General features: G+C 62.5%; 113 protein-coding genes, 1 tRNA gene and 4 pseudogenes (2 of these 118 running past the window's edge). 71 read left to right on the top strand and 47 right to left on the bottom strand.

All coding sequences use genetic code 11. The features are described from left to right. Together K3F49_RS25700 and K3F49_RS25695 are read left to right on the top strand one after the other, a co-directional pair. Window positions 1–388 carry the 3' portion of a hypothetical protein gene (locus K3F49_RS25700; protein ID WP_346657349.1) on the top strand. 41 nt of this gene lie to the left of the window's left edge, so 388 of the gene's 429 nt are visible here — the last part of the coding sequence; its start codon lies off the left edge, out of view; it ends in the stop codon at window positions 386–388. Between the two features lie 45 nt (window positions 389–433). Further along, the gene (locus K3F49_RS25695) at window positions 434–910 is read left to right on the top strand and encodes a DUF3833 family protein (RefSeq protein WP_234683716.1); all 477 of its coding nucleotides are present in this window, start codon (window positions 434–436) and stop codon (window positions 908–910) included. A 125-nt stretch (window positions 911–1,035) separates the two neighbouring features. Here K3F49_RS25695 and K3F49_RS25690 read toward each other — a convergent pair whose 3' ends face one another. Further along, window positions 1,036–1,182 carry a hypothetical protein gene (locus tag K3F49_RS25690; protein ID WP_234683715.1) on the bottom strand — a complete coding sequence of 49 codons (147 nt, stop codon included), beginning with the start codon at window positions 1,180–1,182 and terminating at the stop codon, window positions 1,036–1,038. A 420-nt stretch (window positions 1,183–1,602) separates the two neighbouring features. On the opposite strand from K3F49_RS25690, the gene K3F49_RS25685 reads away from it, so the two are divergent. The 6 genes from K3F49_RS25685 (at window position 1,603) to K3F49_RS25660 (ending at window position 6,886) form a co-directional block, all read left to right on the top strand. Then, complete coding sequence (locus tag K3F49_RS25685; protein ID WP_234683791.1) at window positions 1,603–2,532, top strand: NADP-dependent oxidoreductase; 930 nt, start codon at window positions 1,603–1,605, stop codon at window positions 2,530–2,532. Window positions 2,533–2,598: 66 nt separating this feature from the next. Then, complete coding sequence (locus tag K3F49_RS25680) at window positions 2,599–3,267, top strand: HD domain-containing protein (RefSeq protein ID WP_234683714.1); 669 nt, start codon at window positions 2,599–2,601, stop codon at window positions 3,265–3,267. A 302-nt stretch (window positions 3,268–3,569) separates the two neighbouring features. Next, window positions 3,570–3,992, top strand: a complete 423-nt coding sequence (locus tag K3F49_RS25675) for a cupin domain-containing protein (RefSeq protein WP_234683790.1) — start codon at window positions 3,570–3,572, stop codon at window positions 3,990–3,992. A gap of 190 nt (window positions 3,993–4,182) precedes the next feature. Further along, complete coding sequence (locus K3F49_RS25670; protein WP_234683713.1) at window positions 4,183–5,157, top strand: GlxA family transcriptional regulator; 975 nt, start codon at window positions 4,183–4,185, stop codon at window positions 5,155–5,157. 179 nt (window positions 5,158–5,336) lie between these two features. Further along, complete coding sequence (locus K3F49_RS25665; RefSeq protein ID WP_234683712.1) at window positions 5,337–5,978, top strand: HD domain-containing protein; 642 nt, start codon at window positions 5,337–5,339, stop codon at window positions 5,976–5,978. Window positions 5,979–6,583: 605 nt separating this feature from the next. Then, window positions 6,584–6,886 (top strand): hypothetical protein, encoded by a 303-nt coding sequence (locus K3F49_RS25660; protein ID WP_234683711.1) that lies wholly within the window; start codon window positions 6,584–6,586, stop codon window positions 6,884–6,886. 295 nt (window positions 6,887–7,181) lie between these two features. On the opposite strand, the gene K3F49_RS25655 is transcribed toward K3F49_RS25660, so the two are convergent. Both K3F49_RS25655 and K3F49_RS25650 read right to left on the bottom strand, forming a co-directional pair. Next, entirely contained in the window at window positions 7,182–8,330 is a 1,149-nt protein-coding gene (locus tag K3F49_RS25655; protein WP_234683710.1) for an MFS transporter, read from the bottom strand. Window positions 8,331–8,575: 245 nt separating this feature from the next. Continuing rightward, window positions 8,576–8,830: a hypothetical protein gene (locus K3F49_RS25650; protein WP_234683709.1), complete on the bottom strand. Its 255-nt coding sequence runs from the start codon at window positions 8,828–8,830 to the stop codon at window positions 8,576–8,578. A gap of 287 nt (window positions 8,831–9,117) precedes the next feature. Here K3F49_RS25650 and ku point away from each other — a divergent pair, with 287 nt between their 5' ends. The 11 genes and pseudogenes from ku (at window position 9,118) to K3F49_RS25595 (ending at window position 19,191) form a co-directional block, all read left to right on the top strand. After that, window positions 9,118–10,137, top strand: a complete 1,020-nt coding sequence (gene ku / locus K3F49_RS25645; protein WP_234683708.1) for a non-homologous end joining protein Ku — start codon at window positions 9,118–9,120, stop codon at window positions 10,135–10,137. Between the two features lie 120 nt (window positions 10,138–10,257). Further along, window positions 10,258–11,397, top strand: coding sequence for a DNA topoisomerase IB (locus K3F49_RS25640; protein ID WP_452101118.1), 1,140 nt, complete (start codon window positions 10,258–10,260; stop codon window positions 11,395–11,397). A gap of 346 nt (window positions 11,398–11,743) precedes the next feature. Further along, window positions 11,744–13,090, top strand: a complete 1,347-nt coding sequence (gene oxlT / locus K3F49_RS25635; RefSeq protein WP_234683707.1) for an oxalate/formate MFS antiporter — start codon at window positions 11,744–11,746, stop codon at window positions 13,088–13,090. 350 nt (window positions 13,091–13,440) lie between these two features. Beyond that, window positions 13,441–13,647 (top strand): DUF3072 domain-containing protein, encoded by a 207-nt coding sequence (locus K3F49_RS25630; RefSeq protein ID WP_234683706.1) that lies wholly within the window; start codon window positions 13,441–13,443, stop codon window positions 13,645–13,647. Between the two features lie 41 nt (window positions 13,648–13,688). Beyond that, on the top strand, window positions 13,689–13,991 hold the full coding sequence (locus tag K3F49_RS25625) for a plasmid stabilization protein (RefSeq protein WP_234683705.1): 303 nt from the start codon (window positions 13,689–13,691) through the stop codon (window positions 13,989–13,991). Between the two features lie 10 nt (window positions 13,992–14,001). Next, window positions 14,002–14,235 (top strand): hypothetical protein, encoded by a 234-nt coding sequence (locus K3F49_RS25620; protein ID WP_234683704.1) that lies wholly within the window; start codon window positions 14,002–14,004, stop codon window positions 14,233–14,235. Between the two features lie 87 nt (window positions 14,236–14,322). Continuing rightward, a pseudogene (locus K3F49_RS25615) lies at window positions 14,323–16,097 on the top strand (protein-L-isoaspartate(D-aspartate) O-methyltransferase); the annotation flags it as partial. A 524-nt stretch (window positions 16,098–16,621) separates the two neighbouring features. Then, window positions 16,622–16,981, top strand: coding sequence for a PRC-barrel domain-containing protein (locus tag K3F49_RS25610; RefSeq protein WP_234683703.1), 360 nt, complete (start codon window positions 16,622–16,624; stop codon window positions 16,979–16,981). A 215-nt stretch (window positions 16,982–17,196) separates the two neighbouring features. Then, window positions 17,197–18,285: a glycosyltransferase family 4 protein gene (locus K3F49_RS25605; protein ID WP_234683702.1), complete on the top strand. Its 1,089-nt coding sequence runs from the start codon at window positions 17,197–17,199 to the stop codon at window positions 18,283–18,285. A gap of 45 nt (window positions 18,286–18,330) precedes the next feature. Further along, window positions 18,331–18,773, top strand: a pseudogene (locus tag K3F49_RS25600) (low affinity iron permease family protein). A gap of 121 nt (window positions 18,774–18,894) precedes the next feature. Further along, window positions 18,895–19,191, top strand: coding sequence for a hypothetical protein (locus K3F49_RS25595; RefSeq protein WP_234683701.1), 297 nt, complete (start codon window positions 18,895–18,897; stop codon window positions 19,189–19,191). Between the two features lie 34 nt (window positions 19,192–19,225). Here K3F49_RS25595 and K3F49_RS25590 read toward each other — a convergent pair whose 3' ends face one another. Together K3F49_RS25590 and K3F49_RS25585 are read right to left on the bottom strand one after the other, a co-directional pair. Then, window positions 19,226–19,591: a response regulator gene (locus K3F49_RS25590; RefSeq protein WP_234683700.1), complete on the bottom strand. Its 366-nt coding sequence runs from the start codon at window positions 19,589–19,591 to the stop codon at window positions 19,226–19,228. A 169-nt stretch (window positions 19,592–19,760) separates the two neighbouring features. Further along, window positions 19,761–19,976: a hypothetical protein gene (locus tag K3F49_RS25585; protein WP_234683699.1), complete on the bottom strand. Its 216-nt coding sequence runs from the start codon at window positions 19,974–19,976 to the stop codon at window positions 19,761–19,763. Between the two features lie 189 nt (window positions 19,977–20,165). On the opposite strand from K3F49_RS25585, the gene K3F49_RS25580 reads away from it, so the two are divergent. The 3 genes from K3F49_RS25580 (at window position 20,166) to K3F49_RS25570 (ending at window position 21,806) form a co-directional block, all read left to right on the top strand. After that, on the top strand, window positions 20,166–20,321 hold the full coding sequence (locus K3F49_RS25580) for a hypothetical protein (RefSeq protein WP_234683698.1): 156 nt from the start codon (window positions 20,166–20,168) through the stop codon (window positions 20,319–20,321). A 160-nt stretch (window positions 20,322–20,481) separates the two neighbouring features. Next, window positions 20,482–20,679 carry a hypothetical protein gene (locus K3F49_RS25575; RefSeq protein ID WP_234683697.1) on the top strand — a complete coding sequence of 66 codons (198 nt, stop codon included), beginning with the start codon at window positions 20,482–20,484 and terminating at the stop codon, window positions 20,677–20,679. Between the two features lie 176 nt (window positions 20,680–20,855). Continuing rightward, the gene (locus K3F49_RS25570) at window positions 20,856–21,806 is read left to right on the top strand and encodes a sensor histidine kinase (RefSeq protein ID WP_234683696.1); all 951 of its coding nucleotides are present in this window, start codon (window positions 20,856–20,858) and stop codon (window positions 21,804–21,806) included. On the opposite strand, the gene K3F49_RS25565 is transcribed toward K3F49_RS25570, so the two are convergent. Further along, window positions 21,803–21,967 (bottom strand): hypothetical protein, encoded by a 165-nt coding sequence (locus tag K3F49_RS25565; protein ID WP_234683695.1) that lies wholly within the window; start codon window positions 21,965–21,967, stop codon window positions 21,803–21,805. The genes K3F49_RS25570 and K3F49_RS25565 overlap by 4 nt on opposite strands. Window positions 21,968–22,128: 161 nt before the next feature. On the opposite strand from K3F49_RS25565, the gene K3F49_RS25560 reads away from it, so the two are divergent. Both K3F49_RS25560 and K3F49_RS39465 read left to right on the top strand, forming a co-directional pair. After that, a complete protein-coding gene (locus K3F49_RS25560; protein ID WP_234683694.1) occupies window positions 22,129–22,317 on the top strand; it encodes a hypothetical protein in 189 nt (62 codons plus the stop codon). 9 nt (window positions 22,318–22,326) lie between these two features. Next, window positions 22,327–22,521, top strand: a complete 195-nt coding sequence (locus K3F49_RS39465) for a response regulator (RefSeq protein ID WP_346657348.1) — start codon at window positions 22,327–22,329, stop codon at window positions 22,519–22,521. 285 nt (window positions 22,522–22,806) lie between these two features. On the opposite strand, the gene K3F49_RS25550 is transcribed toward K3F49_RS39465, so the two are convergent. The 8 genes from K3F49_RS25550 to K3F49_RS25515 form a co-directional block, all read right to left on the bottom strand. Next, window positions 22,807–23,652 carry a carbohydrate ABC transporter permease gene (locus tag K3F49_RS25550; RefSeq protein ID WP_234683693.1) on the bottom strand — a complete coding sequence of 282 codons (846 nt, stop codon included), beginning with the start codon at window positions 23,650–23,652 and terminating at the stop codon, window positions 22,807–22,809. Between the two features lies 1 nt (window position 23,653). Continuing rightward, window positions 23,654–24,583: a carbohydrate ABC transporter permease gene (locus K3F49_RS25545; RefSeq protein WP_234683692.1), complete on the bottom strand. Its 930-nt coding sequence runs from the start codon at window positions 24,581–24,583 to the stop codon at window positions 23,654–23,656. Between the two features lie 17 nt (window positions 24,584–24,600). Beyond that, window positions 24,601–25,626: an ABC transporter ATP-binding protein gene (locus K3F49_RS25540; RefSeq protein WP_234683691.1), complete on the bottom strand. Its 1,026-nt coding sequence runs from the start codon at window positions 25,624–25,626 to the stop codon at window positions 24,601–24,603. Between the two features lie 33 nt (window positions 25,627–25,659). Beyond that, a complete protein-coding gene (locus K3F49_RS25535; protein ID WP_234683690.1) occupies window positions 25,660–27,003 on the bottom strand; it encodes an extracellular solute-binding protein in 1,344 nt (447 codons plus the stop codon). Between the two features lie 223 nt (window positions 27,004–27,226). Beyond that, the gene (locus K3F49_RS39460) at window positions 27,227–27,982 is read right to left on the bottom strand and encodes a Crp/Fnr family transcriptional regulator (RefSeq protein WP_234683689.1); all 756 of its coding nucleotides are present in this window, start codon (window positions 27,980–27,982) and stop codon (window positions 27,227–27,229) included. A gap of 452 nt (window positions 27,983–28,434) precedes the next feature. Next, window positions 28,435–28,731, bottom strand: a complete 297-nt coding sequence (locus K3F49_RS25525) for an ATP-dependent DNA ligase (protein ID WP_346657353.1) — start codon at window positions 28,729–28,731, stop codon at window positions 28,435–28,437. Between the two features lie 250 nt (window positions 28,732–28,981). Then, on the bottom strand, window positions 28,982–29,287 hold the full coding sequence (locus K3F49_RS25520; RefSeq protein WP_234683688.1) for a hypothetical protein: 306 nt from the start codon (window positions 29,285–29,287) through the stop codon (window positions 28,982–28,984). Between the two features lie 471 nt (window positions 29,288–29,758). Beyond that, window positions 29,759–30,979: a tyrosine-type recombinase/integrase gene (locus K3F49_RS25515; protein ID WP_234683687.1), complete on the bottom strand. Its 1,221-nt coding sequence runs from the start codon at window positions 30,977–30,979 to the stop codon at window positions 29,759–29,761. Window positions 30,980–32,352: 1,373 nt separating this feature from the next. On the opposite strand from K3F49_RS25515, the gene tenA reads away from it, so the two are divergent. Then, on the top strand, window positions 32,353–33,027 hold the full coding sequence (gene tenA, locus K3F49_RS25510; protein ID WP_234683686.1) for a thiaminase II: 675 nt from the start codon (window positions 32,353–32,355) through the stop codon (window positions 33,025–33,027). Between the two features lie 272 nt (window positions 33,028–33,299). Here tenA and K3F49_RS25505 read toward each other — a convergent pair whose 3' ends face one another. Further along, window positions 33,300–33,704: a nuclear transport factor 2 family protein gene (locus tag K3F49_RS25505; protein ID WP_234683685.1), complete on the bottom strand. Its 405-nt coding sequence runs from the start codon at window positions 33,702–33,704 to the stop codon at window positions 33,300–33,302. A 112-nt stretch (window positions 33,705–33,816) separates the two neighbouring features. Between K3F49_RS25505 and K3F49_RS25500 the strand changes: the two genes are divergently transcribed. Further along, entirely contained in the window at window positions 33,817–34,224 is a 408-nt protein-coding gene (locus K3F49_RS25500) for a glyoxalase superfamily protein (RefSeq protein ID WP_234683684.1), read from the top strand. 310 nt (window positions 34,225–34,534) lie between these two features. Here the strand turns inward: K3F49_RS25500 and K3F49_RS25495 are convergent, their stop codons facing one another. Further along, window positions 34,535–35,479: an AEC family transporter gene (locus K3F49_RS25495; RefSeq protein WP_234683683.1), complete on the bottom strand. Its 945-nt coding sequence runs from the start codon at window positions 35,477–35,479 to the stop codon at window positions 34,535–34,537. Window positions 35,480–35,798: 319 nt separating this feature from the next. Between K3F49_RS25495 and K3F49_RS25490 the strand changes: the two genes are divergently transcribed. Beyond that, complete coding sequence (locus tag K3F49_RS25490) at window positions 35,799–36,140, top strand: hypothetical protein (protein WP_234683682.1); 342 nt, start codon at window positions 35,799–35,801, stop codon at window positions 36,138–36,140. 368 nt (window positions 36,141–36,508) lie between these two features. Then, window positions 36,509–37,186 (top strand): ParA family protein, encoded by a 678-nt coding sequence (locus tag K3F49_RS25485; RefSeq protein WP_027547672.1) that lies wholly within the window; start codon window positions 36,509–36,511, stop codon window positions 37,184–37,186. 75 nt (window positions 37,187–37,261) lie between these two features. Here the strand turns inward: K3F49_RS25485 and K3F49_RS25480 are convergent, their stop codons facing one another. The 4 genes from K3F49_RS25480 to trxB all read right to left on the bottom strand — a co-directional run bounded on the left by K3F49_RS25480 (window position 37,262) and on the right by trxB (window position 40,870). After that, window positions 37,262–37,408 (bottom strand): hypothetical protein, encoded by a 147-nt coding sequence (locus K3F49_RS25480; RefSeq protein ID WP_198029538.1) that lies wholly within the window; start codon window positions 37,406–37,408, stop codon window positions 37,262–37,264. 213 nt (window positions 37,409–37,621) lie between these two features. Continuing rightward, window positions 37,622–38,530 carry a 4-hydroxy-tetrahydrodipicolinate synthase family protein gene (locus K3F49_RS25475; RefSeq protein ID WP_234683681.1) on the bottom strand — a complete coding sequence of 303 codons (909 nt, stop codon included), beginning with the start codon at window positions 38,528–38,530 and terminating at the stop codon, window positions 37,622–37,624. Window positions 38,531–38,975: 445 nt separating this feature from the next. Continuing rightward, window positions 38,976–39,899: a LysR family transcriptional regulator gene (locus tag K3F49_RS25470; RefSeq protein ID WP_234683680.1), complete on the bottom strand. Its 924-nt coding sequence runs from the start codon at window positions 39,897–39,899 to the stop codon at window positions 38,976–38,978. A 5-nt stretch (window positions 39,900–39,904) separates the two neighbouring features. After that, window positions 39,905–40,870 (bottom strand): thioredoxin-disulfide reductase, encoded by a 966-nt coding sequence (trxB, locus tag K3F49_RS25465; protein ID WP_234683679.1) that lies wholly within the window; start codon window positions 40,868–40,870, stop codon window positions 39,905–39,907. Window positions 40,871–41,136: 266 nt separating this feature from the next. Between trxB and K3F49_RS25460 the strand changes: the two genes are divergently transcribed. Beyond that, a complete protein-coding gene (locus K3F49_RS25460) occupies window positions 41,137–41,616 on the top strand; it encodes an Lrp/AsnC family transcriptional regulator (RefSeq protein WP_027534298.1) in 480 nt (159 codons plus the stop codon). Between the two features lie 11 nt (window positions 41,617–41,627). Here the strand turns inward: K3F49_RS25460 and K3F49_RS25455 are convergent, their stop codons facing one another. The 4 genes from K3F49_RS25455 to K3F49_RS25440 form a co-directional block, all read right to left on the bottom strand. Beyond that, window positions 41,628–42,023, bottom strand: coding sequence for a DoxX family protein (locus tag K3F49_RS25455; protein WP_234683678.1), 396 nt, complete (start codon window positions 42,021–42,023; stop codon window positions 41,628–41,630). Window positions 42,024–42,159: 136 nt separating this feature from the next. Then, on the bottom strand, window positions 42,160–42,633 hold the full coding sequence (greA, locus tag K3F49_RS25450; protein WP_212236205.1) for a transcription elongation factor GreA: 474 nt from the start codon (window positions 42,631–42,633) through the stop codon (window positions 42,160–42,162). A gap of 223 nt (window positions 42,634–42,856) precedes the next feature. Continuing rightward, on the bottom strand, window positions 42,857–46,321 hold the full coding sequence (carB, locus tag K3F49_RS25445; protein WP_234683677.1) for a carbamoyl-phosphate synthase large subunit: 3,465 nt from the start codon (window positions 46,319–46,321) through the stop codon (window positions 42,857–42,859). Window positions 46,322–46,463: 142 nt separating this feature from the next. Continuing rightward, window positions 46,464–47,633, bottom strand: a complete 1,170-nt coding sequence (locus K3F49_RS25440) for an MFS transporter (protein ID WP_234683676.1) — start codon at window positions 47,631–47,633, stop codon at window positions 46,464–46,466. A 113-nt stretch (window positions 47,634–47,746) separates the two neighbouring features. Here K3F49_RS25440 and K3F49_RS25435 point away from each other — a divergent pair, with 113 nt between their 5' ends. Beyond that, window positions 47,747–48,118 carry an ArsR/SmtB family transcription factor gene (locus K3F49_RS25435; RefSeq protein WP_234683675.1) on the top strand — a complete coding sequence of 124 codons (372 nt, stop codon included), beginning with the start codon at window positions 47,747–47,749 and terminating at the stop codon, window positions 48,116–48,118. 280 nt (window positions 48,119–48,398) lie between these two features. Here K3F49_RS25435 and K3F49_RS25430 read toward each other — a convergent pair whose 3' ends face one another. Further along, on the bottom strand, window positions 48,399–49,100 hold the full coding sequence (locus K3F49_RS25430) for a class I SAM-dependent methyltransferase (protein WP_234683674.1): 702 nt from the start codon (window positions 49,098–49,100) through the stop codon (window positions 48,399–48,401). 104 nt (window positions 49,101–49,204) lie between these two features. Between K3F49_RS25430 and K3F49_RS25425 the strand changes: the two genes are divergently transcribed. Next, window positions 49,205–49,729, top strand: a complete 525-nt coding sequence (locus K3F49_RS25425) for a Dps family protein (protein ID WP_234683673.1) — start codon at window positions 49,205–49,207, stop codon at window positions 49,727–49,729. Window positions 49,730–49,861: 132 nt separating this feature from the next. Here K3F49_RS25425 and K3F49_RS25420 read toward each other — a convergent pair whose 3' ends face one another. The 3 genes from K3F49_RS25420 to K3F49_RS25410 all read right to left on the bottom strand — a co-directional run bounded on the left by K3F49_RS25420 (window position 49,862) and on the right by K3F49_RS25410 (window position 52,317). Continuing rightward, window positions 49,862–50,383, bottom strand: coding sequence for a cupin domain-containing protein (locus tag K3F49_RS25420; RefSeq protein WP_234683672.1), 522 nt, complete (start codon window positions 50,381–50,383; stop codon window positions 49,862–49,864). Between the two features lie 124 nt (window positions 50,384–50,507). After that, window positions 50,508–51,698, bottom strand: coding sequence for a glutamine-hydrolyzing carbamoyl-phosphate synthase small subunit (gene carA, locus K3F49_RS25415; protein ID WP_234683671.1), 1,191 nt, complete (start codon window positions 51,696–51,698; stop codon window positions 50,508–50,510). Between the two features lie 250 nt (window positions 51,699–51,948). Next, on the bottom strand, window positions 51,949–52,317 hold the full coding sequence (locus tag K3F49_RS25410; protein ID WP_234683670.1) for a hypothetical protein: 369 nt from the start codon (window positions 52,315–52,317) through the stop codon (window positions 51,949–51,951). Between the two features lie 74 nt (window positions 52,318–52,391). Between K3F49_RS25410 and K3F49_RS25405 the strand changes: the two genes are divergently transcribed. The 3 genes from K3F49_RS25405 (at window position 52,392) to K3F49_RS25395 (ending at window position 55,732) form a co-directional block, all read left to right on the top strand. Continuing rightward, a complete protein-coding gene (locus tag K3F49_RS25405) occupies window positions 52,392–52,847 on the top strand; it encodes a GatB/YqeY domain-containing protein (RefSeq protein WP_234683669.1) in 456 nt (151 codons plus the stop codon). 131 nt (window positions 52,848–52,978) lie between these two features. Further along, window positions 52,979–54,118 carry an epoxide hydrolase family protein gene (locus K3F49_RS25400; protein WP_234683668.1) on the top strand — a complete coding sequence of 380 codons (1,140 nt, stop codon included), beginning with the start codon at window positions 52,979–52,981 and terminating at the stop codon, window positions 54,116–54,118. A gap of 3 nt (window positions 54,119–54,121) precedes the next feature. Beyond that, entirely contained in the window at window positions 54,122–55,732 is a 1,611-nt protein-coding gene (locus K3F49_RS25395) for an acyl-CoA synthetase (protein WP_234683667.1), read from the top strand. Between the two features lie 85 nt (window positions 55,733–55,817). Here K3F49_RS25395 and K3F49_RS25390 read toward each other — a convergent pair whose 3' ends face one another. The 4 genes from K3F49_RS25390 to K3F49_RS25375 all read right to left on the bottom strand — a co-directional run bounded on the left by K3F49_RS25390 (window position 55,818) and on the right by K3F49_RS25375 (window position 59,609). Then, the gene (locus K3F49_RS25390; RefSeq protein ID WP_234683666.1) at window positions 55,818–58,046 is read right to left on the bottom strand and encodes an ATP-binding protein; all 2,229 of its coding nucleotides are present in this window, start codon (window positions 58,044–58,046) and stop codon (window positions 55,818–55,820) included. A gap of 276 nt (window positions 58,047–58,322) precedes the next feature. Continuing rightward, window positions 58,323–58,835, bottom strand: coding sequence for an SRPBCC family protein (locus K3F49_RS25385; protein WP_234683665.1), 513 nt, complete (start codon window positions 58,833–58,835; stop codon window positions 58,323–58,325). Continuing rightward, window positions 58,832–59,302 (bottom strand): SRPBCC family protein, encoded by a 471-nt coding sequence (locus K3F49_RS25380; RefSeq protein ID WP_234683664.1) that lies wholly within the window; start codon window positions 59,300–59,302, stop codon window positions 58,832–58,834. The genes K3F49_RS25385 and K3F49_RS25380 overlap by 4 nt, the downstream gene beginning before the upstream one ends. Further along, window positions 59,295–59,609: an ArsR/SmtB family transcription factor gene (locus K3F49_RS25375; RefSeq protein ID WP_234683663.1), complete on the bottom strand. Its 315-nt coding sequence runs from the start codon at window positions 59,607–59,609 to the stop codon at window positions 59,295–59,297. Before K3F49_RS25375 ends, K3F49_RS25380 begins: the two co-directional genes overlap by 8 nt. Window positions 59,610–59,725: 116 nt before the next feature. Between K3F49_RS25375 and K3F49_RS25370 the strand changes: the two genes are divergently transcribed. From K3F49_RS25370 to K3F49_RS25360, 3 genes are read left to right on the top strand one after another with little or no spacing between them, the layout of a single operon-like run. Next, complete coding sequence (locus K3F49_RS25370; RefSeq protein WP_234683662.1) at window positions 59,726–61,171, top strand: LVIVD repeat-containing protein; 1,446 nt, start codon at window positions 59,726–59,728, stop codon at window positions 61,169–61,171. Between the two features lie 2 nt (window positions 61,172–61,173). After that, window positions 61,174–61,719, top strand: coding sequence for a hypothetical protein (locus K3F49_RS25365; protein WP_234683661.1), 546 nt, complete (start codon window positions 61,174–61,176; stop codon window positions 61,717–61,719). Window positions 61,720–61,768: 49 nt separating this feature from the next. After that, window positions 61,769–62,386: a LysE family translocator gene (locus K3F49_RS25360; protein WP_234683788.1), complete on the top strand. Its 618-nt coding sequence runs from the start codon at window positions 61,769–61,771 to the stop codon at window positions 62,384–62,386. Between the two features lie 73 nt (window positions 62,387–62,459). Here K3F49_RS25360 and K3F49_RS25355 read toward each other — a convergent pair whose 3' ends face one another. Further along, entirely contained in the window at window positions 62,460–63,266 is an 807-nt protein-coding gene (locus K3F49_RS25355) for an N-formylglutamate amidohydrolase (protein ID WP_234683660.1), read from the bottom strand. A 93-nt stretch (window positions 63,267–63,359) separates the two neighbouring features. On the opposite strand from K3F49_RS25355, the gene K3F49_RS25350 reads away from it, so the two are divergent. Both K3F49_RS25350 and K3F49_RS25345 read left to right on the top strand, forming a co-directional pair. Next, entirely contained in the window at window positions 63,360–64,271 is a 912-nt protein-coding gene (locus K3F49_RS25350; protein ID WP_234683659.1) for a transglutaminase family protein, read from the top strand. A 124-nt stretch (window positions 64,272–64,395) separates the two neighbouring features. Continuing rightward, window positions 64,396–64,794 (top strand): gamma-glutamylcyclotransferase family protein, encoded by a 399-nt coding sequence (locus K3F49_RS25345; protein WP_234683658.1) that lies wholly within the window; start codon window positions 64,396–64,398, stop codon window positions 64,792–64,794. On the opposite strand, the gene K3F49_RS25340 is transcribed toward K3F49_RS25345, so the two are convergent. After that, complete coding sequence (locus K3F49_RS25340) at window positions 64,791–65,354, bottom strand: chlorite dismutase family protein (RefSeq protein WP_234683657.1); 564 nt, start codon at window positions 65,352–65,354, stop codon at window positions 64,791–64,793. The genes K3F49_RS25345 and K3F49_RS25340 overlap by 4 nt on opposite strands. A 261-nt stretch (window positions 65,355–65,615) precedes the next feature. Here K3F49_RS25340 and dnaG point away from each other — a divergent pair, with 261 nt between their 5' ends. Further along, complete coding sequence (gene dnaG / locus K3F49_RS25335) at window positions 65,616–67,646, top strand: DNA primase (protein ID WP_234683787.1); 2,031 nt, start codon at window positions 65,616–65,618, stop codon at window positions 67,644–67,646. A gap of 379 nt (window positions 67,647–68,025) precedes the next feature. Continuing rightward, complete coding sequence (rpoD, locus tag K3F49_RS25330) at window positions 68,026–70,170, top strand: RNA polymerase sigma factor RpoD (RefSeq protein WP_234683656.1); 2,145 nt, start codon at window positions 68,026–68,028, stop codon at window positions 70,168–70,170. Window positions 70,171–70,257: 87 nt separating this feature from the next. Here rpoD and K3F49_RS25325 read toward each other — a convergent pair whose 3' ends face one another. Continuing rightward, complete coding sequence (locus K3F49_RS25325; protein ID WP_234683655.1) at window positions 70,258–70,494, bottom strand: hypothetical protein; 237 nt, start codon at window positions 70,492–70,494, stop codon at window positions 70,258–70,260. A gap of 649 nt (window positions 70,495–71,143) precedes the next feature. Between K3F49_RS25325 and K3F49_RS25320 the strand changes: the two genes are divergently transcribed. After that, on the top strand, window positions 71,144–71,950 hold the full coding sequence (locus K3F49_RS25320) for a lytic murein transglycosylase (protein WP_234683654.1): 807 nt from the start codon (window positions 71,144–71,146) through the stop codon (window positions 71,948–71,950). Between the two features lie 140 nt (window positions 71,951–72,090). Here the strand turns inward: K3F49_RS25320 and K3F49_RS25315 are convergent. Next, window positions 72,091–72,934: pseudogene (locus tag K3F49_RS25315) on the bottom strand (SDR family NAD(P)-dependent oxidoreductase). Window positions 72,935–73,059: 125 nt separating this feature from the next. On the opposite strand from K3F49_RS25315, the gene K3F49_RS25310 reads away from it, so the two are divergent. The 4 genes from K3F49_RS25310 (at window position 73,060) to K3F49_RS25295 (ending at window position 76,549) form a co-directional block, all read left to right on the top strand. After that, the gene (locus K3F49_RS25310) at window positions 73,060–73,434 is read left to right on the top strand and encodes a response regulator (protein ID WP_234683653.1); all 375 of its coding nucleotides are present in this window, start codon (window positions 73,060–73,062) and stop codon (window positions 73,432–73,434) included. A 58-nt stretch (window positions 73,435–73,492) separates the two neighbouring features. Then, a complete protein-coding gene (locus K3F49_RS25305; RefSeq protein ID WP_148770859.1) occupies window positions 73,493–74,104 on the top strand; it encodes a LysE family translocator in 612 nt (203 codons plus the stop codon). Between the two features lie 584 nt (window positions 74,105–74,688). After that, window positions 74,689–75,891: a GGDEF domain-containing protein gene (locus tag K3F49_RS25300; RefSeq protein WP_234683652.1), complete on the top strand. Its 1,203-nt coding sequence runs from the start codon at window positions 74,689–74,691 to the stop codon at window positions 75,889–75,891. 34 nt (window positions 75,892–75,925) lie between these two features. Beyond that, a complete protein-coding gene (locus tag K3F49_RS25295) occupies window positions 75,926–76,549 on the top strand; it encodes a peptidoglycan recognition protein family protein (protein WP_234683651.1) in 624 nt (207 codons plus the stop codon). Between the two features lie 3 nt (window positions 76,550–76,552). Here the strand turns inward: K3F49_RS25295 and K3F49_RS25290 are convergent, their stop codons facing one another. From K3F49_RS25290 to K3F49_RS25280, 3 genes are all read right to left on the bottom strand, one after another. Then, complete coding sequence (locus K3F49_RS25290) at window positions 76,553–76,894, bottom strand: hypothetical protein (protein ID WP_234683650.1); 342 nt, start codon at window positions 76,892–76,894, stop codon at window positions 76,553–76,555. Between the two features lie 188 nt (window positions 76,895–77,082). Further along, window positions 77,083–77,982, bottom strand: a complete 900-nt coding sequence (gene rpoH, locus K3F49_RS25285) for an RNA polymerase sigma factor RpoH (protein WP_234683649.1) — start codon at window positions 77,980–77,982, stop codon at window positions 77,083–77,085. Between the two features lie 220 nt (window positions 77,983–78,202). After that, a complete protein-coding gene (locus tag K3F49_RS25280) occupies window positions 78,203–79,210 on the bottom strand; it encodes an RluA family pseudouridine synthase (RefSeq protein ID WP_234683786.1) in 1,008 nt (335 codons plus the stop codon). Here K3F49_RS25280 and K3F49_RS25275 point away from each other — a divergent pair. The 4 genes from K3F49_RS25275 to K3F49_RS25265 all read left to right on the top strand — a co-directional run bounded on the left by K3F49_RS25275 (window position 79,209) and on the right by K3F49_RS25265 (window position 80,543). After that, a complete protein-coding gene (locus tag K3F49_RS25275; RefSeq protein WP_234683648.1) occupies window positions 79,209–79,553 on the top strand; it encodes a hypothetical protein in 345 nt (114 codons plus the stop codon). The two genes, K3F49_RS25280 and K3F49_RS25275, sit on opposite strands and share 2 nt — an antisense overlap. A gap of 56 nt (window positions 79,554–79,609) precedes the next feature. Continuing rightward, window positions 79,610–79,684 (top strand) — tRNA-Glu (locus K3F49_RS25270). Window positions 79,685–79,896: 212 nt separating this feature from the next. Further along, complete coding sequence (locus tag K3F49_RS39680) at window positions 79,897–80,253, top strand: helix-turn-helix domain-containing protein (RefSeq protein WP_452101117.1); 357 nt, start codon at window positions 79,897–79,899, stop codon at window positions 80,251–80,253. A gap of 89 nt (window positions 80,254–80,342) precedes the next feature. Beyond that, entirely contained in the window at window positions 80,343–80,543 is a 201-nt protein-coding gene (locus tag K3F49_RS25265) for a hypothetical protein (protein ID WP_234683647.1), read from the top strand. 579 nt (window positions 80,544–81,122) lie between these two features. Here K3F49_RS25265 and K3F49_RS25260 read toward each other — a convergent pair. From K3F49_RS25260 to K3F49_RS25250, 3 genes are all read right to left on the bottom strand, one after another. After that, complete coding sequence (locus tag K3F49_RS25260; protein ID WP_234683646.1) at window positions 81,123–81,530, bottom strand: response regulator transcription factor; 408 nt, start codon at window positions 81,528–81,530, stop codon at window positions 81,123–81,125. Between the two features lie 81 nt (window positions 81,531–81,611). After that, entirely contained in the window at window positions 81,612–82,238 is a 627-nt protein-coding gene (locus K3F49_RS25255) for a response regulator transcription factor (protein WP_234683645.1), read from the bottom strand. After that, entirely contained in the window at window positions 82,235–84,589 is a 2,355-nt protein-coding gene (locus tag K3F49_RS25250; RefSeq protein ID WP_234683644.1) for a sensor histidine kinase, read from the bottom strand. Before K3F49_RS25250 ends, K3F49_RS25255 begins: the two co-directional genes overlap by 4 nt. Before the next feature lie 467 nt (window positions 84,590–85,056). On the opposite strand from K3F49_RS25250, the gene K3F49_RS25245 reads away from it, so the two are divergent. From K3F49_RS25245 to K3F49_RS25180, 14 genes are all read left to right on the top strand, one after another. Beyond that, a complete protein-coding gene (locus tag K3F49_RS25245) occupies window positions 85,057–86,034 on the top strand; it encodes a formylglycine-generating enzyme family protein (protein WP_346657352.1) in 978 nt (325 codons plus the stop codon). Beyond that, window positions 86,031–87,737: an arylsulfatase gene (locus tag K3F49_RS25240; RefSeq protein ID WP_234683643.1), complete on the top strand. Its 1,707-nt coding sequence runs from the start codon at window positions 86,031–86,033 to the stop codon at window positions 87,735–87,737. Before K3F49_RS25245 ends, K3F49_RS25240 begins: the two co-directional genes overlap by 4 nt. 75 nt (window positions 87,738–87,812) lie before the next feature. Then, a complete protein-coding gene (locus tag K3F49_RS25235) occupies window positions 87,813–88,823 on the top strand; it encodes an HAD family hydrolase (protein ID WP_234683642.1) in 1,011 nt (336 codons plus the stop codon). A gap of 16 nt (window positions 88,824–88,839) precedes the next feature. Further along, window positions 88,840–89,460, top strand: a complete 621-nt coding sequence (locus K3F49_RS25230) for a DUF502 domain-containing protein (protein WP_234683641.1) — start codon at window positions 88,840–88,842, stop codon at window positions 89,458–89,460. 82 nt (window positions 89,461–89,542) lie between these two features. Further along, window positions 89,543–90,835, top strand: a complete 1,293-nt coding sequence (locus K3F49_RS25225; protein ID WP_234683640.1) for a DUF3300 domain-containing protein — start codon at window positions 89,543–89,545, stop codon at window positions 90,833–90,835. A 164-nt stretch (window positions 90,836–90,999) separates the two neighbouring features. Continuing rightward, the gene (locus tag K3F49_RS25220; protein ID WP_234683639.1) at window positions 91,000–91,335 is read left to right on the top strand and encodes an HdeA/HdeB family chaperone; all 336 of its coding nucleotides are present in this window, start codon (window positions 91,000–91,002) and stop codon (window positions 91,333–91,335) included. A gap of 113 nt (window positions 91,336–91,448) precedes the next feature. After that, window positions 91,449–92,234: a DUF2092 domain-containing protein gene (locus K3F49_RS25215; protein WP_234683638.1), complete on the top strand. Its 786-nt coding sequence runs from the start codon at window positions 91,449–91,451 to the stop codon at window positions 92,232–92,234. A gap of 11 nt (window positions 92,235–92,245) precedes the next feature. Then, entirely contained in the window at window positions 92,246–92,542 is a 297-nt protein-coding gene (locus K3F49_RS25210; RefSeq protein WP_234683637.1) for a hypothetical protein, read from the top strand. Between the two features lie 241 nt (window positions 92,543–92,783). Then, window positions 92,784–94,202 carry an MltF family protein gene (locus K3F49_RS25205; RefSeq protein WP_234683636.1) on the top strand — a complete coding sequence of 473 codons (1,419 nt, stop codon included), beginning with the start codon at window positions 92,784–92,786 and terminating at the stop codon, window positions 94,200–94,202. 232 nt (window positions 94,203–94,434) lie between these two features. Continuing rightward, window positions 94,435–96,300 carry an adenylate/guanylate cyclase domain-containing protein gene (locus tag K3F49_RS25200; protein WP_234683635.1) on the top strand — a complete coding sequence of 622 codons (1,866 nt, stop codon included), beginning with the start codon at window positions 94,435–94,437 and terminating at the stop codon, window positions 96,298–96,300. Between the two features lie 467 nt (window positions 96,301–96,767). Beyond that, window positions 96,768–97,301, top strand: coding sequence for a 2'-5' RNA ligase family protein (locus tag K3F49_RS25195; RefSeq protein ID WP_234683634.1), 534 nt, complete (start codon window positions 96,768–96,770; stop codon window positions 97,299–97,301). A gap of 253 nt (window positions 97,302–97,554) precedes the next feature. Then, window positions 97,555–99,045 (top strand): amidohydrolase family protein, encoded by a 1,491-nt coding sequence (locus tag K3F49_RS25190; RefSeq protein ID WP_234683633.1) that lies wholly within the window; start codon window positions 97,555–97,557, stop codon window positions 99,043–99,045. A 3-nt stretch (window positions 99,046–99,048) separates the two neighbouring features. Continuing rightward, entirely contained in the window at window positions 99,049–99,975 is a 927-nt protein-coding gene (locus K3F49_RS25185) for a CobW family GTP-binding protein (RefSeq protein WP_234683632.1), read from the top strand. 44 nt (window positions 99,976–100,019) lie between these two features. After that, the gene (locus K3F49_RS25180; protein WP_234683631.1) at window positions 100,020–100,889 is read left to right on the top strand and encodes an urea carboxylase-associated family protein; all 870 of its coding nucleotides are present in this window, start codon (window positions 100,020–100,022) and stop codon (window positions 100,887–100,889) included. Window positions 100,890–100,918: 29 nt separating this feature from the next. On the opposite strand, the gene K3F49_RS25175 is transcribed toward K3F49_RS25180, so the two are convergent. Further along, on the bottom strand, window positions 100,919–101,296 hold the full coding sequence (locus K3F49_RS25175) for a tautomerase family protein (protein ID WP_234683630.1): 378 nt from the start codon (window positions 101,294–101,296) through the stop codon (window positions 100,919–100,921). Between the two features lie 145 nt (window positions 101,297–101,441). Between K3F49_RS25175 and K3F49_RS25170 the strand changes: the two genes are divergently transcribed. Further along, a complete protein-coding gene (locus K3F49_RS25170; protein WP_234683629.1) occupies window positions 101,442–102,041 on the top strand; it encodes a TetR/AcrR family transcriptional regulator in 600 nt (199 codons plus the stop codon). A gap of 3 nt (window positions 102,042–102,044) precedes the next feature. Here the strand turns inward: K3F49_RS25170 and K3F49_RS25165 are convergent, their stop codons facing one another. Both K3F49_RS25165 and K3F49_RS25160 read right to left on the bottom strand, forming a co-directional pair. Beyond that, window positions 102,045–102,449 (bottom strand): hypothetical protein, encoded by a 405-nt coding sequence (locus K3F49_RS25165; RefSeq protein ID WP_234683628.1) that lies wholly within the window; start codon window positions 102,447–102,449, stop codon window positions 102,045–102,047. 11 nt (window positions 102,450–102,460) lie between these two features. Then, the gene (locus K3F49_RS25160; RefSeq protein ID WP_234683627.1) at window positions 102,461–102,961 is read right to left on the bottom strand and encodes a hypothetical protein; all 501 of its coding nucleotides are present in this window, start codon (window positions 102,959–102,961) and stop codon (window positions 102,461–102,463) included. Between the two features lie 205 nt (window positions 102,962–103,166). Here K3F49_RS25160 and K3F49_RS39675 point away from each other — a divergent pair. The 3 genes and pseudogenes from K3F49_RS39675 to K3F49_RS25145 all read left to right on the top strand — a co-directional run. After that, window positions 103,167–103,337 (top strand): annotated as a pseudogene (locus K3F49_RS39675) (methyl-accepting chemotaxis protein); the annotation flags it as partial. 215 nt (window positions 103,338–103,552) lie between these two features. Further along, window positions 103,553–106,858 (top strand): acetyl-CoA carboxylase family protein, encoded by a 3,306-nt coding sequence (locus tag K3F49_RS25150; protein ID WP_234683626.1) that lies wholly within the window; start codon window positions 103,553–103,555, stop codon window positions 106,856–106,858. A 96-nt stretch (window positions 106,859–106,954) separates the two neighbouring features. Beyond that, the gene (locus K3F49_RS25145) at window positions 106,955–108,805 is read left to right on the top strand and encodes a sigma-54-dependent Fis family transcriptional regulator (protein WP_234683625.1); all 1,851 of its coding nucleotides are present in this window, start codon (window positions 106,955–106,957) and stop codon (window positions 108,803–108,805) included. Window positions 108,806–108,810: 5 nt separating this feature from the next. Here K3F49_RS25145 and K3F49_RS25140 read toward each other — a convergent pair whose 3' ends face one another. Together K3F49_RS25140 and K3F49_RS25135 are read right to left on the bottom strand one after the other, a co-directional pair. Beyond that, window positions 108,811–109,380: a flavin reductase family protein gene (locus K3F49_RS25140; protein ID WP_234683624.1), complete on the bottom strand. Its 570-nt coding sequence runs from the start codon at window positions 109,378–109,380 to the stop codon at window positions 108,811–108,813. Between the two features lie 57 nt (window positions 109,381–109,437). Then, window positions 109,438–110,535 (bottom strand): LLM class flavin-dependent oxidoreductase, encoded by a 1,098-nt coding sequence (locus K3F49_RS25135; protein WP_234683784.1) that lies wholly within the window; start codon window positions 110,533–110,535, stop codon window positions 109,438–109,440. A gap of 222 nt (window positions 110,536–110,757) precedes the next feature. Here K3F49_RS25135 and K3F49_RS25130 point away from each other — a divergent pair, with 222 nt between their 5' ends. From K3F49_RS25130 to poxB, 3 genes are all read left to right on the top strand, one after another. Continuing rightward, entirely contained in the window at window positions 110,758–111,672 is a 915-nt protein-coding gene (locus K3F49_RS25130; RefSeq protein ID WP_234683623.1) for a 2-dehydro-3-deoxygalactonokinase, read from the top strand. Window positions 111,673–111,686: 14 nt separating this feature from the next. After that, complete coding sequence (locus tag K3F49_RS25125) at window positions 111,687–112,319, top strand: 2-dehydro-3-deoxy-6-phosphogalactonate aldolase (protein WP_234683622.1); 633 nt, start codon at window positions 111,687–111,689, stop codon at window positions 112,317–112,319. Between the two features lie 80 nt (window positions 112,320–112,399). Next, window positions 112,400–112,514, top strand: partial view of a ubiquinone-dependent pyruvate dehydrogenase gene (gene poxB, locus K3F49_RS25120; RefSeq protein ID WP_234683621.1) — the 5' portion only. Its footprint extends 1,622 nt past the window's final position; only the first 115 of its 1,737 coding nucleotides appear in the window; the start codon lies at window positions 112,400–112,402; its stop codon lies off the right edge, out of view.

The following is a 112,514-nucleotide window of genomic DNA, read 5'->3' as shown; positions in this document are numbered from 1 at the left end:
GACGAGCTTCGCTCGCTCGCTGCGGCTTCTGCGTTCATGGCTTTCGCCCCAGCAAAGAGTTCAATTCGACACGAAAGGATACTTCGATGTCGTCGGATGCGATACCGGCAGGCGCTACCGCATTCGTCGGGGAACGTCAGCTAACGTCCACGAGATCGATGAATATGGGCGTCTCAGGACGGGGCGATGCTTCGTCCCGCTCGGTGGCTTGCCACACGGCGACGTCATGCTTGCTCAGAAAATCGCTCTGGAGACGGACGAGGTGCGGGCCTTGAACGTCGCCAACAGCTTCCCTGGGCCTGTTACCTGGCGACTACCACGTCTTTCTTCAGAGAGGAGAAGTTCACGCCGCTCTCTTTCGACCGAGTTGGGTCAATCGCATCAGTGATTCGATCTGATTTAGTTGGTTGGATGCATTTCGAAGGGTTTACCGATGGCGATCGATGCTTTTAGAGGAACAACGCCGCTGTTTCTTCCTGAACGTTTTTTCGTCGGGCGGCTAGAAGGTTGGGCAGTACTGGAAAGTCTAGTTGGCGGACTACTGAAACGCGCAACGATTGTTGGTCACGGCGAACTAGATGCGGACACCGATACAGTGCTGTTCATCGAGACATATACATTTGACGGTGGTCATAGCGACACTCTGCATTGGACGATCAGAAAGGGCGAGGAGGGGAAGTACACCGGCTTGGAAAATCGTCTCGAAGGTGATGCCATCGGGGAGCAAGCCGGTTGCGCATTCCACTGGAAATACACGCGCGATACACCACAAGGGGGCGGTAAATCGTTCAAGCTGAATTTCGACGATTGGTTTTATGGGATCGATGAACGAGCTTGCATAGTCCGCGGCCGTGCTGGCCGTGCCGGCATCCCGTTTGCGACGGCACACGTTACTTACCGTAAGCTTTAGCTTCGCCGGTGTCCGTCACTGCGACAGGCGGGAGCAGGTGAGGGGCCAAGGAAGGTCGAGCCGGCACATAGAACGCCCAGGTGTTTAAGTTAACCTCCACCTGACGAAGGCGTCGGCGTTTTCCACTAGTTCGCGCCCGGCTCGGTCTTAGTTGGGAAGCCGATGGCGCCGGTGACGGCGCCGCCGTCGGCGATGCCGTTGCCCGGCGCCACCAGCTTGCTCGTGCCGGGGGCGAAGCATGCCGGCGGTCCCTGCGCGAAGCTCGAAAACACCCTCGCCGACTTCTCGGACCCCCAATACCTGATTCGCGGAAATTGCGAGCGAAGGAAGTTTGCGTGAGCGCCCGCGTCTGGATTTGTGTGCTGGCGCGAAGGCTCCGAAGTCTTCTTTGTCAGGAAACGACGTCCGGCTGTCCTGATCCGCAGGATCGGATTGGTTGCCCAAAGCAGGGTCCATTGCGACATATGCCCCTGGCCGAGGCGAGCACGATCGAGAAAGCCGTTTCACTGAACACCACTCGAACGATCGTGACGCGATTACGGGCGAGCGCTCCGCCGCCGACGCAAGCTATGGCACGCGCGCCGTTGGCCGGGATGGCGATTGGGACATGGCATGAATCGAGCAAAAAGGAGCATGAGATGACCAACGGCAGCATCATTCCTCAGGCTAACGAAGAGCGAACTCGTTCAACGATGATGGCCTGGCGCGTGCACGAATTTGGGCCACCCGAGATCATGAAGTTCGAGCGCATCTCGCGCCCCGAGCCCGGCCCGGGCGAGGTCCTGGTCAAGGTTGAAGCCGCTGGAGTTGGCCCGTGGGATGGCTGGATCAGGGCCGGAAAGAGTGCTTTGCCGCAACCGCTCCCCCTCACTCTTGGGTCCGATCTCTCAGGTGAAATCGTCGCCGCAGGACCCGGGGTCTCTGAATTCCGTGTGAGAGAACAAATTTATGGGGTCACGAACCCGCGGTTTATCGGTGCCTATGCCGAGTATGCTGTGGCTTCCGCAGGCATGGTTTCGACCAAGCCAACCTCGCTAACGCACGTTGAAGCCGCCTCGCTTCCTGTCGTTGCCGTCACCGCATGGCAGGCATTGTTTGACCACGCCCAACTCGAAGCAGGGCAAAGGGTCGTCATTCACGGAGCGGCGGGCAACGTCGGATCCTATGCGGTTCAACTGGCTCGTCAGGCGGGTATCCAAACGATCGCAACGGTATCGACGGGCGATGTTGCCGCCGTGCGCAACCTCGGCGCAAACACCTTGATTGATTACCGGACCCAGCGCTTTGAGGAAGAAGTAGGGGATGCGGATGCAGTCATCGATCTGGTCGGCGGCGAAACGCAAATTCGCTCGTTCCAGGTCCTTCGTCGCGGCGGCAAGCTGATTTCGGCGGTGTCAAATCCGGATCAGCAACTCGCCCAACGCTACGGTGTCGGAGCCACTTTCTTCCTGGTCAACGTTACGAGCCAACATCTGAAGGAGATTGCTCGCCTCGTCGATGGTGGAAGACTACGAAGACACGTCGGGGCAGTCTTGCCTCTCGCCGATGCGCGCGAGGCTCATTTGATGCTGGAGCGCGTGCGGCCTCAGCCGAAAGGAAAGATCGTGCTCGCCGTCGGTTGATCGATCAGTTCTCGTCGTTGCGGTCGGCTCCCAGTCCCACAGCCACTCGAAAAAAGGACACAACAAATGACCTCACGAAACTTGTCCAACGCCCTCGTCATTCCAGATTCGTTGCTCGCGAAAGAGGCTACAGACGTCCTGCGCGAGCATTCCACTGATCTGCTGTTCAATCATTCGATTCGCGTCTACCTGTTCGCCGCCGAGCAGGGGCGTCAGAGGAAACTGCGCTTCGACCCTGAGCTCCTTTACGTTGCCGCCGCGTTTCACGATCTCGGCCTGATCAAGAAGTTCTCGAGCCCTGACGAACGCTTCGAGGTCGATGGCGCGAACGCCGCCCGACAGTTTCTTGGCACCCACAACATCGCCGAAGATCAGGTGCAGGCCGTCTGGGAGGCAATCGCGCTGCACACCACGCCCGGCATTCCGAAACATATGCGCCCCGAAATAGCGCTCCTCAATTCCGGTGTTCTTCTTGACGTAATCGGTGTGGGGTTCGATCAGTTTCCCGCGGAGCTGCGCGAGGAAATCGTCGCCAGGTATCCCCGCATCAATTTCAAGGAAGGCTTTATCCAGGAGTATTTCGCCGGCTTTGCACACAAGCCTGAAACGACGTATGGCACCGTCAACGCCGCCCTCTGCGAACGTTTCATGCCAGGATTCGAGAGTCCCAATGCTTGTGACTTGATCGCTGCTTCTCCCTTTCCGGATTCCACGTCACAAGGCTCAGGATCATGACGGAGACGTATCCTGTGCTGGGCCCGATTGCGGCCGCATCGACTCACTGGCGTCTCTCATCTGGCTGCTCCTCGGTGCAACTCAGCGGCAAGCAGCAGACCAGCCAAACGTGATGGCCCGGCGGTGGCTTCATACCAGAAGCGTTATCATGACCATCAGCGCAGGCCCGCGTCTTGGTTTCAAGTGGTTTGCGTGAACTCGTGAGAAGAGGAGATGCGATAATGTCGATCAGCGGATTTGCCTATCGGATTGGTGTGCTCTCAAACCCTCGGGGTATGACGGCAAAAGCAGCAAGGAGGGCGATGCAAACAGCCTTCGTCCCGCTGATAACAGCAGCGATCGCTCTGGGAGCTTCGCCTGCCATCGCGCAGGAGCAGGAGCAGGTGAAAGTAGCCTTCGAGCACGCACTGCCAAATGTCGAAGGAAAGAGGATAGTCGCCGTGAAGGTGACCTATCCTCCCGGAGGCAAATCGCTGGCTCATCACCATGCAGCCTCGGCATTTATCTACGCCTATGTACTGTCCGGCGCCATCCGCAGCCAGGTCGGCAACGAGCCCGCGAAGGTTTATCATCAAGGTGAAGGCTTTTACGAAATGCCGGGCTCACATCACAGCATCAGCGAGAACGCGAGCGCGAAGGAGCCCGCCAGCTTACTGGCAATCTTCGTTGCCGATTCCAAGGACGAGCCGTTGACGTCCCCAGACAGGGCGTCGGGATCACGATGATGGCGCGACGGATCCGCCTGTCGCCGTGACGATCTGTTTCATGGGCCGCTTGGTTGGGGGGCAATCGGCCGAGAAAATCCCTCAACCGAGATGCACCGTGTACGTTCCGTTGCTTCCCAGATCGGGCTAGGCCTTTGCAGGCGCCAGACTATCTGCATAATGAGGCAGCCAGACTGAGAGGTAGTAAGACGTGCCGGTACAAGCTGTCGCGATTGTTGTTTATGAGGGGGTCCAAGCTCTGGACGTGGCTGGTCCGCTGGATGTGTTCAGCGAGGCCAACACGTTTCTCGGCAGCACTGACCGCTATGAAACAGTGTTGGTTGCCGCTCACCGCAATCCGCTGCGCGCGTCGAACGGAATACGGCTGATGGCGGACCTGACCTTCGAGGGGGCGGTGGGCGGCTTCGATATCATTCTGGTGGCCGGCGCTCCGACGCCGCCGGAAGCGGAGCCCGAACCGTGCCTGCTTGAGTGGGCCAAGGAGCTGCCGTGGCGCTCAAGCCTTTATGGATCGATCTGCACCGGGGCTTTTGTGCTCGGCTATGCCGGGCTCCTGGACGATCGGCGAGTCACAACCCACTGGCAGGATGCAGATGCGCTGGCGGCCAGGTTTCCAAAGGCGAAAGTCGAACCCGACTTGATCTATGTACGCGACGGACGGCTGATCACCGCCGCCGGTGTGACTGCGGGGATAGATCTGGGCCTGGCGCTCGTCGGGCAGCGGCATGGTGCGGAAACGGCGCTCAAGGTCGCCAAGCGACTGGTTGTGGTTGCCCAGCGCCAGGGCGGACAGTCGCAGTTTAGTCCCTATCTCACCGCGCCCGCCGATCCGGAATCGCCAATCGCACGGATTCAGGACCATGTCATGGCCAACATCGGGGAGCGCCACACGCTGGAGTCGCTTGCCGGCATCGTCGGCATGAGCCCCCGAAATCTGGCCCGTCATTTCGCGCAGGCGACCGGGACGACACCACACGAGTTCATCGAGCGCGCCCGCGTTGATGCGGCGCGCATGATGCTGGAAGGAAGCGACCGGCCGCTGAAGGCCGTCGCCTTCGATTGCGGCTTCGGGTCCGCGGACCGGATGCGCATGGTGTTCAGCACGCGCCTCGGCGTCACCCCTGTCCAATATCGCGCCAGCTTTCGGCGGGCGGAATCTGAGTAGATCGGTAGCTCCGACGGCAACCGGTGTCTTCGGCAAGGTTGAACGGTTCGAGGGGGCCTTTTGTCAGCAAACGACGTACGGCTGTCTTGATCCATAGCCTCCTGCGTGTTGTCCAGAGCAGGGCTCGATTGCCTAATAGCGACCAGCAGCCAACCCACTCTTCCGAAGGAGATCGCTCCATGTCTGAGATCATCGCCGGCATCCGCATGCCCGACAGTGCAATCGCGCGCGCCGCCACGCAACTCGTGCGCGATACCGAGGACGACCTGCTCTACAACCACAGCCGCCGGGTCTTCCTGTGGGGTGCGCTGACCGGCGAGCGCCGCGGGCTGAAGTACGACCCGGAGCTGCTTTACCTTGGCGCGATGTTCCACGATATGGGTCTCACCGAGACATATTCGAGCGCCGACCTGCGCTTCGAGGTCGACGGTGCCAATGCCGCACGCGAGTTCATGAAAAGCTACGGCGTGCCGGAACGCGATATCGAGGACGTCTGGACCGCAATCGCGCTCCACACCACGCCCGGTATCCCCGAGCATATGCGCCCCATCATCGCGCTGGTGACCGCCGGCGTGGAGATGGACGTGCTCGGCATCGCCTATCGCGACTTCACGCACGAGCAACGCGACCATGTCTGTGTCCATCATCCACGCGAGACGAACTTCAAGGAGAACATCATAGATCACTTCGCCAACGGCATTATCAGGAAGCCGCTGACGACCTTCGGAAATGTGAAGGCCGATGTTCTGGCGCTGAAGGATGTGAACTATGTCCGCCAGAACTTTTGCTCGATCATCCTCGGCTCAGCTTGGCCGAACTGAACCCTTTCGCGGCCGCGTCGGAGGTGAGGCCTGCCATCTTGTCGAACACCAGTCGTCGAAGCCGTTAGCCGGCGCGAGAGGCAGCCGCGAAGAAACACTGTCTTTCTCACGGCCCCTTAATTCCGATCCCGCTTCCGACCATTGTAGCCGCAACGTTGGGAAGAGGAATGGACGGGACGGAATTCGCGAGTTTGAAGACGCTGGCTCCGTGAAGAAGCGCCGGTCAGCGCGAGACGGCCCCACCGAGGCCGACGGCCTAGCGTAGATCTACGAAGCCCGACTCACTGGAGCGACCTGGACGCCGCCGGCCGAAACGACCGTCAGGGCCGACAGGGCGTCGCCTACGGCGATCGAGGTCGAGGAGATCCAGGGACGTAGGCGCCGATGACAGGCCCGGTCCCGTCATAGCCGATGACGTGCGGCAGCCTTCCTGGTCCAATAAACTCGCAAAAAAAGACACCAGGATTTCGCGCTTCGACGAACATTTCCAGATCGCGGCTGCAGCTGCATATGCCGCACTAGGGATCTGCGAAAACCGCATTTGTTGATCCTCTTCCGGGGCTGTATAAGTTGGTAGCTTCTTCCTCCTTTAAGAAGAGGCCACCATGAACGCATTGCACACATGGCTTTCGCAACAGCACCACGGGTTGCAGACTTTCCGCGAATTTCAGCAAAGGCTCTATGATGCCTGCAAGGACGAGCCCGACCAACAGGGCCTGTGCCGTCTGCTGAATACCGTCGTTGACAACTATGTGGAGGCCTTCGACGAAGAGCCCTTGCCGGTCGCCGTCGCTGACCATGCCTATCAGCGTCTGCTCGATCTGGTGGCTGACATAGATTTCGGTGCAAGCGCCGAGCAGCGCCTCGCCATTATCAACAGTGTGGCAGCCAGCGATTTGCTGCACTAAAGCGGGATGTAGCGAGCGCTCCAAGAGGTCCAGAGTCCTGTTGTGGCCCTTTCCGGGATCGGCGCTCAAGGCTCCCTCCGATCCTGCGGATCAGGACAGCCAGACGTCGTTTCCTGATGAAGACGCCTTACGCCGAACGAGACCACTGGAAGTCGGTCGCGATGCGCTTTCCCTGGCCATTGGCCGGTCGGCAGTCACGGGGTACTCAAAATTCCGCAGTTTCCCCCGCAGCGCTCTGCTCGGTGAAATGTCCCTGCCTTAAGAGGTCAAGGTGAGGATCGACCGGTTTCACCGGTTAAGCCAAACCAGGCAAACGGGAGCGCGACGCCACAGAGAGCTGCCATCGGGAAGAAGGCCGCTCCTGCGTATCGGGCATAAAGAACACCCGATAGCGATACCAGTGCAGCAGTAACGAGGCCTGACCAAACGCATAAAGGGCTTGGGCCGTTGCCGCCATCCGTGCAGGGACAAGTGTCCTCATCATGCGCATGCAGGCGAGATGAAGCAGTGCGAAGCTCAAGCCATGCAAGGGCTGTATCATGGAGAGAAGCAAGACGGAGGTCGTCACGCCCGCAATCGACCAGCGTACGATTCCGGCCAGAGCAGCCAAGGCGGCCGCGCCGTTCACGCCAAGTCGGTCAATCAACGCTGGACCAACGAGAAAGAATACGAAAACTTCCGCAGCCACCGCTTCCGACCACAGGAAGCTAATGGCCGTAGTGCCTATTCCAGCGTCACTCCACCGGATCACAGCGAATGCATCGTGCATCGCGTGACTGCCATAGACCAAGGCTGAAACGAAGATCAGGACCCGAAACCGCGGGATCGTCAGGAATCCGTGCACCTCACCCAAGGCAAGCGATGGCCCGATGTGCAGCGTAGCCTGGGGCGGCACAGGGGGCACCAACGCTGTGGCGCACGTCGCCGTGATGAGCAGGCCGGCGTTCATCCAGATGACAGGGGTGAGGTCAGCAGGGCCGATGAGTTGTCCAACGAGCAGCGTGCCCAAAACGAAGGCCGCCGAGCCCGAACCTCGTATCCAGCCGTACTCAAAGGGCTTTCCGCCCATCTGAGGCTTTGCTGCATTCACCGACAACGCATCAGCAATCGAGGTCGTCGGAGCAAGTGCCGCAGCCTGAGCCACAGCCAGTGGAAGCAACAACCAGTACCCGTCTGCCCAGTTCAATGCGACAGCCGCGGCAGCCGCCAACGCGGCACAGCTTGCGAGCACAAGGCGCAACGAACCGAAGATGTCAGCGAGCCTTCCAACACACGGGCCAGAAACAAGGCGCACAAGCATTGCGGCGGCCAGGATCGCGCCAATCTGCTGAGGCGTTAGAGCTCTCGTCTCGAAGAGTTTTGGCCAGAATGGCGATGCCGCGCCGAATGCAGCGTACAAGGCGCCGTATAGAGGAATATAGGCGATTGGTTCGGCGATGCGCACAGTCAAAAAGCCTTGGAAATGAGGGCCGACGCCTTCACCAAGGACTCCCGCCAGATTGCAAATCCACACGACCGTAGCAAACCTGATGTTCCGCCTTATTCCCGTTACAAATCGAACGTTTTCGAGTACGGTTTCGAGTGAGCGGCATCGCGGCAGGATCGGTCAGCCCGGCTCCAAGCCGCGCTTCCTCAGAGATAGCGTTGCGAGTGGCATAGTAACAAAAACCGCAAGCGCCTTTTGTTCGCCTACACCTTTTGTCTAGGTTTGACCTCGTTATCCGTCACCTCGACTTGGTGCGCCTCGGCCAACTGCTGCCTGATTTCGGCTTCGGCGCGGGTGAGGCGCGCTACGCGCCGCACGCCGTCCCAAATCTCTATTGAGGGGTGAGCTTCGAGGAATATTTCGGCTCGGCGCGTTGCGTCGTCATCGCAGCCAGACTCGATCTCATAAGCAGCGAGCGCCACACCGGATAAATCTGTTGCATGTACGACGTAGCGCATGGCGAATACCATCGGTGGGCCCACCGGATCCGGCGGGAGCCAGCTAACGTAATTCTGACTCCGCGCAGGGATAAATAGTTCCTGCGGATTAGGGACGGCTTCCGGACCGGCGGCGCGCAGTCTCTCCCAGAGAAATAGTCGCGCGGGGTCAGAGGGGCGCACGCCCAACTAATCCAATGTGCAACACAGCGCAAAATGCCCTGAAACTCTCTTCGCTTCCCTCCGTTGACTCCTTGGCCTTCGCCCTCAGGCTTTGGCTCTTGTATCCTGTTGCGTTGGAGTCTCCGGTGCCTGCGTCCCGGCCCTACTGGAAGGGCTATCTGAAGCTGTCCTTCGTCTCCTGTCCGATCGCACTCTATCCCGCGATCTCGGCGGCCGAGCGCGTCTCCTTCCGTCAGGTCAATCGGCGCACGGGTCATCGCTTCAAACATAAGGTCGTCGATTCCATCACCGGCGAAGCCGTGAACACCGCCAAGAAGGCGCGTGGCTATGAGCTCGGCGAGAACAAGTTCCTGCTAGTCGAGGATCGGGACCTTGCGCGCGCGCGGAGCGATCGCCCCGTTCCGGGAGCCCTGGAGGCTGCTCCGCCTCGCCGTGAAAGCCCGCCAATCGCTCCCGCCGGCGTTCAAGAGGATACGCTTGAGGGGAGCGCTGCGAACCATGATGATGAAGCCGGGGAGCTCGAGGAAGCGGCCCCCATCGCGCGGCCGCAGAACACGCGCACAATCGAAATCCAGCATTTCGTTCCCGTTGGGCAGATCGACGCGAGCTATTTCGAGAAGCCGTACTACATCGTGCCGCGCGAGCAGATCGGTCAAGAAGCCTTCGCGGTGATCCGCGATGCGATGAGTCGGGAAGCCGTTGTCGGCCTTGCCCGCGTGGTGCTGTCCTCGCGCGAGCGGGCGTTTTTGGTCGAGCCAAAGGGGCGCGGCCTTCGCGCTATAGCACTGCGCTTTGCACACGAGCTCCGGAACTCGTCCGAATATTTCACCGAGATTCCAGAGGTGAAGCTGCCTTCCGAGATGATGAAGCTCGCACAGCATATCATCCGGTCGAAGTCGACCGATTTCGATCCGGTCCTGCTGGAGGATCACTACCGCAGCGCGCTCCTGCGGATCCTGCGCAAGAAGCAGACGACGCGCGGCACGCAGCCGACTACCATCCAGCCGTCGCGCGAGAACATTGTCAACCTCATGGATGCGCTCCGGCAAAGCATCGACGCCGAACGTTCGGCAAAGTCCGAACGGCGCGGCGCTGGAAAGCCGGCCGCGGCGAGGCGCGGCGCACGTCATCGCAGAACCATTTAGCCTAGACGCACACCGGTTAGCGCTCACGGCCCCGTGCCATCCTTCGCCGCTCCTAGGGCTTTGGAGGAACTTCCTGACAATCAGAAAGGTTCATCCAGGGGCCGGATAGGAGACAATGAGTTGCTGGTCGAGTCACCGGATAACACCCAGACGATTGTGGACCCGAGAGATGCGGCCGAATCTGCTGGCCTGAGATACGTTTCCGACGAACGGCCCGGCATCCGCCGCAACAAGGCGGGGACGGGATTCACCTATACCCGGCCGGACGGATCGAGGCTAGTCGATCGTGGTGCGCTGAAGAGGATCAAGGCGCTTGCGATCCCGCCCGCGTGGACTGACGTCTGGATCTGCCCGTTTGCGGATGGTCATATCCAAGCAACAGGCCGTGACGCCAAGGGTCGCAAGCAATATCGCTATCACGCGCGTTTCCGCGAGGTTCGCGAAAGCACGAAATACGAGCATGTGGTCGCATTTGCTGATGCGCTACCTTCCATTAGGGAAACGGTGCGCGATCACATGGGACTACGTGGGCTCCCGAGGGAAAAAGTTTTGGCAACCGTCGTGCATCTCCTGGAGACCACATTGATCCGCGTGGGGAATGACGACTACGCCAGACAGAACAATAGCTATGGTCTGACCACACTGAAGAACCGGCACGTCACCGTCAACAGAAACGAAGTGCGCTTCCGCTTTACCGGTAAGAGCGGCAAACAATGGTCACTTCGCGTGCGGGATCGGCGAATCGCCAAAATTATTCGCGCCTGTCAGGAGCTCCCCGGGCAAGAGCTGCTTCAGTACGTCGATGAACAAGGCAACTGCCAGGATGTCACGTCGACCGACGTGAACGAGTACCTCAAGGAAATTACCGGAAAGGAGATCACCGCAAAGGACTTCCGAACCTGGGCAGGGACAGTGCTGGCGGCCATGGCGCTCACGGAGCTTGAAAGCTTCGACAGCGCCGCTCAGGCCAAGCGCAATCTTCGTAGCGCGATCGAAAAAGTCTCCGCGCGTCTTGGCAACACGCCGACGATCTGCAGGAAATGCTACATCCATCCAGAGGTGCTGAACTCCTACATGGATGGCAATCTAGTTCTGGAGCTCAAGTCACAAGCCGAGAGTGAGCTTCGAAGTGCTGTGGGCAATCTCAAGCCCGAGGAGGCGGCCGTGCTCGCGTTGCTGCGAGGCCGGCTCGCCGAGGAGGCGGAGCTGCCGGACCACGCCCGTGCCCAAGGATTTTCAGGCAAACTGCCCGCTCCTTGACTAATAGTTTGCCCGGCTCGCAGCACGGGCGCAATTCTTTCGATTGACCTTGTGATCTTACTAGCGCCTGGACTTTATTTTCGGCTCCTCCGACCGATGCGCCGGCTTCCTATCCGCGGACTAACGACAAGGTTATTGGGGATCGCGTACGGCCGCGGTCGTTTCGGGTGACGGGAACTCTTCGCGCTCCGAGTATTTCTGGTGCCCCCAGGGGCGAACTGCTGCGGTGCCATGCGGGGAAGAATCCATTTGCGAGATGCGGCCCTCGCTTCATCCTTCTGTCTAATGGCGTTCCTCCAGAACATGCGCAAGAATCGTAGTGCAAGGGGGGTGAGGAGTGCCCCTAATGGTTGCGACAGCACATACCGATGGGCCTGCGGAACGGGCTTCCGAAGCGACCCGATGGAGCCAACTGATAATCGGCATCATCTGCATGGTGATGATCGCCAATCTCCAATACGGCTGGACGCTCTTCACAATCCCCATTAGCCAAAAACACGGTTGGACCCTGGCGTCGATCCAGGTGGCGTTCACGCTTTTCGTGCTGTTTGAAACTTGGCTGGTGCCAGCCGAAGGCTATCTCGTCGATCGGTTCGGGCCGCGGATCATGGTGTTTGCAGGCGGGTGTCTAACCGGGCTGGCTTGGGTTCTCAATTCCATCGCAGATTCGCTCGCGATGTTGTACGTCGCCCAAATCATCGGCGGTCTGGGGGCGGGCGCTGTTTATGGCACCTGCATTGGCAACGCACTCAAATGGTTTCCCGACCGCCGCGGCCTCGCGGCCGGACTGACCGCCGCAGGCTTCGGCGTTGGTTCAGCCCTCACGATCATTCCCATTCAGAAGATGATCTCGACTCATGGCTACGAAAATACATTCTTCACCTTCGGTATCGGCCAAGGCATCGTCGTGATGCTGCTGTCGCTGTTGCTGTTCGCACCGCGGCGTGGACAAACCCCAGACGCCTCGACCAGCAGGTTCGTCCAGCTCGGTCGCATTCAATACGAACCGCTGCAGGTACTCAAAGAGCCGACGTTTTGGATCATGTATGTGATGTTTGTGCTGATGGCAGCGGGCGGGTTGATGGCAACCGCACAACTCAAGCCCATCGCCAAGGACTTTCATCTCGACACCGCGCCGGTCTCGTTAATCGGCATCACACTCCCGGCGTTGACGTTTGCGCTGACGATCGATCGCGTTCTCAACGGACTTACTCGACCATTCTTTGGCTGGGTTTCCGATTTCCTTGGCCGCGAGAACACCATGTTCATTGCCTTCCTCCTGGAGGGCATCGGCATATGGGCGCTGTACGTGTACGGGCAGAACCCACTCGGGTTTGTGCTTCTGAGCGGAGTCGTGTTCTTCGCCTGGGGTGAGATTTACAGTCTCTTTCCAACCACCTGCACCGATTGCTTTGGTGTCGAATACGCCACCACGAACGCGGGCTTGCTCTACACGGCGAAAGGAACGGCATCACTGCTGGTGCCGCTCGCCAACGTTTTGGTGGTGGAGACCGGAGGCTGGAAAGCCGCCTTTGTTATTGCCGCGCTCTTCAATATTGTTGCCGCCCTAATGGCCATCTTTATTCTCAAACCGATGCGCCAGAGGTTAGTTACGCGCCCAAGTGGAGAGCAAGCGTGGGCCTCCGAAGCCCAACCCGGGCATCATCCGCGCGCCGCCAGCCAATCTCGTTGACCGGCGAAACTGCATCATCCGCTCCGTGACCCGCAGCGTCGCACGACGGATCGCAGAAGCCGGCGCTTCGGCCCTACGAATGCGCTGCGCTGCGCTGCCTTGCCTCGCCTTGGACGCCATTGGAGAGGGCTTCCCACACTTCCAAGGTAGCGAGGCGGTTGTCGAAGGTGGCAGGCGCCCGGCGAACCTTCGTGTCCACAAAGTATCGCAACGGCCACTTCTCAAACATTCAAGATCGCATCCGGACTGCCGGATCGGTCTGGATTTGTCACCCGAAATAGGAACAATCAGTGAACTTCACCGTTCCTAGCGACAGTGAGCTTCACCGTTCCTAGCGCAAGGCAACACCCATGAGCACCAAGGAAACCGCTGCCAATATTAAGAAGGACCCCGACGATTGGGTGTCGGGGGACGAGCCGATGACTGAGGCCCAAGCATCCTACTTGCAGACCCTGTCAGAACAAGCAGACCAGCCCTTCACGGTCGGGAAGCACCTCACTAAGGCGGAGGCGTCCAAGCTCATTGAAGAAATGCGCAAGAGGGCTGGCGTTGAATAGCAGCAGTAGGAGAAGAGGCGATTTTGTCAAAGGAGGCCGTGATGCCACGCGGAGACAAACGAAGCTACACCGACAAGCAGAAGCGACAGGCCGAGCACATTGAGGAAGGCTACGAAGCTCGAGGCGTTCCCGACAAGGAAGCCGAACGGCGAGCCTGGGCGACCGTAAACAAAGAAACCCATGGTGGCAAAAAGAGCGGGTCCGGCAGAGGCACCGAAGAAGACACTTCACCATCCCGCAAAGGCGGCAGGCTTGGGGGAAAAGCGTCCGCCAGCCGCCCAGCCTCTGAACGTTCCAAGTCAGCCAAGAAAGCGGCTCAAACTCGCAAACGCCGTGCGGCGTGAAGGAGGCATAATGCCGACATGCGAAACCTGCGGCAATGACTATGACAAAGCTTTTCAGGTGACGATGAACGGCCAGGCGCACACGTTCGACAGCTTTGAGTGCGCAATTCATGCCCTGGCCCCGACGTGCAAGCATTGCGGAACGCGCATTGTTGGACACGGCCTTGAAAAGAACGGCACGTATTATTGCTGCGACCACTGCGCCCAGGAAGAAGGCGTGACCGAGCTCCGCGATCGTCTGTAAAACCGGCAAGAGGCTCGGCCGGCGGTACGGTTGACGGGGTTGCGCATGCGCTTCCAGGCACCTTCGTAATTCGTTGGATCGGTTGCCATGACCGAATTTGCACATCTTCGCCACGGCATGGTCGACGTTCAACTCGCACGCCGCGGAATCCGCGATCGACGCGTTCTGAACGTGATGAAGCAGATTCCTCGGGAGCAGTTTGTGGAGCCCGGCTTTGAGGAATTCGCCTATGAGGACGGCGCGCTGCCTATCGCGAATGGGCAGACCATCTCGCAGCCCTACATCGTCGCACTGATGACCGAAGCGGCCGAACTGAAGCCGCCGGACAAAGTGCTAGAAGTCGGAACCGGTTCGGGCTACGCCGCGGCGGTCGCCTCGCGGCTCGCCAAAACTGTCCACACCATCGAACGGCATGAAGATCTGGCCAGGGTCGCCGCTGGACGGCTTGCGGCGCTCGGGTACGACAATTGCATCGTCCATACGGGCGATGGCACCCGCGGCTTGCTCGAAGCGGCGCCATTCGACGCGATCCTGGTCGCCGCCGGCGGTCCCATCGTGCCGGATGCACTCAAGAGGCAATTGTCCATCGGCGGGCGCCTCGTCATTCCGGTCGGTGATTCCGAACAAGAACAGTCACTGCTGCGGATCACGCGCTGGAGCGACACCGAATACGACGAAGAAACTTTCGGAGCCGTCCGCTTCGTGCCCCTGATCGGGGAGCAGGGATGGGCCGAGGACGGCACGCGTTCCGCCAGCAATCACGTCCCCGGACGCACGCATTTCCGCTCGCTGACCGAGATGATCGGCGCCGCCGTCGAACCCTTGCCTTCCTTCTGCGATCCGGACTTCGGTGCCCTGTTCGATCGCTTCGCGCACTCCCGCGTCGTCCTGCTCGGCGAAGCCAGCCACGGCACGTCGGAATTCTATCAGGCCCGAGCCGCGATCACGCGACACCTGATCGAGAAGCACGGCTTCACGACCGTCGCAGTGGAAGCAGGATTGGCCTGATGCCGCCGCGATCGACCGCTACGTTCGCCATCGAGGGTCGCGCGGTCCGGACGAGAAGCCGTTCGAGCGCTTCCCGGCCTGGATGTGGCGTAACACCGATATCGCCGCTTTCGTCGAGTGGATGCGCGAACACAACGACGGCAAGCCGGCAGGCGAGCAGGCCGCATACTTCGGGCTCGACATCTATAACATGCGAAGTTCGATCGCGGCGGTCCTTCTCCTACCTCGACAGCGTAGATCCGGAAGCAGCCGCCGTGGCCCGCGAACGCTGCGGTTGCCTGACCCCTTGGCAGCGCGAACCTTCGACCTACGGCCGTGCCGTCCTGACCAAAGGCTACCGGAAATGCGAGGCGGAGGTCATCCGCCAGTGCCAGGACATCCTGGGAAAGCAACTCGACTACGCCGCGAGCGACCCAGACAGCTTCCTGGACGCGGCGCAGAACGCGCGGCTGGTCGCCTCGGCCGAGCGGTACTATCGGATCATGTACTATGGCGGAGCCGAATCATGGAATCTGCGCGACACCCACATGTTCGAGACGTTGGGCCATATCCTGGACGCGCAAGGGCCCCGATCGAAGGCGGTGGTCTGGGCGCACAATTCCCATATCGGAGAAGCCCGCTTCACCGAGATGGGAGCGGTCCGCGAGGAGCTCAACATTGGTCAGCTTTGTCGAGAGAAGTTCGCTGACGCAGCGTGCCTGATCGGATTCGGCACCCATACCGGAACCGTCGCCGCCGCGTCGGACTGGGACGGCGAGATGGAAGTGATGCAGGTTCGACCCTCTCGGCCGGACAGTTACGAACGGCAATTTCACGACGCCGGTGTGGCGCGCGGCCTGCTCGAATTCCGCCGACGGCCTCCCCGACACCTACCCATTCGGCCTTTGACGGCTGCCGGCGCAGCCGGGTTTCCCCGAGGGCACTTCGGTTCGCTTGATGGCGGCGTTGGCGCTGCTGATAGCTGTCGACTTTCTCGAAGCCGGGGCGAACGAACTGCGCGCGGCGGTGTGTCGAAAGGATACTTGCGCGGTCGGTATGACGCACAGCGCGGCCGTAAGAAGTGACTGCGATTGACGTCACCTACTATGCGCCCCTAATCCCGGTGGACGACGGTCTCGCCCCCGGCGAGAAGCCGGGCTGCCACGTGGCATTAGCGCGACGTGTAGTCGCCGAAACCGAGGATCGGGCGCCACTCATGACTCGGCGGCGGTAGGGTCCACGTGAAGCCAATCGGCGAAGGTTCGCCAGCCGGCACATCAAGCATCGCTTAAGCACTGGTTGAAGGCGGGACGCCGTGAGGCACTTCCGGTCCCTGCTTTAGGAACGGATGCGATGTCGCGTCCGTTGAACGCGAAACAGCAAACTCCAGGAGGTCGACATGGCCATGGAAGATCGGGAGACGGTCAGTCTCATTGGAAGCGACAAGGTCGAAGGCACGAACGTGTACGGGCCCGACGGGCAGAAAATCGGCTACATCGAGCGCGTTATGATCGACAAGGTCAGCGGCAAGGTGTCCTACGCGGTGCTCAGCTTCGGCGGCCTGTTCGGCATCGGGGACGATCATTATCCGCTGCCGTGGCAAACGCTGAAGTACGACACCAACCTCGGCGGATACGTCACCGGCGTCACCCAGGATCAGCTCCGCGGCGCCCCAAAATACGCCGACGAGAGCAGTTGGAGTTGGGACGCGCAAACCAGGCGCTCGCTCGATGACTACTATGGGGTGCCGGTCGCCTAACGAAGGCGATCGGACACCGCCGTGCGCAGGACGAAAGCCGTCGCGTCACCGCGATCGGTTTGCGAGGCACCATGACAGCGGTTTTCGCGCGGCGCCGGCGAGAGCACGGACCTGCCGAGTTATCGGTTGGAAGGGTCCTGATCGCGCTTGTCGCCGGCCTTCTGCTGGTCTGCGCCGCCTCGCGCAGCGCCGCGGAAAGCTGAGGGGCGAGGCCGATGCGGATCGCCCAGATCGCCCCGTTGGCCGAAAGCGTTCCCCCGAAACTTTACGGCGGCACGGAAAGGGTCGTGGCCTGGCTGGTTGACGAGCTGGTCGAACTTGGCCATGAGGTGACCTTGTTCGCGAGCGGTGATTCGAGGACGCGCGGAGAGCTGCATGCGGTGTGGCCGCGCGCCCTGCGCCTCGGGCGCCCGCGCGTCGACCCGAACACAGCCTGCACCCTTTTGATCGAAGCGGTCTCGCTTCGCGCCCGCGACTTCGACGTCATTCATGCGCACGTCGACTGGCTGCACCTGCCGGCGCTCAGCCGCTGCGGGATCCCGTTCCTCACCACCCTGCACGGGCGCCTCGATCTGCCTGGCATCGGCGAGGTGGTTCGGCAATTTCGGGAGGCGTGCTTCGTCTCGATTTCCGACAACCAGCGCGCTCCGCTCGAGGACGCGAACTGGTGCGGGACGGTGCAGCACGGCTTGCCGGCTGGCCTATTTCGGCCGTCCTACGCTCCGGGGTCGTACCTCGCCTTCCTCGGACGGCTCACGCCGGACAAGGGGCCCGAGGACGCCATCCGGATCGCCCGGGCGGCTGGCATGCCGCTGCGGATTGCCGCGAAGGTGCCGCGCGGCGAAACCGGCTACTTCAAGAAGCATATCCAGCCGGCGATCGACGGGACCCGGGTCGAGCTCGTCGGCGAGGTGGACGAACGCGGCAAGCAGCCGTTTCTGTCGGGCGCTGCGGCCCTGCTGTTTCCGATCAAGTGGCCGGAGCCGTTCGGCCTGGTGATGATCGAGGCGATGGCATGCGGGACGCCCGTGATCGCCTATCGCGCCGGATCGGTGCCGGAGGTCGTCGACGACGGCGTGACCGGGTTCATTGTCAAGAACGAAGCGGAGGCGGTACGCGCGGTGAAGGAGCTGGCACGGATCGACCGGCGCAAAGTCCGGGCGCGGTTCGAAGAGCGCTTCACTTCGGACCGGATGGCACGGACCTACGAGACCCACTATCGGAGGCTTCTCGCCGCGGCGAGGCCTGCCCGTCTCTCGGTCGCCTCCGAACCCCTCGGCACGCCCGCGTCTCCGCTCCCCTGAGCGGCGCTGTTCAGGGGGCTACGGTTCGATAGAAGGAGGGATTGCATGCGCCATCAGCAAAGCGAGCGGCACCCGCGGCGGTTGTTCGCGTCCATCGCAAACAAGGCCTCGCAGGCGGCCGGCCGGCATCGGCCTTTGTCCTGGCCTGCGCGGTAGTTGTGATCTGGGCAATCACTGGACCTCTCTTCCACTTCTCGGACACTTGGCAGCTCGTCATCAACACAGGCACGACCATCGTGACCTTTCTGATGGTCTTCCTGATCCAGAACTCACAGAACCGGGACAGCGCAGCGATCCAGGTCAAGCTGGATGAGCTCATCCGAACCGGGAGCGCCCAGAATTCGTTCGTCGGCATCGAGCATCTCTCCGCCGACGAATTGGAGGAGCTGCGCGCCCGCTGCGAGGAGCGCGCCAAGGCGGTCGCGGCAGCGAGAAGAGGCTCAGGCAGGCGCCGCCCAACCAGATCCCAGGACGATGTCGACGGCTAGTGATCCAGCGAAAAGAAGAACGGCCTCGCCGCCAATGGCAGGAACGCGCGAGGCAACGCGGCGTTCGAGTTCAAGGTAGCCGCAACCCGCGCTTCCGAATTCCTTCAGAGGAGGATTCACCATGAGGTCCATTGCGAGCGCGCTGGTCTTTGCTCTGGCGCTTTCCGCCCCCGTCGCACTTGCCCAGACCACGAAGCCGGACGTCTCCGGCGCTCCGAGCGCGCAGAACTCAGGGGCCGGCATCGCCGGCCAGCCTGGCAACAAGAATGGTCCAGCCGCCAAGCCGGGAGAGACCGTCGGCGCAGGCTCGAGCTCGAACCAGCAGAATCCGACGGTCCAGCAGCAGGACACCTCCAACATCAAAGGTCTGCCGGGAAACAAGAGCGGTCCGCCGGCCAAGGAGCCCGAGCGGAAGTGATGCGGATTTCGGCGGTTGATGCTGAGGCACCTCCCTAGTTCGGCGGCATCCCCTTTTCGCCGCCCAGATCCCCTACCATCCGGACGACCTCGTCGGGATGGTAGGGCTTGTTCAGGATGCGGCTGCCCGGCACGGGCCGAGGTGCAGCGGGCGAGTAGCCCGTGGCGTAGATCACCGGCAGTTCCGGATCGCTTTCGCGGCAGCGCTCCGCGATCTGCCAGCCGTCGATGTTTCCGGGCAGCGTGACGTCGGTGACCAACACGTCCGCGACGTGGCGCTTGCACCAGTCCAGCGCCTCTTCCCCGGTGCTCGCGTGGATGACGTGGTAGCCCGCATCGCGTAGCGCCTCGACAACGAATTCACGGATAAGAGGGTCGTCCTCGACGAGAAGTACGCTCACTGGCGGCTCACTTGGATCGCGTTCGCAACGCATATCGAACGGCCCAATTGCGTCGTCGTTCCTGGCGTGGAGCGGGCCTGGGGGTTCAAGCGGTCTCGGCGCAACGCGAGGGGATTTGGCAATGCCGTTCGTGTGCTGGCCGTAGAACATGATGCTCCGATCTGCAGCTTCATCGAGGGCGTCCCTTCGCCGCGCGAGCGGCCGCTACGGCCATCCAGTCCCGCAGCAGCCCTCTGTCCTCTTTCGAAAAGGACGCGCGTCGCTTGAGATCGTCCAGGGTCTCGCCCGGATGGCATCGCGCGTAATCCTCGCGGATCAGGGACTCGAGATAGGTCGGGTCCGCCTCGCTGCCGGGGTCGAGATGCTGGGGCCAGTCGGTCCTCATGGTTTCCCTCCGGCGCACGAGCTGGAGGACGCCTCGATGCAGCACACAACGGGAAGAGCAATCGTTGGTTCGGGCGCAGATCCTGCCCTGGGCCACCTCGACGGCGTCGAGGCCTATCGGAAGGACCCGAGACGGGAACCTCCGCCAGCTCAAGCCGTTCGCAGCCATGGGGCTCGCCGGGAAGGAGTCATGGCGATGATCGAAAGCGATACGCTTATTGGAGAAATGTCGCCGCTGCGGCGCCTGGCCCATGGCCGCGAATTTGCACCGGACGTCCTCTGCGCAGCCGGACATTCCGCAGCGGCAGCGAAAAAGCCGGCCAGGCCGCAGCGGAAGTCTGCGTAATCTTCGAGATACCAGGGCATTGGAACGAATAGGTTCGCGAAGCGTCGAATCCATGCCCCCGGCCCCTCAAAAGCCTCGCCGAGGGAAAACCTACCCCCTAGGTTGGCGGTCCGAATGCGCAACATAGCGCAAGGACCGTTTGCGCCCGAAGGAGGGAGCAATGAGCAATCGGACATCGGACCGGAGGACGCCGACCGCCGCCGAACGGGAAGCGCGAAAGGCGTTTCGCGACACGAGCGCGAAGGCGCCGGTATCCGAGCATGAACGCGACCAACAGGCATTCCATGCAAACCGGGAGCGCCTGAAGCCGGAGCGGATCGCTCGAGAGGCTGCGGCACAACAGAAGCCAAAGACCTGAGGTCGAATGCGCGCGCTGTGGTTTCCGGTCGCCGCTCCGGACCATCGCTCTCGGAGCCGGCGCGCAAGAGCTGACGCTGGCAGGCCAACAGGCTCGGATTGCGCTTGCCAGGGTGAGACGGAGGTAGGCACACTGTGCGCCGCAACCGAACGGTATCTGCACACGGCTTGGATCTCATGAATAGGCTGTACCCGCTGGTTCTGGAGCACAGGCTTCCGGGCCCGGTCCGGTACGGCATCTCCGCGGGCATCATGGTGGCGTGTGCCGTGCTGCAGATGGCGCTCCAGATGCAGACGGGGGTGCCTGGATATTTCCTGCTGCTGCCCGGCGTGTTTCTCTCGGGTCTGATCTTCGATCGCGGCGCCGGAATCTTCGCGGCGATCATTGCGGTCGGCGTCGGCGCCTACATCAGCTCCGCCGGCGGATTCGGCCTCAATTTCCTCGCGACGAATTCGCTCTTCGCGATCACGGCGGCCGGGACGGCGATCGTCGCCGAATTTCAGCGCGCCGAGCTCCGGCGGGTCATGCTGGCGGACAAGACCAAGGCGGTGCTGCTGCAGGAGATGGCGCACCGGACCAAGAACAACCTTGCGATCCTTAGCGGGATGATCCGGCTGGAGGCGAGACATGGCGGACCGCAGGTCGCGCCGGCGCTGGAGGCGACCGCCCGCCGGCTGCAGGTGATGGCCGAAGTGTACGATCATCTCTCGCTCAAGGAGGACTCGCGCTCGGTGAACATGCGCTACTTCCTCACCGAGGTGGTCGAGAAGGTCTTCCAGTCCTTGGCTCCGTCCGGTCCGGTCGCCTTCAAGGTGCTCTGCGACGACATCGACCTGCCGAACAGCCATGCGCTCGCGATCGGCATGATCGCGAACGAACTCGTCACGAACGCGCTGAAGTATGCCTTTCCCGGCGACAGGCCGGGAAACGTCGTCGTCTCTTTGTCGAAGGGTGATGGCATCGAACTATCGGCGTCCGACAACGGCATCGGTCTTCAAGCCAGCACCGACCCGGGTGGTTTGGGATCGCGCATCGTCCAGCTCCTCGCCCAACAGCTCGACGGGGAAATCGCGTACGAACGGTTGGACCCGGGCCTGCGCGTCCGGGTGAGGGCGCATCCGCGTTAGCGGGACGTGGCTCTGTCCTCGGATGCACGGAGCCGCTCGAGCAGAGAGGTCAGGGCCGGCGGAAGTTCGCTCTCGACGGCCATCCACGGGCGCAGCCGCTCGCCGATTTCGGCCACGATGGCGCGGCTCTGCTTGGCATCGATTTGGACTGTGTTCCGCATCGGATTGGCTGGGCTCCTCGATGTTGCCAACACTCCGAACACCGGATTGGTTGCGGCCTCCGGCCAAAGTTCACTTTTGAACATTTCCCCGGAACGAATCGCTAAGGTTATACTTTTCCTCGGGGCTGGAATCCGAAAAGCGCCTGTTGGGAAAGCAAGACGTGGCGGGACGAGAGTACCTGAACCGGCAGGCGGTCACCCTTCTCAAGTTCGCGCAGACGACCACCGATCCGGTGGTCGCCGCCGGGTTGGTCGAGAAGGCTGCCGATCTCAAGGAGCAAGCGGAGGAGCACCGGGAGGACGGCGGGGGCGCCGCGACGGCTAGTCCTGGCGCCGTGGCCCGCGAATAGAGCCATGAAGTGAAAGAGCCCGTCCGCATTCTGGTGGCCGAGGACGAATTTGCGATCCAGGGCTTGGTGGGGGACGCCCTGTCGGACGGAGGTTTCGAAACGGAAATCGCCGGATCCGGCGAGGGGCTTTCCCCCACTTCGGCGATGGTCGCGCCGGAATTCCGGGCTCTGCTCACCGACATCGGCACCGACCTGAACGGCTAGGCGCTCGCTCGAAGGATCAGGGAGATCGATCCCGACTTTCCGGTGGTCTACATGAGGGGGCCACGCCGAGGCCTGGAAATCGCAGGGCGTCCCGAACGGCATCCTGATCGAGAAGCCGTTCGCGCCGGCGCAGCTGGTCTCCCCGCCGTCTCGCAGCTTCTGACCGTAGGGACGGGGGCCCGTCTAAGGGTCGCTTCTAACCCTAAGCGGGCATTTTCGATAGGATGGAACTAGACTAGGGCGCGCAGGAGCCTAACCAATTAAATCCTTCACAAAGCACTGCGGCTATTTGACGGCCCCGCCGGTGATGCCGGCGATGAAGCGGTCGAGGAAGAGGTTATAGGCAATTGCCACCGGGATGGCGGCGATCAAGGCGCCGGCCATGATCTCACCCCAGAAAAACACATCGCCGCGGATCAGATCGGTCGACACGCCCAGCGTGATCGGCTTTTGGTCGGACGACGAGATGAAGGTCAGCGCGTAGACGAACTCCTGCAAGGTCAGGGTGAACGTAAAGATCATCACCGTCAGGATTGCGGGCACCGACAGCGGGATCGCCATCTTGATGAAGGCGCCGAATAGGCTGCAGCCGTCGACGATTGCGGCTTCCTCGATCTCGACCGGCAGCGCCTTGAAGAATCCCATCAGCAGCCAGGAGCAGAACGGGATCGTAAAGGTCGGGTAGACCAGCACAAGCGACCACATCGAGTTTTGCAGACCGAGCTCGGCGATGATCCGGGACAGCGGCAGGAACAGCAGGGTCGGCGGTACCAGGTAGGTCAGAAAGATCATGATGCCGAGCGCTTCACCCTTGCGGCTGGTCATGCGGGCCAGGCTGTAACCGGCCGGAATCGCGGTGATCAGCGTGATCGCGGTGACGCAGACGCCGATGACAAGCGAGTTCAACAACCAGCGCGCGAACAGGGTCTCCTCGAACAAGTATTTGACGTGCTCGAGCGTCGGTGGCTCATTGAACCAGAAGGGGATGTTGGTGACCTTGTAAAGGTCACTATTCTGTTTGAACGCCGTGATCACCATCCAATAGAATGGAAACGCGGCCAGGATAACGAAGAATGCGACGCCGAGGAAAAACCCGGCTACGCGGAGCGAGCGAGCAAAAGGCCGCAACATGTCAAATCTCCCGGCGACGAATAAAGCGCAGCATGAAAATCACCACGACAAGCAGCACCGGCAGCATGAACAGCGAGATGGCCGCGCCGTGGGCAACATCCCCAGAAACGATGCCGGTCTGAAAGCCCGCAAAGCCCAGGACCGAGGTCGCGCCACCGGGGCCGCCCATGGTCAGCAAGAAGACAATGGAAAGATCGGTGAACGTGAACACGATGCCGAAGATCAGGCCGATGGCCACGATCGGCAGGATCATCGGCAGGATGATCTGGTAGTTGCGGCGCCAGAAACCCGCGCCATCGACCGTCGCAGCGTCGATCACGTCCTGCGGAACCGCGGTGATACCGGCGAGAAAGATCACGATGGCAAATGGAAAGAAGCGCCAGGCGTTGATGATGACAATGCACAGCATCGCGAGGTACGGATTGCCGAGCCAGTTCGGCGCCTCATCGCGAGTGAGGATACCCGCTGCAATCATGGTCCAGTTGATCACGCTGTAGAGCGAGTCGAACATCCATTGCCAGGCGATCGTGGCGAGCGCGACCGGCACCGCAAAAGGCAGGATGATCAGCGCTCGCACAATCTTGCGGCCGGGGAAGGGCTGCAACAGCAGGAAGGCGCCGAACTTTCCAAGCACGAGGCCGAGCAGTTGCGACCCAAAGGTAAAGATGAAAGTGTTACGCAGCGTGTCGAGGAAAGTCGGATTTTGCAGGATTTGCTCGAAATTCGCCAGGCCGACAAACTTCCAGGTTGGATTGTAGATCGTATAGGCGCTGAGCGAGTAGTAGACCGCGAGCAGAAGCGGCAGGCCTACCAATAGCAGGACGTAAAGGATCGCCGGTGCGACCAAGATCGTTTCGAGCACCTCGCGCCGGTCCAGGATGAAGCGAAAGCGCGGGACCGGCTTGACAACAGGTTCGGCGATGACGGCCATCGGTGAAATTCCTGCCCTCAGTGGTGACTGCTACGATTGCCGTTGGTATCGTAGTGGCGCAACGCGCTGTTCTTCACCGCAAACGGATGCCATTCGCCGGGTCGAATGCTCCCTTCAGCCACGTGGGCCGGCGGCAGTTTCGCCGTGATTGGCTGCTTCGAATCGAAGCCATCCATCACACCGTAAACGATACGCTCCGACCCCAGATATTCGGAACGATCGACGCGAAACGAAAATTCGGTCGCGGCGTCCTCTGCGATCATGTCCCGGGGCAGGAAGTTCTCCGGCCGAAATCCGAGATAGCCGCCGCCGTTGGTAACGATATTCATCGGCGGTGCGCCAACAAAGGTCGCGACGAACAGGTCGGCAGGATCCTCGTAGATCTCGGTTGGTGTTCCCACCTGCCGAATCCGTCCATGGTCAATGACCGCGATACGGTCGCCCATACCCATCGCCTCGACCTGGTCATGGGTCACGTAGATGGTTGTGAGACGAACGCGTTGCTGAAAGTTCTTGATTTCCTGGCGAGCCGAGCTGCGCAACTTGGCGTCGAGATTGGACAGCGGTTCGTCGAGCAGAAGCGCGGTCGGCTCGCGGACGAGTGCGCGTGCCAGCGCCACACGCTGGCGCTCGCCGCCGGAGAGCTGGCGTGGCCGCCGGTCGAGAAGATGACCGATGCCAAGCAGCTGCGAGGCCCACTCGACCTTTTTTTGGATTTCCTCGCGGGGAACGCGTTGCGTGTGCAACGGAAAGGCAATGTTGTTGCGCACCGTGTAGTGCGGATAGAGCCCATAGCTCTGGAACATCATCGCAACGCCGCGGGCGCGAGGCGGGATATCGTTGACGACGTTGCCGCCGATCAGGAGATCGCCGCTGGTCTGCTGCTCGAGGCCGCAGATGATGCGCAGGAACGTCGTCTTGCCGCAGCCCGAGGGACCGAGCAGCACCATAAACTCGCCGTCCGGCACCCTCAGCGAAATGCCGTTGACGGCGTTGATCTCGCCGAACCTCTTGACGATGTCCCTGGTCAAAACTGCGGCCATCGATCCTCCCGGCGCTGATGCATAAGCACGGCCTCAGGTTTTTCCGTGCCACTTCGTGAAGATTGCCTCCGACTGTCCGTGCGCCCATTTGACCGAGTCCTCGGCGGACATCTGGCCGCTCGCCGCCTTCGCCATCATGTCGCAGATGATGAAGTCGTTGTAGGCCTCGTCGACGGCCGGCCAGGACGGGCCGGGATATCCCGGAGAGGCGGACCACTGCTCGGAATTCTGCAGCACCGCCAGTTTGTCCGCCGGCGTCGAAGTCGGATCATTCGAGAGGATCGGCATCGGCTTCGGCACGAGGTTAGCGAAGCAGGGGTTGTTGTAGCCTTCGCTCGCCTTGAACGCTTCCGGCCAATGATCGGCGTAGTATTTGAGGAATTCGATCGCGCCTTCGCGATTCTTGGCGAACTTCCAGATGCCGTAGAATTCGGAAGCGCCGCCCATGATCTGGCGCACTGGCCCCTTTGGCGGAGCCATCACGAATGTGTCGTCGGCGCCCTTCTTGTTTGCCTTCTGGAACGTCCGATAGGCCGAGATCGGGTTGACGATCATCGAGCCAATGCCCGAAACAAGATAGCGATTGTTGCTGGAGTCGTCCCACGACAGCACTTCCGATGTCATCGCCTCCTTGTACAGCGCTGCGACGTACTTGACGGCTTCGACGGTTTCCTTGCTGTTGAGCACGACGTTCTTGCCGTCCGCGTCCTGCAGCGCGCCGCCAAAGCTCCACAGCAGGCCGCGCCAGGTCGTGTTCGGGTCGTTGCTGTGCCCGAGTGAAATGCCGACCGGGTGGCCTTTGGCTTTCAGCTTGGCGCCGCCGATGCGTACATCGTCCCAAGTGTCCGGCTTCATCCCGATCTCATCCCACATGCTCTTGCGGTACATGGCGGGGAAGTTGATGTAGAAATCGGGAAATGCCGACCAGGTCTTATTGTCCTGATTGTAACCGATCTGGCGGCCGATCGTGCTGACCTTGCCGTACTTCTTCTCGGTTGCCTCGACGAGGGTTGTCACGTCGACCAGGAATTTGCGGTAGAGGTGCGCCCCGCCGGCGCCGTTCCAGCCGAACAGGTCATGACCTGATTGGGCCGAGGCTTCGGCGGCCGCCCGCGCGGCGACGTTGGCGACGGGGATGTGATCGACGCTGACGTCGATGTTGTTTTTCGTGCCCCAATCCTTTGCAAACTGATCGAACCATTTGTCGTATTCCGGAACGAAGTGGCTCCATTGCACGATCGAAAGCGATTTGGTGTCCGCAAGTGCTCTGGAAATGAATGGCGTAGCAAGGGACGGTGCAGAGGCCGCGGCAAGGGTAAGACCGGTTTGCGTCAGGAAGCGGCGTCGTGTGACGCGCAAGTACTTGCCCGTGCTCATCTCGAGTCCTCCTGTGGATGTCTCCAGTTGGAGAAGGCTCACCCAGACGAGGGATCAGTCTAGCTCGGTCCTGGATCTGACCATCTTCAACGACACTATAACTTTTCAAGCCTCGATCGGACTTTCGACTAAAGCCGGGCATTCGGTACGCTGCCGTACAAAGATTGACTGCTCGCCGAAATCGCACGGCGCTGTCTGGAAGCAGGCGATTTGGATGACTGCGTCAGAAGCAGCAAAGACAAGTGCGCATCAGGTCGGTGGCCGCGGGAATGCGATGCTCATGCAGGCCGCTTCGATGTAGGTGTCCGTATTCAGAGGCTATGATCTGATAGCATTCGCAGGTTCGATGCTCGAGAGCCGCATGATCGCGCACCTCGATGCTGCCTCGCTGCCTGACGAGACCGCCGGTCTGCTCCAGTTCGGCAAGCGTCGTCGTGATGCTGGCGCGTCGGACGCCCAGGATGACCGCCAGCATGTCGTGCGTCACGGGAATGACCCGGTCATCCAGCCGGTCGGCTGCAAGGAGCAGCCAGCGGCTCAGTCTTTCTTCGAGGCTGTGGCGGCCGCTGCAAAGCGTTGTCTGGGCGTTCTGAACCAGGAGCGCATGGATATAGCTGAATAGTTGCCGCTCAACATCAGGGTATCGGTGCGCAACTCGCCGCAGGTCGGGCACCGCAATGCGCAATGCATAGCCGGGGACCGCCATCAGGCATCGATTGGGGGAACGCTGTATGCCGAGCACGGCTGTTACACCGACGAAACCGAGCCGTCCGACCATCGCGACCTCGACCGGCCCATCGCGCTGGGTTCGCACCAGCAGCGATGCGACGCCGCGTTCGATGAAGTAGATGTGCTCGATGGGATGGTGGTAGTCCTGAAGAATCGCCCGGCGCTTGAGCGCCACGGGCTGAAGGAAGGGACGAAGCCGCTCGAACGACGCTGGGGCAAGACCAGCCAACAGGCGGTTCTGGACCCGCACCGTCTGCTCGCGGTTGGCATGGCTCAGCGCACTTTCCAGTGCTATCCCATGGAGCTCTCCTCAAGACGCCTCCCGATCGGGCTTGTTCAGCCAGCATCAGGGCTTCTCCCCGCCAAACTACCCCCTCTTCGATCCGGAGTCACCGGCACTCCGACAGTACGGCGACGCCGAGCCAAGGCGCTCCAACGCCCCTAGCGAATGAGCACTAAGCTGGCAACCCAATCGGATCACGCGCACCATGGCGCTCGATTTCGGCCCGAGACCGACACTGACGTCGGCTTCTGGCCCCAGGCGAAGTGGATCAATCGGCCGTTGAGGTCCTGCTATTAGTGGCAGATCGGACCTGCCGCTCTGCCGTAGCTCCCGCTCCATCGCTGGAAGACTACGGTTTTTCACTTTAATCCAGTTGCGACAACGCCCGCCCTGATACGGCCGGTCCCGACGCTTTGATACTAAACCCTCAAGTCCAAGATTGCAGGCCGCTCGAAATAGATCAGGTCCCAGCTCGCCGCGTTCAACCGGATTAAGGAAGACGCCTTCCGGATCCGCGCCAATAGGCGCTTCAAATTCGCCTTCCGCATCGATAGCGGGAGCATGCGCAAGTCGTCACCGCCTTCGGCAAGAATATCGAAAGCGCAGAACTGCACCTCGTGATCATGCTTGCGCGAGTGCAACGCGTTAAAATCTGAGATGCCATCAACGCCCAGCATGACCACTTCGCCGTCGAGCACGAATTGCTTCTGGCGGATATTACGTGCGGCCTCGACGATCCACGGATAGTGGCTGCGCCAGTTGTAGCCTCTCGCCGGAGTCCACGAAGTAAGGCGATTGTGGCGGTGCTATGAGAAGGTGAGCAAATCGCGCTTAGCCAGCAAGTCTGCAACGCTGTCCACGTCGTCGTGAACACCTCCAGTATCGCCTAGGTCACGCCTCTTACTGGAACGAAATCCATGCAATCGAACGATATGCTCGATTACTTGGTCGTACAGGAAGATAACGTCATCCATTTTCTTTCAATCTTTCGGCTTTTTCGTACAGATCAATATCGTTGATCGCGTCTTGAATTAGATCGCGGAGCGCGATCAGCGTGTCGCGAGCGCGAAGAGCCGAGCGGCCAGCCATGTACGGGCCTGCAGGTGGCAGGGTTTCTGCTTGTGATGCGGTGATGCTGCTGCCGGTTTGCCCTGTGCTGATCTCGGCAACGCGGCCGCCGTTGATACCGAAATAGGCGGCGATGTCGTGCTGCCGATCTCCTCGGATCAGCATTCCCTTAACAATTGCGATCTCACCATCGTTCAGTGGCATGGAGCGGTCTCCGAATGCGAATCGGGAATCACGACGATGGCACAATGCAGGGTAGTGCGAAGCCGGGGGACTACGGAGGCTCCTGTGAATAAGGCGGATTAGTCTGGCAGCTTCCAGACGAACCTGAGTGCCCAGCGGGCCCATAGTCCGGGGCATCGGCGATCTACACCCGGCGCTGCCCAGAACAGAAGGCCCAACACAAATCAGCCCGAGCATTTTTGTGGATTTTCAGATCGGGACACAACGGCGGATACAAGTCATTCACTTCATTGGTTTTACCAGGCTTTTTGCCACTAAAACTCCCCGCGCAGGGGAAAGTCTCTCCTGCGTGGACTAAACCACCGAGACAATAAACTCAGGGGAAAGGGGTTGGGGAAACGGAGGTAGCGGTCTCCTGACTCGAACTCGGCCGCTTGCGGGCTAGTTCCTAGTCCAAGACGACCCCGGTAGGAAAAAGGGCCGGAGCCGCTATCACGCAGCAACCTGTCGCAGCTTTTGGGCTGGCAGGGCCTCCAGATGCCGTGCCCAGCGTTGAAGTGCCTCGCGCATCTCAGGCGCATACCGAGCGCGGTTATACACCCCGGCAACGCCAGCCCGGTGACCGCTGACGTGATTTAGGATTGCCTCCACTATGTGTGGCAACACGCCTAGCTGGTCGGCCATCACCGTGGCCGCCGATCTCCGAAGATCGTGAACTGTCCAATGAGGCAGGGGTTCGCCCAGGTTTTCCGCGATCCGTGCATCAAGCGCTATTTTCGACTTGGACCAGCCTGAGAAACCACGATGCGGGTCACCGCTGCGTCGGGGTCCGTCACCAAATAGGAAGTCTCGGCCGTTTCGACGAGGCGGGAGTTGGGCAAGCGCGGCGGGCACCAATGGTAGCAAGTGCTCGCGATGGTTCTTGGTTCGGGCGCTTGGCAGCGTCCAGTGCCCCGAAACAGTATCAAGTTCGGCCCATCGCATACTGCCTACTTCATCCCGACGTTGGGCCGTGAGCAGCAACAGACGCACAATGCGTCCGTAATCGTCATCGCCGCAGGCACGCCAGATCGCTGACAGCTCCGTCTCCGTGAGGACCCGTTCGCGGCTTCCCGGCTGCGCGGGTCGATTAGTGCCGAGAACCGGGTTCGCGAGAATGTCGAGGCCCTCCCGTATTGCCCAGTTGAACATTGAGGACAGGGCTGTGCGGGCGCGGGCTGCCGAGACCGCTCCATGAGCCGATGCGATGTCAGCGATACGGGCCGAGACATGACGGCGGGTGATCTGGAAAACCGAGACCGGATGCAGAGGTTTCCAATTGACCAACAAGTAGCGTTCAATTTCCGAATAGGTGCGCGGCTTCAGCCTTTGTTTGGCGTTCCGGAGATATTGATCCGCGACTGCCCGGAGTGTGTCGGCCGCCTGCAGGCGCGCCTTGGCTTTCTCGTCCGCCGGGTCTTTGCCATCGGCAACCAGGCCCAAAAGCCGCTTGGCCTCCCTGCGTGCCAGCTCGGGTGTCCAAGGGGAGCCGTGAGGACCGATCGTGAGGAAGCGTTGTCGACCGAACACTCGGTACTTGAGAACGTAAGTCGCTTGGTCGCGCTGACGCCGAACGCCGAAGCCCCGCACAGCTTCGCGGTGGTCTGCATCCCAAACAGTTTCGCCGGGCTTGAGTGCTTGCACGGCGCGGATCGTGATACTCGAAACAGCCATCCATCCCCTCCGTAGCTACCACGTAGCTACCACCATAGCGCCAATTGCAGCGCAGGTAAGGCGGGCTACGGCGGTCTTATTAATTGATAATGCTACGATTTTCGCACGAACGGCAGGACTGGCGCGGCGCCGGCGGAGTTCTTTCTATGTCTGTGGAACAGGAGGTCGGTGGTTCGAGCCCACCCAACTGTACCAGCGATGCTGATAATTCGGATTTCCCGCGTCTTATCGACTACGGGCGAAGGAGGTAGCAGCGAAGATTTCAGCGCGGTTATCGGGCCCGCTAACCAGCGAGCATATTTTGCAGTTACTGGAGCGATCTGGAGAAAAGCCTGGGTCACTCGAGCCCGCTATCGTGGACGTGCACTGCGACCGGGCCAATACAATATTGACGAAGCCCTACCAAGTCTCCGAGAAAACTTTTAGCTTGCCTGAAGGCTTCGGTACCAAAAAGCGAGTTGAGTATTTGCAGCGCGCCTTTGCATTGTGGATGAAGGCTCCCAACATATCTCAACTAGCTTTCGTTCAACATCGAGGAACGCCTCATCAAATAGGTCTTTCGTTTGCCGAAGGATATATTGGCGATAAGGCAGAAACTCTTCTGCCGGAATATCGAGAAGATTGGACACCAGCGCAGTTTCATTCGGCGCAAAACTCGCGCCAGAAAGAAACTGTGCCAGATAGCTCGTCTGGGCGGTCTTCAGTCTACACTGCTAGTACGACTACAAGTCGCCAAGTTGTCTTTGGTCCAAAGTGCTTCAAAGATCGAAAACTTGATAGAGGCGACTGTCAGTCTCATTCGGATTTATTCCGGGTCAGATTAGCTTCTCCTCGTTGGCGGTCGACTGGGCCGCACGTTAATGGACGGATCTCAGTTTATCCGACGAAATGCGACTTGGAATACCCTTTTGGGCATGAATCAACCGAAAGTATAATGACGACGTGCTCGACTGGAATTGCGGTGACAGTGCACCAAACTCCCGACGCGGGGAGACCCCTATCCGCAACGTTGCTCAAAGCCAATTTTGTGCGCGGTCCCCGTAGCTCCTTGGTTCGCAATGCGTTATCTGTAGCTCGTAGGATGGGTTGAGTTCTTGCGAAACCCATCTCTTCTTGGTCGTTGCTCTGCGTAAGCGCGTCATGATGCGTCAGTAGCCGCAGATTCTGCTCCGCCAGATTAAGGGGTAAAGAAGCCTCCACTCGGAATGAAGTTACGCATCACGGTGACAGTGCACCAAACTTTCGACGCGACCCTATCCGCAACGCTGCTCAAAGCCAATTTTGTGCGCTGTCGCCGTAGCTCCCCGGTTCGCAATGCGATATCGGTAGCGAGCCCAGCACGTTCATGGAAAAGCAAGCCGGCGAGAAAGATCGTGAGTTTCTTCGAGCGTCTCAAGACAGCAGCATCCGTTGAGTGGCGGGCTTACACCGAGCATCCCTTCACGAACGGATTGGCGGACGGCTCGCTCCCCGAAGCGGCGTTTCGTCATTACCTCGTCCAGGATTACCTGTTCCTCATCGAGTTTGCTCGCGCCTACGCGCTCGCGGTCTACAAGTCGCCCAAACTTGCCGACATGCGGGAAGCCGCGTCCGGCCTGTCGGCCATCCTTGATGTCGAGATGAACCTGCATGTGAAGCTCTGTGCCGATTGGGGCCTATCCCCGGCCGACCTCGAACAGGCTCCTCCGGCGGCCGAGATGCTGGCTTATACGCGCTACGTGCTCGACGTCGGAATGCGCGGCGATCTGCTGGCACTCAAGGTGGCGCTTGCCCCCTGCGTGATCGGCTACGCGGAGATCGCAACGCGGCTCGCCTCGCGCCCCGATGCGGACGCTGCAACGAACGCCTACCGCGTTTGGATCGCCGAGTACGCCGGCGTGCCGTACCAGGAGGTTGCTGCCAAAGCGCGGGCGCACATGGAGCATCTCGCCGATCTCTACGCCACGCCGGCTCGCGAGGCAGAGCTGATTGCGATCTTCAAGGAAGCCACCCGACTCGAGGCAGACTTCTGGGAGATGGCCTGGCGCGCGGGCGAGCGTGTCGAATAGCGGTTTCGGGAATCGTCAGGCGCCCGCTACCTCGCCCCCGCCACCACCATCACCACCACGTCAGCGCCCCCAGCAGCGTCCCCAGCGCCACCGCGCCCGACACCGGGTTCGCCAGCCGCTGGTACTATGCCGCGACGAAGTGCGCGTTTGCGTTGGTCGGCATCGCGGCGAACAGCACGATCACGGAGGCCGTGACCGGCGGCGAGTTCAGTGCGAGCACGAGAGTTTCACGCCTTCCTCAACGCGCAATCCCAATCCAGTCTCACCACGCGTCAGGAGATGATGGCCTTGACCTGCGCAGTGTCCGCGAACTCAATCAGCTCGATGATTTTGCCATCCTGAAATCTGAAGAGGTCCAGCACTTCAGTGCTGAAAACTTTCCCGCTTGGACAGTATCGGATGACAAGGCGGGACCGTATTGCAGCATTATTTCCTTCAACCACCTCGGTCAGAATCTCGCGCTTTTCGAAAGCGAAATGCTCGATGAATTGACCGAAAGCCGCCAGCAGTGGCTGCTGCCCCTTTACACTTCCTGTCAGGTGCAGCGCGCTGTTGTCGCCGATCAGATTGAACGAGCCCTCCGGATGAAAAGCTGCCACCAGGCCCTTCACATCACCATCACCACGCGCGGCGTAAGCGCGCTTGATGACGTCGAGCATGTCCTCGCGATGTCCCATATCCGCCTCCTCCGATGCGTATCATCGCAGAATAGCTACCATTGCGTGCGAAGGCAAAATCATAACAGGGGCTCACCGCGCCACCAGCATCACCATCAAAAGGACAGGCATCATGGCGGATACCATCCAATTCCAGCAGGTCATCCCGATCCTGCGGATCTTCGACGTTTCGAAAGCAGACGAGTTCTATCTCGGCTTTCTGGGCTTTGGCGTCGATTGGGACCATCGGTTCGACGACAATGCGCCGCTGTACCGGCAGATTTCGCGAAGCGGTCTTGTGCTGCATCTGAGTGAACATCACGGCGATGGCTCGCCGGGCGTGCAGCTGAGGGTCATGATGCAGGGTGTTCGTGAGTTCAATCGCGAGATCAACGCGAAGGGCTACCGCTACATGCGCCCCGGCCTGGAGACGACCGAATGGGGGACGATCGAATCCGGCGTCATCGATCCCTTTGGAAACATGATCCGCTTCTGCGAGCGGATCGAACGGGAGGACAAGTCAGTCGTCTCCACGACGTAGGACGACGATAAAGCGCGATGACGATTCATCCAAATCTCATCGCGCTTTAGGCTCTCCCGGCGCTCTGATCCGCAATTGGATCGGCAGCCGGGAGCATCGGGGGCTGGACGACGAGCCGTGCCATGTTCGCTCTCCAGGTGCAATCCTCCGAACGCCGGAGTTCGGTAGTTATACGGAGTCCATTTTCGGAACGGGGTGTTCTACTGTGTGAACACCGGCGCGATTTGAGTACCGCCCAATTTTGAGTTGTCGGGATGGGCCGCAGTGGGGCTGGAACCGCACTGCGGCTTTTCCGTTCGCGCAGCGGTCTCTACCTGATCCCTGCGACCACCATCACCACCACCGGCAATGTCACCGCCGCCAGCAGCGTTCCCAGCGCCACTGCGCCCGACACCGGGTTCACCAGCCGCTGATACTGCACCGCAAAAATGTAGGCGTTGGCGCCGGTCGGCATCGCTGCGAACAGCACGATCACGCCGGAGGCGACTGGCGGCAGGCCGAGCAGCTTTGCCAGCACGAACGCGATCGCCGGCATCGCCAGCAGTTTGAGCGCGCTCATCACGACGACGCTCGGCATCTCGCCCTTCACCTCGAAGCGGAACAGGGTGATGCCGAGCGCGATCAGCGCGGCAGGTGACCCCGCTTGCGCGAGCAGCTCGATCGTCTTGTCGACGACGGGGTTGAGGCCGAGGCCCGTAAAACGCCAGACCACGCCAAAGCCGATCGCCAGCATCAGCGGGTTGCGCGCGAGATCGGCGAGCACGGGGCGAATCACCGCGAGCGGCGAGTCGGTGCGCTTCCGGCTGACGAGCTCCATCTGCAAGATGCCGCAGAGCCAGAGCAGCGGCGTGTTCACCGACAGGATCAGCGACATCGGGCCCGCGGCCTCGTTGCCGAGCGCCGAGAGCACCAGCGGAATGCCGAGCATCACGATGTTGCCGTAGACCGAGCCGATCGCGAACACGACGCCGTCCTCGCGGTCCTCGCGCCGCTCGCGCAGGAATGCCGAGATCACCAGCGCCGCGATCCAGGTCAGCGCGAGCGCGCCGTAATAGGCGCCCCACATCCGCCACGGGCTGACGTCGGGGAATTCCGAGACGACGATGGTGCGAAACAGCAGCGCGGGGATCGCGATGCTGAAGGCGAATTCGGAGATGCCCTTGTGCGCGCCCTCGGAGACGAAGCGAAACAGCACTGACGCATAGCCGGCCGCGATCAGCGCAAACACCGGCGCGACGATCAACACGGTGGCCATGCGGTCCTCCCCCTCACGGGGATTTCGGCCGACCACCCCACGCGCTTCTCGATCGTGCCATCATGCCGGTGTTTTGCCCGACGTGTCAAAGGAAATTCGTAAAATCCGCAAGTGCGCGAGAATTCGCGAGGCCGGCCGGAACCCTGGCTACTGTGCATGGGGTTGTTTTGGCGATTTGGCCGGGGAAGACGGCGGGCTGCCCTCCCTGTTGCCGGGAGCGCACAGGTGGCCGTTTTCGCCTTGAGCCACGTTTGCCCCTCGTTGCCAACCAACGCCCGTTCACCCACACTCCCTCCCGACTCGACATTTGGGGGGATCGATGCCGGCGTTTCGCTCGAAGACATCCTTGGCTCTCGCAGGCCTCTCGCTGGCGCTGGCCGTTCTGGTTCAGCCGGGCACCGGCTTCGCCTACACGCCGGAGCAGCAGCAGGCCTGCACGCCGGATGCGATGAGCCTGTGCGGCGAGTTCGTGCCGGACGTCGATGCCATCACCGCCTGCATGATCCGGAAGAAGTCCCAGCTGTCGCCGCAATGCCGGGCGTTCTTCCGCCAGGGGCCGGAGCCGGGCGAGGCCAGCGCCGGTCAGCCTACCAACATCAAGCCGGTTGTGGCGAAGAAGACCAAGCCGAAGGTCAGGAAGAAAAAGACCGACGACGACTAGGCGCTCGCGCGTCAAAGTGACTCAGCGGCATCAGCCTCGCGACAGCCACTGGACTCGTTTTGTTCGCGCAGGCCGCGCGCGCGGCTGCAGCGATTGCGACCATGCGCAACGGCAAAAGCCGCGTGAGGGTTTGCGCGGCGAGGTTGTAGTTCGCTCTTCCCCTTGAAACTGCCCGGAAAAACACGCGGTTGGCCGCGTGAACAGCGATTCATGACGGTTTGTGTCTGTCGTCGCACGCAGCAGTGTGACTCAAAGCCAACACGTCTGGTTATTTCGTGGCGCCAACGCAACTCACGATAAATTTTTCTTTCACGAATCAGCGCGGTGATTCATTTTCGCGGCCTGGGGTCAATCTGGAGGCCAGAGGTATGAACGTTATTGTTTTTGCATCGCGTAAAGGCGGCTCGGGCAAGAGTACCCTGGCCGCACATCTCGCTGCGCAGATCAAGGCGAGCAAGCAGGTGATGCTTGTCGACGCGGATCCGCAAGGCTCGCTCACGCTGTGGCACAAGCTGCGTGGCACCAACGAGCCGCCGATCAAGTCGGCGGTGAACTCGGTCAGCGGCATCGTCTCCGCTGCCAAGCGCGACGGTTATGAATGGGTGTTGATCGACACGCCGCCGAACCTCTCGGCCGTCGTCGACGACGCGATCAAGAACGCCACGATGGTGGTCATCCCGGCACGGCCCGGCGTGTTCGATGTCAACGCGGTGCAGGAAACCATCCAGATGTGCCGCGCGGCGCGCAAGCCCTACGCGGTCGTCCTCAATGGTGCGCCGGCCAAGCGTGACGAAGCCGAAAGCCCGATCGTCACCATCGCCCGCGAGGCGCTGGCCAAGTTCCGCGCGCCGGTGTGGGGCGGTCAGATCACCAACCGTTCGGATTTGTTGATGGCACTCAGCCACGGCGAAGGCGCGCGTGAGTATCAGGCCGAGAGCCGTGCAGCTCAGGAAATTGCAAGGCTGTGGGCGGCGATCGAGCGTTCAGTGAAAGCTATTCGCGGCACGGCGTCGGCGTCCGGCGCAATGCACAAGCAGGCGGCATAATTTCATCAATCATTTCCCCGGACGAAAAGCGCGCGGTGTCCCGCGCGTTTTGCGTTTCCGGGACTGACGGTGAAGTTACGCGATCATCAGCATGTAAAACACGATGACCGGTGACAGCGTCAGGATCACCGACCAGATGCCGACGGCCCAGATGATGTCTTCGGTGGAAAAGCCCTGCTGTCCGGCGTCGTAATGCGACGCCGCATCATTCTGATTGTTCAAGATCGCCCCCGCGATTTCTTCGCTTGTGGGGGCAACGGTACGCAGGATGTTTTAAAATTCCGGGCCGTTCGCGCGCTCGCATTTTGAGCGCATTTGCCACCACGGATTAACCATTCGCGCAGCGTTAACCACCGGGCGCGCGCTGCATCACTCCCTCTCCGCGTTCTTACGGGGAGAGGGAGTGAGGGTTGCTTCCGCAAATGTGGTGAGCGACTACGCCGCGACTTTCACCCGCCGCTCGATCTCGCGATCGAGTGTGGCCGCGAGCTCGCTGCTCACCTCCACCATCGGCAGGCGCACCTCGGGGCTGTCGATCAGGCCGCTTCGCCACAGCCAATACTTCGCCGGTGCCGGGCTCGGCTCAGTGAACATGAGCCGCGTCAGCTCCGAGACCTCCTGCCAGCGCGCCTGCGCTGCATCGGCATTGCCGCGCTTCAGCTCGGCATGCACGGCGGCGAAGGTTGCGGTCTCGAGATGGGCCGACAGCAAAATGCCGCCGTCGGCGCCGTCGCTGAGCGACTCGAAATAATTGGCGTCCTCGCCGGTCAGCACGCGAAAGCCCTTCGGCCTGTCGCGCAGCAGCGCAAGCGATTGCTCACGGCTCGCGCCGCAATCCTTCAGCCCGATGATGTTGGGATGCTCGGCAAGCCGCAGCAGGGTCTGGTTGGTGATGCCGACGGCGCAGCGATAGGGAATGTTGTAGAGCGCGAGCGGCCAGGCGGCGTGATCGGCCAGCGCCTCGAAATGCGCGAGGATGCCGCGCTGCGACGGCCGCACGTAATAGGGGCTCGCGATCAGATAAAAGTCGATCGGCCAGTCCGCGGTCTCATCCAGCCGCTCCGTCATCCGCGAGGTGTCCGCGCCCGACAGCCCGAGCCCGATCGGCAACGTCCGGCGCCCGGCCGCCATCTCGTCGCGGACGATGGCGACGAGGCGTTCGAGCTCGGCGTCGCGCAGTGTCATGCCTTCGCCCGAGGTCGCGCCCAGGATGAAGCCGTCGATCGCTTGGGTGCAGTAGTGCCGCGTCAGCCGCCGCAGCGATGTCTCGTCGAGGCGGCCATCGCGAAACGGCGTCACCAGCGGCAGCCAGAGCCCATGCATATGGGGTCGCAAGTCGGTCATGTTCATTCTCCTTCTCGGGAAAACCTGAGACGGAGGGCACATGAAAAAACCCCGTCCAGGCGGCGGGGTTTTCGGGATTTGCTTGCGATGACGAAGCGGTGTTTAGCGCGCGCAAAAATCCGAGGTCCCCGGGTGGGGGCCTTTTTTCGAGACGATTGCGCACGACTTCGTGATCATTTGGAAACGATGCGGGGTATGCCTAAAACTGTCAATACACGCGGAAGGCGAAAGCCGAATTGGACAGAAAAAAAGCCGGACCCGAAGGCCCGGCTTAGGTATTGGCCACGTGAGGCCGACACAATCACCTTCCAAGAGGGATTACTGAACTCCCGCGCCACTGGAGGAGGGGGACAAATGCGCAACGCGAAGGCTCAGCGTGCAAGCAGTATGGGCTTGACGAGCGGCATGCAGCAACAGCCGAGGCCGCATGTCAGACATGCGGAAATCAGGACGGCCAGCGCTGCGCCTTGCTCACCACGAAGTCGCGGAACACCTGCACGCGCGCGACCGTCTTCAGCTCTTCCGGATAGACGAAATACGTATCGAGCTGGATCGAATCCGATTCGCCGAACAGTTGTACGAGGCGGCTCTGTTCTTCGATCAGATAATCCGGAAGTGCTGCGATACCGAGGCCCTGCTGACAGGCGCGCACCAAGCCAAGGATGTTGTTGACCTTGAAATAGGCTTCGCGCGGACCCGAGCCGTTGCGGCCGGCTTCGATCAGCCAGTTGCGGTTCTGCAGATGCGGCGCGAAGTTGCCGTCGGAGAGCGTGATGATGCGGTGGGAGTCGAGCTCCTCCAGCGTCCGCGGCGTGCCGAAGCGCTTGATGTAATCCGGCGAGCAATAGGCGTGGAAGCCCATCGCGAACAGCTTGCGCTGGATGAGATCCGGCTGCGTCGGCTTGCGGGTGCGGATCGCAACGTCCGCCTCGCGCATCGACAGATCCAGCTCCTCGTCGGTGACGATCAGCGAGATCCGGATCTCCGGGTAGAGCGCGGTGAATTCGCCGAGCCGCGGGATCAGCCAATTGATGCCGACGCCGGGCGTGGTGGTGATCTTGAGATCGCCGCTCGGCCGCTCGCGGCTGTCGGTCAGTTTCGCGCGCGCCGCCTGCAGTTGCATGAACACGTCATGCGCGGTGCGGAACAGCAGGTCGCCCTGCTCGGTGAGGATCAGGCCACGGGCATGGCGGTGGAACAGCGAGACCGAGAGCTCCTGCTCCAGTGCCGAGACCTGGCGTGACACCGCCGATTGCGACAAGCCGAGTTGCTCTCCCGCATGCGTGAAGCTGCCCGCTTCCGCCGCAGCGTGAAACACCTTCAGCTTGTCCCAATCCATATCCGTAAATCCGTCGCGTGTTCTAGCCATGATCGTTATTCCGCTGCCGCGCGCTCGCTGGCGCGCAGGGCCAAGAAACGTTCGGCCTCGAGGGCTGCCATGCAGCCGAGGCCGGCGGCCGTCACGGCCTGGCGATAGGTTTCGTCAGCGACGTCACCGGCGGCGAACAGGCCGGGCACGGAGGTCGCGGTCGAGTTCGGGGCGACCTCGACATAGCCCGACGGTTTCAGCTTGATCTGGCCTTTTACGAGCTCGGTCGCGGGTGCGTGGCCGATAGCAACGAAGACGCCGTCGGTCTTCACATTCGAAAGCGCACCGGTCTTGACGTTCTTCAGGCGCACATGGGTGACCTTGTTCGGGTTCTCGGTGCCGCAGATCTCGTCGACGGCCGAGTCCCAGATCACCTTGATCTTCGGATGCTTGAACAGGCGCTCCTGCAGAATGCGCTCGGCGCGGAAGTGATCGCGGCGATGCACGATGGTGACCTGCGAGGCGTGGTTGGTCAGGTACAGGGCCTCCTCGACCGCGGTATTGCCGCCGCCGACCACCACGACGTCCTTGTTGCGGTAGAAGAAGCCGTCGCAGGTGGCGCAGGCCGACACGCCGCCGCCCTGGAATTTTGCCTCGGACGGCAGCCCGAGCCAGCGCGCTTGCGCGCCGGTGGCGAGAATCACGGTTTCGGCGAGATAGACGTCGCCCGAGTCGCAGGTCAAGCGGAACGGCCGCTGCGTCGTCTCCAGCTTGGTCACCAGGTCGGTGACGATCCTGGTGCCGACATGGACCGCTTGCTTCTCCATCTGTTCCATCAGCCAGGGGCCCTGGATCACGTCGGCGAAGCCCGGATAGTTCTCGACGTCGGTGGTGATGGTGAGCTGGCCGCCTGCCTGCATGCCCTGGATCAGGATCGGCTCGAGCATCGCGCGCGCGGCGTAGATCGCCGCGGTGTAGCCCGCGGGGCCGGAACCAATAATGACGACCTTTGCATGAACAGGAGCGGACATATTTGCGGACGCCTTTCACGGGGGATTTGCAGCGCGGGCGCGGAAGGAGCCAGGAGGCCTCGCGGAGGCGCTGAAATATCAGAGCTAATCTAAGCCTTCTGGTGAGCTATGCAAGAATTGCATTCCCAATCGGCGGATTTTTCCAACAAGGAACAAAAGTCCCGTGGGGTGAACGCGCAATAAAATTGCGCAAATGTACGTGACTGGCTATGAGGATTGCATCAGATCCACCCGATACCGCCATAAAGGACAGGAGTTCCAATCACGTGTCGCGGAACCTAGACGAGATCGACCTCAAAATTCTCGCCGAGATCCAGGCCGACGGCCGAATCACCAATGTCGAGCTCGCCAAACGGGTCGGTATTTCGCCCCCGCCCTGCCTGCGCCGGGTCCGGGCGCTGGAGGAGGAGGGCTACATCCACGGCTACCGCGGGCTCTTGGATGCGCGAAAGCTCGGCTTTGACGTCACGGTGTTCGCCGCCGTGCACCTGTCCAGCCAGGCCGAAGCCGATTTGCGCGCCTTCGAGGAGTTCGTCCGCGCCGAGCCCTTGGTGCGGGAATGCTGGATGCTGTCCGGCGAGGTCGATTTCATCCTGAAATGCGTCGCCCCCGACATGGCGACCTTCCAGGATTTTGTCACCCATCTGACCGCCGCGCCGCACGTGCGCAACGTGCGGACGTCGCTGGTGCTACATAATTCGAAATATGAAGCGGCCGTGCCGCTGGATGTGAAGGGACGGCGGTAGACAACGACGAGTCACTGCCGCATCGCATCCACGCTGATCGGACCGCTGCCGGCGGCAGCGAGGAAAAGGCAGGCGAAGCACAGCACGATCGCCAGCGCGCCGTCGTTGACGACGGGAAAGAAGCTGTGCGGCAGGTGCTCAATGAAATAGGCGAAGGCCATCTCACCCGAAAGGATGAAGGCGACCAGTCGCGTGAAGAGGCCGATCATCAGGAGACCGCCGAGCACGAATTCGAACATGCCTGCGACGCCCCAGAGCGACAGCGGCGTGACGTCGGAAAACATTTCCACCGGTGGAAACTTGAACAGCTTGGCCACGCCGTAATGAAAGAATAGTAGCCCGGTGATGAAGCGGAAGAGGCTGAGCAGATACGGCTGGCTTTGCGCGGCAATGCGATCGATGTCCATCGTGTCCTCCCTTGCTCGGACGGCAGCGCCGAGCATGACGGAGGACGGTGCAGTTCACAATCGCGCACTGGACGCATCGAGAAACAGAAAAGCCGCGCAGAGCGCGCGGCTTTTCAGGCAGACTCTGCGGAGTGGATTACCGCCACTCCACCTTGGTGATCTCATACGCCTTGGCTCCGCCGGGGGCGTTGACCTCGACGGTTGAACCCTTCTTCTTGCCGATGAGCGCGCGCGCCAGCGGCGAGGTGATGGAGATGCGGCCTTTCTTGGCGTCGGCCTCGACCTCGCCGACGATCTGCCACACCGCCTTCTTCTCGGTGTCCTCGTCCACCAGCGTCACGGTGGCGCCGAACTTGATGGTGTCGCCGGAGAGCTTGGAAATATCGATGATGTCGGCGCGCGCGAGCTTGTCTTCGAGTTCGGCGATGCGACCCTCATTGTGGGACTGCTCTTCCTTCGCGGCATGGTATTCGGCGTTCTCGGACAGGTCGCCGTGCGAACGCGCCTCGGCGATATGCTCGATGATGCGCGGACGGTCCTCGGACTGGCGCTTCTTCAATTCTTCCCCGAGTGCGGCAAAGCCGCTCGCAGTCATCGGAACCTTTTCCATCTCTTCTCTCGTTCTTAGGTCGCGCGCCCGCCAACAAGAGGGCGCGGCAACCTTGATTCGTCAGTATGTCCGGGGGCTGAGCACGCCGCCGCCGGAGCGTTATGTGGGCCTGGCGCCGGAACAGAACAACCGCGTGGCCGGACAGTTCCTCCGGCCATTGTGGCTTCATTGCCAATCACTTAGCGGACGGCTTAACCTTCAAGGCCTGGCCTTCCGCTCGCGATCAGGTTTCCGAAAAGTAGCTCTGCAGGGTACGAACCTCAAGGTCTCCGCCAAGGTAGGCGCGGATGCCCTGCGCGGCCGCCACGGCCCCGGAAAGAGTGGTGTAATACGGCACTTTATGCAAGAGGGCCGCGCGCCGCAGCGATCGGCTGTCGGCAAGCGCCTGCGGGCCTTCCGTGGTGTTGAAGACCAGCTGGACGTCGCCGTTGGTGATGGCGTCGACGATGTGCGGCCGTCCTTCCAGCACCTTGTTCACCTTCTCGGTCGGGATGCCTTCGTCGGTCAGAAAGCGCGCCGTGCCGGAGGTCGCCAGCACCTTGAAGCCGAGTGAATGCAATTCGCGCACGGCCTCCGCGATACGCGTCTTGTCGCTCTCGCGCACCGACACGAACACCGTGCCCTTGCGCGGCACCCGCGTGCCGCCGCCGAGCTGGCTCTTGGCGAAGGCCACCGCGAAGGAGCGGTCGATGCCCATGACCTCGCCGGTCGAGCGCATCTCGGGCCCGAGCACCGTGTCGACGCCGGGGAAGCGTGCGAACGGAAACACCGATTCCTTCACGCCGACATGCTTGAAGTCGGCCTTCTTCAGCTTGAAGTCGGCGAGCTTCTCGCCGGCCATGATGCGCGCGGCGATCTTCGCGACCGGCGTGCCGACCACCTTGGCGACGAAGGGCACCGTGCGCGAGGCACGCGGATTGACTTCCAGCACGTAGATCTCGCTGTCCTTGATCGCGTATTGCACGTTCATCAGGCCGACGACGTCGAGGCCGAGTGCGAGCTCGCGCGTTTGCCGCTCCAGCTCCTCGATCATCTTGGCGTCGAGCGAGTGTGGCGGCAGCGAGCAGGCACTGTCACCGGAATGGATACCGGCTTCCTCGATATGCTCCATGATGCCGACGATGAAGGTGTCCTTGCCGTCGCAGAGGCAGTCGACGTCGATCTCGGTCGCGTCGGACAGATAGCGGTCGAACAGCAGCGGGTTCTTGCCGAGCACGGTGTTGATCTGCCCGGTCTTGTCGTTCGGGTAGCGCGCCTTGACGTCGGCCGGCACCAGCTCCGGCAACGTGCCGAGCAGGTAGTCGCTGAGCTGGTTCTCTTCGCGGATGATCTGCATCGCGCGGCCGCCGAGCACATAGGACGGGCGTACCACCAGCGGCAGGCCGAGATCGGTCGCGACCAGGCGGGCCTGCTCGACCGAATAGGCGATGCCGTTTTTCGGCTGCTTCAGCCGCAGCTTGTCGAGCACGCGCTTGAAGCGGTCGCGGTCTTCGGCAAGGTCGATGGCGTCGGGCGAGGTGCCGAGGATCGGGACTTCGGCGGCTTCCAGCGCATGTGCGAGCTTGAGCGGGGTCTGGCCGCCGAACTGCACGATCACGCCATGCAGCGTGCCGTTGGTGCGCTCCTTCGCGATGATCTCCAGCACGTCCTCGGCGGTGAGCGGCTCGAAATAGAGACGGTCTGCAGTGTCATAGTCGGTCGACACCGTTTCCGGGTTGCAGTTGACCATGATGGATTCGTAGCCGGCGTCATGCAGCGCGAAGCAGGCGTGACAGCAGCAATAGTCGAACTCGATGCCCTGGCCGATGCGGTTCGGGCCGCCACCGAGGATGATGACCTTCTTCTTGTCCGACGGCGTGCTCTCGTCGACGACGCTGCCTGCAAACGGCGACTCGTAGGTCGAGTACATGTAGGCGGTGGGCGAAGCGAATTCGGCCGCGCAGGTGTCGATGCGCTTGTAGACCGGACGGACGCCGAGCGCGTGGCGCTTGGTCGTGACCTCGGCCTCCGTCGTCTCGGCGAGCACCGCAAGGCGCGCGTCCGAAAAACCCATGGCCTTGAGCGTGCGCATGCCGAAGGCATTGCCGGGCAGGCCGTGCTTCCTGACCTTCTGTTCCATGTCGACGATGCCACGCATTTCACCGAGGAACCACGGATCGATCTTGCAGGAGTTGAAGATCTCCTCGTTCGACCAGCCGAGCCGCATGGCCTGCGCAACCTGAAGAATGCGGTTCGGCGTCGGCGTGCCGAGCGCGGCGCGGATCGCATTCTTGTCGTCATCGCGGCCCAGGCCTTCGATCTCGATTTCGTCGAGGCCGGTCAGCCCGGTCTCGAGCCCGCGCAGCGCCTTCTGCAGACTCTCCTGGAAGGTCCGGCCGATCGCCATGACCTCGCCGACCGACTTCATCGAGGTCGTCAGCGTGGAGGAGGCGCCTGGGAATTTCTCGAAGGCGAAACGCGGGATCTTGGTCACCACGTAATCGATCGTGGGCTCGAACGAGGCCGGCGTCGCGCCGCCGGTGATGTCGTTGGCGATTTCATCGAGCGTGTAGCCGATCGCGAGCTTGGCCGCGACTTTGGCGATCGGGAAGCCGGTGGCCTTGGAGGCCAGCGCGGAGGAACGCGACACGCGCGGATTCATCTCGATCACGACCATGCGGCCGTCTTCGGGGTTGACGCCGAACTGCACGTTGGAGCCGCCGGTCTCGACGCCGATCTCGCGCAGCACCGCCAGCGAGGCGTCGCGCATGATCTGGTATTCCTTGTCCGTCAGCGTCAGCGCCGGCGCGACCGTGATGGAATCGCCGGTGTGCACGCCCATCGGATCGAAATTCTCGATCGAGCAGACGATGATGCAATTGTCCTTCTTGTCGCGCACCACCTCCATCTCGAACTCTTTCCAGCCGAGGACGGATTCCTCGATCAGGACTTCGTTGGTGGGGGACGCGTCAAGACCGCGCTCGATGATGTCGAGGAACTCTTCCTTGTTGTAGGCGATGCCGCCGCCGGTGCCGCCCATGGTGAAGGAGGGACGGATGATCGCGGGCAGACCGATCTCGGACAGCGCCATCATGGCCTGGCCGAAAGCATATTCCTGGTAGCGCTTGCGGCGGTCGCTCTCGCCGAGGGTCCACTGCCGATCGAGCTCCTCGAGCGCTGCGCCCGACAGCTTCTCGCGTTCGGCGTGGTATTTGTCGCGAAACGACTTCTTCAGCTCTGACGCATTGGCGAGCCGCGACTTCGGCGTCTCGAGCCCGATCTTGGTCATGGCTTCGCGGAACAGCTGGCGATCCTCGGCCTTGTCGATGGCGTCAGCCGTCGCGCCGATCATCTCGACGTCGAACTTGTCCAGCGTGCCCTGCCGGCGCAGCGACAGTGCGCAGTTCAGCGCGGTCTGTCCGCCCATGGTCGGCAGCAGTGCGAAGCCGCCGGGAATGACGTGACGTTCCTTCTCGATGATTTTTGCGACGATCTCGGGCGTGATCGGCTCGATATAGGTCGCATCCGCCAATTCCGGATCGGTCATGATCGTGGCCGGGTTGGAATTGACGAGGACGATGCGATAGCCCTCTTCCTTCAGCGTCTTCACCGCCTGCGTGCCCGAATAGTCGAACTCACAGGCCTGGCCGATCACGATGGGACCGGCGCCGATGATCAGGATGGTCGAGATGTCGGTTCGTTTAGGCATCACCGCTCGCGGGCTGGAATCGGGCACAAAAAAAGGGCGCGCTTGCCGCGCGTCCCCTTGTGCGAGAGCGCGGGGTCGTCCCTCGCGCGCGGGTGGGTCTTAGACCAGTTTTCGGGGCGGCGAAACCCCGAAAAACGCCCCATCAACCGGCAATTTTGACGGGTTTCGGCCGCGCCTGCCAGCCACGGGCGAGGTGCACCAGAAGCGAGGCCGCAACGCTCGCTCCGCCGATCCAGCCGAGGTCGTTTGGCGAGAGGGTGGCCAGCACCGCGCCGCCCAGGGCCCCGCCGATGGCGAAGCCGAGATACATGGCGGAGGCGTTGAGCGAGAGCGCGATCATCGAGGCCTGCGGCTCGATCCGGATGATGCTGGCGATCTGGGCCGGGTAGAAGGCCCAGCCCGAGAGGCCCCAGAGGAAGATCGCGCCCAGCACCGCGTAATGCGCCTGTTCGGGCAACAGCTTCAGGACCAGCGAATGCAGGATCAGGGCGCTGGCCATGCCGGCGAGCCCGAGCGCCGCGGTGACCATCGTGCCGAGCCGGTCGGCCAGGACGCCGCCAAGCATGTTCCCGATCGCGGCTGCGCCGCCGAACACCAGCAGGGCCAGGCTGATCTGCGAAGCGTCGAAGCCGAGGCCGCGCAGCGGGACCGCGAAATAGGTGAAGACGGTGAAGCCGCCCAGCGCCCATAAAATCGTGATCAGAAGCGCGATCACGACATTGCTGTGGCGCGCCACCGCCAGCCTTTCGCTGAGGGAGGCCGTGTTGCGCGGCAGGCCGCGAGGCAGGCCAAGCAGCAGGCCAGCAAGAGCCACAGCGCCGATCATTGCGACCATGGCGAAGGTTGCGCGCCAGCCCAGCCAGCTGCCGACGAGATTGCCGAGGGGCACACCGATAACGGTCGCGACCGTGAGGCCCGAGGTGACGAGCGCCACCGCGCGGCCGCGCCGATCCGGCGAGGCGACGGCGACCGAGACTGCCAGCGCCGTCGGCATGCATAGTCCGGAGCCCAGCGCCATCAGCATGCGCGAGGCCAGCAGCAGTGGGTAGCTGGATGCGACCATCGCGGCGAGGTTTCCGGCGATGAAGGTCAGGAGCGCGAGCGCCAGCACGGTGCGACGGTCGATATTGTTCAGCGTCACGGCCAGGATCGGCGAGCCCACGGCGTAGGTGAGGGCGTAGGCGGTGACCAATTGGCCGGCGGCAGAGACCGAAATCGAGAGGTCGCTTGCGATCGACGGCAAAAGACCAGCAATGACAAAGCCTTCGGTGCCGATCGCAAAGGCCCCCAGGGCCAGCCAGACAACGCTCATGACAAGCAATCCTTATGTTCAATGCTTATTGAACTATCAAAGATGGCGATCCGAGAGTCAATTGGTTCAAGAACTATTGAACATTCCGCCAGCATCGCTATGATTTCCGCACCATGAGCCGCACGCCTCCCCACCCCACCCGCGAGCAGATCGAGCTGCCGCTGGTTCTGGATTGCCTGAGCGATCCGATCCGGTTGGCGATCGTGTATCAGCTCGCCCAGCAGGAACGTGTCAGCAGCGAGCTTTGCTGCGGCGACTTCAACGGCCTCTCCGGCAAGTCGAACCTCACCTATCACTTCGCAAAGCTGCGCGATTGCGGGCTGATGCAGACGCGCGTGGCGGGCACGAACCGCTTCATGCGGCTGCGTCGCGAGGATCTCGAGGCACGCTTTCCCGGCCTGCTCGACGCCGTGCTCAAGTCAGCGGCCAAGGACGCGGACAGGCTTCAGCTTGTTGCTGAGGGTGATGTGGTCGAGCCGGATTGATTGCGCGTTTTCGAGATTCTGCGTTGGGGCGCGTCTCAATGAAGCGTGCCCGGCTTTGCCCTTCGGGCTTCGCCGAGGCAGCCTTCGCTACGACACGGCTTGCCTAGCCGAAGCTGGCGGAGCCAGCGAAGGCTGGAGACCCGGCCTGGATTTGAACCAGGATGAAGAGCGATGCACTGCTCTCGCGTAGACGCTTCCGCCACCGGGCCGCGGCGATCATTGCCCATCGGGCTGCGACAAGCCACCTCAGCCAATCGTTATGCTTAACGCACCAAGGAGCTTAACGGACCAGAGGCGGCCGCGCGATGAAGGTCATGCGCCAGCGGTTGTGGCCGATATTGGTGCTGGCACGCTGGCTTGCGAAGCCGGCCGCCTTCAGCTTGACCGCGATCTCGTCCTCGCTGTAGCGCTTCAGCCCGATGCGCGCGCGCAGTTGACGGTAATCTGACAGCGCGGTGCTGACCAATCCGATCAGCGCGTCCTTCAGGAAGCCGTGACGCAGGCCGAAGGAGAGCAGCGCCACCACGTCCCGGCCCATGCCGACATGCGGCTGCAGAATATCGCCGAGCACGAGCTTGCCGGACGGCTTCAGGATGCGCCTGACGTTGATGAGCGCGGCATCGAGCTCTTCCGTCGTCATGTATTGCGCGACCGAGTTCATCACGACGAGGTCGATCGACTGGTCGTGCATCTTGCGGACGTCGTCGAGCGAGCGGACGCGGACCTTGGTGTTCGGCGCAAATCGCGCGATCAGCCGGCCGCGCACGCCAGGCGCTGGCTCGGCCAGGATCAACTGGCCGCAAGCAGCCGCCACCTCGCTCGCCGACAGCGCCTCGCCGCAGGCATAGTCCAGCACGGTCGCCTCGGGCGAGGCGATGTAGCCGATGATGTCCCGCGCGATGATCTGGAAGTGCAAATCGCGATGCAGCTTGCTGACATAGATCGTATGCGTCGAGTCGTAATAATCGATCCAATCGTCCATGGTATCCCGCCCGGCGGTTCCTCTGTTGGAACCGCGCTGCCCGCTTTGCGTTAGGGGTGCGACGGCGCGCCGTCAATGTCCGCGTCCTAACAGGAAGGTTTCCCGTGAGCAAAGCCCCCAGCAAGGTCTCGCCCGACCTCGATACGCCCACCGATCTGTCGCCCCAGGCGACCAAAAAGGTCTCGGAGGCGCTCAACGTGCTTCTGGCCGACGCATTCGCGCTGTATCTGAAGACCAAGAATTTCCACTGGCACATCAGCGGCCGGCATTTCCGCGACTACCATCTGCTGCTCGACGAGCAGTCCGACCAGATCTTCGCCACCACCGACCAGCTCGCCGAGCGCGTCCGCAAGATCGGCGGCGCCACGCTGAAGTCGATCAGCCAGGTCGCAAAGCTCCAGACCATCAAGGACAACAACGAGGACTACGTCCCGCCGCGCGAAATGCTGCGCGAGCTGATGCAGGACAACAAGCATGTCGCCGCGGCGATGCGCAAAGCGCATGAGGTCTGCGACGAGGCCGGGGACGTCGCCAGCGCCAGCATCCTCGAGAACTTCATCGACGAGACCGAGCGCCGCACCTGGTTCCTGTTCGAAGCCACCCGCCAGGAAGGCGGCAACGAGGCCTGAGTGCCAATTCAGTAGCTCCCGTAGGGTGGGCAAAGGCGCGCTCTTGCGCGCCGTGCCCACCATCTGTCCGTACGGCTAAATGGTGGGCACGCTTCGCTCTATTTGCCCACCCTACGGCACCGTCGCTTCTAGCTATCGCCACAGCCGCATCAATGCGCCGTGCTTGCCCGTCACCGGATCGGCCGGCGGCCGCGCGACGTTTGGAATCGTCTTCAACGCCTTGGCGTGATTCTCCGGCGTGGCCCGCGTGATCTCCATCTTTGATCCCGGCGGATAGGCACCGATCACGCAGAAATCATCGCTCGCGTTGATGAGCTGATGTCCGGTGCCTGCGGGGAGGATCGCGACATCGCCGGCCTTGATGTCGAGCTCCTGGCCGTGATCGCCGCCGAAGCGAACGCGGGCATGACCGCGCGCGACGCCGAGCACCTCATGCACCGTCGCGTGGTAGTGCAGGTAATCGTAGACGCCGTTACGCCACGTCCCGCCCCAATTGTTGGTTTCGAACAGGTTTTCGATGGTCTCCTCGGGCCGCTTCGGATCGAGCTTCACCGCGCCCTGGTAGACGAGGAAGGGGAGGATGTTGTTCGGCACCAGCCCGTCGTCTTCGAAGACGATGGCGAGCGGTTCGGCATAGTCACGGACGACGGACATGGCGGGGCTCCTGCGAAAGCCTAATGGTCGTTAACGAAAGGCGTGAGACGCTGTTCCTCCAACAAAAATGCCCGGGACGAGGCCCGGGCATGATGTTGTCGTAACGATTGCGAAGCAGCTGAGCTTACGCGCTCTTCTTCTGTCGCATCAGATCGGCAAAGCGCTGGAACAGGTAGTGCGAGTCGCGCGGACCCGGTGAGGCTTCGGGATGGTACTGCACCGAGAACACCGGCTTGCCGTCGAGCTGGATGCCGCAATTGGAGCCGTCGAACAGCGAGATGTGGGTCTGCGTTGCGCCCTTCGGCAGCGTATTCTCGTCTACGGCAAAACCGTGGTTCATCGAGGTGATCTCGACCTTGCCGGTGGTCTCGTCCTTCACGGGATGATTGGCGCCGTGATGGCCCTGGTGCATCTTCCTGGTCTTCGCGCCGACGGCGAGGCCGAGCATCTGGTGACCCAGACAAATTCCGAAGGTCGGGGTGCCCGACTTGATGACGTCCTGGATCACAGGCACCGCGTATTTCCCGGTCGCGGCCGGATCGCCCGGGCCGTTCGACAGGAACACGCCGTCCGGCTTCATCGCCAGAATGTCTTCAGATGACGTTGTCGCCGGCACCACCGTCACCTTGCAGCCGACGCCGGCGAGCAGGCGCAAAATGTTGCGCTTGATGCCGTAGTCGATGGCGACGACGTTGAATTCAGGCTTGTCCTGCCGGCCGAAACCTTTGTCCCACAGCCAGGGCGTCTCGTCCCAGGTGAAGCGTTGGCCGGAGGTAACCATCGGCACGAGGTCCATGCCCTCGAGGCCGGGCCATTCGCGCGCTTCTTCCTTCAGCCCGTGCAGATCGAACTCGCCATCCTTGGCGTGTGCGATCACGGCGTTGGGCATGCCCTTCGAGCGGATCAGCGCAGTCAACGCGCGCGTGTCGATGCCGGACAGGCCGATGATGCCGCGCGCCTTCAGCCACTGGTCGAGATGCTTGGTGGCGCGGTAATTCGAGGGATCGGTGATCGCGGTGCGCAGGATCACGCCGCGCGCACCCGGCGTCGCGGCCATGTTCACCGTCTCGATGTCTTCCTCGTTGGTACCGACATTGCCGATATGCGGGAAGGTGAAGGTGATGAGCTGGCCGGCATAGGAGGGATCGGTGAGGATCTCTTCGTAGCCGGTCATCGCGGTGTTGAAGCAGACTTCACCGACGGCCTGGCCTTCGGCGCCGAGACCAAAGCCTTCGAGCACCGTGCCATCGGCGAGCACGAGGAGCGCGGTCGGTTTATGGTCCGGCCAAGCGGTATCGTTGTCATGTTGTGTCATGAGCCCGCTTCATAGTCCCCGCGGGCGCGCCCGTCAAAGCGGGAAAGGCCGGATTCACATGCGTTTTTGCATATTTGACGGGCCGCCACGGGCCCCCAAGCTCAGCCGACTAATTTCCGGCAAAATCAGGGGCTTGCGAGGCAATAATGGATCGGGCGATCCCGATCGTGCCGGTTCCCGGGCTGGACGAGGATGTCGAGGGCGAGGGCAATCTGCGGCAGACAATCATCACCAGGTGGATCCGCGCAAGCTATCCGCAATAGGCAACCCTGGTCCAAAGCGGCAGGAGGGCGAAGACCACGATGGCGATGTCGAGCACGTAAAACAGGTGTCTCGCCTTCCGCGAGATCGGTTGCATCGACTGCTCACCTTCATAGACCACGAGCGGATCGAAATCCGTCTCCCAGCCGAACTTGTACGTCAGCAGGGAAATGAAGTCGTAGACTGGCAGATACAGCAAAAGGATCAGAAAGAGGCCGTACAATACGATGGCGAGCCAGGACGAGTTGATCTCGCTCGCAAAGCCGGGGAGGGCGCCGCAGGTATAGGGGCCGAAACGGCTTCCCCATAGCACCACGAGGCAGACCGCCAACATGGCGAGATGCTTTCCGGTCTTCATGCAAGCACCTATATAGAATCTAGGTCTTGTTGTAGACCACGAGTCTTTCCGGACTGTTTCCAAGTGAGGCGACCATGCTGCGCGACGACATCAACAATGCGGTCAAGGAGGCCATGAAGGCCAAGAACGAGCGCAAGCTCTCGACGCTGCGCATGGTCAACTCGACCATCAAGAACGCCGACATCGATGCGCGCGGCAACGGCAAGCCGCCGCTGTCGGACGCAGACCTGCTCGGCGTCTTCCAGAAGATGATCAAGCAGCGCCAGGAGTCGGTTGAACTCTACGACAAGGGCGGCCGCGCCGAACTCGCCGCGCAGGAGCGCGAGGAGATCGCGGTGATCTCGGCATACTTGCCGAAGCAGATGTCGGACGACGAGGTGAAGAAGGCGATCGCGGACGCCATCACCGAGACCGGCGCTGCCGGCATGAAGGACATGGGCAAGGTGATCGCGGCGTTGCGGGCGAAGTACGCGGGGCAAATGGATTTCGGCAAGGCCAGCGGCCTGGTGAAGGCGGCGCTGACGGGCTGATTTGTCATTCCGGAGCGACGCGTCAGCGTCGGATCCGGAATCTATCGCGCTGCTGAGTCCGTTGTTCAATGGATTCCGGGCTCGCGCTCCGCGCGCCCCGGAATGACAAGAAGAAACTGGGGAGGCAACCGATGACCGACGCCATCGAACCGTTCCGCATCGCCATCAGCGACGACATCCTCGCCGACCTCAAGTCGCGCCTGGCCCGCACGCGCTGGCCGGAGGCGGAGCTGGTCGATGACTGGAGCCAGGGCGCGCCGCTGAAGTGGATCCGGGACATCTGCGCCTATTGGGCCGATGGCTACGACTGGCGCGCGCGCGAAGCAAAACTCAACCGTTTTGCGCAGTTCACCACCGAGATCGACGGGCTCGACATCCACTTTCTGCATGTGCGCTCGAAAGAAGCGAGCGCGCTGCCGCTGATCATCACCCATGGCTGGCCCGGCTCGATCGTCGAATTTCAGAAGGTGATCGCACCGCTGGTCGATCCGGTCGCGCATGGCGGCCATCCCGCGGATGCCTTCGATGTGATCTGCCCCTCGCTGCCGGGCTTCGGCTTCTCTGCAAAACCCAAGACGACCGGCTGGGGCGTCGATCGCATCGCGGCGACCTGGGCGAAGTTGATGGACCGGTTGGGTTACGCGCGTTACGGCGCGCAGGGCGGAGACTGGGGCTCGGCGGTCACGTCCTCGCTCGGCATGCAGGACGCCGAGCATTGCGCCGGCATTCACATCACGCTCGCCTTCAACGCGGCGCCGAAGGTCGAGGGCGAGCCGACGGCGGAAGAGAAGCGTGCGCTTGCGGGGCTCAAGCATTACGTCGATCTGGACTCCGGTTACTCCAAGCAGCAATCGACCCGACCTCAGACGCTCGGCTATGGCCTGACGGATTCGCCGAGCGGGCAGGCCGCCTGGATCCTGGAAAAATTCTGGGCCTGGACCGATTGCAACGGACATCCTGAAAACATCTTTGACAAGGACGAGCTGCTCGACAACGTCATGCTCTATTGGACGACCGAGACGGCGGCGTCGTCCGCACGGCTTTATTGGGAGAGCTTCGGCAAGCGCCGCACGACGCCCAAGGTGACCGCGCCGACCGGTGTGGCCGTGTTTCCCAAGGAGATCATCACGCCGGTGCGGCGCTGGATGGAGCCGAACTTCCACAACATCACGCATTGGAGCGAGATGGAGAAGGGCGGGCATTTCGCTGCGTTCGAGCAGCCGGAGCTGTTCGTGCGCGATGTCAGAAAATTCTTTGCGACGGTGCGCTGAGCCATGCTGACCGAAGCCGCAACCTACGACGAGCTCACCCGCAACTTCCGCTGGGACATCCCGGCGCGCTTCAACATGGCGGAGGCGTGCTGCGATCGTCATGCCGACGGCACCGGCCGGCTCGCGCTGATCTATGTCGACGAGAACGGCGCCACCACCCGCACCTCCTTCGACGAGGTCGCCGAGATGTCGCGCCGCTTCGCCAATGTGCTGAAGGCGGACGGGCTCGTGCGCGGTGATCGCGTCGCGGTATTCCTGTCCCAGTCGCTGGAGCTGCCGATCGCGCATATGGCTGCGTTCCGCTCCGGACTGATCTCGATCCCGCTGTTTGCTCTGTTCGGCGAGGACGCGCTGGAATTCCGCCTGTCGAATTCGCAAGCAAGAGCAATCATCACCGACGAGGCGGGCTGGGAGAAGCTGACGAAGATCCGCGATCGTTTGCCCTATTTGCAGGACATCTACATCACGAGCGGCGCCGTTCACGCTGGTGCAAAACCGTTCTGGTCATCGATCGAAACCGCATCCGAGGACTTTGCGACCGTCGACACCTCCGCCGACGATCCCGCGCTGATCATCTATACGTCAGGCACCACAGGCAATCCGAAGGGCGCGCTGCATGCGCACCGCGTCGTGCTCGGGCATCTGCCGAATGTCGAGATGTGCCACAACTTCCTGCCCAGGCCCGGCGACCTCATGTGGACGCCGGCGGACTGGGCCTGGATCGGGGGGCTCGTCAATGGCCTGCTCGCGTTCTGGTATCACGGCATTCCCCTGGTCGGCCATCGTGCGCGAAAATTCGAGCCGCAGGCGGCGATGCAGATGATGGCCGACCTCGGCGTGCGCAACGTCTTCCTGCCGCCGACCGCGCTGAAGCTGATGCGACAGGCCGGCGTGAAGCATGTGGGCGTCAAGCTGCGCAGCATTTTCACCGGCGGTGAATCACTCGGCGGCGAGTTGCTCGGCTGGGTGCGAGAGACCTTTGGCATCGACGCCCATGAGGTGTTCGGCCAGACCGAGTGCAATCTCGTGATCGGCAGCAACTCCAACCTGTTTCCGATCCGCCCGGGCTCGATGGGCAAGGCGACGCCGGGTTTTGATGTCCGCATCGTCGACGACAAGGGCGAGGAGCAGCCACACGGGCAGCGCGGCATCATCGGCGTACGCCAGCCCTGCCCCGTGACCATGCTCGAATACTGGCGCAATCCGGAGGCTACGGCGAAGAAATATGCCGGCGAGTTTCTATTGACCGGTGATCTCGGCGTGCAGGATGAAGACGGCTATTTCTGGTACGTCAGCCGCGAGGATGACGTCATCACCACAGCCGGCTACCGCGTCGGCCCGTCCGAGATCGAGCACACGCTGATGAAGCATCCGTCGGTGGCAATGGCGGCCGTGGTCGGCATTCCCGATCCGATCCGCACGGAATCGATCAAGGCCTGGATCGTGCTGCGCCCGGGCTTTGCTGCCGGCGATACGCTCGCGCGCGAGATCCAGGAATTCGTGAAAGTGCAGCTTGCCGCGCACGAATATCCGCGCTTCGTCGAGTTCGCCGAGACCTTGCCGATGACGGCGACAGGCAAGGTGCTCCGGCGCGAGCTGCGGGCGAGGGGGTAGCTTCCAGGCATGCCGGCCGCTCAATCAGTTGCTTGAGCGCAAGCTCCTCGGCCAATCTCGGCGTGGCGCTGCTGCTCGTGTCTCGCTAGCGCGACGGCGCCGATAATGCGGACCGCAGCATCGCGGCCAGGTCCTGCCGCTTGAACGGCTTGGTCAGGATCCGGGCGTCGACCCCGTCGGGCGTCTTGACGGGATTTTGGCTGTAGCCGGAGGTGAAGAGCACTTTGAGATCGGGCCGCAAGGCAGTCGCTTGCCGCGCAAGTTCCGGCCCGAACATGCCACCGGGCATTACGACGTCGGTGAACAGCAAATGGATATCACCGGGCTGGCGCAGCACCTCGAGAGCCGCCGGCCCGTTCGAGGTGGCGATGACGCGGTAGCCCAGCGTCCTCAGTTCGCTCTCGACATAGGCCCGCACCATGTCGTCGTCCTCGACGACGAGAACGGTCTCGCTTCCGTCGGGGGCGATGATCTGTTCCGCCGGAGCCGTCTCCTCATTCAGCGTCGCCGCGATGCGCGGGAAAAACAGCCTGACGACGCTGCCTTGCCCTGGTTCGGACTGCAGCTGCACGAGACCGCCGGACTGTTGCGCAAAGCCGTAGACCATGCTCAGGCCGAGCCCGGTGCCCTTGCCGACTTCCTTGGTGGTGAAGAACGGTTCGAACGCACGGCTCGCGACGTCCTCGGGCATACCACAGCCTGTATCGGTCACGGCCACCATGACGTAGTCGCCGGGCCGCGGCTCGCCGTTGACGTCGAGATCGGACCGACCGAGCGAGTTGTTGCGCACCTCGACCGTCAGTCTGCCGCCGTCAGGCATCGCGTCGCGCGCGTTGAGCACGAGGTTGAGCAGGGCGGTTGCCAGTTGGCCGGGATCGACACTGGTCAGCCACAAATCGCCTCCAAACGCGAAGCTGCACTCGATGTGCTCGCCGAGCGACCGGCGCAACAGCTGCTCCATGCCGACGACCTTCTCGGCAATGTCGATCTCTCTGGGCCGGAGCGGCTGCTTGCGCGCGAAGGCGAGCAGGCTCCGCGTCAGGTCGGAGCCGCGCTCGGCGGCGGTCGCGATCTCGCCGGCGATCCGTTGCAATTCCTTATTGTCCGCCAGCCGGTCGGCGAGATGCTCGGAGTTGCCGAGAATGACGGTCAGGAGATTGTTGAAATCATGCGCCACGCCGCCGGTGAGCTGGCCCATAGCTTCCATCTTCTGGGACTGGCTGAGCTTGTGGCTGAGGTCGGCGATGGCGGCGCGTTGCTGCTCGAGCGACTCGGCGGTGCCGTTGAGCAGGGCCATCAATCCGCCGAGCTCGCCGCTCGGATGCGGCGGTGGAATGCGCGCGCTGAGATCGCCAAGCCCGAGCCGCTTTGCCATTGCGGCAAGCCGTCCGACCTGGCGCCCGACGCTGACGGTCGCAAGGATCCAGATGCCGGCCAGCAGCAGCAGCGAGGCCACCGCGAGGATCGCCATGTCCTCGTAGAGCCGGCGGTTCGCCTCTGCGACCAGTCCGTCCTTGGAGCGTCCGACCAGGATGGTGAGGCCGGCCTTGCGGATCGCCGGCGAGCGGGCGACGGCCCAGACCTGCGTGCGGCCCTGGCGATCGATGACCTCTCGCGACGCTTCGCCATTGGGCGTTGTCGCGAAGCGGAATAGGTCGGACCCCGCGATCGACGCGCCGACGGGCTCACTCCAGCCGCCGGCCTTGGGGGCGACGAGGACGGTCCCTTTGCTGTCGACGAACAGGATCTCCTTCTCGGCAAGCAAGCGCTTGTCGTGAAATTCCGCGAATTTGTTCAGGTTGAACGAAGCGAGCAGCACGAATTTCAGCGCGCCCGCATCCGATCGGACGGGGTAGGCGATCTGGAGCACCGATAATCCGGTCAGGCGGCCGAACACCGGCTCCACCGCGACGGCACCCTGCGAGACCTTCGCCTGCCTGAAATAGGCCCGATCATTCAGATCGAGCGCGCGGTTGGTCCGGAGCGAGTCGCAGAACAGGTGGCCGTCGGGATCGATGGTCAAGATGCCCGTGAACTGCGGATATTCTTCGCGCACGTCCGACAGGAACGCCGAGCATGCTGCCTTGTCGCGCGTGTCGAGGTCGCGGGCGCGGGCGAGGCCGTAGTGAAGCTGCGCGGTGCCCTGAATCTTCTCGTTCAGATCGCTCGCGATGTCGTCGGCGGATGCGGCCAGATTGGCCAGCGCCGCGTTGATCTCGCTGGTGCGGTTTTGCACGAAGCGCAAGCCAACGAGGCTCGCCGGCACCAGCATGGCCGCGATGACGAGGATCAGTAAGCGGGTACGCAGGCTCATCGGTGGGGGCGGGTCCGCTCTTCGCGCGCGCTTGTTCGGCGGTGCAATTTGCGGCACGATCGTCTGCGCAGTCCATAGCCATCGGCTGGAAAATCGTACCGATGGCCAAGATTTCGCTGCGCGTGCATTGCGGTGTCGCCACACTCGTCCTGTCGTCGCGCGTCAAGTTGCACCCATACGCAGCAGCTCTGTCGCAGTTGGATCGGTGGTGGGCACGGCGCGAGCGCGCCTTTGCCCACCCTGCGATACCGAGCCTGCGGAGGCAGGCCTCTCACCCTAAGGCGTCTTGATCCCCATCGTCTTCAACGCCTCCAGCATCTTCAGAGGCGGCGACATCTTGATCTGCGGCGCCTTCCCCGTTTCCAGCAAACTCTTCAACCCCGAGAGGATCGCGGGCCAGCCGGTGCGGCCGCCGGAGAGAATGTCGTCGCTGAGATCGCGGTCGTGGCGTTCGCTCATGGTGAGGCGGACGGCTTCGCCGGCTTGCTCGATCTCGTAGGTGACCAGCGTGGTGCCGAGCTTTGCGACGAGGTCGGGCCAGTTGACGTTCCACGTCACCGTCAGCTTCCTCGGCGGATCGTACTCGAACACTTCGCCGGAGATGTGCTCCGAACCATCGGGCGCACGCACGATGAATGTACCGCCGAGCTTCGGCTGCATCTCCACCGCAAAGCCGGAGAAATACCTTCGGCTGAACTCAGCCGAGGTCAGCGCCTCCCACACTTTCTCCGGCGTGGAGGCGATGTAGATGGTGTAGACTGTCAGCGGCTTGAATTGGTCCAGATTCATTTTGCGTCGAACCCCTTGTTGAGCGCTGCGCGTGGAATGCCGAGCAGCTTGCCGGTCTCGAGCAGGCTCTTGAGCTGGGACAGGATCGCCGGCCAGCCATTGGAGACGGCGCCGAGATATTTGCCGCCCTCCACGAAGCCGTCATGCAACACGGTCAAACGCACGAGCGGGCCAAAGGGTTCGATGGTGAACACGACGCGCGAGATCGGCTCGCCGCGCAGCTCCTCGAATTTCTCGTGCTTGAAGCTGTAGGATAGGCGCCGCGGCGGATCAGCCTCCAGGATTTTGCCGGAATCGGTGACCTCGCCGTCGAGCGTGAGCGCGAAGGGGGAGCCGACCGTCCAGTCGGAGCGGACCTCGGCGCCGAACCAGTATTGCCGTGTGAACGCGCTCGACGTCAGCGCCTCCCACAGCTTTTCCGGCGTGGTCTCGATGTAGGTGACATAGACGAATTGGGGCTTACTCATCACGCTTCTCCAACTGGCGTTTCAACTCGCTGAGCGCGGCAAGCTTGCCGCGCTCGAATTTCCTGATCCAGCGTTCGCCGATCTGATGGATCGGCATCGGATTGAGATAGTGCAGCTTCTCGCGGCCATGCCTGATGGTCGTGACGAGATTGGCCTCTTCCAGGATGACCAGGTGTTTCGTCACCGCCTGGCGCGTCATCTCCAGGCCTTCGCAAAGCTCGTTCAGGGTCTGGCCGTTCCTGGCGTGAAGCCTGTCCAGCAGCGACCGTCTCGACGCATCGGCGAGCGCTTTGAAGACCTCATCCATGGCAACGATAATAGGCAACCAATTAGTTGCATGTCAAGATGGTGTCTTTGGCGCGCGCAAATGGCTGTGCTAGCCTTGAAGCTCAGCCAACGCAGATTGGTTCCGGGAGGACTTTGATGTTCCGTTGCGTCTTGACTGCTGCCGCCCTCGTCCTTTTCGCTGGCAGCGCTTTTGTTCACGCCCAGAAGCAGACCATCGGTGCGCCGCCGGAGGCGTCCAACATGAAGCTGGTGGGAACCAACGATCTGCAGGCGCGCAGCGCCTATCAGCCGACCATCCATCACCAGGGCGACCGCTGGATCGCCTATATCGGTCACCATGGCGGCACCGACGACGTGCCGGCTCCCGTCAATCCGATGACCGGGCAAGCGGAGCCGAACGGAACGTCGATCGTCGATGTCACCGATCCCGCGCATCCCAAATATCTCAGGCATCTGCCGGGGCAGGAAGGCAAGTATGAATCCGGTGGCGCGCAGATGGTGCGCGTGTGCGACGGCAAGGCATTGCCGAAGGGCGATCCCAATGCGGTCTACATGCTGCGCACTTTCGGCAGCGAGGCGCATGAGATCTGGAACGTTGCCGATCCCGCCAATCCCACGCTGATCACGCGCATCGGCGGCTTGAAGGATACGCACAAGAGCTGGTGGGAATGCGACACCGGCATTGCCTATCTCGTCTCGGGTGCGCCGGACTGGCGCACCCGGCGCATGACGCAGATCTATGATCTCTCCGATCCCGCCCATCCGCAAAAAATCCGCGACTTCGGCCTGCCCGGCCAGGAGCCGGGATCGACCGGCGCGGTGCCGACCGAATTACACGGGCCGATCTCGACCGGCCCCAATGGCAACCGCGTCTATTTCGGTTACGGCACCAACAAGGGCGGCATCTTGCAGATCGTCGATCGCGAGAAGCTTCTGAACGGACCGAAGGAGCCGACGCCGGACAATCTGCGCCTTCCCGAGATCTCGCGGATGCCGATGTCGGCGTTCAACGGCGCGCACACCACATTTCCGATGCTCGACATGCCGGTCGCGGAATTCGCCGAGGACAAGGACGGCAAGACCCGCGACATCGTCATGATCGTCGACGAGGCGATCTTGAACGAATGCGGCGAGGCGCGCCAGATGGTGTGGCTCGCCGACGTCACCACCGAAACGCGGCCGATGATGATATCGAGCTACACCGTGCCGGAGGCGAGTGGGCAGTTCTGCCAGCGCGGCGGCCGCTTCGGCTCGCACTCCTCGAACGAGAGCATGGCGCCGATCTACTACAAGAAGTTGGCCTTCATCGCCTTCTTCAATGCCGGCGTCCGCGCGCTCGACATCCGCGATCCCTATCATCCCAAGGAGGTCGGCTATTTCATTCCTGCGATCACGCAGGCGACTGACAAGCGCTGCATTCCGGTCGAAGGCGGCGAGCGCTGCAAGGTCGCGATCCAGACCAACAATGTCGAGACCGACGAGCGCGGTTACATCTACATCGTCGACCGCGCCAACACCGGCCTGCACATTCTCGAACTGACCGGGCCGGCACGCGCCGTCGCCGGCCTGCCGAAGAACTGACGATGCGGCGCGTTATGACGATCGCGCTCGTCCTTGCCGCCCTCGGCGCATCCGGCGTCGGGGCCTATCAGCTGGCGCCGCAGCCCGCGCCGACATCAGCGCACTGGCGCGAGCTCGCCTGGCCGTTCCCGCGCGACGGCTGGCCCGCGGGCCGTGCGTTTCGCTGCGAGGGCGGAGCCTGCGACGGCGCCGAGCTCCATGTCCGCGCCAAGCGCGGATTCTGCAATTGCGACAGCGGTGTCGCCGATGACGACGAGGTTGATCGCGTCGCCGATATCGATCTGATCACCCCGCGCTTTGCGGCGACCGCACCGGGCGAGGTGGTGCATGTCGGCGAGATGCACGGTCGTGCGCGGCGCTATGATCTCGCCCTCTATGACGGTGCGAGCCACGCCGCGGTTGGCGTTGCCGTCTCACGGCGCTGCGATCTCCTCGTCGCCGCGGCGCAGGGGCGGGGCGATGCCAACGCGATGCAGCTTGCGGCGCTCGCATTCCTGGAGACGCAGGAGATGAAAGCGTGGCTGACAGCGGCGCTGGACGGGAAGTAAGTGCCATGCATTAATACAGGCAAACGCCCCAAGCCGAGTCCTCCCCATGATGTCCATGCAAGCCTATCTCGCCTTCATCGCTGCCTGCATTGCGCTCGCGCTGCTGCCGGGCCCGATCGTCACCCTCGTCATCGCCAACGGCCTGCGCCATGGCACGCGTGCGGCGCTGACCAACATTCTCGGCGTGCAGCTGGGGCTGCTGATCGTGATCGGTGTACTTGCGGTTGGCCTCACCTCGCTGATGGCGACGATGGGGTATTGGTTCAACTGGGTGCGCTTTGCGGGCGCGGCCTATCTGGTCTGGCTCGGCTTCAAGCTGATCCGCGCTCCGGTCGAGGGCGTCGACGCCGACGCGCCTCCGCCGCCCCCTCGCGGCGGCTTCCTTTTGCAGGGCTTTGTCGTGGCGTTGTCGAACCCGAAGCTGCTGGTGTTCTTCGGCGCGTTCATTCCGCAATTCATGGACATGAGCAAGGATCACCTGTCGCAGGTCCTGGTGCTCGGAATCACTTTCATGGTGCTTGCCGGCTTGACGGACGGAATCTACGCGCTGCTTGCCGGACAGGCCCGCGGCTTTTTCTCGGCGCGCCGCACCCGCATGGTGTCGCGCGTGTCCGGCGGCTTCATGATCGGCGGCGGCATCTGGCTGGCGTTGATCCGGGCCAAATGAGCACGACCAAGTAAGCGAATTGGCCGGTTGAACCTTCGTCCGCCGCGGTGCGTCCAAGGAAGACGCGCGGCGGTTAGTCGGCCAGCAACTCCGGCTTCAACTCCAGTTCGATCTCCGCAAAGATCCGCGCCAGCCGTTCCGCCCATTGCTGCTGGCCGGATTGATCCGCGATCAGGTCCTGGCGGATCTCGATGCCGGTGTTGACGAGGCCGCGGGCCTCGCCGTGCACGGGGATGGTGTAGTCGCTGAGATCGCTCACCGCATAGGGCTCGTTGTCGCCGACGACGAGATCGCCCTCGGCGCGCAAATGTTTCAGCAGCAGTTTTGGCAGCAAAGTGTCGCGGTTATAGAGCGCGCCGATGTGCCAGCGCCGCGCGACGCCGGCATAAACAGGGGTAAAACTGTGCAGCGACACCAGCACGGTTGCCCGCTTGGCGTGTATCCGGCTGTCGATCGCCGCATCGATGCGATGATGATAGGGGTCAAAAATCTCGCGTCGCCTCGCCGCGCGCTCGTCCTCCGAGATTCCCTCATTGCGCGGGATCGTGGTTGCCTCTGATATCACGGGGATCGAGCTTGCGATGCCCGGCGAGCGGTTGCAGTCGATCACGAGTCGCGAATATCGCTGTGCGATCAGATGGGCATCCAGCATCTCCGCCATCCGCTCGGAGACGCCGGCGATGCCGATGTCCCAGGCGATGTGCCTGACAAGCTCGCTTTCCGAGACGCCGAGATCGCCGAGCGCGCGCGGCAGAATGCGGCCGTAATGGTCCGATGTGAGCAGGAAGGGCGATGTGCCTGCCGCATTCACCTCATGCACTGGCGGAATATCGCCTTGTCCAAGGAGTTGATCCGTCGCCTCGGCTGTGTTGAAAGCCATCCTGATTGCCTATGGAAAAAGCAGTCGCCCCCGGAAATTGGGCAAAGAATCGTTCACAATGGGTCTGCCCAAAATCACCATGATCTCCTGACGATGCCGCTGCTGACGATTCATCACAAGACCGAATATCGCTACAATCGTCCCGTGGCCTTCGGCGAACACAGATTTATGCTGCGCCCAAGTGACGGTCATGATCTGCGCGTGCTCGACTCCAGGCTCGAGATCTCGCCGGAGCCGATGTCGCTGCGCTGGATTCACGACGTGTTCGGCAATTCGGTCGCGATCGCCGATTTCGACGCGCGCGCGGACCGTCTGATCTTCGACTGGCACGTCACCGTCGAGCACAATCCGGTCGAAGATTTCGCGCTGACGCCGGACGATCCCGCCTACTTCTATCCCTTCGTCTATGACGACGCGGAATTGCCCGATCTCGTCCAGTACAGCACGCCGCGATATCCCGATCCCGACGGCAAGATCGCGGAATGGGCGCGCAGCTTTCTCGACGAGGACACGCCGTCGCCAACCTTCGCGATGTTGAGCCGTATCACGCACGCCATCCGCAAGCAGTTTAGATACCGCAGGCGTCACCAGCCGGGCACGCAAGCCCCGTTCGACACGTTGCAGTGGGGCACCGGCACCTGCCGCGACTATGCGCTGTTCATGATCGAGGCGCTGCGCCGGCTCGGCATCGCCGCGCGCTTCGTCTCCGGCTACATCTTCGTGCCCGAAGACATCGCGCAGCACCATGTCGGCGGCGGCTCGACCCATGCATGGGTGCAGGTCTATCTGCCGAGCGCAGGCTGGATCGAGTTCGATCCGACCAATGGCATCGTCGGCACCCGCGACCTCATCCGCGTCGCGGTCGCCCGCGACCCGCGTCAGGCCATCCCGCTGCACGGCATCTATATCGGCACCCAGGATGCCTTCGACGTCATGGATGTCAGCATCAAGGTGGTCTCGGACGAGGAACGCAGCGGCAGGGAGCTGGAAGCGGAAGCTTTGTAGATGAAGCTGCTTTCGTGCGTCATTGCGAGCGAAGCGAAGCAATCCAGAAGCCACAGCGACAGTCTGGATTGCTTCGTCGCAAGAGCTCCTCGCAATGACGGTGTGGAGAGTTTATAGAGCCCCCATGACCTCCGATCGCCTCTTCGTCTACGGCACACTGATGCGCGGCTTCGACCATCCGATGGCGCGGCTGCTGGCGCAGCATGCGGATTTTCTGGGCGAGGCGAGCTGCCGCGGCCGGCTCGTGCTTGTAAAACATTATCCGGGATTGCTGCTGTCCGGCGCGCCGTCCGACCTCGTGCACGGCGAGATTTTCAAACTGCGCGCGGGCGACGAACTCTTGCGCGAGCTCGACATGTATGAGGCCTGCGGCGAGGGCTTTCCGGAGCCGACGGAATATCTGCGCCAGCTGATCGACGTGACCTGCACGGATGGCACGACGGCGCCGGCCTGGACCTACGTCTACAACTGGCCCGTCACCGATCTGCCGCACATCGAGTCCGGCCGCTTCCTGGATCACTAGGCCGACAGCACTTCCTTCACCACGCGGACGTCGACCTCGCGCTCGACATAGGTCCATTCCTCGGTTTGCCTGAGCATGTCGACCAGCTCCTCGAACAGCGAGGCGTGCGCGGGTGCGAACTCGAACCAGGTCAGGAAATCGAAGGGCTCGCCGAGGTCGCGGCAATGATAGAGCTGGCGCGCGATGGCGGGCAGAAAACGAAGGCTGCTCGCGATGTGGTGCGACTTGTCTTCAAAGATTTTGCGGCGTTCTTCCTGCGTGAGATCCCACCATGCCTGCGACTTGCGGATCGGGATCAGCGCCGCGCTGGTGGCCTCCAGCCTGCCGAGGCCGGCCTGCACGTTCTCGAGCTGCTGCTTCTCCGCGCGTTCGGTGTAGCGCAAGCTGCTCGGTGCGCCGACCAGGCGCCACGCATTGCGCGAGGGCACCAGCGGCAACGAGACAGCGTCGCCGTCGGTTACCGACAGCGCCGGCATGAAGGGCAGGGGCTCGCCCGTCACTGGTGACAGCGAGGTCACGCGCCAGCCCCCGCTGTGGCCACCGCGAAAGGTCCTGAACATGGCCTATGGAAGCGTGGAACCGGGCGAGGTTCAAGCTTTTCCCGTCATTCCGGGGCGCACCTCTTGGCGTAGTCCGGAATCTCGCGCCGCCAGAATGCTGCGAGAAATGGATCCCGGGCTCGATGTTGCGCATGACCCCGGAATGACGGAAAGGGCTGTGAACAGCGCGTATAATCCTGACAAACCTGACTTTTAGCCACCCCGCACCTATATCCCTGATCCCTTCGCCCGACTCACCCTGGTTCGCGCTACACAATGGCCATGCGCTTTACGCCCCAATTCCTCGACGAGCTCCGCGCCCGGCTTTCGGTCTCCGAAGTCGTGGGCAAGCGCGTCAAGTTGAAGAAGGCGGGGCGGGAGTGGAAGGGGCTGTCGCCGTTCCAGCAGGAGAAGACGCCGTCCTTCTACGTCAACGACCAGAAGGGTTTTTACCACGACTTCTCCTCCGGCAAGCACGGCGACATCATCAACTTCGTGATGGAGACCGACGGCTTGCCGTTTGCCGAAGCGGTCGAGCGGCTCGCCAGCATGGCCGGCCTGCCGCTGCCGGCGGTGACGCCGGATGCGGCGCGGCACGAGCAGCGGCGGCGCACGCTGCATGACGTGATGGAACTCGCGGCCAAGTTTTTCTCTGAGACATTGGCTTCGCGCGTCGGTGCGAAAGCACGCGGTTATCTCGCCGACCGCGCCATCTCGCCGGCAACGCAATTGCAGTTTCGGCTGGGCTATGCGCCGCCGCCGCCGGAGCGCTTTGCGCTGAAGGAGCATCTCGGCAAGCTCGGCGTGTCCGTCGAGGACATGATCGAGACCGGGCTGCTGGTTGCCGGCAACGACATCCCCGTGCCCTACGATCGCTTCCGGGATCGCGTGATGTTTCCGATCACGGATTTGCGCGGCCGCGTCATCGCCTTCGGTGGACGCGCGCTGGAGAAGGACGTTCCGGCCAAATACCTGAACTCGCCGGAGACGCCGCTCTTCCACAAGGGCGACAATCTCTACAATCACCAGACCGCGCGCAAAGCCACCCATGACGGCAGCGCGCTGATCGTGGTCGAGGGCTATGTCGACGTCATCGCCATGGTCACTGCGGGTTTCGCTGGTGCCGTCGCGCCACTCGGCACGGCGCTCACCGAAAATCAGCTCGCACTGCTCTGGAAGATGGCGGACGAGCCGATCCTCTGCTTCGACGGCGACCGCGCCGGACAGAAAGCCGCCTATCGCGCTGCCGACCTCGCGCTGCCATTTCTCGCGCCGGGCAAGAGCCTGCGCTTTGCGCTGCTGCCGGAAGGGCAGGACCCCGACGATCTCGCGCGCTCCGGCGGGCGCGGCGCGATCGAGGAAGTGATCGCAGCGGCACGTCCGCTCGCCGACATGATCTGGTCGCGCGAGCTCGAAGGCGGCAATTTTGCCACGCCCGAGCGCCGCGCGGCGCTGGAAGCGCGCATCAAGGAATTGTCGAACGGCATCCGCGACGAGGTGGTGCGGCGTTACTACCGCGACGAATTCGTCGAGCGGCTGCAGCGCACCTTCTCGCCCGATGGCGGACGCGGCGGCTTTGCCGGCCGGGGCAATTTCCGCCAAGGGGGAGGCGGCCGCCCATTCCAGCCCCGCGGCGGCGGACAAGCGAATCGATTCGGCGGCCAGGGGTTTGGCCAAGGATTTGGGGGAGGCCGCCGCGGCCCGCCCGGCCCGGCCCCGCTCCCCTCCGGCCCCTACCAGGCGGCGAGCCCCCAGCTTGCGGCGAGCCCGATCATGCGGGGCCAGCGCAGCGCCATCTCGCGCCGCGAGGCCCTGATCCTGCAAAGCCTGATCAACCACCCCTGGCTGCTGCATGAGCACCTCGAGGAAGTGGCCGCCCTGGAGTTCGCTCACCCCGAGGCCCACAAGCTCAGGGCCGGCATCATCGCCGCTTTCGCCAACGATCATCACCACTCACCGGACCCCGGCGAGCAGGCCGAGAAGATGCGGGCCGATATCGAGAAGGGTGGATTTTCGCAGCTGCTTCAACGAGTTGAGGGCGGCATCACCACCGCGGCGGTGTGGGGCGCCCGTGAGGGCGCGGCACGGGACGACGTTCTTGCCACCTGGCATCAGCTTGTTGCCTTGCATCGGCAGTACCATTCACTACTTAGAGAGCTGAAAGACGCCGAGCTGGCCTTGGGGGACGATCCCAGCGAGGCCAATTTGGCGTGGCTGCGTGATGTGAAGGCTCGGTTGGCCGAGGTCGACGGCACCGAGGCCCTGATCGAGGGTTTTGGCGAGCTGTCGGGCCGGTTCCAGAAGAGCGTGTGATGAAAGAATCATGCGGACGGCCGGGACCGGAGCCGCTAAAAGACTCGCCAAATCCAAGGTTTGGCGGCAAAAACAGGGTTAATCGAGGCTTAACGGTCTTGTAGCACTTTGGCCCCCAGGCGGCCGCAGGCAGAACAGACGCGTCAGGAATGAATCCGCGCAATAGCTGTTGGCACTTCACCTGCATCCGCTGCGACAAAGAGGCTCACGAAGCGTTAGGCAAATCCGGCGAGAGAAAGGTCGGGGTGGCGATCAGATGTTCGCGCCGCCCTTTCCGTGTCGAGATCTGACGAAGCGAGAGCGTCGAGCAACAGGTTCAAGTGAATTCACGCGGGCGGGCCGATCGGCCTTCCGTATGAAGCGCGTTTAGGAGCAATGGATGGCCACCAAGGCAAAGACGCTGCAGGCGAAGGATAAGGAAAAAGACGACAAGGCAGCGGACGCGCCGGAGAAGGACTCCCAGGACGCGCCGTCTCCCTTGCTCGATCTGTCCGACGCGGCAGTGAAGAAGATGATCAAGCAGGCCAAGAAGCGCGGCTTCGTGACCTTCGATCAGCTCAATGAAGTTTTGCCGTCCGACCAGACCTCGCCCGAGCAGATCGAGGACATCATGTCCATGCTCTCGGACATGGGCATCAACGTCACCGAAGCCGACGATAGCGAAGGCGAAGAGGACAAGGACGAGGGCGGCGAGGACGAGACCGACAACGAGCTCGTCGAGGTCACGCAGAAGGCCGTCACCGAGGTCAAGAAGAGCGAGCCGGGCGAACGCACCGACGACCCCGTGCGCATGTATCTGCGCGAGATGGGCACGGTCGAGCTGCTCTCCCGCGAAGGCGAAATCGCGATTGCGAAGCGCATCGAGGCCGGCCGCGAGGCGATGATCGCGGGCCTCTGCGAAAGCCCGCTGACCTTCCAGGCCATCATCATCTGGCGCGACGAATTGAACGAAGGAAAGATCTTCCTTCGCGACATCATCGATCTCGAAGCGACCTATGCCGGTCCCGACGCCAAGGCCGGCATGAACACCGCGATGATCGCCGGTCCCAATGCTGAGAACGGCGAAGCACCGGCCGAAGGTGGCCAGGCTGCAGCGGCCGTGGGTGCGCCCGCGCTTGTCGCGCCGCCCGCCGCTCCCCCGGCGCCGACCCCGTTCCGCGCCGCGCCTGCCGGTGGCAATGCCGGCGAGGCCGAGAAGGATCCCGCGGAGTCCGCCGCCGAAGCCGACATGGACGAGGACGACGAGTTCGAGAACCAGATGTCGCTTGCGGCGATCGAGGCCGAGCTCAAGCCGAAGGTGGTCGAGATCTTCGACAAGATCGCCGACAGCTACAAGAAGCTGCGCAAGCTTCAGGAGCAGGACATCCAGAACCAGCTCCAGAACGAGTCGCTCTCGCCGCACCAGGAGCGCAAGTACAAGAAGCTGAAGGACGAGATCATCGTCGAGGTGAAGTCGCTGCGCCTGAACCAGGCCCGTATCGATTCACTCGTCGAGCAGCTCTACGACATCAACAAGCGCCTCGTCTCGCATGAGGGCCGCCTGATGCGCCTCGCCGACAGCCACGGCGTCGCGCGCGAAGACTTCTTGCGCAACTACACCGGCTCGGAACTGGATCCGCGCTGGCTCAACCGCGTTTCGAAGCTCTCGGCCAAGGGCTGGAAGAATTTCGTTCATCACGAGAAGGACCGCATTAAGGACCTCCGCCACGAGGTGCATCAGCTTGCTGCGCTGACCGGCCTCGAGATCGTCGAGTTCCGCAAGATCGTGCACTCCGTGCAGAAGGGCGAGCGCGAAGCCCGCCAGGCCAAGAAGGAGATGGTGGAAGCCAACCTCCGTCTCGTGATCTCGATCGCCAAGAAGTACACCAACCGCGGCCTGCAATTCCTCGACCTGATCCAGGAAGGCAACATCGGCCTGATGAAGGCCGTCGATAAGTTCGAGTATCGCCGCGGCTACAAGTTCTCGACCTACGCGACGTGGTGGATCCGGCAGGCGATCACCCGCTCGATCGCCGACCAGGCGCGCACCATCCGTATTCCGGTGCATATGATCGAGACGATCAACAAGATCGTGCGCACGAGCCGCCAGATGCTCAACGAGATCGGCCGCGAGCCGACCCCGGAGGAGCTCGCCGAAAAGCTCGGCATGCCCTTGGAGAAGGTCCGCAAGGTCCTCAAGATTGCGAAAGAGCCGCTCTCGCTCGAAACGCCGGTCGGTGACGAAGAGGATTCACACCTCGGCGATTTCATCGAGGACAAGAACGCGATCCTGCCGATCGACGCCGCGATCCAGTCGAACCTGCGCGAAACCACCACGCGCGTGCTCGCCTCGCTCACCCCGCGCGAAGAGCGCGTGCTGCGCATGCGCTTCGGCATCGGCATGAACACCGACCACACGCTGGAAGAAGTCGGCCAGCAGTTCTCGGTGACCCGCGAACGAATTCGTCAGATCGAAGCGAAGGCGCTGCGGAAGCTGAAGCATCCGTCGCGGTCGCGGAAGCTGCGGAGCTTCTTGGATAACTAATCGAGGTATCCATCCAAACGAAAACGGCGGGCCGAAAGCCCGCCGTTTTTCGTTGCGCTGTCGCTTCGCGTGTGCCGCGGGTCGAGCCTACTTCTTCTTCGCCCCGACGCGGTCGAGGCTCTTGATCTCCATCGGCGGGCGGCCGCTCTTTTCCGCGATCTCGCGGTCCTGCTCCATGATGTAGGCGCGGGCGGGCTCGTCGCCATCGAGGCCGCCGAGCAGCTCCGAAGGTACGCGCCGGTTGGAGCGTTGGGAGCCGTCTTCGTAGAAGACGTTGAAAAAGGCGAATTCGCCCTTGGGATTGGTACCGGGTTTTTTGGCCATGGCGGGCTTGTCGTCGATAAGGGCGCCGCAGTCAAATGACTTCAACAGCCGCCAGCGTCAATCCAGCAGCTTTCTGGCAATCGTTTGGCGATTTTGTTTGTCCGACCGGGGGGCTGAGCGCTTCGCATGGTCCGGTGCGACCCCACCCACAAATAAACGGCGGGCCGATAAGCCCGCCGTTTATTTTTGGTCTTCAGCGTCGCCCGGGGCTGGCAGGGCAACAACCTGAGATAGAAGACTATAGCTTGCGCTCTGCGATGGCAAGATAAATCGTCGTGGTGTTGATGTCGCAGCGAGCGCATCAGACATGCAGCCAATGGCATCACGGGTTCCTCAGTTTCGAAAAGCGGATGCTTCGATCGCCAAAATAGCTTGTTCATCTCACCGCGCTTTCGCAACGCAGCGAGCACACGCGTGGTGGCAGGGATTGGGCTGCAGCAGGCCTGCGATCATGCGCAGCGAGATGTCCGCGCCGTCGGGCGTGATGGTGAATCGCATGACTCTCTCCGGATGCGGCGCCGGAAGGCGCCAATGTCTGGAGTCTACGATGCTGGCACCATACCCCTGTTTTGCCCGTGCCGCTTTGACGCGAATCCAGTTCCCGGGCATGATCGCGCGCCGCCTTCCGCGTTCCCAAGGATTTTCCCGCATGTTGAGATACGCTCTCGCCGTCGCTTCGATCGTTTGTCTGGCCGGCGGGTCGGCCGAGGCCGCGCGATGCGGCGGCGACTTCAACAGCTTCGTCGCCGGCATGACGGCGGAGGCGCAGGCCGCCGGCGTTTCGGCGGGGGTGACCAGCGCGGCGTTCGGCGGCATCACCCAGGATGGCGCCGTGCTCGCCTTCGACCGGCGCCAGCGCTACACGTTCAACAAAAGCTTCGAGCAGTATGTCTCGACCCGCGTCGGGCCCGGCCGCATCAACGGCGGCCGTGCGCTGCTGCAGCGTCATGCCGCGCTGCTCTCGCGCATCGAGCAGCAGTTTGGCGTGCCCCGGCAGATCCTGGTCGCGATCTGGGGCCTGGAGAGCGATTTCGGCAAGGGCGACATGGGCAAGCTGCCGGTGATCCGCACGCTTGCGACGCTGGCGCATGATTGCCGCCGCACCGAGCTGTTTCAGGGCGAGCTGCTCGCCGCGCTCAAGATCGTGCAACGCGGCGACCTGCCGCTGCGCGACCTCATCGGCGCCTATGCCGGCGAGATCGGCCAGACCCAGTTCCTGCCGTCGTCCTATATCAAATACGGCGTCGATTTCGACGGCGACGGCCATGTCGACCTCCGCCACAGCGTCCCCGACGTGCTCGCCTCGACGGCGAACCTGCTGCATTCGAACGGCTTCAAGATGGGCCAGCCCTATGACGAAGGCTCCGCCAATTTCGACGCGATGCGCGAGTGGAACAGGGCGGTGATCTATCGCAAGACGATCGGGTATTTTGCGGACAGGCTGGTGGGGCAGTAGCCACATACTCAGTCTCGTAGGGTGGGCAAAGGCGCGAAGCGCCGTGCCCACCGTTGCCATCCGATGTCCGAAGTCGTGGGCACGCTACGCTTTGCCCACCCTACGACAGCGGAGGGTGAGGCGACGCCATCGCGTCTCACTCACTTCCCCTTTGCCATCTTCTCCAGCTTCCGCTGCAACGGCGCCCAGTACGTTCCCGGGCGGAAGCGCTGCAGGATGTCCATGAACCTTGCATCGTTGCCGATCAGGATGCGCGGCTCGTTTCTCTCGATGCCCTTGATGATGCGGAGCGCCGCGTCCTTGGGCGTCGTCCGCGCCGCTGCCTCGAACCGGTCGATCATCTGCGCGCGGCGGGCGTTGTCGGTGACGCCAATGCCGGTGCGCGAGGAACGCGCGATGCTCGTGGCGACACCGCCGGGATGCACCACCGACAGTCTGACCGGGCTGCCCGCGACCGCGAGCTCGTGCCGCACGCTCTCGGAGAAGCCGCGCACCGCGAATTTGGCGGCCGCATAGGCCGACTGTCCGGGCGGCGCGATGATGCCGAAGATCGAGGAGACGTTGACGATGTGCGCTTCGGGGCGCGTCTTCAGATGCGGCAGGAAGGCGCGGGTGCCGTGCACCACGCCCCAGAAATTGATGTCGAACAGCCAGTCCATCTGCGCCTGGTCGATCTCCTCGAACTGCCCAAGCAGCGCCACCCCGGCGTTGTTGACGAGGATGTCGAGCGCGGGATGCGCCGCGATCGCCTCGCTTGCGAATTGCGCGATCTCGCCGGGCTCGCTGACATCGACGCGATGCAGGCTGATCTTGCGCGCTTTGTCGTTTCCTTGGCCGATCTCGGCAGCGAGCGTTTTTCATTCCGGCCTCGTCGCGATCGGCGAGCGCAAGGTCGCAGCCGCGATTTGCCAGTTCGATCGCCAGCGCACGGCCGATGCCGCTCGCCGCTCCCGTGATGGCGGCGGCGCCGCGAATCGCAGTCATGGATGGCTCCCTCAATCCCAAACGGAACTTCAATGTACATATTTTCAGTTTGGAACCGAACCATATCGGCTCCCCCCTCCTTAACTCACGTTACTTAAGGCGGATTCGAGCATTGGAGCAGCCAGATGGGACAGCCCCAGCCGTATCGAGCGACCGCGTTGATCGTTGAAGACGACCTCATGCAGCGGGAGATGCTCTGTCTCCTGCTGGAGGAGAGCGGGTATCATGTCATCCAGTGTGAGAGTGCGGAAGCGGCCGAGCGTGTGCTGGACCAGAGTGCCGGCGCGCTGTGCCTGATGCTGACCGACGTGCAGCTCGCCGGCCCCATGAACGGCGTCGAGCTCGCGCATGTCGCCAAGGATCGCAATCCGAAGCTCGACGTCGTCGTCACCTCGGGCCGCCCCCTGATGCAGCCCTTGCCTGACGGCGCAAAGTTCTGGGCCAAGCCGTGGGCGCCGCTCGATGTCCTGCGCGAGGCCGAAATCGCAGCGCTGAATTGAGGAGCGGCTGACCGCGTCGTGACTTCCCGGCAAGCGTCAGGGGTGGTAGGGACGAGGCATGTCCTGGTCCTTCCTGCTTACCTCGCTCATCGTCGTGGCGTCGCCCGGCACCGGCGTGCTTTACACCTTGGCCGCCGCACTTACCCGCGGCTCGCGCGCAAGCGTCGCGGCGGCGTTCGGCTGCACGCTCGGGATCGTGCCGCACATGATCGCGGCGATGCTTGGCCTCGCCGCCGTGCTGCACACCAGCGCGCTCGCCTTTGCCGCGCTGAAATGGTGCGGCGTGGCCTATCTGCTCTACATGTCCTGGCAGGCGCTGCGTGAAACCGGCGCGCTCGCGGTCGACGGTGAGATCAAGGAGCGCTCGAGCGGCCGGGTCATCGTCACCGGCTTCCTCATCAACATCCTCAACCCAAAGCTCTCGATCTTCTTCCTGGCCTTCCTGCCGCAGTTCATCGCGGCGGACGAGGCTTCGGTGCTGGCGCGGATGCTGGAATTGAGCGGCGCCTTCATGGCCATGACCTTCGTGGTGTTCGTGGTCTACGGCCTCTGCGCGGCTTCCGTGCGCGAGCGCGTCATCTCCCGCCCCGGCGTGATGGCCTGGCTGCGCCGCTCCTTTGCGGCTGGCTTTGCCCTGCTAGGTGCCAAGCTCGCCTTTGCCGAGCGCTAGGCAATAAAAAAACGGGCACCGCGCCCGCCGTTTTCGATCTCTGACCTCACTGAGGCCCGAGCGGAGCATGCTCCGCCCGGGCAAAGAACTTGCTGCGCTACTTCTTCTTCGCAGCCTTCTTGGCCTTTTTCTTCGTCGCCTTCTTCGCCTTCTTCGCTTTCTTAGCCATAGGATCCTCTTAAGGGTTAATGGTGAAACGCGACACGAGGAACGCGCGGCGGAGGGCCAGCCTCGCAACATCCTCGAAAACAAACTCAGCAGATTCGCGAGCGTCTGCCCCGCGCTGTCACATCTGTGTCATCCCGTTATCCACAGCTCAGATGCGTTTTGGGTGATTTCTGGTCGCGAATCCGCGTCGCGAGGCAGGCCGACGCGACCTCGCATCGACGCCGGCGACGTGCCTAACGATCTGATAATCCGGACGCGCCGTTCACGAATCCAAAACCACGGGCGCGCTTTCGACGATCGCAGTGAGGTTCCGTTAAGTGCGACCGCGCATGATCCTCCGCAAGAACATGGGGGCGGGTCATGGACGAACTTCTGCCAGAGACAGGGGGCGGCACGCTGCGCGTATCGCGGGCGCCATGCTGAACGTACCGACGCTTTGGATGGTCTTCGTCGTCAACTTCTCGGCGCTCGGCCTGACCTGGGCCTACGTCACGTATTCCTATCCGAGGTTCGAGGCTGCCCGGTTCTGGATGGCATCCGCCTTCGTCGGTGCGGCCGGTGCCATGACGGCCCTGGTCCGCCTGTTCGTCGATTCTCCTTTGCCGCTTCTGCTCGGCGCCGCCGGCATCATTACGGCGAGCTGCCTTACTGCAGTCGGCATTCACCGCTTCTATGACCGGCCGGTGCCCTGGCGTGCCATGGCCGCCGCGGGCATCGTGAGCCTCGCCGGTGTCGTGTTCTTCAAGGTCGCGTACGACCACATGCAATTGCGCATGATCGCCTACACGCTCGGACAGGCCGTTCCTCTGCTGCTGGCCTTGCGTCTTCTGCTGTCGCCGCAGGAAGGCCGCGTGAGCCCCGGTGCTTGGTTGTCCAGCATCGTCATCATCACCATCATCGCCATCTTCGTCGCCCGCGCCGTTGGCAATCTGCTAGGCGGCGATTTCTCATCGGTCGCGGGCGGTCAGGCCCATGCCGTCATGGTTCTCGGGCTCCTCTTTCTCTCGATGACGCTCAATTTCGGCTTCCTGCTGATGGCGATGGATCGCTTGCGCAACGAGGTCGCCGACCTCGCGCTGCTCGACGATCTCACCGGCGTCGCCAACCGCCGCCATCTGCTGCAGCGGCTGTCGGAGGAATGCGCCCGTTCGGAGCGCAGCGGCGAGCCGTTCTCGCTGCTGGTGATCGACCTCGACGGCTTCAAGACCATCAACGACACCCATGGCCACGCCGCGGGCGATGCCTGCCTGCAGCACTTCACCCTGATGGCGCAGACGCGGCTCAGGCCCGGTGACATGCTGGCCCGCACCGGCGGTGACGAGTTCTGCGTCGTGCTGCCGTCCTCCTCCATGCGCGAGGGCGCGCTGATCGCCCGCCGCGTGCTCGAGGTCTGCCGCCGGGATGCCGCCGGCTGCTCCGGCAACGACATCCCGATTGCGATCTCGATCGGCGTCGCGGAATGGGATCGCGGCGTTGGCCAATTCCCGGACCGCCTGATCGCCCACGCCGACCACGCCCTTTATGCCGCCAAGAAGAACGGCAAGAACGACTTTGCGGTTTATGATCCGGCGCCGCCGCTCGCGCCCGAGCCGGTCGAAGCCGCGCGCAAATTCGCCTGAACCCTGCTACGCTCGGATCCGTTGTTGGATCCCAATGATGCTGTCCCGCCTGGTCGCGGCTATTCTCGCCGCTCTGCTGATTGCTCCCGCCGCCGCAATGGACGCCGAGCTCACAAAGCTCGCGCGCGGCAGCGGTACGCCCGACATTCCCGGCCTGAAGATCGTCTGGCTCGCGCCGTGGGGCGATGTCGCCAACGCCCATGCCTGGCGCAACATCATCGTGCACCAGACCGAAGGGCCGACCGGCTCGGCGCGCGGCGGCGCGCAAGAGCAGTTCAAGAATCCGACCCGGCGCGGCGTGATGGTGTGGGTCGAGACCGACGGCACGGTCTACTGGTCGGTCCCGGACGATCTGGTGCCGACCCATACCGACGGCGCCAACCGCAACGACAACAAATACATCGACAACACGTCCACCTATCACCAGGTCGTGCGCGACAATTCGATCGGCGTCGAGTTCGCCGGCAACTATCCCGATGTCACGATCGGCCCGACCGCGGCGCAGGTCGCGGCGTGGAAGATCCTGGTCCAGGTGCTGCGCGCGCGCTACGGCATCCCGCTCGACCACGTCTATGCCCACAACTGGATCGACTTCAAGGACGCCCGCTATTGCGAAGGCTGCTGGCTCGCGACGCTGGCCAGGACGTGGGGTGAGTGACGGTCACACCGGCTGCGTCATCCAGCCGAAGAGGCGCCGGATCAATCCCGGCTGCTCCGGCAATTCGGGCGGGCCGTCCGCGGCCAGCACGCGTTTGAAGAAGTAGTCCAGGAACACCATGTCGTTCGGCTCGGTGACGGTGAATGTCTCCTCGCCGAAATAGACGCTGTAGTTGAAGAAGAACGGCCCGATGATCGGGATCGTCGCGGTCGAGGCATAGTCCTTGGAGATCACGAACTCGCTGGGATCGAGGCCGTGGTCGCGCATCGCCTGCTCGACCAGCGGCAGCTTGCGCATGAACTGGGCGGAGAAGCCGCCGACGGTGGATTGCAGGATGATCGACACGGCGTGTGTCCGTTCTCTGGAGGCGGCCCGATGATATTTGGTCGGCTGAGCAGTCGCGTACGTTCAAGTTGCTCCGTCGGCGCCTCCTGCGAACATGCTGCAGCTCAGACAACAAAAAAAGCCGGCGTTGCCGCCGGCTTTTTCGTCTTGTCTCGATCCGCCAATTCGTGGACGCGAGAGCCGCGCGCTTAGTGCGCGGCTTCCAGCGCGGCCTGTTCGGCCCTTGCAATCGTGCCCTTGACCGCGGACTGCACCTTCTCGAAGGCGCGGACCTCGATCTGGCGGACGCGCTCGCGCGACACACCGAACTCGGCAGCAAGGTCTTCCAGCGTCATCGGCTCATCGGCGAGGCGACGGGCCTCGAAGATGCGGCGTTCGCGCGGGTTGAGCACGCCCATGGCGCCGTTCAGTGCGTCACGGCGTTCGTCATATTCCTCGTGCTCGGCCAGCAGGGCTTCCTGGTTGGGCGAATTGTCGACCAGCCAGTCCTGCCATTCGCCGGCTTCGCCGTCGTCGCGGATCGGAGCGTTGAGCGACGCGTCGCCACCGAGGCGGCGGTTCATGTCGATCACGTCCTGATCGGTGACGCCGAGGCGCTTGGCAATGATCTTCACCTGGTCGGGGCGGAGATCGCCCTCGTCCAGCGCGTTGATCTTGCTCTTCGCCTTGCGCAGGTTGAAGAACAGCTTCTTCTGGTTCGCGGTGGTGCCCATCTTCACGAGCGACCAGGAACGCAGGATGTACTCTTGAATCGACGCCTTGATCCACCACATCGCGTAGGTGGCGAGACGGAAGCCCTTCTCGGGCTCGAAACGCTTCACCGCCTGCATCAGGCCGACATTGCCTTCCGAGACGACCTCGGAAATCGGCAAGCCGTAGCCGCGATAGCCCATGGCGATCTTGGCCACGAGCCGGAGATGGCTGGTGACGAGTTGGTGTGCAGCGTCGCGATCATCGTGTTCACGCCAGCGCTTGGCGAGCATGTATTCCTGCTGGGGTTCCAGCATCGGGAACTTGCGGATTTCGCCGAGGTAGCGGGAAAGGCCGGATTCTCCATTAAGGACCGGCAGAGCAGCGGTACGGGCCATTGTTAAGCCCCTCCAAAGGTTCAGGCCCCCGATAGCGGCGGGCCAGGCAGACGACCGCTTGGTTAAAGCCGGCCGTAGCTGCGATGTTCCACGTTGGTCATTTCCAACGCAGGCGCAATATACCCTATCGGGGGTCAAAAAGGGAAGGATTGCTGACGTCACGTCCCCGTGTGGCAGCTATAACTTTTTGTAAGGTAAGGGTTTTCTCAAAGCCCCTGCGTCATAGCGCCGCTTTCAAAGCGCTCTCCAGGAGAAGTAAATCCTCCGGCAGACCCGCCTCCCAGTGAAGAAGTTCTCCGGTCCGGGGGTGCTCAAGTACCAGCAAATAAGCATGCAAGGCCTGACGGCCAAGCGCAGTTAGAGCCGCCTGCGATTCCCGCCCGAGCTGGTTCGCCTTGGTCTTGAAATGCGGGCCATAAACCGCGTCGCCCATCAGGGGGTGGCCGATATGGGCGAGGTGGACTCGGATCTGGTGGGTGCGCCCGGTCTCGAGCTCGCAAGCCAGCAGTCCCGCGATCGGCTTGCCGTCGCGGCCCGCAAAACTCTCGAGCAGCTCCCAATGCGTCACGGCCTCGCGGCCGCCCTGGCGCACCGCCATCTTCTCCCGCGCATGCGGATGGCGGTCGATCGGTGCGTCGACCGTGCCGCGATGCCGGCCCGGCAGCCCCCACGCGAAGGCCATATAGCCGCGCCGCATCGGCCCCGTGCGGCCGTGGTCGGCGAACTGGGCGGTCAGCGAGGCATGCGCCAGGTCGTTCTTGGCCACCACCATCAGCCCGGTCGTGTCCTTGTCCAGCCGGTGCACGATGCCGGGCCGGCGCACCCCGCCGATGCCCGACAGCGAGGTGCCGCAATGGGCAATCAGCGCATTCACCAGGGTGCCGGTCTCGTGCCCGGCCGCGGGGTGCACCACCAGCCCCTTCGGCTTGTTGATGACGATGATGTCGTCGTCCTCGAACACGATATCGAGGGCGATATCTTCACCTTTCGGCTCCGGCGGGGCCGCCTCCGGCACGTCGATTATGATCGTATCGCCGGATGCGACGTGATAAGCGGGGTCGCGGACCGCGGCGGCCTTCAGGCTTACCGCGCCCGCCAGAATCAGGGCTTTGAGCCTTGATCGCGACAGGTCGGGAAGGCGCACCGCCAGCACGCGGTCGAGCCGGGCCGAGCCCTCGTCGCCTTCGACCACGACCTCCAACCGTTGCGCTGAGCCTGAGCTATCCATGACGACGTCTGACACCGCTGTTCCCGAACCGACCCCCGAGCAGGCCGCGTTGTTTGCGCGGGTGCGGCGGATGATGCTGATCGCGGGGTTGACCTCGGCGCTGGCCATCTGCGCCGTCCTGATCGCGGTGGGCTACCGCCTTTTCAAGTCGGAGGGAAGGGCGCCTGAGCCCGCGAGCGACGTCATCGCCACCCTGCCGAAGGGCGCCAGAATCGCATCGACCGGTGTCGCCGGCGACCGCCTCGTGGTCACGCTCGATATCGGCGGGGTCACCGAGATCCGCACCTTCGATGCCCACACGCTCAAGCCGGCCGGAAAGCTGAAATTTGCCAATGAGCCATAAAAGGCCGGTTCAGTCCTTGCAGCGGACAAATTTCGAGGTTATTGGCTAGCCCTCACGCTCCCTTCGTCTAGCGGTTAGGACGCGGCCCTCTCAAGGCTGAAACAGGGGTTCGATTCCCCTAGGGAGCGCCAGCAAACTCAGGCACTTAGGTAGCCATCCGCCGCGTTCGTTGAATAAGACGCTGGTGAACAGCGGCGAACGCTTGCGGAATTTTCTCCCGATATTGGCCGGTCAGCCTCGGCGCGATGCCTGACTGTGGCTGGCGCATTCGCAAATAATTTCCTCGTCGCCCTTGGTGTCCGGAAATATTCCAACGGCCGCTGTCGTACGCGAGCGCCCTCGGATGTTCGCATTGACGTTGCTCGTCGCACAATCAACTCTTGTCCCGTCGAGCTTTGTGCGAATAGGAGGGCAGCACGTGAGATACAATCGACGAGAGAAAACTGGCGGACAACCTTCACAAGTCAGTCTATCCGATCCGAAAGCCGCAGAGCCGAGCATGATGCCATTCGCCGAACGGCTCACCTGCACGATTGACGATGCATGCGAAGTGACTGGCTTGGGGCGCACGAAGCTTTACGAGTTGATAGCAGCTCGGCGCATCTCCACGACAACGATCGGACGTCGGCGACTAGTAGTGGTGCACTCGCTTTTGGCGCTCCTCGACACCAATATGTCGAATAATGGACGTGCGACCTAGGGGAGCAACCCCACCTTATATAGAGCCAACTGATTGCGCCTCAATGCTGCTGTGCTAGTACGGCCCACTCTCGAATCGAGGAGCTAAAAGTGGCGAAGAAGGCAAAGAAGACGGCTACGAAGAAGAAACCTGTGCGTCGCGAATACACAAAAGCCGACGTGAAGGAGCTATGCGCTCATTCGAAAGCGAAGACTCCGGTTGCAAATATTGCGAAGCTCACAAAGCGCTCCGAAGGCTCACTCCGCCAAAAGGCGCTCAAGCTTGGAATCCGGCTCGGTCACCAACGCTAGAAGGCGGCATCATGACGCTCTTCAATAAAGTGTTCTCGACCAGAACGTTGCTGCAAATCATTTGCGTTCTCGTCGTTGTCGTCGCAATGAAGCTGTTGAGCGCGCATTATAACTTCAGCTGGGCAGCCGAAATTGGCGGTGACTAAAAGAACATCCCGGAAGCTTGAGCAGAAAAAAGCCGCCTAGTGGAGAGCAATCACGCGGCGCTCGACGCACGAGGTGATGGCGCCCTCAGGGCCGCAGGGTGAAGGAGACTGCTCAAAAGCGAGGGCGATTCCCGATATGTGTGGCAGGACTCGAACCGGCAACCAGATGGCGTCAGAGCCAAAATTGGACGCCGATGAGGGGGGCAAATTTGAACGCCAATCGCCCGTCCGGTTGGAACACGTGGCCGACGTTCTCTATCTCGGACTCCGCGCCGCAAAGCTCCGTAACGCCAACGCATCATCTTGTGACGAAATGAGGTGTACGAGCAAGGCTGCAGTCTTGCCGTCAGGCGGGACTGTACAAATTGGATGAGCGACCTGCCAATTCGCCGCCGCGCCGCACGAGCCTTCCTTGCGGCCTACAGTTGAAGGCCTAGGGTGAGCGCGTTGATCGGGCAGTCTTCGCGCGGATAGCGTTAATGGCATCGAGCAGGGATGTGTCCTCGAGCGGCTTAAGGAGGTAAGCTTCGGCGCCGGCGGCTGTGCAAAGCTCGCGCATGTCACTCTCGGAATGCGCGGTGATCACGATTGTTGGAATTCTGATTCCTGCGTCATCGAGATAGCGTTGCAGCTCAAGCCCGTTCATGTCGGGCATCTGCAAATCAAGGATCAGGCATTCGGGCAATCCGTCCGTAGTGTTCTCCGGCAGCGAGCCGATGAATTCGTCAGCCGATTCGTACGTCTTTGTGTTTATGGCGCGAGTCCTTAGCAGCCGTGACAGAGCTTTGAGCACGGACGGGTCATCGTCGACGATCGCTATCCAGGGCGACGGGATCACCATGGTATAACTATCAGGCGTGCAATGGCGGCTTGTCGAGTTGGCCCAAGGGCCAACAGAGCCACTAGCTAGCCAACGGCGTCACTAAGATCCGACGCCGGCAATGCCCGCCCTTTCCGCCAAGCGCACAAGATCGGCAACGGAACGAACGCCGAGCTTGTTCATGACCCGGCCGCGATGAACCTTGATCGTCTTCTCGACTGTTCCAAGTTCGCCGGCGATTTGCTTGTTCAGTCGACCGGCGACGACATGCTTCATCACTTCCTGCTCTCGCGGCGTCAGCAGCGCGAGCTTGGTGATGATGGAATTCAGACTGGCAGCCTTCGAGCGGATCTCACCATCTTTCCTTTCAGCTTCCTGGACGGCCCGCAATAGGTCGGTATCGTTCACGGGCTTGGTGAGAAAATCGATGGCGCCGGCGCGCATGGCGCGCACGCTGGTTGGTATGTCGCCCTTCGCCGTCAGGAAGATGACCTGCCGTTCCGATCCGCAGGCGCTCAGCGCTTGTTGCAGTGCAAGTCCGTCCAAATCGGGCATCGAGAGATCGAGCAGAGCGCAGCCAGGGATGGACACGTCGTGGCTCGCCAGGAATGCTGTTGGCGAGGTGAACGGCTGAATTCGGTAGCCTCTCGCCTGCAACAATCGACCAATGGCCTTCAGCACGCCCTCGTCATCATCGACCAGGAAAACTGTGAATTCGTCGTTGGTCATTGCGCCGCCGTGAGCATAAGACGGGAGGGCAGCGAAACCCTTGCAATGGCGCCGCCTGCTTCGCCGTTTTGCAGATTGATGGTTCCCCCATGCTTTCGGATAATCGTGGAGCAGATCGTGAGACCAAGTCCGAGTCCGTGATCTTTCGTCGTGTAGAACGGCGAGAACAACTGTTTGCTATCCCGGGGCTGGATGCCGTGTCCGCTGTCGCTGACGATGACCTCGGTGGTGCCGGTCTTGGTCTCCCGGGTGCAGATCCATATGCGCCGCTGTTTCTCAGGCGTCGCAGCCATCGCGTCCATCGCATTGACGATAAGATTCAGCAAAACTTGCTGCAATTGCACGGAATCGCCGAACACGGTTGGCCTGCTGGCTGACAACTCTGTCTCGACCCTCACTTGCCGGCTGATTAGCTCGCTGCGAAGCAATGCAGCGGCCGAACCGATCATTTCATTGATGTCGATTAGCTCGGCTCGAGGTTCACCCTTCTTCAGCAGTCCGCGCAGGCGTCGAACCACGCTCCCGGCCCGATTGTCTTCTTTCACGATGTCACGCAGCGCGTCCTGCACTTCGGCCAGATTGGGGGTATCCTGCTCGAGCAAGTATAGCGCCGCTTGTGCATTGGACAGGATCGCGGTGAGTGGCTGATTGACCTCATGGGCAATCGCTCCCGAGAGTTCGCCGAGCACTGAGACCCGCATCAAATGCGCGACTTCCTGGCGGTGAAGTTCGGCTTCTGTCTCCGACGCTTTCTGATCGGTGATATCGACGAAAGCGCCGCTGACAGAGTCCGATGCAGATACTTCGTCGAGATTCGAACGTGAACGGATACTGACCCATCGAATCTCGCCGCCTGAGGCTACGACGCGAACGTCTGCCGCTCTCGAATGGACTTTCAGGTTCCCCTCCAATGCCGACGCGGCCAGGAGACGATCGTCCGGTTGAACTGCGGCAAGAAATGAGTCTCGGGTCCACAGTCCTTTCTTGGCTGCATTGAACATCGCGCGGCCGGGTTCGCTGACCCACAGCGCGCCAGTGGATCGATCGAACTGCCAAAATCCGATGTTCATGGACGTGGCCGCAAAATTCAAGCGATCCTCGCTCTCCTCGAGCGAGCGTTGAGTACGGCGTAACTGGCGCCGTTGAAACAGCAATGCGATCAAAAGGACCGATTGAATCAGAACCACCGACGCTACGGCTACCACGAGCAGTCCGTGCTGCTCCCAAAGACCGGGTTCATGGAATTGGACGATTGTGCCGGGCGGCAAGTCGGTCCGCTTCAGTCCCCATCGATCCATTGCCCGTGCATCCACCCGAAAGGCCTGGCGGGGGTTAACGTGGGGCGCAATTTTTGATGGATCTGTTCCGGAAAGTATCTCGAGCGCAACATCCGCGGCGCTTGCGCCGAGCGAAGCGTAGGTCTCGGTGTATCCGCCGACCACTCCCGAACCAAGGAATGTCTCGAATGGGCCGTAGACCGGCGCGGACGCAGCCTTCGCGATGTCGGTCGCGACCAGCTGAGGAATTAGCGATCGACCATCCGCGTCCGAATAGACGGTCAACAATAGCACGATCGTATCTGAAGGGAGATGCGAGACCTCAGCCAATAGCGCGTCATAGCTGAAATCGTAGCGCGTGATGATCTCCAAACGCGGGGCACGACGCTCGATCGCTTCTCGGGCCGACCTCTGCCAGGATCGGTCATTCGGACTACTTCCACCGATGACCATCAAATGGCGGGCATTCGGCTGCAGCCGTTCCGCCAACTCCAGGATCTTGTCCGGATCGAAGCTCGAAAACACCCCCGTTACGTCGTTGGGCAGCTTGTAACCGGCAAAATGATCCTTTGTGCCTCCGGCGAACACCACTGGCACGTTTGGAGCAAATTGATCTCGATATTTTATGAGGAAGGGTATGGCGCCAAAGCCCATCGATAAAATGAGATCAAAATGCCTGCCTTCATACTTGTCGTGGAGGAATTGCGCGACGCGAGCGGCGTGCGCCTCGCTTGGAAACCGCGCTAGATCGAGAAACTCAGCTTCGATCTCGATTGGTCTTGATGAGCGCTCGATGAGCTGTCTTCGTGCGACCTCCGAGACGGCGGTCGTCGCGGGAAAAGTATAATTGTAGGCGTGAAGGATAAGCACACGCTGCGGCGCGTCGTTGGCCCGGCAATGCGCGGTCATGAACAGCAATAGGGCGCAGGCCGCAAGCAAGAGCTTGCGTACGTGTGTATCGCAACAAGGGCTTGCCTGACTCTGCTGATCGCCCGAATTCACGAACCACGATCCGGTCTGATGTGCGACCTTTAAGAGTAGAAACCTTGGATTGAAGATTGTCCAGTCGAACAATTGGTGCGCTTCTGCCCGGAGCCCCAATTTAGCCTCAATTCGCCGAGGTCGGAGCTTTGGCCGGTAGAACAAGAGCTTCGCTCCGGACAAACTTCGTTGCCGCTCGCGCCCGTCTTCTTATCCTTAAAATTTGTGAACCTTTTGTGTTTGTGCGGAGTGAGAACGCCTTGTGATCTCTGCCATGTGGCAGTTGGCCGCAAAGTGTTCTCGAATGATGGACCAAGGTCCAACTTGGCCCAATGCTATGGCGCTTTAGATTTCTGGGTTCCTAGCCGGCTGTGTTCCGGACAAGCCTTGGTCACACCGAGACAGGAGAGCCCGATGACACTTTCGTCTGGTTATCGATCATCGGCATCGCCGCGGCGAATTTGGCGCAAACTGCATATCGGCAGGCGCAGGATCTACGCGGCGATTCACGAAATCCGGACGGATCGGATCGTCAGCGCGAGCAGCTGGAGGCAAAGTTTGTGAACATCGCCGAGAGACTGGTCGCGGACGTGGACAAAACCCGCACGCCAGACAGCGTGTTTATTCCCGGCGGCACGTTTCGCATGGGATCGGATCGCCACTATCCCGAAGAGGCGCCATGCCACTCGGTAAGCGTTGACGGATTCTGGATCGATCGAACGCCGGTGACGAATCGGCAGTTCAAGGAATTCGTGCGAGCCACCGGCCATGTGACGTTCGCCGAGGTGGCGCCGGATCCGGCGAACTATCCTGACGCGCTGCCGCATCTGATCTTCGCCGGCTCGCTCGTCTTCACGCCTCCGGATTACCCCGTCGATCTGCGCGACTACAGCAAATGGTGGACGCTGCTCAAGGGAGCGAATTGGCGTCATCCCTACGGCCCCGGGAGCAAGATCAAGTCTCTCGACGACCATCCGGTTGTCCATATTGCCTACGATGACGCGTTGGCCTATGCGCGATGGGCGGGCAAGGACTTGCCGACGGAAGCGGAATGGGAATTTGCCGCACGCGGCGGCCTGGACGGCGCCGAGTTTGCGTGGGGCGACGAGTTCGCTCCTGGCGGAGTACATCGAGCCAATACCTGGCAAGGGCGCTTTCCGTTCGAGAACACGGGCGATGACGGCTTTGAACGCACCTCGCCGGTGACGTCCTATCCGCCCAATGGCTACGGCGTCTGCGACATGATCGGCAATGTCTGGGAATGGACCAGCGACTGGTACATGCCGAAGCACCAGGCCGATGCCGCGAAAGCGTGCTGTATTCCTCAAAATCCGCGCGGCGGCTCCGAGCATGACAGCTACGACCCGCTGCAGCCTCTCAGCAGGATACCGCGCAAGGTCATCAAGGGCGGTTCGCACCTTTGCGCGCCGAGCTATTGCAGACGCTATCGACCGGCTGCGCGTCATGCCGAGCCGGTCGATACATCGACGAGCCACCTCGGATTTCGCTGTGTAACCCGATCGGAGAGAGAGACATGACCGAGAAGACCACCACCGAGACGTTCAATCGCCGTAACTTGTTGCTCGCCTCTACCTCGATCGCCGCTGCTTCAGCGATTTCGTCGATGGCTCCGGTTCAGACGGCTCAGGCGCAGCAGTCACCGCAGCCTTCGACTGCGTCGGGCGCAGGAAAGCCGAATATTATCTTCATCGTGTCCGACGATTTCGGCTACGGCGATGCCGGCTGCTATCTCGGCGGCGAGAATCGCGGCATGCCGACGCCCAATATCGACCGGCTGGCGGCCGAGGGCATGCAGTTCCTGTCGTTCTACGCGCAGCCGAGCTGCACGCCCGGCCGCGCCGCGATGCAGACGGGCCGCATTCCGAACCGCAGCGGTATGACCACCGTTGCGTTCCAGGGGCAGGGCGGCGGCCTTCCGGCGGCGGAATGGACGCTCGGCTCGGTCTTGAAGACCGGCGGTTACAAGACATTCTTCACGGGGAAATGGCATCTCGGCGAAGACGATTACGCGTTGCCCAACGCGCAAGGCTACGACGAGATGAAATACGCCGGCCTGTATCATCTCAATGCCTACACCTATGCTGACCCGACCTGGTTCCCGGACATGGACCCCGAACTGCGGGCGATGTTCACGCGGGTGACCAAGGGAGCTCTGTCCGGCAATGCAGGCCAGCAGGCGAAGGAAGATTTCAAGATCAACGGCCAGTACGTGAACACGCCAGACAAGGGCGTGGTCGGCATTCCCTTCTTCGACGACTACGTCGAGAAGGCCTCGCTGGAATACCTGGATCGTAACAAGTCATCGGGCCCCTTCTTCATGAATATCAACTTCATGAAGGTGCATCAGCCCAACATGCCGGCGCCCGAATTCCAGGGCAAGTCGATGTCGAAGTCGAAATACGCCGACTCGGTCGTCGAAAACGACGCCCGGATCGGCAGGATCCTCGACAAGGTGCGCGCGCTTGGCCTCGACAAGAACACCTATGTGTTCTGGACGACAGACAATGGCGCCTGGCAGGACGTCTATCCGGATGCCGGCTATACGCCGTTCCGCGGCACCAAGGGCACGGTTCGCGAAGGCGGCAACCGCGTCCCTTCGATCGCATGGGGCCCCGGCATCAAGGCCGGCACGAAGAATGCCGAGATTGTCGGCGGACTCGACTACATGGCGACCTTCGCCAAGCTTGCCGGAGTGAAGCTGCCCGAGAACGACCGCGAGGGTAAGCCGATCATCTTCGACAGCATCGACATGTCGCCGGTGCTGTTCGGGACGGGCAAATCCGAGCGCAAGAGCTGGTTCTACTTCACGGAGAACGAACTCACGCCGGGCGCAGCGCGGGTCGGCAATTACAAGGCGGTGTTCAATCTGCGTGGCGATGACGGTACCAAGACCGGCGGTCTGGCGGTCGACAGCAATCTCGGCTGGAAGGGACCGGAGTCGTATGTGGCGACCGTCCCGCAAGTCTTCGATCTCTGGCAGGACCCGCAGGAACGCTACGACGTCTTCATGAACAACTACACGGAGCACACGTGGGTGCTGGTCACGATCAATGCGGCGATCAAGGACGTAATGCAGACCTACGTGAAATATCCGCCGCGGAAGATTCAGAGCGAGGCCTACTCAGGCCCGATCACCATCTCGCAGTATGAGAAGTTCCAGTTCTTCAGGGATGCGCTCGCAAAGGACGGCTTCCATATCGGCTTGCCCGCGGGCAACTAGACCTCGCGTACTGAACGGCTCCGAGCTTTCGGAGCCGTTCTGTTCTTTGCTGCCGCAAGAGAATGAAATGGGCTCATGGAAAGAATCTGGATAGATCGGCGCTCCATCCTTGCTGGCTTGCTCGTGTCGGCTGCTGCGACGCCCTTGGCCGGGCGTGCGCTGGCGCAGCACGACCCCCTCCCATCGTGGAATGATGGTCGGTCGAAAAAGTCGATACTGGACTTTGTTTCTGCCGTGACGCGCGAGGGTGCGCCGGACTTCGTGCCCGTATCGGAGCGCATTGCGACGTTCGACAACGACGGCACGCTCTGGTGTGAGCAGCCGATGTACGTACAGCTTGCCTTTGCTCTGGATCGGGTCAAGGCGATGGCGAGCAAGCATCCGGAGTGGAAGCAGACGCAGCCCTTCAAGGCCGTTCTCGACAACGACATGGCCGCGCTGGCCAAGGGAGGCGAGAAGGGGCTGGTCGAACTCGTCATGGCGACCCATGCCGGCATGACCACCTCTGAATTCGAGCAAGTCGCCAGCGACTGGATCAAGACGGCGCGCCATCCGAAGTTCGATCGACCGTATACCGATCTTGTCTATCAACCGATGTTGGAGTTGCTTACCTATCTCCGGGTCAACAGCTTCAAGACCTTCATCGTGTCGGGTGGCGGCATCGAGTTCATGCGTCCCTGGAGCGAGCGCGTCTATGGCATTCCGCCCGAGCAGGTCGTGGGATCGAGCATCAAGACCCAGTTCAAGGTCGACAGGGATGGACCGGTCCTGATCCGCTTGCCATCGATCGATCTGATCGACGATGGGCCCGGCAAGCCGGTCGGCATCAACTCACATATCGGCCGCAGGCCGATCGCGGCGTTTGGCAATTCGGATGGTGATTTCCAGATGCTGCAATGGGCCACTGCCGCTCCAGGCCGGCGCTTCGGCTTGATCGTGCATCATACGGATTCGGAGCGGGAATATTCCTATGACCGAAAGTCTCCCTTTGGCAAGCTCGACAAGGCGTTGGACGCTGCACCGTCCAATGGCTGGACGGTCGCGAGCATGAAGGACGATTGGAAGCGCGTGTTCGCCTTCCAGTAGCGGCGCGAGCAATGCGATGAGGGAGTTCCTGAAGACGACGATAATTGGCGGGGCATTGTTTCTGCTGCCAGCTGCGCTGGTACTGGCCATACTCACTCACGCGATGCGCATAGCAGTGAAGGCTGCGGTTCCGATTTCACAAGCCTTGCATTTTGACAAGATGGGGAAGGTTGAGGGCGTAGGCATCGTCACGCTCGTTGCCATTGTCTTGCTGATCCTGATCTCGTTCTCAGCCGGACTCGTCGCGCGGACCAGTGCCGGGTCGCGCATCAGCGCATGGTTCGAGCAGTCGTTTCTTGGTGGCCTTCCGCAGTATCAGATGATGAAGAGCATGGCCCAGGGGTTGTCCCAGGCCGAGGGGGCGAGCGACGACTTCAAGCCCGTGCTTGTGAGTGGTGAGGGCGGTTGGCAGATCGGATATCTGATCGAGACGCTCGAGAATGACTGGGTAACTGTCTTCGTTCCGCAAGCACCGACTCCACTCGTCGGAAGCGTCAGGTATTATCGCCGCGATCACATCAAGCCGCTGAACATCTCCATGCTGCAGGCGAGGGCGATCGTGAAGAACATCGGGCTTGGATCGGCGACGGCGCTGCGGGGAGAAAACCTTAGCAGGCGCGAGATATCGCAGGTCTAGGTCAGTTAATTTGAACCCGGGTTCACCGACGGTTGGGGCAATTCTACCAGAGTCCGGGAAGTAGAGAAGGCGAGGAGGTATGATGCCGAGATCCGCAATCAAAGTGGCTTTCCATGCAGCGTTTGCCGTTGTCATGGGTCTGACTTTTGCAACCGCTGCGCTGGCGCAGGCCCCTGCGGACCAGAAGCCGGCGCAGGATCAGACGGCTGCGCCGGCACCAGCTCCGACGGCCGCCAAGCTTTCGGACGGACAGATTCAGCAACTGGTCGCGCCGATCGCGCTCTATCCCGACGCATTGCTGTCGCAGATCCTGATGGCATCGACCTATCCGTTGGAAGTCGTCGAAGCAGCGCGCTGGTCGCAGGACAACAAGGGCGTCACCGGCAAGGCGCTCGAAGACGCCATGCAGAAGCAGTCGTGGGATCCGAGCGTCAAGGCTCTCACATCGGTGCCGCAAGTCCTTCAGATGATGAACGACAAGCTCGACTGGACCCAGCAGCTTGGCGATGCGTTCCTTGCGCAGGAGCAGGATGTGATGGCCGCAGTCCAGACCCTGCGCCAGCGCGCCGAGGCCGCAGGCAATCTCAAGTCGACGCCGCAGCAAAAGGTGACGACGAGTGCGCCTCCCGCCGGCGTGACAGCGCCATCCGGCATGCAGCAGGCGATCTCGATCGAACCGGTGGATCCCGACATGTACTATGTCCCGGTCTACGATCCCGGCGTCGTCTACGGTGCCTGGGATTATCCTGCCTATCAGCCGTTCTATTGGTATCCGCCGGGCTATGTCGCCGCGGGTGTGATCGGCTTTGCCACCGGCGTGGCCGTCGGGGCCGCGATCTGGGGCGGCTGCAACTGGTGGAACCGCAACGTCTACGTCAACGTCAACCGCTACAACCAGTTCAACCGCGCCAACATCGTCAACAACAATTGGGCCCACAACCCCGCTCACCGCGGCGGCGTTGCCTATCGTGATGCCGGCGTGGCGAGGCGTTTCGGCAGCGGCAACACCCCTGCCGCGCGCGAGGCGCTGCGCAATCGCGCCGGTGGCCCCGGCGGCAAGTTCTCGAACGCGGGTGCAGGCCGGGCCAGGACGGCAGTCTCGCAACGCGCCGGCCATCGCGGCGCCAGCGTGTCCCGCAGCACCAGCCGCAAGAGCGTCACTCGCGCCCGTACGGGCGGTAATCGCGCCGCGATCTCGCATAGAAGCGTAACGCGCACGCACGTCCGCGGACATGCGGGTGGCGGCCGGCCGGCTGCGATGCGCGGCGGCGGCATGCGGGGAGGCGGTGGTTTCCACCGCGGTGGCGGAGGTTTCCACGGTGGCGGAGGTTTCCACGGCGGTGGAGGATTCCATGGAGGTGGACGCCGGCGCTGATCCGGCCGAGGGCTGCTGCGCCGATTTCATTGATCCTGATGAAACCGGAGCGAATGAAAGGAGATCGGGTAGGCACGGACGTTCATTGCAACTTCAGACGACAGGACGCGGCCCGGCGGAAATGTTTCTTGCCGGATCCGCATGACACAATGATTGGAGACTACATGATGAAAAGCATCGCTCTTGCTGCTACTGTGGCCACGATTGCGTTCGCCGGATCGGCGGCTCAGGCCCAAACGCCACTGTCCGCCTACGAGGACGCGAAGGGCTTTATCGACGTCCAGACGCTGACTTGCGCGCAGCTCGCGGGCACCTATCAGGAAGATGCCGACATGCTCGCGGCCTGGTATAGCGGCTGGTACAACGGCCTTGCGAAGAAACACTACGCGCACATCACCCGTGCGAAGTCCGGTGAGCACGAAGTGATCGTCTATTGCAAGGCACATCCCGATCTGAAGGTCATCCAGGCGATCGACACGCTCTTCAAGAACGAGAAGTAGCACGCATCGCCGCGCCACCCGCGATGAAACAACCAGGCGCGGCCATCGGCGGATGCGAAGGACGTCCGACGGGACGTCCTTCCGAATGATCGTTCAGCAACAAGGAGACAATAATGTCGTCGAGTTTTGTTCTACCCGCGCGCAGGCTGTTGGCTGCGTCCGTGATGGCTGCCGCAGCAGCCTGCGCCTCGCCTGCCGGCGCGCAGGATGCGCCGGCAATCCTGAAGGCGATGTCGAGCTATGTCGCGAGCCAGAAGAACATATCGTTGACGTACGACACGGAGATCGAGGTCGTCACGCCGCAAGTGCAGAAGATCCAGTTCGACAGCTCCGGCCAGCTCTCGCTGAGCCGGCCCGACAAGATCCGCGCCACCAGGACCGGCGGCTATGCCGATGTCGAGCTCGTCTCGGACGGCTCCGCCGTGTCGCTGCTCGGCAAGCACGCGAACCTCTACGCCCAGGCCGACCTCAAGGGCTCGATCGACGAGGTCGTCGACCAGCTGAGAAGCCGTGGCGCTGACCTGCCCGCGGCCGACCTCCTCGGCGCCGACCCGTTCTCCGCACTGATGGACGGCGTGATCGAGGCGGCGCACATCGGCCGCGGCGTCGTTGACGGCGTCGAGTGCGAGCATCTCGCGTTCCGCAACGCCGACGTCGACTGGCAATTGTGGGTGCAGGCCGGGGATCGGCCGATACCCCGGAAATACGTGATCACCAGCAAGGCAGTCGGGGGCTCTCCGCAATACACGATCCGCATCAAGGACTGGAAGACCGACGTCGCGTTCGGCCCCGATGCGTTCGCTTTCAAGGCTCCGGCAGGAGCCAACAAGGTTGATCTCGCAAAGCTCGGCGACTTCGACGAAGTCCCCGCCGGTGCGCTCAGCGCGGCCAAGAAGTAAGGAGCTCGAACATGAGATTGGGAAGAATTGCCATCGTCACCCTCGCGATCGCCGCGGGGAGCGTCACGCTGCTCGGCAACGAGAGAGCACTGTTGACGGCCGGTGCGCCGGTGGTCTCGACCGCCGGGGCTGTGATTGGCCGTCCCTTGACGCCCCTGAGCTATGCGGGCGTCGCGCGCCGGACGACCCGTCGCGCGGTGGTGGCCGGAGCGGCCGTCGGAGCCGCGGCGGCTGCGCCCGTGGTCGTCGCACCGGCCTGCGTCCAGCGCGTCGACACCTACGGTCGTGTCTACACGGTTTGTCCGTAGGCGCAGTGGGCGGCATGAAATGCTCCGGTCGGGTTGCCGGCCGGAGCTCGGAAGAGATCGACGTTGGTGCTGACGTCCCTGTCCGGCGGGAGGTACCATCCGGGGAGCGGCATCTCCGGCACCTCTCGGACAGGCGGACATCCCGATCAGACTTCTCTTTTTTGCGGCGCAGATATTTTGGATTTGAGCAATGACAGGTTACCTCGTTCGCCCGAACGCACGGCGTTTGGCGGGAGTCTTGATGAGCGCGTATGCGGCCCTGGGTTTTGCAAGCGGTTCTGCGGTGGCCGATCCGCAGGTTCTGGCGCTTCCCTCGCTGAAGGCCTGGCAGGGTGATTTCGACGGCATGCTGAAGCGCAAGCATGTGCGCATTCTGGTGCCGACCGACAGGACGTCGTTCTTCATCGACAAGGGCGAGACGCTCGGCTTCGAGGCCGAACTCGGTGCCGAGTTTGAAAATTGGTTGAACAAGCGACACGGTCTGAAGAAGCAAAGGATCTATGTCGGCTTCGTCCCCACGCCGCGCGACAGGCTGCTGAGCGACCTCGCCGCCGGGAAGGGTGACATCGCCGCCGGTCTGCTCACGATCACGCCGGAACGGAGCAAGCTGGTCGACTTCGCGGATCCCTGGGCAACCGGTGTTCGCGAGGTGCTCGTGACCGGATCCGCGGCTCCGAGCGTTGGCTCGCTGAACGATCTCGGCGGAAAGACGATCCAGCTCAGGGAATCGAGCAGCTATTTCGAGCACCTCAATGCGCTCAATGCGGACCGCAAGGCGAAGGGGCTGGAGCCGATCGTCGTCAAGCCGGTCGACAGGAATCTCGAGGACGAGGATTTGCTGGAGATGGTGAGCGCCGGCCTGTTGCCTTGGGCGGTCGTGGACCGCTTCAAGGCGCAAGCCTGGGCCGGCCTCCTGACGGGTCTGACGGTGCGCGACGATATTGCGATCAACGAAGGCGGCGACATTGCCTGGGCGATCCGGAAGGATAGCCCGGGGCTCAAGAAGGAGCTCGCGGAATTCGTCAGCACGCACAAGATCGGTACGGAGTTCGGCAATGATCTGAGGGCGCGGTACTTCAAGATGGCGAAGCCACTGAAGAATGCACTGGCTCATTCCGAGGCGGAGAAGTTCAAGGTATTGCGCGCATCCTTCCGGAAGTACGGCGCGGAATATTCCATCGACCCGGTGTTGCTGGCGGCGCAGGGGTATCAGGAGTCCGAGCTTGATCAAGCCTGCCACAATGCCTCCGGCGCCACCGGCATCATGCAGATCAAGCCCAGCACGGCGAAGGGGAAGCCGATCGAGATCACCGGCGTCGCGGCGAGCGCCGACACCAACATCCATGCAGGCTCCAAGTATCTGCGCTACCTCGCGGATACTTATGTCGACGCGACGGTTGTGGACCCGCGCGAACGCGTATTCATGGCGCTCGCGGCCTACAATGCGGGGCCGGGCAATCTCAAGCGCTTCCGCGACTATGCGAGCAAGCACGGTTTTGATTCGACCATCTGGTTCGGCAACGTCGAGAACTGTGCGGCCGCAATCGTCGGTCACGAGACCGTTCAATACGTTGGCAAGATCTACAAATACTACGTGGCCTATACCGCGCTGCGGCAGGAGCAGCCGGCCAGCGCCACCGCCGATCCATCGCAGAAATAGGCAGGTGTCCCGGTGTCATCGCCCAGCGATCGCAGGCCCGGAAAACGAGGACATGAGAATGAAGGCTGGCAGGAGCGGCACCGACAAAGGCTCTGTTGCCGCTCTCGGGATGCTTGCGTGCAGGTCGGGTTAGGTAGGCCGCGCTGGCGGCAGTAAGGGCGCATGCCATGCTCTCGAACGGCAACCGGCCTGGTGAATGATGAGCTTTCGCCTCACTCTCACCGCTTGTGTCATGGTGATCATCGGCCTTCTGGCCGCGCTGCTGATGTTCGTCCAGATCCGGACGCTCGATCTTGTCACCGAGGACGCTGCGACTTCGACCATGGATTCGGCGAGCCGCGCGACGATCTCCTCGCTCCAGCTCCAGATCGAAATGCTGTCGCGCATGACGCGAGCGCTGTCGTTCAGCCCCGCAATCATGGATTCGTCCGACCCTGGCGATGCGAGCCCGACCGCGCGGCTCATGAAGGGAAATCTGGCGCAATGGCCAGCCTTGGACAGTATCTATGTCGGTTATGACGACGGTTATTGGCTTCAGGTGCAGCGGTTGGACGGGCTGAGTGGAGCCCAGCGCGACCGCGTCGGCGGGCCCTCCGACGCGGTGTACGCGACGACGACGACGCAATGGGCGAACGGTCAGGAGTTGCCAACGACGCGGGTGTTCGAGAACAAGACCGGCGACCGGATCGCGCAGATCGAGATCCCGCAGCGCGGCTACGATGCGCGCGAACGCAACTGGTATATGGACGCCCGCGCGGCCGGCAAGTTGATCACCTCTGCACCCTATCTCTCGTTCAACCTGGGCGTTCCCATGATCACCTTCAGCGTGCCGTTCGATGGGAAGGCGCACGGCGTGGTCGGACTGGACCTCAAGCTCGACAGCTACAGCAGATCAGCGCCGCTGATGAAGTTCGGCAAGAGTGGGTATCTCTTGATTTTTGACGACCATGGCACGCTGATCGTACATCCCAAATATGCGGCACTTTTCGAGCGGTCATCGACGAACGCGACGGGGCAGAGACTCCCGAATGCAAATGACCTTCACGATACGCTTGAAGGTCGGATCATCGCGGATTGGGACAAGAGCAGCCCATATTGGCGCAAGCTCTCCTGGAAGGATGGCAGGGAGTATTTTGCTCGCCTCGAAGCTATTGCGCTCGGTTCGAACCTTGCGGCGAATGTGTTGCTGGTTGCACCTGCAGACGAGTTCGTCGAGGGAATCAGGGAGCTTGACCGAAAAGCCAGGATATTCGCGCTGCTTGTCTGTGCCCTGTTCATTCCGGCGGCATGGATATTCGGCACGCGCATGTCGACGACGATCGGCCGGATTACGGCCGAAGCAGACCGCTTGCAGACGATGGCGCCGCCGCCCAAAAGTTCGATTCGATCCTTTATCCAAGAACTGGACAGGCTCGGCCTGACGATACACAAATCCCAGCGCGCCATCTGGTCGTTTTCCCGGCTCGCCCCTCGCGAGATCGTGCGCGGCGTCCTCGACAATTCGATCTCCACCGAGCTTGGCGGCATCAGGCAGGAAATCACGACGCTGTTTACCGACGTGCGCGGCTTCACCACGATCGCCGAAAATGCCGATCCCGATCTATTGATGCAGCAAACCTCGCGCTATTTCACGGCATTGACCGACGTGGTCATGTCGCAGGGCGGCACCGTCGATAAGTTCATCGGCGACGCCGTCATGGCATTCTGGAACGCGCCCAATCCTCAAAGCGATCATTGCGAGCGGGCTTGCCGCGCCGCGTTGCAGGCAAAGGCGGCCAATGAGGCGATCAACCGTCAGTTCGAGGCGGAAGGGCTGCCTGCCTTCTACACCCGCTTTGGGATTCATGTCGGGGAAGCCGTCGTAGGCAATCTCGGTTCGTCCGAACGCATGAACTACACGGCGCTTGGCAACGTCGTAAACCTTGCTGCCCGGCTGGAAGGACTGAACAAGCAGTACAACACCCAGATTCTCGTCAGCGAAAGCGTCTATGTGCGCGTCAAGCAGAGCTTCCGCTGTCGATATGTCGATGCAGTGGTGGCGAAGGGCATGGCGGTTGAAACGAAGGTTTACGAGCTTTTGGACGAGCAACTTGGCTAGTTGCCCTTCGGCGCGGCTGCTGCATATCAGATCGTGTTGGCAGGTATCGGTCCAGTCGAGCGATCATCAACCGAGCCAGCATTCGCTGTTGCGATATGGCCACCCACGCTCGTTCGAGAATGTTGTGACACACGATGACGGACGAGCAGGCTGAAAGTGTGCCCCTTCAGGGCGATGAAAAGACACCCAACTGGACGCGGCGGCCAATCTCGTCCATCGAAGACTTGAGCGACGCAGTTCTCGGAGCGGGGATCTGCATGTGTTGTGGGAGGCTGACACGGGGAGCAGGGTCGCCTGTTTTCGATCCCCTCCATGCGGCACCCGCCGGGTGCCGCATGCATTGCGGGGAAATTACAACTGAATCTCAAATACATATGAGTTCGCAGTTTTATTCTGAATGGCGCACCATGTCACGAAATCACCGTCCCTCGATCTCGATTTGATTGTTCCACTCGCGGGGTGAGCCTATGGCATTGGCGATCAACATTCGAGCTGACAACAGTTCGGCAGACGAGATCGAGCGGCTGTGGGATCAGGTCGGCGCGTTCGAGCCCAAGGCGTCGATGCGTGCACTTGGCTACCGTCCGCATTTCACGTTTGCGATCTACGACGGGCCCGCGATCGATGAAAAGGTTGCGTGGGACGCCATGCTGGCCGCCGTCGCCGGCGAAACGCAATTGCTGATCCAATTCAAGCGAATTCGGTGGTTCGAAGGCTCTCCGCTTGTCCTCTGGGGGGAGCCGGCGGTCGACGAGGCCCTGGCTCGCATCCATGGCGCTGTCAGCGCGGCAATCGATCCAGCACATTGTCGTCCTCATTACCGGCCGGGCGCATGGATCCCGCATTGTACGCTGGGCACTGCCATCGCCGACGAGCGGCGCAATGATGCCATTGCCTTCGCTCAGGCGTTCGATCGCAACATCGCAGTGATGTTCGACGTGGTGGATTGCGTTGTATTTCCGCCGGTACGGATCGTCGCCGAGCGCAGATTGGCGTCGTAGTTGGTCGTCGCTTCATAACTGGGCGCCGCATTTTTCGCATGGGGTTTTATGGGTGCCAGCCGGCGCATAGCTCGGGCAAAAACATGCCGCGAGGCTACGACCGCACGGCCGGGCCTCCCGATGCCAGCATGATGCATCGGCATCCGCGGCGGTGGTCGTCGTCCCGAAAATCTGTCTCTATGCGCCACGAATGCCTCCGGGACCGGTGCCGGACCTTCGGAGGTTGGGGTGATTTGCTTGGCGGAGTGACGATATGAGCGGTTTGGTGATCTCTGGCGGCCGGGTGGTGGATCCAGCGAACGGAATGGACGCCGTTGGCGACGTGGCAGTGGTGGACGGCAAGATCGCCGCGGTCGGCTCCTCGCTCGGCGGCGCCGAGCGGGTGATCGATGCGACCGGGCTCGTGGTCGCGCCCGGCTTCATCGATTTGCACGCCCATGGCCAGTCGATCCCTGCCGACCGCATGCAGGCGTTCGACGGCGTGACGACGACGCTCGACCTCGAGGCCGGGGTGCTGCCGGTTGGCTCCTGGTATGAGCGCCAGGCCAGGCGAGGCCGCGTGCTGAACTATGGCGCCGCCACCAACTGGGCCTTTGCGCGCATTGGTGCGATGACGGGCTCCAACGCGGAAAGCTCGCTGGAAGCGTTCGGCAATGCCATGCGCGACCGCCGCTGGATGGACAACGTCGCGACCGAGGCGGAGGTCGCCGGCATCCTCGATCGCCTCGGACGCGGGCTGAATGAGGGCGGCATCGGCATCGGCATCTTGAACGCCTATGCGCCGGGCGCAGGCGTCCAGGAGCTGACCGCGGTGTGCCAGCTCGCCGCCAAGCAGGACGTGCCGACCTTCACCCACGTCGCCTACATGTCGCGCATCGATCCCGAAAGCGCCGCGGAGGCCTATATCCGCCTGATCGGCTATGCCGGCGCCACCGGCGCGCACATGCACATCTGCCATTTCAATTCGTCGAGCAAGACCGACATCGAACGCTGCCGCGTGCTGATCGAGAAGGCCCAGGCGCAGGGCCTGCCGATCACGGTCGAGGCTTATCCCTACGGCACCGGCTCGACCGTGCTGGCGGCGGCGTTCTTCAGCGATCCCCAATTCGTCGAGCGCAACGGCACCGGCTACGATTCCGTGCAGCGCGTGACCGACGGCTATCGCTTCCACGACCGCGAGGAGCTGCTCAAGGCCCAGGCCGAGGAGCCGTCCTCGCTGGTGCTCTGGCACATTCTCGACACCGAGAACAATGCGCATCACCGCGACCTCCTCGACATGTCCGTGCTCTATCCCGGCGGCGCGATCGCGTCCGACGCGATGCCGTGGACGCTGCCGGACGGCACCACCTACAAGGGCGACGCCTGGCCGCTGCCGGATGACGCCACCTCGCATCCGCGCTCGGCCGGTTGCTTCACAAAATTCATTCGCGAATGGGTGCGCGAGCGCAAGACCGTGTCGCTGCTGGAAGGCGTGCGCAAATGCGCGCTGATCCCCGCGGAGATCCTGTCGCAAAGCACGCCCGCGATGCGCGCCAAGGGCCGGCTGGCGAAGGACGCCGATGCCGACATCGTGGTGTTCGACTACGAGAAGCTCTCGGACCGCGCGACCTTCACTGCGATGAACCGTCCGTCGGAAGGCGTGCGGCATCTCGTCGTGAGCGGCCAGGTGCTGATCACCGATGGCGTGCTCGACGTCGCGGCGCGGCCCGGCCGGCCCGTGCGCCGTCCCGTCGTCGGAGGCTGAGCCATGCCGATCCCCGTGCTCCTGGTGACGGGCTTTTTGGGGGCGGGCAAGACCACGGTCGTCAACCATCTGCTGGCAAACGCGGACGGACGGCGGATCGCCGCCATCGTCAATGATTTCGGCGCGATCAACATCGATGCAGAGCTGATTGCGGGTGCGAGCGACGGCGTGGTCAGCCTTGCCAATGGCTGCATCTGCTGCTCGCTCGAAGGCGATCTGTTGCGCACGCTCTCGGCGCTGCTGCGGCGCGATCCGAAGCCCGAGTATATCGTGATCGAGACCAGCGGCGTCGCCGACCCCGCCGACATCGTTCGCAATCTGATGGACCCGGTGATTCTGCGCGAGGCGCCGCTGGAGACCGTGCTTTGCGTGATGGACGCAGCAACGCCGCCTTCTGCCCTCGATGATGCGCTTCGGCGGTCGCAGCTGCGCGTCGCCGATATCGTGGCGTTGAGCAAGCTGGATCTGGCGGACGAAGGCGCGGGCGCGCGTGTGCGCGAGGCCATCCGCGCGCAGCGCGTCCCCGCATTGGTGGTCGATGCGAAGCACGGCGAGATTCCGTCCGCGCTGCTGTTTCCCGCGAACGATCGCGCGCCGGCACCGCGCGAGCCGGGGCCGAAACGGCCGGCAGAAGAACGCTTCGCGACGCTGAGCTGGACTTCCGACCGGCCGCTCTCGCTGCCGCGCCTGCAGCAGGCGATCGGCAAGCTGGCGCCGAAGCTTGCGCGCGCAAAGGGCCTGTTTGAGACGGTCGAGCAGCCCGGACGACTGATGGTGTTTCAGTTCGCCGGCGGCCGCGCGACACTGGCGCCGGGCGACGCGCCGACCGAAGGCGTGCCGCGCGCGCGGATCGTCTTTATCGCCGAGCTCGGGGTGCTCTCCAAGGCCGAGCTCGACGGAATCATGGAGGGGTGCGTTGCGAGTGGATGAGATGGCGATAGGATGGATCGCAGTCCACAGGGAATGAGCCTGGCATGTCGTCTATGATCCCATCAGCACCCACAGACGCCGCGTCGCGGCGCGCAGCCAAGCCGGCCATCGTCTATCCGGCCAGGACGATGCCCGGGCCGGATATGGCGACGCTCGAGTCCGCGCGGCAGTCGATGGTCAAGACACACGAGCTGATCGTGCCGCCACGCGATGCCCGTGCCTTTCGTGTGGCGCGCGGCCAGTTCTTCCGCATCGTCAGCATCGAAGGCCCGCAGGTCGGCGATCTCAATCTCTGGAACGCGGACGATCTCGCCGAGCGCTTCTTCAGCGGCAAGACGCGGGCGCTCCATGGCACACATGTCGGCGCCGGCGACCGGCTGTGGAGCAATATGCCCTATCTTCGGCCGATGGCGACCATCAGTCACGATACGCTGGGCTGGTACGGCTTCGACGCGGATGGCGCCGGCATTCACGATGTCATCGGCACGCGCTGCGATCCCTACACCAATCTCCTGCTGAACGGGACGGCTTACGATTTCTGTTGTCACTCCAATCTGTCCCGCGCGCTGGCCGCCGCATTGAAGCTCGATCCAGCCGCAGTGGAGCATCATGTCCACGATGTGCTCAACGTCTTCATGTGTACCGGCTTCACGCAGGACACCCACCAGTATTTCATGAAGGCGAGTCCGGTCCGCCCCGGCGACTTCATCGAGTTTTTCGCGGAGATCGACCTGCTCGGAGCGTTGTCGGCCTGTCCCGGTGGGGACTGTAGCGCAACTCATTCCAGCGATGTTGCAACGTGCCATCCGCTCAAGATCGAAATCTTCGAGCCGGATCGAACGACATTGAAGGGCTGGACCTGGCCGGCGCCGAGTGCGTATCACCGCCGCCACGGCGTGATGGGCGGACGATAATTCTCAAGAGGGCGGCAGATCCGTCAAGCTCACGCGAACTGCGCGACGCCGTTTCCGACGGACCAGTTCTCCGCGGGGGCATCGAGCACGTTGACGAAGACGTCCTCGGGGCGGATGCCGGGATTGTCGCCGAGCAGTTCCGCGATCCGGCGATACAGCGCCTTCTTCTGCTCAGGCGTGCGTGAGGCGAAGACGGTGATCTGGATCAGCACGGCGTCGTCGCTGCGCTTGACGCCGTAGGCGTTGCCACAGCGGAAGTTTGCAGGCGACAGCTCACTGATGGTCATGAACTCGTCGCCCTCGGGCACATTCAGCGTTTCGCGCATCGCGCAATAGAGGCCGTCGAGGATCGCCTGCCGGTAGGCGTCCGGCTTTCCGGCGCGCATAGAGATATGAAGGAGAGGCATCAGCTGTCCCTTTACGTGCGGCCGCGAGTTGGCCGTTCGGCCCATTGACGAAACGGGCTATCAATCCCAATTGATTTTTGACACGATGTCCAGAAAGCACGTTTTTTGACATCGTGTCAAATACACCGTTGAAAAGGAGCATGATGTGAGGCCGCGCGAATTCGATCACGACGACGTCCTGCGCGTCGCGTTCGACCAGTTCTGGCGCAAGGGCGTGCGTGGGACCTCGCTGTCCGACATCGCGCGCGATGCCGGCGTTCAGCGCGGCAGCCTCTACAATGCCTTCGGCAGCAAGGAGGCGTTGTTCCTCCAGGCCTATGAGCGCTACGCCCGCGACTATCTCGTCGCGCTGCAGAAGGCGCTCGGCGCGGGCACATTGCGCAAACGCCTCACGACATTCTTCGACCTGACCATCGCCAATTTCCGTTCCGGCTCGCCGCCGCGCGGCTGTCCGACGACGCGGGGGCTGATGGAGCTCGGCGCCGCCGAAGGCGAGGGGCTCGACGAAGACGCGCGGAAGGCCTTTGCAAACCTGGTGTCGCGCATCACCACGCTGGTTGAGGACACTTTGTCAGCGGGCGCCGAGCGCGGCGAGTTCAGCGGCAACCCGGCGGCCGCAGCGCTGCACATCATCACGGTCACGCGCGGTCTCGCCGTGCTTGAACGGGCCTTCGGTGACGAGCCTCAGTTGCGCAAGATCGCCGCCCACACCATCGACCTCGTGCTCGGCAAGGGCGCTCGCTAGGCCTCAGCAGACCGCAAGCGCGTTGACGGCCTGCGTGGCCGCACTCGCCCGCTCGATCCCGACGAGCTGATCGATGACGGCTTTGAGTTCACCTGGCTCCCTGCGGCGCGCAACGGCCAGGAGTCGCATCAATTCCGCCTCGTCCTTCGAGAGACGCCGGCACGACGGCGGCATGAAGCAGAGATCGCAGGGACGTCCGCTGCGCAAAATTCTGACCAGCGCGGCCACGCGAGCGACCAGCAGCGGGCTGTCGGAAATGCCGGGCGCCTCGTCGGCGAAGCGATAGGCGGCCTCCCAGCAATCGGACGCGCCGGTCGCATAGGCTGCGCCAATGAACCGGAACAGCGAGAGCGCCGTGCGACAGAAATCATCGCAGCCGTCCATGCTTCGCGGATTGTCCTGCATCATGAACGATCTCGTCAGTGCAATGTGGGGCTTCCGACGAACCAGCTCTTCATCGCCATCGTCTGAGCAACGCCGGGCGTCCGGACGTGTCGATCCGGCAGGATGAGACCGGCCATGCGGAAGATCGTCGCAAGGCCCCTGACAGGCGCGAGCGCCCAATCCGCGCCGACCGGAGGCAGCCAGCTCTCGAACTGCTCGCGCGCGATATCGATGCGCTCCTCTTGCGCCGCTGCGATCGCGTGCAAAATTCCGTGCTCGCTCTCCGACATCTTCGGGCAAGTGGGGCAATGAACCTCGATGGCGGTATGGGCCGTGCACGCAAAGATCTCGATGATGGAGTCGAGCGACGGCACGGCGTCGCCGACGCGAAAATGGTCGTAGACCTGCCGGATGTCGGCCGCCGTCGGAACGGCGGTCCCGCTGCGCGCTCTCGCGCGAAATCCCCAGATGAAGAGCCGCTCCGCCGCGCTCAGCGCCGGAAGGTCAAGTGTTCTGGTGTCTGTCGACTGATACATGGAGCCTCCGACTATTGGCAGTGACTATTGGCTGCGCTCGCGCCTCGGCCGGCGCAAAATATCTGCGCCGATCGTTCTTCCACGGACACGCGCAAGTCAACGCCGGCAAGGCCGATATCGAGGTCTTCTAGAAACGTGCATGCATTGGAAGATCGCACTTTGGAGTCATTCCAATGCAGTCGCAAAAATGTCGACGAATTCCAAAGTGCGCTTCATTCGCAGGACCATCATGGAGGTCAACGAGATCTCCTCGTCGATCGCGGCCGCGGTCGAAGAGCAGGGCGCGGCGACGCAGGCCATCGCCCGCAGCGTGCAGGAAGCGGCCTCCGGCACCGACCAGGTCTCGCAGAACATCTCCGGCGTCACCGATGCGAGCTGCAACCGATGTTCACCGTGCCTGTTATCGCGCCGATCCCTTCTGCCGTCAGGCGGATCATTCGCCTCATCGAAGCGCGGCTGGCCAACTGATATTCCGGCCCGCGGGAGCTACCACAGCGACCGCTTCCTCTCCCTTGACGACTGCGGTTAAAGTGAAGAAGCAGGATCATCGAACCTGCCGACCGCGCCCGACGCGGGCATGGAGACCGCTATATGTCGTTCAAAAAGCTCCTGATCGCCAATCGCGGCGAAATTGCCATCCGCATCGCGCGTGCGGCGGCTGACGCCGGCATTGCCACTGTCGCGATCCATCCGGCCGATGACGCGCTGTCGCTGCATGTGCGCGTCGCCGACGAGGCGGTCGAAATCCCCGGCCGCGGCGCGCGGGCCTATCTCGACATCGAGGCGGTGGTGAAGGCGGCGAAGAACGCCGGCTGCGATGCCGTGCATCCCGGCTACGGCTTCCTCAGCGAGAACGCGGCGTTTGCAAAAGCCTGCGCGGATGCAGGCATCGTCTTTGTTGGACCCAAGCCGGCAGCACTCGAACTGTTCGGCGACAAGGTCGCGGCACGGCAGCTGGCAAAACGCTGCGGCGTGCCGATCATTGCCGGCACCAGCGGGCCGTCGAGCCTGGAGGAGATTTCGGCGTTCTTCACCTCGCTTGGTAACAACGCCGCGATCGTGATCAAGGCGATGGCTGGCGGCGGCGGCCGCGGCATGCGTGTGGTGGAGAACGCCGCCGATCTCGCGGAAGCCTATGCGCGCTGTCAGTCCGAAGCCAAGGCGGCATTCGGCTTCGACGGGGTCTATGCCGAGCGGCTGATCCGGCAGGCGCGCCACATCGAGGTGCAGATCATCGGCGATCGCCACGGCGCGATCTCGCATCTCTGGGAACGCGAATGCACCATCCAGCGCCGGCACCAGAAGCTGATCGAGGTGGCGCCGAGCCCCTCCCTCAGCGACGGCTTGCGTGGCCGCATCATCGAGGCGGCGAAGCAGCTCGCGGCGGCGGCGTCCTACGACAATCTCGGCACCTTCGAATTCCTGGTCGATGGCACCGCCGAGGACAGCTTTGCCTTCATCGAGGCCAATCCACGGCTCCAGGTCGAGCACACCGTGACGGAAGAGGTGCTGGGCCTCGACCTCGTGCGCGCCCAGCTTGCGATTGCCGCAGGCAGCACGTTGGCCTCGCTCGGACTGGCGCAAGGCGCGATCCCGAAGCCGCGCGGCTATGCCATGCAGCTCCGCGTCAACATGGAAACGCTGGACGAGACGGGCGCGACGCATCCGACCGGCGGCGTGCTCGCCGTGTTCGAGCCGCCGTCCGGCCCCGGCGTCCGCGTCGATAGTTTTGGCTATGCCGGCTACAAGACCAGCGCGGCGTTCGACTCCCTGTTGGCGAAGGTCATCGTGCATACGCCGGGTGAAGCCTGGCACGACGTCGTGGCAAAAGCCTCGCGCGCTTTGCGCGAGTTCCGGATCGACGGCGTCGTCACCAACATCGCCTTCCTCCAGGCGGTGCTGGCGCATCCGGATTTCCGGACCAACCGTATTGCGACCGACTTCATCGATCGCAATATCGCCAAGCTGGTCGAGTCGGCAGATGGCGCGGCCAAGCCGCTCTATTTTGCTGCAGCTGAGCGGCGCGGCGCGCAGGCAGCCGAGACCCATGTTGCACAGACCGTGCCCGAGGGGACGGTGATGGTCGCTGCGCCCTTGCAGGGAACGATCGTCACCATCCAGGTGAAGGAGGGCGAGATCGTGCGCCCGGGCCAGCAGCTCGCCGTGATCGAGTCCATGAAGATGGAGCATCTCGTGATGGCCGAGCAGGGCGGCCGCGTCATGAAGCTCGCGGCCGGCGACGGCGTCACGCTGATGCATGGCGAGCCGATCCTCTATCTCGAGCCGCTCGACGTCGCGGCAGATGCGTCGGCCGCGGAATCTGACATCGATCTCGACCACATCCGCCCCGATCTCGCCGAACTGATCGCGCGTCAGGCCAACACGCTCGATGCGAACCGTCCGGCCTCGGTCGAGCGCCGCCGCAACACCAATCAGCGCACCGCGCGCGAGAACGTCGCGCAACTCGTCGACGACGGCTCGTTCATGGAATATGGCAGCCTCGCCATTGCCGCCCAGCGGCGGCGGCGCAAGCTCGACGATCTCATCAAGAACACGCCGGCCGACGGCCTCGTGATGGGTGTCGCCACCGTCAATGCCGAGAAGTTCGGCGGAGAGGCCGCGCGCTGCATCGTGGTTGCCTATGACTACACCGTGCTCGCGGGCACGCAGGGCCATATGAACCACAAGAAGATCGACCGCATGCTCACGCTGGCGGAAGATTGGCGCGTGCCGCTGGTGTTTTATGCCGAAGGCGGCGGCGGCCGTCCGGGTGACACCGACCGGCTCGGCATGACCGGTCTCGACGGCCCGTCCTTCGTGCAGTTCGCAAGGCTCTCCGGCCTCGTGCCGGTGATCGGCGTGGTCTCCGGCTATTGCTTCGCCGGCAACGCCGCAATGCTCGGCTGCTGTGATGTCATCATCGCCACCAAGAACGCCTCGATCGGCATGGGTGGCCCCGCAATGATCGAGGGCGGTGGGCTCGGCGTCTATCACCCGGCCGAGGTTGGTCCGGTCTCGTTCCAGTCGCCGAACGGCGTCATCGACATCGTGGTTGAGGACGAAGAGGAAGCCACATCCGTCGCGCAAAAATACCTGTCTTATTTCCAGGGCGCGGTAGCGAACTGGCAGGCCGCCGACCAGCGCCTGCTTCGCCGCGCCATTCCCGAGAACCGCCTGCGCGTCTACGACATCCGCAGCGTGATCGACCTCGTCGCCGACAAGGACTCAGTGCTGGAACTCCGCCGCGACTACGGCGTCGGCATGATCACCGCGCTGATCCGGATCGAAGGCAAGCCGTTCGGCCTGATCGCCAACAATCCGCGCCATCTCGGCGGCGCCATCGATGCGGATGCCGGCGACAAGGCCGCGCGCTTCCTCCAGCTCTGCGATGCCTTCGATCTGCCGATCGTCTCGCTGTGCGACACGCCCGGCTTCATGGTCGGCCCGGAAGCCGAGAAGACCGCGATCGTGCGCCACGTCTCGCGCATGTTCGTCACTGGCGCGAGCCTCACCGTGCCCTTGTTCGGCATCGTGCTGCGCAAGGGCTATGGTCTCGGCGCGCAGTCGATGATCGGCGGCGGCTTCCACGCCTCCTTCTTCACGGCGGCCTGGCCGACCGGCGAGTTCGGCGGCATGGGCCTGGAGGGCTATGTCCGCCTCGGCTTCCGCAAGGAGATGGAGGCGATCGCCGACCCCGAGGAGCGTGAGACCTATTACCGCAACAAGGTCGCCGAGCTCTATGCCAACGGCAAGGCGGTCTCGATCGCATCGGTGTTCGAGATCGACAACGTCATCGACCCCGCCGAGACGCGGCGCTGGATCATGGCGGGCTTACGCTCCGTGCCGAAGCCGCCGGTGCGGACGGAGAAGAAGCGGCCCTGTATCGACACATGGTGAGCGCAGTGCAGCAATAGCCTGCGTCCCGGTTCCCGATTGACATCCCCGCCTGTGGTGCCAGACTTTGCACAATAATACAGGGTGGAGACGTCCGCGATGGCCAGCCTTTCGGCCTCGAACCATGTCGCCCGTGTCTTGTCCGTCGCCAATCATGTGGCTGACGTCGATGCGGAGTCGCGGATCGCGTCCTCCTGGCGGCGCTGCCTGATCAGCCACAAGCTCGATCCTGCCCGTCAGGGTCCGCCGCAGACGCTCACTGAGGCCGAAGTTCGTCACATCGCCGAGCCGATGGAGGAGACCATCCGGCTGGTCACGCCCGAGCTCGACGACCTCGCTCGCGTGCTGCGCGACGCCGGCTATTGCGTCAATCTCGCTGACGTGAACGCGACCATGCTGTTCAGTCGTCTGCCCGGCGAAGCCGACGCGCGGATGTTCATGGACTGGAAGATCTACACCGGCTCGAACTTCGCCGAGACGTTCGAGGGCACCAACGGTCTGGGGACCTGCCTCGCCGAGCAGAAGCCGATCCTGGTGCATCGCGACGAGCATTTTCGCGCGCAGTGGCACATGTTCTCCTGTGCGGTGGCGCCATTGTTCGATCAGGCCGGGCGCCTCGCCGGCGCGGTCAACATCACCTCGTGCCGCGAGGATCTCGAACGTGCCGCGCATCAGCTCGCGCTCGCGGTGACGATGGAGGCGACGCGGCGCATGGAAGGCGCAATCTTCCGCGATCATTTCCGCAACGCCTGGATCGCGACCGTGCCGGGCGACGGCGGCAGCGGCCTGCTCGCCTATGACGACGACCGCCGCATCGTCGGCGCCTGCCGCTCGGCGCGTGCGTTGCTGGGCCTCACCGACGGCCTGATCGCATCCGGGATCGATCTGTCGCGTTATATCAAGCTCGACCATTCGCGCGACGCGGACGAGATCGTCGAGTTGCGCCGCGCCGACGGCCGTCTGCTGGGCCAGGGCCATGTCGCCGCGCCGCTGCGCGCAAAATCCTCCAGGCTGCGCCGTGACGCGCCCGTCGATCGCTTCGATGCGCTGCATCGGCTTGCCGGCCGCGATCCCGGCCTGGTCAAGAGCGTGAAGCGGCTGAGGAGCATCGGTGATCACAATCTGCCGGTTCTGCTGCATGGAGAGACCGGCGTCGGCAAGGATGTGTTTGCGCGCGCGATTCATGCCGCCAGCAACCGCGCCCGCAACAACTATGTCGCGCTGAACTGCGCGGCGATGCCGGAGAGCCTGATCGACGCCGAGCTGTTCGGCTACGAGGCCGGCGCCTTCACCGGCGCGCGCCGCGATGGCTCGAAGGGCCTGATCGTGCAGGCCGACGGCGGCACGCTGTTTTTGGACGAGATCGGCGACATGCCGATCGCGCTGCAGACGCGCTTGCTGCGCGTGCTGGAGAACCGCGAGGTCTGGCCGCTTGGCGCGCTCAAGCCGGTGCCGGTTGATATCCGCCTGATCAGCGCCACCCATCGCAATCTCGGTCGCATGGCGGAAGAGGGTGCCTTCCGTGCCGACCTCTATTTTCGCCTGCGCGGCATGGAGGTGCGGCTGCCGGCTCTGCGCGAGCGCGCGGACCGGGATGACATCATCCGCCAAATCGCGCGCGAGGAGGCGCCGAACTGCCGGCTGTCGGCGGAAGCCTGGTCGCTGCTTTCGGCCTATCCCTATCCCGGCAACATGCGCCAGCTCCGCCACGTGCTCCGGCTTGCCGGCTGCACGGCGGAAGATGGTGTGATCACCGATGCCGATCTCGATCTGCCGCCGTTCGGCGGGAGATCTGCCGAGACCGATCTCGAAGCGGCCGAACGCGCGACGATCATCGAAGCGTTGCGCAGGCACGGCGGCCGCGTCACGGAAGCGGCCCGCGCGCTGAAGCTCAGCCGCGCGACCCTCTATCGCAAGATCAAGCAGCTGAAGATCGAGACCGCGCAGTAGCGCCCTTACGAAAAGTCGGTCCAGCTCAGGTGTCGCGAATCGAGATCGCCGACTGAAACGGTCTCGCGGATTTCCTGAGGGATGTGGAAACTGCTGCGCAAATACACGAGCGGCGCGGCACCGTCGGAATGCGACACGTGGCGCACTTCGCCGACGAAGATCGAATGCGTCCTGGTCTCGAACTCCTGCGCCAGCGCGCAATCGAACGCGGCGACCGCATCCGTCAGCACCGGCGCGCCGGTCACCCCGCGCGTCCACTGGCCAAACGCAAAGCGATCATCGCCGTTAACGCCTTTCTGGCCGCTGAAGGTCAGCGCCAGCAGCGCGTGATCCTCGTGCAGGAAATTGATCGCGAAGGCGCCTTCCTCGCGGATACGCGCATGCGCGCTGGCGTTGCGGTTGACGCAGACGATCAGGGACGGCGGATTGTCCGACAGCGAGCAGGCCGACGTCACCGTGAGCCCGGTGCGCGTGCCGTGCTCGGCGCCGACGGTCACGAGCGCAACCGCGCCGGCGCATTGGCGCATCGCCTGCTTGAACTGCTTGGCGTCGAGAGGATTGGCGTCGACCGTCACGCGGAAATCTCCGAAATGAATGCGGGTGCGACAGGATTCCGCCGCACCCGCATCACGTCAAGCCGCCTTCTTCGCGGAGCCGAGATGCTTCAGGCGCGGCATCACCTCGTTCTTGAGCAGCGAGAGCGAGTGGTGCCAGGCTTCCGGCTTGTGCTTGTAGTCGAAACCGAACACGCAGAGCACGCCGAAGCCGCCGACCTCGTCGTAGATCTTCTCGATCTTCTCGGCCACGGTCGCGGGCGAGCCGACGACCCAGTTCCGCTTGGCGCAATATTCGACCGTGACGTCGCTATCGGGCACGTCGGGCGTGTGCTTCAGATAGTCCTTGAAGCCGAAATGGCCGAGCAGGGGCAGGAAGTACTCGCCCATCATCCGGCCCATCATGTCGCCGGTCGAGAGCTTCCAGGCCTCCTCGTCGGTGTCGGCAACGAACACCTCGCGCACCAGACGCCAATCCGCGCGGTTCGGCTTGCGGCCGGTCTTGGCGGCGCCGATCTCGACCGAATCCCAATGGCTGCCGACATAGGCCGGGTTGAGGTTGAGGCTCATCGGGATGAAGCCGCGCTCGCCCGCGAGCTTGAGCGTGTCCGAGTTCTTCGACAGCCCGGCAACGCCGATCGGCGGATGCGGCGCCTGCAACGGCTTGATGTGCGGCTTGAGGAAGTCGAACATGGTGTCCGGCTTGGTCACCGTCCAGAACTTGCCCTTGTAGGTGAAGGGCGCGGGATCGGACCAGAGCTTCAGGATGATCTCCAGCGCCTCGCGGGTCATGTCGCGGTTCTGCCCGCTCATGCCGTCGACGTTGAACATCGCCCAGTCGCTCGGCAAGCCGCTCGCGGCGACGCCGAAATTGAGCCGGCCTTCGGAGAGATGGTCCAGCATCGCGACGCGGTTGGCCAGCTCGGCCGGGTGATGATAGGGCAGCAGGAAGCCACCCGGTCCGATGCGAATGGTCTTGGTCTGCATCAGGGCCTGTGCGATCAGCAGGTCCGGCGTGGGATTGGGTTCCCAGGGTGCGGTATGGTGCTCGCCGATCCAGGCTTCCTGGTAGCCGAGCTCGTCGAGCCAGCGCAGGACCTGCAGGTCCCAGTCATGTCCTTCCTTCAGGCCGCACTCCGGCGGATGCGAAGGCATCGTGAAATAGCCGATCTCCATGGGTGTCCTCATCTGATGTTGACGCGTCTTGCTGCGCGTTCGCTGACGTGAGCAGGAACAGCTTCAGCAAGCGGTGTGCCAGCGCGCCCCGCGGCCCAGACCTGCGAGAAAAGGCTGGTTTGGGGCCGCAATAGCCGATATCCCGGGGCGGATTTGCCAAGCGTCCGTCTCATTGTCGCGAGACGGCGTCTTGGCCGTGAGACTCAAGGGATACGATTCGAAATGGCCGAACCCGCTTATGTTGCGGTGGACTGGGGCACCAGCAGCTTTCGGCTCTGGCTGGTCGATCGCACCGGCCACGCGCTGGCCGAGCGCCGCAGCGACGAGGGCATGATGGCGGCCGCCAAGGCCGGCTTTGCCGGCGTGCTGCAATCGCATCTCGCCGCCGTCGCAGCACCCGGCCCTCTCCCGGTTCTGGTCTGCGGCATGGCCGGTGCCAAGACCGGCTGGGTCGAGGCCGGCTATGTCGATACGCCGGCGCCGCTTGCCGCCATCCTGAAGCAGGCCGCCCGGGTGCCGGGCGAGGCGCGCGACATCCGCATCCTGCCGGGCATCGCGCAGCGCGACACCAAAGCACCTGACGTGATGCGCGGCGAGGAGACGCAATTGCTCGGCGCACTCGGCCTCGAGGCGGCGGGTGAGGCGCTGGTATGCATGCCCGGCACTCATTCGAAATGGGTGCGGGTGAAGGACGGCACGGTGGCGCATTTCTCGACGTTCATGACCGGCGAGCTCTTCAGCGTCGTCTCGCGCGAGACGATCTTGTCGCTCGCGGTCGCCGGTGCCGATGACGCCGAGGATGCCGCGAGCTTCAAGGCGGCGGTGAAAGCCGCGTTTGACGCACCGGCTTTCGCCGCAAACCTCCTGTTCGGTGCGCGGTCGCGGCAACTGCTGTTCGGTGGCACGCCGGCCGCGGCGCGCGAGACACTGTCGGGCACGTTGATCGGTGCGGAGCTCGCCGCAGGCCTTTCTGGCGGCATGCCGAAAGCCGGCATCACGCTGATTGCCTCGGGACGGCTGGCGGCGCTGTACCGGCAGGCCTTCGACGCGCTGCAGGTCGATGTGAACCCGATCGATGCCGATGAAGCGGCGCGCCGCGGCCTGTCGATGGCCGCTGCGGCGATCTGGACGAAGTAAAAAGGATTTTTGAGATGAGCGTTCCCTTTCCGCCGATGAAGCGGCCCCTGGTCGCGATCCTGCGCGGTGTCAAGCCCGAGGAGACCGAGGCCATTGTCGGTGTGCTGATCGAGGCGGGCATGACCGCGATCGAGATTCCCCTGAATTCGCCTGACCCCTTCCGTTCGATCGGTACCGCTGTGAAGCAGGCACCGGCCGGCGTGTTGATCGGCGCAGGCACGGTGCTGGCCACCGCAGATGTCGATCGCCTCAACGATGTCGGCGGCACGCTGATGGTCTCGCCGAATGTGGATACACAGGTGCTCGCGCGTGCACACCAGTACGCCATGATCACGCTGCCCGGCGTGTTCTCGCCCACCGAGGCGCTGGTCGCGGCACGCTCGGGCGCATCGGGCCTGAAGTTCTTTCCGGCGAGTGTGCTCGGCGCATCCGGCATTGCGGCGATCCGCGCCGTGCTGCCCGCAGGTGTGATGATTGCCGCCGTCGGCGGCGTCTCTGACCAGAATTTTGCGGAGTACATCAAGGGCGGCGTGACCGCGTTCGGGCTCGGCTCCAGCCTCTACAAGCCCGGCATGTCGGCCGCCGATGTCGCTGCGCGTGCGAAGGCGACAATCGAGGCCTATGATCGGGCGATTGCGAAAGACTGATCGAGCAATAAACAAGCCGTGATGTCGTCACGGTCGTGCGTTGTCCTATCTTGCTGCAATAGCGAGATCAGGAGACCGACATGGCGATCAACAACATAGCCGATCTGTTCGTGGCAACGCTCGAACAGGCCGGCGTCAAGCGCATCTATGGCATTGTCGGCGACAGCCTGAACGGTCTCACCGAGGCGCTGCGCC

The sequence above is a fragment of the Bradyrhizobium monzae genome, from assembly GCF_021458635.1.
Classification (GTDB): Bacteria; Pseudomonadota; Alphaproteobacteria; order Rhizobiales; family Xanthobacteraceae; genus Bradyrhizobium.
Note: the sequence above shows the minus strand (reverse complement) of the source record. Positions and strands in the feature narration are given on the sequence as shown.

Coding starts and splice junctions, on each gene's coding strand:
- K3F49_RS25695 (WP_234683716.1), top strand. CDS start 434: ATGGCGATCGATGCTTTTAGAGGAACAACGCCGCTGTTTCTTCCTGAA.
- K3F49_RS25685 (WP_234683791.1), top strand. CDS start 1,603: ATGATGGCCTGGCGCGTGCACGAATTTGGGCCACCCGAGATCATGAAG.
- K3F49_RS25680 (WP_234683714.1), top strand. CDS start 2,599: ATGACCTCACGAAACTTGTCCAACGCCCTCGTCATTCCAGATTCGTTG.
- K3F49_RS25675 (WP_234683790.1), top strand. CDS start 3,570: ATGCAAACAGCCTTCGTCCCGCTGATAACAGCAGCGATCGCTCTGGGA.
- K3F49_RS25665 (WP_234683712.1), top strand. CDS start 5,337: ATGTCTGAGATCATCGCCGGCATCCGCATGCCCGACAGTGCAATCGCG.
- K3F49_RS25660 (WP_234683711.1), top strand. CDS start 6,584: ATGAACGCATTGCACACATGGCTTTCGCAACAGCACCACGGGTTGCAG.
- K3F49_RS25650 (WP_234683709.1), bottom strand. CDS start 8,830: ATGCGCTACGTCGTACATGCAACAGATTTATCCGGTGTGGCGCTCGCT.
- oxlT (WP_234683707.1), top strand. CDS start 11,744: ATGGTTGCGACAGCACATACCGATGGGCCTGCGGAACGGGCTTCCGAA.
- K3F49_RS25630 (WP_234683706.1), top strand. CDS start 13,441: ATGAGCACCAAGGAAACCGCTGCCAATATTAAGAAGGACCCCGACGAT.
- K3F49_RS25625 (WP_234683705.1), top strand. CDS start 13,689: ATGCCACGCGGAGACAAACGAAGCTACACCGACAAGCAGAAGCGACAG.
- K3F49_RS25620 (WP_234683704.1), top strand. CDS start 14,002: ATGCCGACATGCGAAACCTGCGGCAATGACTATGACAAAGCTTTTCAG.
- K3F49_RS25610 (WP_234683703.1), top strand. CDS start 16,622: ATGGCCATGGAAGATCGGGAGACGGTCAGTCTCATTGGAAGCGACAAG.
- K3F49_RS25605 (WP_234683702.1), top strand. CDS start 17,197: ATGCGGATCGCCCAGATCGCCCCGTTGGCCGAAAGCGTTCCCCCGAAA.
- K3F49_RS25595 (WP_234683701.1), top strand. CDS start 18,895: ATGAGGTCCATTGCGAGCGCGCTGGTCTTTGCTCTGGCGCTTTCCGCC.
- K3F49_RS25585 (WP_234683699.1), bottom strand. CDS start 19,976: ATGAGGACCGACTGGCCCCAGCATCTCGACCCCGGCAGCGAGGCGGAC.
- K3F49_RS25580 (WP_234683698.1), top strand. CDS start 20,166: ATGGCGATGATCGAAAGCGATACGCTTATTGGAGAAATGTCGCCGCTG.
- K3F49_RS25575 (WP_234683697.1), top strand. CDS start 20,482: ATGAGCAATCGGACATCGGACCGGAGGACGCCGACCGCCGCCGAACGG.
- K3F49_RS25570 (WP_234683696.1), top strand. CDS start 20,856: ATGAATAGGCTGTACCCGCTGGTTCTGGAGCACAGGCTTCCGGGCCCG.
- K3F49_RS25565 (WP_234683695.1), bottom strand. CDS start 21,967: ATGCGGAACACAGTCCAAATCGATGCCAAGCAGAGCCGCGCCATCGTG.
- K3F49_RS25550 (WP_234683693.1), bottom strand. CDS start 23,652: ATGTTGCGGCCTTTTGCTCGCTCGCTCCGCGTAGCCGGGTTTTTCCTC.
- K3F49_RS25545 (WP_234683692.1), bottom strand. CDS start 24,583: ATGGCCGTCATCGCCGAACCTGTTGTCAAGCCGGTCCCGCGCTTTCGC.
- K3F49_RS25540 (WP_234683691.1), bottom strand. CDS start 25,626: ATGGCCGCAGTTTTGACCAGGGACATCGTCAAGAGGTTCGGCGAGATC.
- K3F49_RS25535 (WP_234683690.1), bottom strand. CDS start 27,003: ATGAGCACGGGCAAGTACTTGCGCGTCACACGACGCCGCTTCCTGACG.
- K3F49_RS25520 (WP_234683688.1), bottom strand. CDS start 29,287: ATGCCACTGAACGATGGTGAGATCGCAATTGTTAAGGGAATGCTGATC.
- K3F49_RS25515 (WP_234683687.1), bottom strand. CDS start 30,979: ATGGCTGTTTCGAGTATCACGATCCGCGCCGTGCAAGCACTCAAGCCC.
- K3F49_RS25505 (WP_234683685.1), bottom strand. CDS start 33,704: ATGGGACATCGCGAGGACATGCTCGACGTCATCAAGCGCGCTTACGCC.
- K3F49_RS25500 (WP_234683684.1), top strand. CDS start 33,817: ATGGCGGATACCATCCAATTCCAGCAGGTCATCCCGATCCTGCGGATC.
- K3F49_RS25495 (WP_234683683.1), bottom strand. CDS start 35,479: ATGGCCACCGTGTTGATCGTCGCGCCGGTGTTTGCGCTGATCGCGGCC.
- K3F49_RS25490 (WP_234683682.1), top strand. CDS start 35,799: ATGCCGGCGTTTCGCTCGAAGACATCCTTGGCTCTCGCAGGCCTCTCG.
- K3F49_RS25485 (WP_027547672.1), top strand. CDS start 36,509: ATGAACGTTATTGTTTTTGCATCGCGTAAAGGCGGCTCGGGCAAGAGT.
- K3F49_RS25475 (WP_234683681.1), bottom strand. CDS start 38,530: ATGACCGACTTGCGACCCCATATGCATGGGCTCTGGCTGCCGCTGGTG.
- K3F49_RS25470 (WP_234683680.1), bottom strand. CDS start 39,899: ATGGCTAGAACACGCGACGGATTTACGGATATGGATTGGGACAAGCTG.
- trxB (WP_234683679.1), bottom strand. CDS start 40,870: ATGTCCGCTCCTGTTCATGCAAAGGTCGTCATTATTGGTTCCGGCCCC.
- K3F49_RS25455 (WP_234683678.1), bottom strand. CDS start 42,023: ATGGACATCGATCGCATTGCCGCGCAAAGCCAGCCGTATCTGCTCAGC.
- greA (WP_212236205.1), bottom strand. CDS start 42,633: ATGGAAAAGGTTCCGATGACTGCGAGCGGCTTTGCCGCACTCGGGGAA.
- carB (WP_234683677.1), bottom strand. CDS start 46,321: ATGCCTAAACGAACCGACATCTCGACCATCCTGATCATCGGCGCCGGT.
- K3F49_RS25440 (WP_234683676.1), bottom strand. CDS start 47,633: ATGAGCGTTGTCTGGCTGGCCCTGGGGGCCTTTGCGATCGGCACCGAA.
- K3F49_RS25435 (WP_234683675.1), top strand. CDS start 47,747: ATGAGCCGCACGCCTCCCCACCCCACCCGCGAGCAGATCGAGCTGCCG.
- K3F49_RS25430 (WP_234683674.1), bottom strand. CDS start 49,100: ATGGACGATTGGATCGATTATTACGACTCGACGCATACGATCTATGTC.
- K3F49_RS25420 (WP_234683672.1), bottom strand. CDS start 50,383: ATGTCCGTCGTCCGTGACTATGCCGAACCGCTCGCCATCGTCTTCGAA.
- carA (WP_234683671.1), bottom strand. CDS start 51,698: ATGACACAACATGACAACGATACCGCTTGGCCGGACCATAAACCGACC.
- K3F49_RS25410 (WP_234683670.1), bottom strand. CDS start 52,317: ATGAAGACCGGAAAGCATCTCGCCATGTTGGCGGTCTGCCTCGTGGTG.
- K3F49_RS25405 (WP_234683669.1), top strand. CDS start 52,392: ATGCTGCGCGACGACATCAACAATGCGGTCAAGGAGGCCATGAAGGCC.
- K3F49_RS25400 (WP_234683668.1), top strand. CDS start 52,979: ATGACCGACGCCATCGAACCGTTCCGCATCGCCATCAGCGACGACATC.
- K3F49_RS25395 (WP_234683667.1), top strand. CDS start 54,122: ATGCTGACCGAAGCCGCAACCTACGACGAGCTCACCCGCAACTTCCGC.
- K3F49_RS25390 (WP_234683666.1), bottom strand. CDS start 58,046: ATGAGCCTGCGTACCCGCTTACTGATCCTCGTCATCGCGGCCATGCTG.
- K3F49_RS25385 (WP_234683665.1), bottom strand. CDS start 58,835: ATGAATCTGGACCAATTCAAGCCGCTGACAGTCTACACCATCTACATC.
- K3F49_RS25380 (WP_234683664.1), bottom strand. CDS start 59,302: ATGAGTAAGCCCCAATTCGTCTATGTCACCTACATCGAGACCACGCCG.
- K3F49_RS25375 (WP_234683663.1), bottom strand. CDS start 59,609: ATGGATGAGGTCTTCAAAGCGCTCGCCGATGCGTCGAGACGGTCGCTG.
- K3F49_RS25370 (WP_234683662.1), top strand. CDS start 59,726: ATGTTCCGTTGCGTCTTGACTGCTGCCGCCCTCGTCCTTTTCGCTGGC.
- K3F49_RS25365 (WP_234683661.1), top strand. CDS start 61,174: ATGCGGCGCGTTATGACGATCGCGCTCGTCCTTGCCGCCCTCGGCGCA.
- K3F49_RS25360 (WP_234683788.1), top strand. CDS start 61,769: ATGTCCATGCAAGCCTATCTCGCCTTCATCGCTGCCTGCATTGCGCTC.
- K3F49_RS25355 (WP_234683660.1), bottom strand. CDS start 63,266: ATGGCTTTCAACACAGCCGAGGCGACGGATCAACTCCTTGGACAAGGC.
- K3F49_RS25350 (WP_234683659.1), top strand. CDS start 63,360: ATGCCGCTGCTGACGATTCATCACAAGACCGAATATCGCTACAATCGT.
- K3F49_RS25345 (WP_234683658.1), top strand. CDS start 64,396: ATGACCTCCGATCGCCTCTTCGTCTACGGCACACTGATGCGCGGCTTC.
- K3F49_RS25340 (WP_234683657.1), bottom strand. CDS start 65,354: ATGTTCAGGACCTTTCGCGGTGGCCACAGCGGGGGCTGGCGCGTGACC.
- dnaG (WP_234683787.1), top strand. CDS start 65,616: ATGCGCTTTACGCCCCAATTCCTCGACGAGCTCCGCGCCCGGCTTTCG.
- rpoD (WP_234683656.1), top strand. CDS start 68,026: ATGGCCACCAAGGCAAAGACGCTGCAGGCGAAGGATAAGGAAAAAGAC.
- K3F49_RS25325 (WP_234683655.1), bottom strand. CDS start 70,494: ATGGCCAAAAAACCCGGTACCAATCCCAAGGGCGAATTCGCCTTTTTC.
- K3F49_RS25320 (WP_234683654.1), top strand. CDS start 71,144: ATGTTGAGATACGCTCTCGCCGTCGCTTCGATCGTTTGTCTGGCCGGC.
- K3F49_RS25310 (WP_234683653.1), top strand. CDS start 73,060: ATGGGACAGCCCCAGCCGTATCGAGCGACCGCGTTGATCGTTGAAGAC.
- K3F49_RS25305 (WP_148770859.1), top strand. CDS start 73,493: ATGTCCTGGTCCTTCCTGCTTACCTCGCTCATCGTCGTGGCGTCGCCC.
- K3F49_RS25300 (WP_234683652.1), top strand. CDS start 74,689: ATGCTGAACGTACCGACGCTTTGGATGGTCTTCGTCGTCAACTTCTCG.
- K3F49_RS25295 (WP_234683651.1), top strand. CDS start 75,926: ATGATGCTGTCCCGCCTGGTCGCGGCTATTCTCGCCGCTCTGCTGATT.
- rpoH (WP_234683649.1), bottom strand. CDS start 77,982: ATGGCCCGTACCGCTGCTCTGCCGGTCCTTAATGGAGAATCCGGCCTT.
- K3F49_RS25275 (WP_234683648.1), top strand. CDS start 79,209: ATGACGACGTCTGACACCGCTGTTCCCGAACCGACCCCCGAGCAGGCC.
- K3F49_RS25280 (WP_234683786.1), bottom strand. CDS start 79,210: ATGGATAGCTCAGGCTCAGCGCAACGGTTGGAGGTCGTGGTCGAAGGC.
- K3F49_RS39680 (WP_452101117.1), top strand. CDS start 79,897: ATGTTCGCATTGACGTTGCTCGTCGCACAATCAACTCTTGTCCCGTCG.
- K3F49_RS25260 (WP_234683646.1), bottom strand. CDS start 81,530: ATGGTGATCCCGTCGCCCTGGATAGCGATCGTCGACGATGACCCGTCC.
- K3F49_RS25255 (WP_234683645.1), bottom strand. CDS start 82,238: ATGACCAACGACGAATTCACAGTTTTCCTGGTCGATGATGACGAGGGC.
- K3F49_RS25240 (WP_234683643.1), top strand. CDS start 86,031: ATGACCGAGAAGACCACCACCGAGACGTTCAATCGCCGTAACTTGTTG.
- K3F49_RS25235 (WP_234683642.1), top strand. CDS start 87,813: ATGGAAAGAATCTGGATAGATCGGCGCTCCATCCTTGCTGGCTTGCTC.
- K3F49_RS25230 (WP_234683641.1), top strand. CDS start 88,840: ATGAGGGAGTTCCTGAAGACGACGATAATTGGCGGGGCATTGTTTCTG.
- K3F49_RS25225 (WP_234683640.1), top strand. CDS start 89,543: ATGCCGAGATCCGCAATCAAAGTGGCTTTCCATGCAGCGTTTGCCGTT.
- K3F49_RS25220 (WP_234683639.1), top strand. CDS start 91,000: ATGATGAAAAGCATCGCTCTTGCTGCTACTGTGGCCACGATTGCGTTC.
- K3F49_RS25215 (WP_234683638.1), top strand. CDS start 91,449: ATGTCGTCGAGTTTTGTTCTACCCGCGCGCAGGCTGTTGGCTGCGTCC.
- K3F49_RS25210 (WP_234683637.1), top strand. CDS start 92,246: ATGAGATTGGGAAGAATTGCCATCGTCACCCTCGCGATCGCCGCGGGG.
- K3F49_RS25205 (WP_234683636.1), top strand. CDS start 92,784: ATGAGCGCGTATGCGGCCCTGGGTTTTGCAAGCGGTTCTGCGGTGGCC.
- K3F49_RS25200 (WP_234683635.1), top strand. CDS start 94,435: ATGGTGATCATCGGCCTTCTGGCCGCGCTGCTGATGTTCGTCCAGATC.
- K3F49_RS25195 (WP_234683634.1), top strand. CDS start 96,768: ATGGCATTGGCGATCAACATTCGAGCTGACAACAGTTCGGCAGACGAG.
- K3F49_RS25190 (WP_234683633.1), top strand. CDS start 97,555: ATGAGCGGTTTGGTGATCTCTGGCGGCCGGGTGGTGGATCCAGCGAAC.
- K3F49_RS25185 (WP_234683632.1), top strand. CDS start 99,049: ATGCCGATCCCCGTGCTCCTGGTGACGGGCTTTTTGGGGGCGGGCAAG.
- K3F49_RS25180 (WP_234683631.1), top strand. CDS start 100,020: ATGTCGTCTATGATCCCATCAGCACCCACAGACGCCGCGTCGCGGCGC.
- K3F49_RS25175 (WP_234683630.1), bottom strand. CDS start 101,296: ATGCCTCTCCTTCATATCTCTATGCGCGCCGGAAAGCCGGACGCCTAC.
- K3F49_RS25165 (WP_234683628.1), bottom strand. CDS start 102,449: ATGATGCAGGACAATCCGCGAAGCATGGACGGCTGCGATGATTTCTGT.
- K3F49_RS25160 (WP_234683627.1), bottom strand. CDS start 102,961: ATGTATCAGTCGACAGACACCAGAACACTTGACCTTCCGGCGCTGAGC.
- K3F49_RS25150 (WP_234683626.1), top strand. CDS start 103,553: ATGTCGTTCAAAAAGCTCCTGATCGCCAATCGCGGCGAAATTGCCATC.
- K3F49_RS25145 (WP_234683625.1), top strand. CDS start 106,955: ATGGCCAGCCTTTCGGCCTCGAACCATGTCGCCCGTGTCTTGTCCGTC.
- K3F49_RS25135 (WP_234683784.1), bottom strand. CDS start 110,535: ATGGAGATCGGCTATTTCACGATGCCTTCGCATCCGCCGGAGTGCGGC.
- K3F49_RS25130 (WP_234683623.1), top strand. CDS start 110,758: ATGGCCGAACCCGCTTATGTTGCGGTGGACTGGGGCACCAGCAGCTTT.
- K3F49_RS25125 (WP_234683622.1), top strand. CDS start 111,687: ATGAGCGTTCCCTTTCCGCCGATGAAGCGGCCCCTGGTCGCGATCCTG.